Source organism: Bacillus sp. FJAT-29937, assembly GCF_001509555.1.
Lineage (GTDB): Bacteria > Bacillota > Bacilli > Bacillales > Cytobacillaceae > Cytobacillus.
Genome location: NZ_LMAS01000008.1, coordinates 1 through 115,343 on the forward strand (window position 1 = coordinate 1; position 115,343 = coordinate 115,343).

112 protein-coding genes, 2 pseudogenes and 1 riboswitch are annotated in these 115,343 nt (G+C 36.8%); of the genes and pseudogenes, 84 read left to right on the forward strand and 30 right to left on the reverse strand.

The genetic code is table 11. From position 1 onward, the window contains the following. Positions 1 to 90 precede the first annotated feature (90 nt). On the forward strand, positions 91 to 1,716 hold the full coding sequence (gene topB / locus AR328_RS16590) for a DNA topoisomerase III (RefSeq protein WP_442854461.1): 1,626 nt from the start codon (positions 91 to 93) through the stop codon (positions 1,714 to 1,716). Positions 1,717 to 2,092: 376 nt separating this feature from the next. Next, on the forward strand, positions 2,093 to 3,586 hold the full coding sequence (hutH, locus tag AR328_RS16595) for a histidine ammonia-lyase (protein ID WP_066298896.1): 1,494 nt from the start codon (positions 2,093 to 2,095) through the stop codon (positions 3,584 to 3,586). Between the two features lie 275 nt (positions 3,587 to 3,861). Here hutH and AR328_RS16600 read toward each other — a convergent pair whose 3' ends face one another. Then, positions 3,862 to 4,041 (reverse strand): hypothetical protein, encoded by a 180-nt coding sequence (locus AR328_RS16600; RefSeq protein ID WP_066298226.1) that lies wholly within the window; start codon positions 4,039 to 4,041, stop codon positions 3,862 to 3,864. Positions 4,042 to 4,130: 89 nt separating this feature from the next. Further along, on the reverse strand, positions 4,131 to 4,277 hold the full coding sequence (locus AR328_RS22650) for a CotG/ExsB N-terminal domain-containing protein (RefSeq protein ID WP_156422729.1): 147 nt from the start codon (positions 4,275 to 4,277) through the stop codon (positions 4,131 to 4,133). A gap of 159 nt (positions 4,278 to 4,436) precedes the next feature. Here AR328_RS22650 and AR328_RS16605 point away from each other — a divergent pair, with 159 nt between their 5' ends. From AR328_RS16605 to motB, 4 genes are all read left to right on the forward strand, one after another. After that, positions 4,437 to 5,531, forward strand: coding sequence for a CotH kinase family protein (locus AR328_RS16605; RefSeq protein WP_066298229.1), 1,095 nt, complete (start codon positions 4,437 to 4,439; stop codon positions 5,529 to 5,531). 136 nt (positions 5,532 to 5,667) lie between these two features. Beyond that, complete coding sequence (locus tag AR328_RS22655; protein WP_156422730.1) at positions 5,668 to 5,877, forward strand: hypothetical protein; 210 nt, start codon at positions 5,668 to 5,670, stop codon at positions 5,875 to 5,877. Positions 5,878 to 6,262: 385 nt separating this feature from the next. After that, complete coding sequence (motA, locus tag AR328_RS16610) at positions 6,263 to 7,057, forward strand: flagellar motor stator protein MotA (RefSeq protein WP_066298234.1); 795 nt, start codon at positions 6,263 to 6,265, stop codon at positions 7,055 to 7,057. Then, entirely contained in the window at positions 7,050 to 7,823 is a 774-nt protein-coding gene (gene motB / locus AR328_RS16615; protein WP_066298237.1) for a flagellar motor protein MotB, read from the forward strand. Before motA ends, motB begins: the two co-directional genes overlap by 8 nt. Positions 7,824 to 7,902: 79 nt before the next feature. On the opposite strand, the gene AR328_RS16620 is transcribed toward motB, so the two are convergent. Both AR328_RS16620 and AR328_RS16625 read right to left on the reverse strand, forming a co-directional pair. After that, a complete protein-coding gene (locus AR328_RS16620) occupies positions 7,903 to 9,102 on the reverse strand; it encodes an MFS transporter (RefSeq protein ID WP_066298246.1) in 1,200 nt (399 codons plus the stop codon). A gap of 30 nt (positions 9,103 to 9,132) precedes the next feature. Next, positions 9,133 to 9,549 (reverse strand): MarR family winged helix-turn-helix transcriptional regulator, encoded by a 417-nt coding sequence (locus AR328_RS16625; RefSeq protein ID WP_066298253.1) that lies wholly within the window; start codon positions 9,547 to 9,549, stop codon positions 9,133 to 9,135. A gap of 178 nt (positions 9,550 to 9,727) precedes the next feature. Here AR328_RS16625 and AR328_RS16630 point away from each other — a divergent pair, with 178 nt between their 5' ends. Next, a complete protein-coding gene (locus AR328_RS16630; RefSeq protein ID WP_231734952.1) occupies positions 9,728 to 10,828 on the forward strand; it encodes a carbohydrate kinase in 1,101 nt (366 codons plus the stop codon). 15 nt (positions 10,829 to 10,843) lie between these two features. Continuing rightward, positions 10,844 to 11,755 (forward strand): pseudouridine-5'-phosphate glycosidase, encoded by a 912-nt coding sequence (locus tag AR328_RS16635; protein WP_066298256.1) that lies wholly within the window; start codon positions 10,844 to 10,846, stop codon positions 11,753 to 11,755. Positions 11,756 to 11,805: 50 nt separating this feature from the next. Here AR328_RS16635 and AR328_RS16640 read toward each other — a convergent pair whose 3' ends face one another. Beyond that, the gene (locus AR328_RS16640; protein ID WP_066298259.1) at positions 11,806 to 12,435 is read right to left on the reverse strand and encodes a class D sortase; all 630 of its coding nucleotides are present in this window, start codon (positions 12,433 to 12,435) and stop codon (positions 11,806 to 11,808) included. Continuing rightward, positions 12,436 to 12,780, reverse strand: coding sequence for a helix-turn-helix domain-containing protein (locus AR328_RS16645; RefSeq protein WP_066298267.1), 345 nt, complete (start codon positions 12,778 to 12,780; stop codon positions 12,436 to 12,438). A gap of 236 nt (positions 12,781 to 13,016) precedes the next feature. Between AR328_RS16645 and AR328_RS16650 the strand changes: the two genes are divergently transcribed. The 8 genes from AR328_RS16650 (at position 13,017) to AR328_RS22320 (ending at position 18,446) form a co-directional block, all read left to right on the forward strand. Next, positions 13,017 to 13,214 (forward strand): hypothetical protein, encoded by a 198-nt coding sequence (locus tag AR328_RS16650; protein ID WP_066298270.1) that lies wholly within the window; start codon positions 13,017 to 13,019, stop codon positions 13,212 to 13,214. Between the two features lie 47 nt (positions 13,215 to 13,261). Next, positions 13,262 to 13,414: an anti-repressor SinI family protein gene (locus AR328_RS22315; RefSeq protein WP_082677282.1), complete on the forward strand. Its 153-nt coding sequence runs from the start codon at positions 13,262 to 13,264 to the stop codon at positions 13,412 to 13,414. A gap of 382 nt (positions 13,415 to 13,796) precedes the next feature. Beyond that, entirely contained in the window at positions 13,797 to 14,366 is a 570-nt protein-coding gene (sipW, locus tag AR328_RS16655) for a signal peptidase I SipW (protein WP_066298282.1), read from the forward strand. Positions 14,367 to 14,462: 96 nt separating this feature from the next. Then, complete coding sequence (locus AR328_RS16660) at positions 14,463 to 15,287, forward strand: TasA family protein (protein WP_066298285.1); 825 nt, start codon at positions 14,463 to 14,465, stop codon at positions 15,285 to 15,287. A gap of 82 nt (positions 15,288 to 15,369) precedes the next feature. Then, positions 15,370 to 16,569: a TasA family protein gene (locus AR328_RS16665; protein ID WP_066298287.1), complete on the forward strand. Its 1,200-nt coding sequence runs from the start codon at positions 15,370 to 15,372 to the stop codon at positions 16,567 to 16,569. Positions 16,570 to 16,695: 126 nt separating this feature from the next. Beyond that, positions 16,696 to 17,520, forward strand: coding sequence for an LPXTG cell wall anchor domain-containing protein (locus AR328_RS16670; protein WP_066298290.1), 825 nt, complete (start codon positions 16,696 to 16,698; stop codon positions 17,518 to 17,520). 59 nt (positions 17,521 to 17,579) lie between these two features. Beyond that, positions 17,580 to 17,888 carry a DUF5658 family protein gene (locus tag AR328_RS16675; RefSeq protein ID WP_066298293.1) on the forward strand — a complete coding sequence of 103 codons (309 nt, stop codon included), beginning with the start codon at positions 17,580 to 17,582 and terminating at the stop codon, positions 17,886 to 17,888. A gap of 238 nt (positions 17,889 to 18,126) precedes the next feature. Next, positions 18,127 to 18,285, forward strand: a riboswitch (cyclic di-GMP riboswitch). Positions 18,286 to 18,314: 29 nt separating this feature from the next. Continuing rightward, the gene (locus AR328_RS22320; protein ID WP_082677283.1) at positions 18,315 to 18,446 is read left to right on the forward strand and encodes an anti-repressor SinI family protein; all 132 of its coding nucleotides are present in this window, start codon (positions 18,315 to 18,317) and stop codon (positions 18,444 to 18,446) included. Between the two features lie 150 nt (positions 18,447 to 18,596). Here the strand turns inward: AR328_RS22320 and AR328_RS16680 are convergent, their stop codons facing one another. The 3 genes from AR328_RS16680 to AR328_RS16690 all read right to left on the reverse strand — a co-directional run bounded on the left by AR328_RS16680 (position 18,597) and on the right by AR328_RS16690 (position 20,517). Next, a complete protein-coding gene (locus tag AR328_RS16680; RefSeq protein ID WP_066298296.1) occupies positions 18,597 to 18,920 on the reverse strand; it encodes a helix-turn-helix domain-containing protein in 324 nt (107 codons plus the stop codon). Positions 18,921 to 19,102: 182 nt separating this feature from the next. Then, the gene (gene mnmH / locus AR328_RS16685; RefSeq protein ID WP_066298301.1) at positions 19,103 to 20,161 is read right to left on the reverse strand and encodes a tRNA 2-selenouridine(34) synthase MnmH; all 1,059 of its coding nucleotides are present in this window, start codon (positions 20,159 to 20,161) and stop codon (positions 19,103 to 19,105) included. A gap of 128 nt (positions 20,162 to 20,289) precedes the next feature. Continuing rightward, positions 20,290 to 20,517 carry a DUF1128 domain-containing protein gene (locus AR328_RS16690; RefSeq protein WP_066298311.1) on the reverse strand — a complete coding sequence of 76 codons (228 nt, stop codon included), beginning with the start codon at positions 20,515 to 20,517 and terminating at the stop codon, positions 20,290 to 20,292. 468 nt (positions 20,518 to 20,985) lie between these two features. Here AR328_RS16690 and AR328_RS16695 point away from each other — a divergent pair, with 468 nt between their 5' ends. From AR328_RS16695 to AR328_RS16705, 3 genes are read left to right on the forward strand one after another with little or no spacing between them, the layout of a single operon-like run. Continuing rightward, positions 20,986 to 21,456, forward strand: a complete 471-nt coding sequence (locus tag AR328_RS16695; protein ID WP_066298316.1) for a low molecular weight protein-tyrosine-phosphatase — start codon at positions 20,986 to 20,988, stop codon at positions 21,454 to 21,456. 21 nt (positions 21,457 to 21,477) lie between these two features. Continuing rightward, positions 21,478 to 21,828 (forward strand): YtxH domain-containing protein, encoded by a 351-nt coding sequence (locus AR328_RS16700; RefSeq protein ID WP_066298318.1) that lies wholly within the window; start codon positions 21,478 to 21,480, stop codon positions 21,826 to 21,828. 26 nt (positions 21,829 to 21,854) lie between these two features. Further along, the gene (locus tag AR328_RS16705; protein ID WP_066298320.1) at positions 21,855 to 22,679 is read left to right on the forward strand and encodes a YihY/virulence factor BrkB family protein; all 825 of its coding nucleotides are present in this window, start codon (positions 21,855 to 21,857) and stop codon (positions 22,677 to 22,679) included. Positions 22,680 to 22,913: 234 nt separating this feature from the next. Here the strand turns inward: AR328_RS16705 and AR328_RS16710 are convergent, their stop codons facing one another. The 3 genes from AR328_RS16710 to AR328_RS16720 all read right to left on the reverse strand — a co-directional run bounded on the left by AR328_RS16710 (position 22,914) and on the right by AR328_RS16720 (position 27,093). After that, on the reverse strand, positions 22,914 to 23,186 hold the full coding sequence (locus AR328_RS16710) for a hypothetical protein (protein ID WP_066298327.1): 273 nt from the start codon (positions 23,184 to 23,186) through the stop codon (positions 22,914 to 22,916). Positions 23,187 to 23,750: 564 nt separating this feature from the next. After that, positions 23,751 to 25,673: a heavy metal translocating P-type ATPase gene (locus tag AR328_RS16715; protein WP_066298329.1), complete on the reverse strand. Its 1,923-nt coding sequence runs from the start codon at positions 25,671 to 25,673 to the stop codon at positions 23,751 to 23,753. A 238-nt stretch (positions 25,674 to 25,911) separates the two neighbouring features. Then, complete coding sequence (locus tag AR328_RS16720) at positions 25,912 to 27,093, reverse strand: MFS transporter (RefSeq protein WP_066298331.1); 1,182 nt, start codon at positions 27,091 to 27,093, stop codon at positions 25,912 to 25,914. Between the two features lie 259 nt (positions 27,094 to 27,352). Here AR328_RS16720 and cax point away from each other — a divergent pair, with 259 nt between their 5' ends. The 3 genes from cax to nhaC all read left to right on the forward strand — a co-directional run bounded on the left by cax (position 27,353) and on the right by nhaC (position 31,689). Next, complete coding sequence (gene cax / locus AR328_RS16725; RefSeq protein WP_066298335.1) at positions 27,353 to 28,411, forward strand: calcium/proton exchanger; 1,059 nt, start codon at positions 27,353 to 27,355, stop codon at positions 28,409 to 28,411. Between the two features lie 398 nt (positions 28,412 to 28,809). Beyond that, a complete protein-coding gene (locus tag AR328_RS16730; RefSeq protein ID WP_066298338.1) occupies positions 28,810 to 29,628 on the forward strand; it encodes a YfkD famly protein in 819 nt (272 codons plus the stop codon). A 630-nt stretch (positions 29,629 to 30,258) separates the two neighbouring features. Further along, the gene (nhaC, locus tag AR328_RS16735; RefSeq protein WP_066298340.1) at positions 30,259 to 31,689 is read left to right on the forward strand and encodes a Na+/H+ antiporter NhaC; all 1,431 of its coding nucleotides are present in this window, start codon (positions 30,259 to 30,261) and stop codon (positions 31,687 to 31,689) included. Positions 31,690 to 31,732: 43 nt separating this feature from the next. Here nhaC and AR328_RS16740 read toward each other — a convergent pair whose 3' ends face one another. After that, positions 31,733 to 32,992, reverse strand: a complete 1,260-nt coding sequence (locus AR328_RS16740; RefSeq protein WP_066298342.1) for an HTH domain-containing protein — start codon at positions 32,990 to 32,992, stop codon at positions 31,733 to 31,735. Between the two features lie 98 nt (positions 32,993 to 33,090). On the opposite strand from AR328_RS16740, the gene AR328_RS16745 reads away from it, so the two are divergent. The 21 genes from AR328_RS16745 to AR328_RS16845 all read left to right on the forward strand — a co-directional run bounded on the left by AR328_RS16745 (position 33,091) and on the right by AR328_RS16845 (position 53,933). Next, on the forward strand, positions 33,091 to 34,200 hold the full coding sequence (locus AR328_RS16745) for a mandelate racemase/muconate lactonizing enzyme family protein (RefSeq protein ID WP_066298348.1): 1,110 nt from the start codon (positions 33,091 to 33,093) through the stop codon (positions 34,198 to 34,200). A gap of 13 nt (positions 34,201 to 34,213) precedes the next feature. After that, positions 34,214 to 34,915: a GNAT family N-acetyltransferase gene (locus AR328_RS16750; RefSeq protein WP_442854460.1), complete on the forward strand. Its 702-nt coding sequence runs from the start codon at positions 34,214 to 34,216 to the stop codon at positions 34,913 to 34,915. Positions 34,916 to 35,045: 130 nt separating this feature from the next. Then, positions 35,046 to 35,231, forward strand: coding sequence for an SE1561 family protein (locus AR328_RS16755; RefSeq protein WP_066298349.1), 186 nt, complete (start codon positions 35,046 to 35,048; stop codon positions 35,229 to 35,231). Positions 35,232 to 35,389: 158 nt separating this feature from the next. After that, on the forward strand, positions 35,390 to 36,424 hold the full coding sequence (locus AR328_RS16760) for an ABC transporter permease (RefSeq protein ID WP_066298355.1): 1,035 nt from the start codon (positions 35,390 to 35,392) through the stop codon (positions 36,422 to 36,424). A gap of 1 nt (position 36,425) precedes the next feature. Next, positions 36,426 to 37,145: an ABC transporter ATP-binding protein gene (locus tag AR328_RS16765; protein WP_066298364.1), complete on the forward strand. Its 720-nt coding sequence runs from the start codon at positions 36,426 to 36,428 to the stop codon at positions 37,143 to 37,145. Between the two features lie 103 nt (positions 37,146 to 37,248). After that, positions 37,249 to 37,929 (forward strand): response regulator transcription factor, encoded by a 681-nt coding sequence (locus AR328_RS16770; protein WP_066298370.1) that lies wholly within the window; start codon positions 37,249 to 37,251, stop codon positions 37,927 to 37,929. Beyond that, positions 37,926 to 39,305, forward strand: coding sequence for a sensor histidine kinase (locus AR328_RS16775; protein ID WP_066298373.1), 1,380 nt, complete (start codon positions 37,926 to 37,928; stop codon positions 39,303 to 39,305). Before AR328_RS16770 ends, AR328_RS16775 begins: the two co-directional genes overlap by 4 nt. 200 nt (positions 39,306 to 39,505) lie before the next feature. Continuing rightward, complete coding sequence (locus AR328_RS16780) at positions 39,506 to 41,053, forward strand: fumarate hydratase (RefSeq protein WP_066298377.1); 1,548 nt, start codon at positions 39,506 to 39,508, stop codon at positions 41,051 to 41,053. A 124-nt stretch (positions 41,054 to 41,177) separates the two neighbouring features. Then, positions 41,178 to 41,975 (forward strand): delta-lactam-biosynthetic de-N-acetylase, encoded by a 798-nt coding sequence (pdaA, locus tag AR328_RS16785; protein ID WP_066298381.1) that lies wholly within the window; start codon positions 41,178 to 41,180, stop codon positions 41,973 to 41,975. 147 nt (positions 41,976 to 42,122) lie between these two features. Further along, positions 42,123 to 42,983: a DNA-3-methyladenine glycosylase family protein gene (locus tag AR328_RS16790; RefSeq protein WP_066298384.1), complete on the forward strand. Its 861-nt coding sequence runs from the start codon at positions 42,123 to 42,125 to the stop codon at positions 42,981 to 42,983. A gap of 19 nt (positions 42,984 to 43,002) precedes the next feature. Continuing rightward, positions 43,003 to 44,382: a 23S rRNA (uracil(1939)-C(5))-methyltransferase RlmD gene (rlmD, locus tag AR328_RS16795; protein WP_066298387.1), complete on the forward strand. Its 1,380-nt coding sequence runs from the start codon at positions 43,003 to 43,005 to the stop codon at positions 44,380 to 44,382. A gap of 316 nt (positions 44,383 to 44,698) precedes the next feature. Beyond that, positions 44,699 to 45,355 carry a major tail protein gene (locus AR328_RS23535; RefSeq protein ID WP_231734955.1) on the forward strand — a complete coding sequence of 219 codons (657 nt, stop codon included), beginning with the start codon at positions 44,699 to 44,701 and terminating at the stop codon, positions 45,353 to 45,355. 16 nt (positions 45,356 to 45,371) lie between these two features. Then, positions 45,372 to 45,797, forward strand: coding sequence for a hypothetical protein (locus AR328_RS16805; protein WP_231734958.1), 426 nt, complete (start codon positions 45,372 to 45,374; stop codon positions 45,795 to 45,797). 337 nt (positions 45,798 to 46,134) lie between these two features. Next, positions 46,135 to 46,413, forward strand: a complete 279-nt coding sequence (locus AR328_RS16810; protein ID WP_066298391.1) for a hypothetical protein — start codon at positions 46,135 to 46,137, stop codon at positions 46,411 to 46,413. A 62-nt stretch (positions 46,414 to 46,475) separates the two neighbouring features. Beyond that, positions 46,476 to 47,708: a phage tail protein gene (locus tag AR328_RS16815; protein WP_066298396.1), complete on the forward strand. Its 1,233-nt coding sequence runs from the start codon at positions 46,476 to 46,478 to the stop codon at positions 47,706 to 47,708. A gap of 112 nt (positions 47,709 to 47,820) precedes the next feature. Beyond that, positions 47,821 to 48,639: a hypothetical protein gene (locus AR328_RS16820; RefSeq protein ID WP_066298399.1), complete on the forward strand. Its 819-nt coding sequence runs from the start codon at positions 47,821 to 47,823 to the stop codon at positions 48,637 to 48,639. A gap of 5 nt (positions 48,640 to 48,644) precedes the next feature. Continuing rightward, positions 48,645 to 49,199 (forward strand): recombinase zinc beta ribbon domain-containing protein, encoded by a 555-nt coding sequence (locus tag AR328_RS16825; RefSeq protein WP_197414481.1) that lies wholly within the window; start codon positions 48,645 to 48,647, stop codon positions 49,197 to 49,199. Between the two features lie 216 nt (positions 49,200 to 49,415). Next, entirely contained in the window at positions 49,416 to 50,897 is a 1,482-nt protein-coding gene (locus AR328_RS16830) for a spore germination protein (protein ID WP_066298401.1), read from the forward strand. 8 nt (positions 50,898 to 50,905) lie between these two features. Further along, entirely contained in the window at positions 50,906 to 52,000 is a 1,095-nt protein-coding gene (locus AR328_RS16835; protein ID WP_066298403.1) for a GerAB/ArcD/ProY family transporter, read from the forward strand. Between the two features lie 4 nt (positions 52,001 to 52,004). Beyond that, positions 52,005 to 53,135, forward strand: coding sequence for a Ger(x)C family spore germination protein (locus AR328_RS16840; RefSeq protein ID WP_066298404.1), 1,131 nt, complete (start codon positions 52,005 to 52,007; stop codon positions 53,133 to 53,135). Between the two features lie 354 nt (positions 53,136 to 53,489). Further along, a complete protein-coding gene (locus tag AR328_RS16845; protein ID WP_197414482.1) occupies positions 53,490 to 53,933 on the forward strand; it encodes a hypothetical protein in 444 nt (147 codons plus the stop codon). 224 nt (positions 53,934 to 54,157) lie between these two features. On the opposite strand, the gene AR328_RS16850 is transcribed toward AR328_RS16845, so the two are convergent. Then, entirely contained in the window at positions 54,158 to 54,949 is a 792-nt protein-coding gene (locus AR328_RS16850) for a recombinase family protein (RefSeq protein WP_066298405.1), read from the reverse strand. A 24-nt stretch (positions 54,950 to 54,973) separates the two neighbouring features. Next, entirely contained in the window at positions 54,974 to 55,168 is a 195-nt protein-coding gene (locus AR328_RS16855; protein ID WP_066298410.1) for a hypothetical protein, read from the reverse strand. A 352-nt stretch (positions 55,169 to 55,520) separates the two neighbouring features. Here AR328_RS16855 and AR328_RS23540 point away from each other — a divergent pair. From AR328_RS23540 to AR328_RS23555, 7 genes and pseudogenes are all read left to right on the forward strand, one after another. Next, positions 55,521 to 55,898, forward strand: a pseudogene (locus tag AR328_RS23540) (protoglobin domain-containing protein); the annotation flags it as partial. Between the two features lie 6 nt (positions 55,899 to 55,904). Then, a complete protein-coding gene (locus AR328_RS23545; protein ID WP_442854462.1) occupies positions 55,905 to 56,708 on the forward strand; it encodes a methyl-accepting chemotaxis protein in 804 nt (267 codons plus the stop codon). 5 nt (positions 56,709 to 56,713) lie between these two features. Beyond that, a complete protein-coding gene (locus tag AR328_RS23140; RefSeq protein ID WP_231734961.1) occupies positions 56,714 to 56,908 on the forward strand; it encodes a PAS domain S-box protein in 195 nt (64 codons plus the stop codon). Between the two features lie 23 nt (positions 56,909 to 56,931). Then, entirely contained in the window at positions 56,932 to 57,774 is an 843-nt protein-coding gene (locus AR328_RS16870; RefSeq protein WP_066298418.1) for an HD domain-containing phosphohydrolase, read from the forward strand. Between the two features lie 554 nt (positions 57,775 to 58,328). Next, entirely contained in the window at positions 58,329 to 58,910 is a 582-nt protein-coding gene (locus tag AR328_RS23400) for a VOC family protein (RefSeq protein ID WP_066298420.1), read from the forward strand. A 212-nt stretch (positions 58,911 to 59,122) separates the two neighbouring features. After that, positions 59,123 to 59,656: pseudogene (locus AR328_RS23550) on the forward strand (protoglobin family protein); the annotation flags it as partial. Between the two features lie 276 nt (positions 59,657 to 59,932). Next, a complete protein-coding gene (locus tag AR328_RS23555; RefSeq protein ID WP_442854463.1) occupies positions 59,933 to 60,424 on the forward strand; it encodes a methyl-accepting chemotaxis protein in 492 nt (163 codons plus the stop codon). A gap of 66 nt (positions 60,425 to 60,490) precedes the next feature. Here the strand turns inward: AR328_RS23555 and AR328_RS16885 are convergent, their stop codons facing one another. Beyond that, complete coding sequence (locus AR328_RS16885) at positions 60,491 to 60,664, reverse strand: asparagine synthase (protein WP_066298430.1); 174 nt, start codon at positions 60,662 to 60,664, stop codon at positions 60,491 to 60,493. Positions 60,665 to 60,757: 93 nt separating this feature from the next. Then, complete coding sequence (locus AR328_RS16890) at positions 60,758 to 61,666, reverse strand: MerR family transcriptional regulator (RefSeq protein WP_066298433.1); 909 nt, start codon at positions 61,664 to 61,666, stop codon at positions 60,758 to 60,760. Between the two features lie 313 nt (positions 61,667 to 61,979). On the opposite strand from AR328_RS16890, the gene AR328_RS16895 reads away from it, so the two are divergent. The 6 genes from AR328_RS16895 to AR328_RS16920 all read left to right on the forward strand — a co-directional run bounded on the left by AR328_RS16895 (position 61,980) and on the right by AR328_RS16920 (position 71,080). Next, positions 61,980 to 65,027: an efflux RND transporter permease subunit gene (locus tag AR328_RS16895; RefSeq protein WP_066298437.1), complete on the forward strand. Its 3,048-nt coding sequence runs from the start codon at positions 61,980 to 61,982 to the stop codon at positions 65,025 to 65,027. A 1,222-nt stretch (positions 65,028 to 66,249) separates the two neighbouring features. Then, on the forward strand, positions 66,250 to 66,732 hold the full coding sequence (locus tag AR328_RS16900) for a TRAP transporter small permease (protein WP_066298440.1): 483 nt from the start codon (positions 66,250 to 66,252) through the stop codon (positions 66,730 to 66,732). After that, on the forward strand, positions 66,729 to 68,003 hold the full coding sequence (locus AR328_RS16905; RefSeq protein WP_066298442.1) for a TRAP transporter large permease: 1,275 nt from the start codon (positions 66,729 to 66,731) through the stop codon (positions 68,001 to 68,003). Before AR328_RS16900 ends, AR328_RS16905 begins: the two co-directional genes overlap by 4 nt. Positions 68,004 to 68,043: 40 nt before the next feature. Next, positions 68,044 to 68,874, forward strand: a complete 831-nt coding sequence (locus tag AR328_RS16910) for an HpcH/HpaI aldolase family protein (protein WP_066298444.1) — start codon at positions 68,044 to 68,046, stop codon at positions 68,872 to 68,874. A gap of 29 nt (positions 68,875 to 68,903) precedes the next feature. Then, positions 68,904 to 69,932, forward strand: a complete 1,029-nt coding sequence (locus tag AR328_RS16915; RefSeq protein WP_066298449.1) for a DctP family TRAP transporter solute-binding subunit — start codon at positions 68,904 to 68,906, stop codon at positions 69,930 to 69,932. A gap of 197 nt (positions 69,933 to 70,129) precedes the next feature. After that, positions 70,130 to 71,080 (forward strand): D-2-hydroxyacid dehydrogenase, encoded by a 951-nt coding sequence (locus AR328_RS16920; protein ID WP_066298453.1) that lies wholly within the window; start codon positions 70,130 to 70,132, stop codon positions 71,078 to 71,080. Positions 71,081 to 71,285: 205 nt separating this feature from the next. Here the strand turns inward: AR328_RS16920 and AR328_RS16925 are convergent, their stop codons facing one another. Continuing rightward, complete coding sequence (locus AR328_RS16925) at positions 71,286 to 72,206, reverse strand: LysR family transcriptional regulator (RefSeq protein ID WP_066298455.1); 921 nt, start codon at positions 72,204 to 72,206, stop codon at positions 71,286 to 71,288. Between the two features lie 319 nt (positions 72,207 to 72,525). Here AR328_RS16925 and AR328_RS16930 point away from each other — a divergent pair, with 319 nt between their 5' ends. From AR328_RS16930 to AR328_RS16965, 10 genes are all read left to right on the forward strand, one after another. Next, positions 72,526 to 74,616, forward strand: coding sequence for a hydantoinase/oxoprolinase family protein (locus AR328_RS16930; RefSeq protein ID WP_066298457.1), 2,091 nt, complete (start codon positions 72,526 to 72,528; stop codon positions 74,614 to 74,616). A 32-nt stretch (positions 74,617 to 74,648) separates the two neighbouring features. After that, a complete protein-coding gene (locus tag AR328_RS16935; RefSeq protein ID WP_082677287.1) occupies positions 74,649 to 76,490 on the forward strand; it encodes a hydantoinase B/oxoprolinase family protein in 1,842 nt (613 codons plus the stop codon). 122 nt (positions 76,491 to 76,612) lie between these two features. Beyond that, positions 76,613 to 77,974 (forward strand): FAD-binding oxidoreductase, encoded by a 1,362-nt coding sequence (locus AR328_RS16940; RefSeq protein ID WP_156422731.1) that lies wholly within the window; start codon positions 76,613 to 76,615, stop codon positions 77,972 to 77,974. A gap of 23 nt (positions 77,975 to 77,997) precedes the next feature. After that, a complete protein-coding gene (locus tag AR328_RS16945; RefSeq protein ID WP_066298466.1) occupies positions 77,998 to 79,695 on the forward strand; it encodes an FAD-dependent oxidoreductase in 1,698 nt (565 codons plus the stop codon). A gap of 89 nt (positions 79,696 to 79,784) precedes the next feature. After that, positions 79,785 to 80,615: a sulfurtransferase gene (locus AR328_RS16950; protein WP_066298475.1), complete on the forward strand. Its 831-nt coding sequence runs from the start codon at positions 79,785 to 79,787 to the stop codon at positions 80,613 to 80,615. A 212-nt stretch (positions 80,616 to 80,827) separates the two neighbouring features. Next, positions 80,828 to 80,998 (forward strand): hypothetical protein, encoded by a 171-nt coding sequence (locus AR328_RS22660; RefSeq protein WP_156422732.1) that lies wholly within the window; start codon positions 80,828 to 80,830, stop codon positions 80,996 to 80,998. Between the two features lie 31 nt (positions 80,999 to 81,029). Further along, positions 81,030 to 81,200, forward strand: a complete 171-nt coding sequence (locus tag AR328_RS22665) for a hypothetical protein (RefSeq protein ID WP_156422733.1) — start codon at positions 81,030 to 81,032, stop codon at positions 81,198 to 81,200. Between the two features lie 624 nt (positions 81,201 to 81,824). Continuing rightward, on the forward strand, positions 81,825 to 82,241 hold the full coding sequence (arr, locus tag AR328_RS16955; protein ID WP_066298478.1) for an NAD(+)--rifampin ADP-ribosyltransferase: 417 nt from the start codon (positions 81,825 to 81,827) through the stop codon (positions 82,239 to 82,241). A 157-nt stretch (positions 82,242 to 82,398) separates the two neighbouring features. Beyond that, a complete protein-coding gene (locus AR328_RS16960) occupies positions 82,399 to 82,887 on the forward strand; it encodes a DinB family protein (RefSeq protein WP_066298487.1) in 489 nt (162 codons plus the stop codon). Positions 82,888 to 83,501: 614 nt separating this feature from the next. Then, positions 83,502 to 84,887 (forward strand): L-cystine transporter, encoded by a 1,386-nt coding sequence (locus AR328_RS16965; RefSeq protein WP_066298497.1) that lies wholly within the window; start codon positions 83,502 to 83,504, stop codon positions 84,885 to 84,887. A gap of 182 nt (positions 84,888 to 85,069) precedes the next feature. Here AR328_RS16965 and AR328_RS16970 read toward each other — a convergent pair whose 3' ends face one another. Continuing rightward, positions 85,070 to 85,930 carry a hypothetical protein gene (locus tag AR328_RS16970; protein ID WP_066298499.1) on the reverse strand — a complete coding sequence of 287 codons (861 nt, stop codon included), beginning with the start codon at positions 85,928 to 85,930 and terminating at the stop codon, positions 85,070 to 85,072. A gap of 266 nt (positions 85,931 to 86,196) precedes the next feature. Here AR328_RS16970 and AR328_RS16975 point away from each other — a divergent pair, with 266 nt between their 5' ends. The 12 genes from AR328_RS16975 (at position 86,197) to AR328_RS17030 (ending at position 102,340) form a co-directional block, all read left to right on the forward strand. Further along, on the forward strand, positions 86,197 to 87,474 hold the full coding sequence (locus tag AR328_RS16975) for a DUF2399 domain-containing protein (protein ID WP_066298501.1): 1,278 nt from the start codon (positions 86,197 to 86,199) through the stop codon (positions 87,472 to 87,474). Beyond that, positions 87,450 to 88,853, forward strand: a complete 1,404-nt coding sequence (locus AR328_RS16980; protein WP_066298508.1) for a hypothetical protein — start codon at positions 87,450 to 87,452, stop codon at positions 88,851 to 88,853. The genes AR328_RS16975 and AR328_RS16980 overlap by 25 nt, the downstream gene beginning before the upstream one ends. Continuing rightward, positions 88,819 to 89,526, forward strand: coding sequence for a hypothetical protein (locus tag AR328_RS16985; protein ID WP_066298511.1), 708 nt, complete (start codon positions 88,819 to 88,821; stop codon positions 89,524 to 89,526). Before AR328_RS16980 ends, AR328_RS16985 begins: the two co-directional genes overlap by 35 nt. Continuing rightward, entirely contained in the window at positions 89,507 to 92,731 is a 3,225-nt protein-coding gene (locus tag AR328_RS16990; protein WP_066298516.1) for an AAA family ATPase, read from the forward strand. Before AR328_RS16985 ends, AR328_RS16990 begins: the two co-directional genes overlap by 20 nt. 351 nt (positions 92,732 to 93,082) lie before the next feature. After that, the gene (locus AR328_RS16995; protein WP_231734964.1) at positions 93,083 to 94,354 is read left to right on the forward strand and encodes a Rieske (2Fe-2S) protein; all 1,272 of its coding nucleotides are present in this window, start codon (positions 93,083 to 93,085) and stop codon (positions 94,352 to 94,354) included. Between the two features lie 95 nt (positions 94,355 to 94,449). Next, positions 94,450 to 95,016, forward strand: a complete 567-nt coding sequence (locus tag AR328_RS17000) for a DUF4256 domain-containing protein (protein ID WP_066298517.1) — start codon at positions 94,450 to 94,452, stop codon at positions 95,014 to 95,016. 941 nt (positions 95,017 to 95,957) lie between these two features. After that, positions 95,958 to 96,806 (forward strand): phosphate ABC transporter substrate-binding protein, encoded by an 849-nt coding sequence (locus tag AR328_RS17005; RefSeq protein ID WP_066298519.1) that lies wholly within the window; start codon positions 95,958 to 95,960, stop codon positions 96,804 to 96,806. Positions 96,807 to 96,851: 45 nt separating this feature from the next. Next, positions 96,852 to 97,760, forward strand: coding sequence for a phosphate ABC transporter permease subunit PstC (pstC, locus tag AR328_RS17010; protein WP_066298521.1), 909 nt, complete (start codon positions 96,852 to 96,854; stop codon positions 97,758 to 97,760). A gap of 1 nt (position 97,761) precedes the next feature. Next, positions 97,762 to 98,586 (forward strand): phosphate ABC transporter permease PstA, encoded by an 825-nt coding sequence (gene pstA, locus AR328_RS17015; RefSeq protein ID WP_066298527.1) that lies wholly within the window; start codon positions 97,762 to 97,764, stop codon positions 98,584 to 98,586. A gap of 12 nt (positions 98,587 to 98,598) precedes the next feature. Beyond that, positions 98,599 to 99,429: a phosphate ABC transporter ATP-binding protein PstB gene (gene pstB / locus AR328_RS17020; protein ID WP_082677288.1), complete on the forward strand. Its 831-nt coding sequence runs from the start codon at positions 98,599 to 98,601 to the stop codon at positions 99,427 to 99,429. Between the two features lie 13 nt (positions 99,430 to 99,442). Next, positions 99,443 to 100,120 (forward strand): phosphate signaling complex protein PhoU, encoded by a 678-nt coding sequence (gene phoU / locus AR328_RS17025; protein ID WP_066298533.1) that lies wholly within the window; start codon positions 99,443 to 99,445, stop codon positions 100,118 to 100,120. A gap of 162 nt (positions 100,121 to 100,282) precedes the next feature. Then, complete coding sequence (locus AR328_RS17030) at positions 100,283 to 102,340, forward strand: sigma-70 family RNA polymerase sigma factor (protein ID WP_066298919.1); 2,058 nt, start codon at positions 100,283 to 100,285, stop codon at positions 102,338 to 102,340. A gap of 224 nt (positions 102,341 to 102,564) precedes the next feature. Here the strand turns inward: AR328_RS17030 and AR328_RS17035 are convergent, their stop codons facing one another. Then, on the reverse strand, positions 102,565 to 103,092 hold the full coding sequence (locus AR328_RS17035) for a VUT family protein (protein WP_066298538.1): 528 nt from the start codon (positions 103,090 to 103,092) through the stop codon (positions 102,565 to 102,567). A gap of 14 nt (positions 103,093 to 103,106) precedes the next feature. Continuing rightward, positions 103,107 to 103,604 (reverse strand): preQ(1) synthase, encoded by a 498-nt coding sequence (gene queF / locus AR328_RS17040; RefSeq protein WP_066298541.1) that lies wholly within the window; start codon positions 103,602 to 103,604, stop codon positions 103,107 to 103,109. 361 nt (positions 103,605 to 103,965) lie between these two features. Here queF and AR328_RS22335 point away from each other — a divergent pair, with 361 nt between their 5' ends. After that, a complete protein-coding gene (locus AR328_RS22335; protein WP_082677289.1) occupies positions 103,966 to 104,127 on the forward strand; it encodes a DUF3934 domain-containing protein in 162 nt (53 codons plus the stop codon). A 128-nt stretch (positions 104,128 to 104,255) separates the two neighbouring features. On the opposite strand, the gene AR328_RS17045 is transcribed toward AR328_RS22335, so the two are convergent. The 5 genes from AR328_RS17045 to AR328_RS17065 all read right to left on the reverse strand — a co-directional run bounded on the left by AR328_RS17045 (position 104,256) and on the right by AR328_RS17065 (position 106,824). Then, on the reverse strand, positions 104,256 to 104,696 hold the full coding sequence (locus AR328_RS17045) for a YaiI/YqxD family protein (RefSeq protein ID WP_066298543.1): 441 nt from the start codon (positions 104,694 to 104,696) through the stop codon (positions 104,256 to 104,258). Between the two features lie 144 nt (positions 104,697 to 104,840). Beyond that, positions 104,841 to 105,080: a YusG family protein gene (locus tag AR328_RS17050; RefSeq protein ID WP_066298545.1), complete on the reverse strand. Its 240-nt coding sequence runs from the start codon at positions 105,078 to 105,080 to the stop codon at positions 104,841 to 104,843. 187 nt (positions 105,081 to 105,267) lie between these two features. After that, positions 105,268 to 105,441 carry an asparagine synthase gene (locus AR328_RS17055; protein ID WP_066298548.1) on the reverse strand — a complete coding sequence of 58 codons (174 nt, stop codon included), beginning with the start codon at positions 105,439 to 105,441 and terminating at the stop codon, positions 105,268 to 105,270. A 109-nt stretch (positions 105,442 to 105,550) separates the two neighbouring features. Further along, on the reverse strand, positions 105,551 to 106,576 hold the full coding sequence (gene splB, locus AR328_RS17060; RefSeq protein WP_066298550.1) for a spore photoproduct lyase: 1,026 nt from the start codon (positions 106,574 to 106,576) through the stop codon (positions 105,551 to 105,553). Then, a complete protein-coding gene (locus AR328_RS17065; RefSeq protein ID WP_066298552.1) occupies positions 106,573 to 106,824 on the reverse strand; it encodes a transcriptional regulator SplA domain-containing protein in 252 nt (83 codons plus the stop codon). Before AR328_RS17065 ends, splB begins: the two co-directional genes overlap by 4 nt. A 163-nt stretch (positions 106,825 to 106,987) precedes the next feature. Between AR328_RS17065 and AR328_RS17070 the strand changes: the two genes are divergently transcribed. Continuing rightward, entirely contained in the window at positions 106,988 to 107,347 is a 360-nt protein-coding gene (locus tag AR328_RS17070; RefSeq protein WP_197414485.1) for a carboxymuconolactone decarboxylase family protein, read from the forward strand. A gap of 130 nt (positions 107,348 to 107,477) precedes the next feature. Here the strand turns inward: AR328_RS17070 and AR328_RS17075 are convergent, their stop codons facing one another. Then, positions 107,478 to 107,906 carry a ferritin-like domain-containing protein gene (locus AR328_RS17075; RefSeq protein WP_066298558.1) on the reverse strand — a complete coding sequence of 143 codons (429 nt, stop codon included), beginning with the start codon at positions 107,904 to 107,906 and terminating at the stop codon, positions 107,478 to 107,480. 123 nt (positions 107,907 to 108,029) lie between these two features. Here AR328_RS17075 and AR328_RS17080 point away from each other — a divergent pair, with 123 nt between their 5' ends. Further along, the gene (locus AR328_RS17080; RefSeq protein WP_066298565.1) at positions 108,030 to 108,455 is read left to right on the forward strand and encodes a pyridoxamine 5'-phosphate oxidase family protein; all 426 of its coding nucleotides are present in this window, start codon (positions 108,030 to 108,032) and stop codon (positions 108,453 to 108,455) included. Positions 108,456 to 108,510: 55 nt separating this feature from the next. Here AR328_RS17080 and uvsE (AR328_RS17085) read toward each other — a convergent pair whose 3' ends face one another. Both uvsE (AR328_RS17085) and uvsE (AR328_RS17090) read right to left on the reverse strand, forming a co-directional pair. Further along, on the reverse strand, positions 108,511 to 109,476 hold the full coding sequence (gene uvsE, locus AR328_RS17085) for a UV DNA damage repair endonuclease UvsE (RefSeq protein WP_066298922.1): 966 nt from the start codon (positions 109,474 to 109,476) through the stop codon (positions 108,511 to 108,513). A 32-nt stretch (positions 109,477 to 109,508) separates the two neighbouring features. Then, positions 109,509 to 110,462, reverse strand: coding sequence for a UV DNA damage repair endonuclease UvsE (gene uvsE / locus AR328_RS17090; protein ID WP_066298568.1), 954 nt, complete (start codon positions 110,460 to 110,462; stop codon positions 109,509 to 109,511). A gap of 297 nt (positions 110,463 to 110,759) precedes the next feature. Between uvsE (AR328_RS17090) and AR328_RS17095 the strand changes: the two genes are divergently transcribed. Next, a complete protein-coding gene (locus AR328_RS17095; protein WP_066298571.1) occupies positions 110,760 to 110,939 on the forward strand; it encodes a hypothetical protein in 180 nt (59 codons plus the stop codon). A 203-nt stretch (positions 110,940 to 111,142) separates the two neighbouring features. Here AR328_RS17095 and AR328_RS17100 read toward each other — a convergent pair whose 3' ends face one another. Continuing rightward, positions 111,143 to 111,610 carry a CcdC protein domain-containing protein gene (locus AR328_RS17100; RefSeq protein ID WP_066298574.1) on the reverse strand — a complete coding sequence of 156 codons (468 nt, stop codon included), beginning with the start codon at positions 111,608 to 111,610 and terminating at the stop codon, positions 111,143 to 111,145. 305 nt (positions 111,611 to 111,915) lie between these two features. On the opposite strand from AR328_RS17100, the gene AR328_RS17105 reads away from it, so the two are divergent. Then, positions 111,916 to 113,073, forward strand: coding sequence for an acyltransferase family protein (locus tag AR328_RS17105; protein WP_066298575.1), 1,158 nt, complete (start codon positions 111,916 to 111,918; stop codon positions 113,071 to 113,073). A 189-nt stretch (positions 113,074 to 113,262) separates the two neighbouring features. After that, the gene (locus AR328_RS17110; RefSeq protein ID WP_156422734.1) at positions 113,263 to 115,197 is read left to right on the forward strand and encodes a PhoX family protein; all 1,935 of its coding nucleotides are present in this window, start codon (positions 113,263 to 113,265) and stop codon (positions 115,195 to 115,197) included. Positions 115,198 to 115,343 lie beyond the last annotated feature (146 nt).

Consider the following 115,343-nt stretch of genomic DNA (forward strand, 5'->3'; position numbering starts at 1 on the left):
GGGTAAAAAAATAATAGTCTTTAATTGTTGGTATATTTGTATTTATTTGATAGATTATACTCTTAGATATATTTACTCCCTAAATAGAGTATACAAGTTCAAACACCTACTGTCGCCATCATTGCAGCACGTGAGGATGAAATCAAAAATTTCAAAGCACAAACTTATTACGGCATCGAAGCTCAGACAACAGACCAATTAAAGCTGACTTGGCAAGATGCAAAGGGGAATAGCCGCAGCTTTGATAAAGAGAAAATGGATGGGATTGTGAAAAAGTTAGGTAAACAAAATGCAATCGTAACAGAAATTGAGAAAAAGCCGAAGAAATCATTTTCGCCAGGTCTATATGACTTAACTGAATTACAGCGTGATGCGAATAAAATTTTTGGCTACTCGGCGAAGGAAACATTGAACATTATGCAAAAGCTGTATGAGCAGCATAAGGTTTTAACGTATCCTCGTACTGATTCGCGTTTCATCTCTTCAGATATTGTCGGGACGCTTCCGGAACGGTTAAAGGCTTGTGGAGCAGGAGAATATCGTTCACTAGCTCATAAGATTTTAAGCAAACCGATAAAAACTTCGAAAGCATTTGTGGATGACAGCAAAGTGTCTGATCACCATGCGATTATTCCAACAGAAAGCTATGTGAATTTTTCAGCCTTCAATGATAAAGAACGGAAAATTTATGACTTAGTTGTGAAGCGGTTTTTGGCGGTCCTTTTTCCGGCATTCGAATACGAACAACTTACGCTTCGTTCAAAAATCGGCGAGGAGAACTTCGTTGCAAGAGGAAAAACTATTTTATCGGCAGGCTGGAAGGAAGTATATGAAAACCGCTTTGACGATGAAGAAGCTGCAGATGATTTAAAGGAACAAATTTTACCTCGCATGGATAAAGGCGATACATTAGACGTAAGACTTATTGCACAAACATCGGGTCAAACAAAGCCGCCTGCACGTTTTAATGAGGCAACCCTGCTTTCAGCAATGGAAAATCCTGCGAAGTACATGGATACACAGAATAAGAAATTGGCAGATACATTAAAATCAACTGGCGGATTAGGAACAGTTGCAACGCGCGCTGACATTATTGATAAGCTCTTTAACTCATTCCTGATTGAAAAGCGTGATAAGGACATTCATCTTACATCAAAGGGCCGTCAGCTGCTTGATCTAGTTCCTGATGAACTGAAATCCCCTGCTTTGACAGGAGAATGGGAGCAAAAGCTTGAGCAAATTGCACAAGGCAAGCTGAAAAAAGATGTTTTTATCAGTGAAATGAAGAACTATACGAAAGAAATCGTTGCTGAAATTAAAGCGAGCAATAAAAAATACAAGCACGACAACATTTCCACAAAATCCTGTCCAGACTGTGGCAAACCGATGCTTGAAGTAAACGGCAAAAAAGGCAAAATGCTCGTATGTCAAGACCGAGAATGTGGACATCGTAAAAATGTTTCGCGTGTCACGAATGCCCGTTGCCCGCAATGTCATAAAAAACTGGAGCTGCGCGGTGAAGGAGAAGGGCAAATCTTCGTATGTAAATGTGGATATAGAGAAAAATTATCTGCTTTCGAGGCACGCCGCAAAAAAGAATCAAAAGGCAAAGTGGATAAACGTACTGTCCAAAAGTATTTGAAAAACCAGCAAAAAGAGGAAGAACCTTTGAATAATGCACTTGCTGAGGCATTGAAAGGGTTAAAATTTGATTAAATAAACTTTGGGGGTCTTTCTCATATGAAAGCCCCTATTTAATTTGAACTGATGGACTGTCCATCCGAATCTATCCCAGAATTACTTTACTACACTAACAATCTAATAATCTAATTTGTTAAAATTTGTAAATTATTCATTGACATCCTCCTCCTGCTGAACATACAATTAGTTATATTCGCAAAATTTTGGTAATGGGAATGATTATGATGATGCGTAATAGGAAATTATTTTTTACATTACTTAAAAAGGCTGTATTTCAAACGCTTGTTTGAAGTACAGCCTTTTCTTTATCTCGCTAACGTAATAAGGAGGAAATGAAATGGTTGTTTTATCTGCAATTAAGGAAGTTAATAACGAAATGAGGAGGAAGGACATGGTAACTTTAACAGGGAACACACTTACTTTAGAGGAAGCAAGAAGAATTATATTTGAAAAAGAAAAGGTAGAGCCATCTAAAGAAAGTATGGTAGCTGTCAAGGAAAGTCATGATGCTGTGAAAAGAATTGTCGAGGAAGAAAGAGTTATTTATGGAATCACTACAGGATTTGGAAAGTTTAGTGATGTGCTTATTGATCAAAAGGATGTAAAGGACCTCCAGCTTAATCTGATTCGTTCACATGCCTGTGGGGTTGGAGAGCCATTTCCAGAGTCTGTCTCACGTGCCATGCTTCTATTTAGAGCGAATGCTTTGTTAAAAGGTTTTTCTGGTGCAAGACCAGTTGTTATTGAAAGATTGCTTGAGCTTGTTAACAAGGAAATTCATCCGGTTATTCCACAGCAAGGATCGTTAGGAGCAAGCGGGGACTTAGCGCCGCTTTCACACCTAGCATTAGTGCTAGTTGGGGAAGGAGAGGTTTTTTATAAAGGGGAGAGAAGACCTTCACTGGAAGTCCTTATAGAGGAAGGCTTAGAGCCGCTGACATTGGAAGCGAAGGAAGGTTTGGCGCTTATTAACGGGACACAGGCAATGACGGCCATGGGCGTTGTCGCGTATTTAGAAGCGGAAAGACTTGCTTACCAAAGTGAATTAATTGCCGCTGTTACGATGGAAGGATTAAATGGGATTATTGATGCTTTCGATGAAAAAATTCATTTGGCTAGAGGATATAAACAGCAGGTAGACACAGCTAGAAGAATGAGAGAATATTTATCAGGCAGCGGGCTGATCACGAAACAAGGGGAAATTCGTGTTCAAGATGCCTATTCGATTCGATGCATTCCACAGGTTCACGGGGCTTCATGGCAAGCATTAGACTATGTGAAAGAGAAGCTTGAAATTGAAATGAATGCTGCAACAGATAATCCGCTTATTTTTGATCAAGGGGAAAATATCTTTTCAGGTGGTAATTTCCACGGTCAGCCGATTGCCCTTGCCATGGATTTTATGAAAATTGCAGTTGCAGAGCTTGCGAATATTTCGGAGCGCAGAATAGAGCGTTTAGTCAATCCGCAGCTGAATGACCTGCCGCCGTTTTTAAGCCCGGAACCAGGACTTCAATCCGGTGCGATGATTCTTCAATACTGTGCGGCTGCTCTAGTTTCCGAAAATAAAACATTAGCTCATCCGGCTAGTGTTGACTCAATTCCGTCTTCTGCGAACCAAGAAGATCACGTCAGCATGGGAACGATTGCGGCAAGACATGCATATCAAATTATTCAAAACGTGAACAATGTACTGGCAATCGAGTTAATTTGTGCGCTCCAGGCAGCGGAATTCAAAGGTTTTGAAAAAATGGCGGACAAAACAAAGTCGTTCTATTTAGAAGCGAGAAAAGTAGTCCCGTCTATTACGAAGGATCGAATCTTCGCAAAGGATACGGAGGCTTGTGCAGCATGGCTGAAGGATTTTGACGTGAAGACTATCTGATTGGATGGAAAAAGAGTATCCTGCATTCGGAAAGTGATTTGGGAGGACCCTAGTTCCGTTATCTATTTGAAAAGGTTGTTTTTCTAGTGGGAATCGGACTCAGGATCCGCTAATGCATGAAAAGAAAGCTATTTCACTCATGTTTTGCATCATTAACGGATTCTATGTCCTAATCACCCGAAGAAAGCACGAATTTTGTGGAAATAAAGGATCCTCTGTCCGCAAAAATATACAACCGCTCAGTTCATTCACACACTGAGCGTTTTCTTTTTTCACTATTTATCCCGAAATTCAGTCCCATCATGACCTTCAATTCGATTTTTGAAGGCTTCCTGTACGACAAGAAATTCCTCGTCCTCTTGTGCTTCTGTTGTTTTATTTTCTATTACTGAATTGGCTGGGAAATTACCCGGGTGATTTTTGTTTTTGTGGTTAAATTCTTTGCCTCTTGCCATTGTATCGTCTCCTTTCGTTTTCCTTTATGTATCTTCCCCTTAATTAAAAAATCCTATGTATAAAAAAATAGCTTTGCATTTGCAAAGCTTTATTCATCGTTCTCATGATCTCTTCCTGTAACGTGCGAACACTTTCTGCTAGATGAAAAAGGCTCTTGAAATAAAAACTTTTCCATTCCAGCTGCTATGACATCATTTACTGCTTGGCGAATCTCGTCTTCATTATAGTCTCTCAAAGTCGTAGCCTCCTTCTTAATGATACTATTAGCATACGAATCCATTTGCAGGAATGACTTAGACGATTGCGTATTTTTGAAAATGGATGAATAGTGACTGTCATCTCTTTAAGGTTTGTCATACGAATAAATAATGGCATTCATTTGGGGGAGATTATTTTGAAAAATGAAGGTATACCAACATATGACTTATTTATTAATCCAAAAAGTCTTATCGATTTAAAAAAGGATGTTTGGGCTAATAAATCTGTTACAGGGAAATTGAATATTCAAAATAAAAAGCATGACATTGATATTAAGTATCGAGGATATTATGTTCGTGAATTTGAGAAGAAATCGTATCATCTTCACTTTTATAAACCTAGGACTTGGAATGGGGCAAAAGAGCTGCACTTAAATGCAGAATATAAAGATCATTCATTAATAAGAAATAAGCTTTCTTTTGATTTTTTCTCTAGTATCGGTGTCATGGCACCCTCTGCAGAGCATGTCTTTCTTGTTTTAAATGGAAAACAAGAAGGAGTCTATTTGCAATTAGAGTCAGTAGATGAATACTTTTTCAAAAAAAGAAATATTCCAGTGCAATCGATATTTTACGCGATTGATGGAGATGCAAATTTCTCACTGATTAGTGAATATGATAATGCTCCTAAGAGATCTTTAGAAATGGGATATGAAATAAAGTATGGACCGGATGAAGAATTTTTGATCTTACAAGAGTTTATTTTCAAAGCCAATACACTTTTAAGAGAAGAATTTGAACAAGAGATAGGAAATTATATAGATGTTGAAAAGTATTTGCTTTGGCTAGCTGGTGCGGTTTGTACTCAAAACTACGATGGATTTGTACAGAATTATGCTCTGTGCAGGAATGGGGATGAGGGGTTATTTGAAATTCTTCCTTGGGATTATGATGCCACTTGGGGAAGAGATGTTCATGGCGATATTATGGATTATGACTATGTAAGAATAGAAGGTTTTAATACGTTATCGGCAAGAATGCTCGATGTCCCTTCATTTAGAAAATTATATTATAAAAACCTCGATCAAATCCTCAACCATCAATTTACAGTCGATTATATAGAACCAATAATACAGGACATATATACGAACCTCCGTCCCTATGTTTTAAGAGATCCCTATAAAAAAATGTATATCGAACAATTTGATATGGAACCGGAATTCATTTGTAAATTTATTACGGATAGAAACAACTATTTGAAAAGTGAGCTGAAAAAGCTAGGTTTCAACTAGGAAGGGGATAGAGTGATTGCTAATAAAAAAAGGCGAGTATATTTAGAAAATGGGCGCTTTATTTTAGTTGTTTGTCCACTCCATATTTAATCTAAAACATAATCTATATTAGTGAAAAAGAAAGGGGGGAAGATAAATGATGGACCAGGATTCAGGAAGACAGCGGCCAATTAGGGTCAATGACGTGAATATTCTTGCAAATAGAGTGAATGTAAGAGAAGCCCGCAGAAGTGATCGCAGAAGAACAGATCGCAGAAGATCAGATCGCAGAAGCGACTGCAGAAGACGTAGAAGTGATTTCTTTTGCGGTTGCAGAAGACGTTGTGGTTGCGGCTTCTTCTTCTAACAATTAATAATGAAATTGCTGGTAATGTCTATAAACATTGCTGCTCAGCCACTGATTCACCTCAAACGGAACAAGCATTTTCACGGTAGTACCAGCTATTAGATCAATTTACCTTTCAATAAGCATTAATCTAAGAAAGGGCAGGGGTTCCATCCCTGTCTTTCTCTTGTTAGGGAACAAATTAGGAGGAGCAACATTGAAATAAGGTAAATGCAATAGAAATTTCAAGGTTAAGGAAAAAAATATATATGCTAGGATAGTCAAACAATGAAAAAGTCTTAGGCATTGAGAAAGAAAAAAAGAGTTTTACCTAAATCTTTAAGGGAATATGTCGAAATAAGAAGAGAGGGAGTATTTTTAAATAAAGATGGGTGAGGACATATTTATGGATAAAGCAACGTTAATAGGATTAATATTTGGTATTATCGCAGTCGGAGTAGGGATGGTTCTTAAAGGAGTAGATCCTTCAGTACTAATGAACCCAGCGGCGATATTAATTATTTTAGTAGGGACAGCTGCCACAGTAGCCATTGCGTTCCCGACTAGTGAAATAAAACGAATTCCAAAGTTGTTCGGAATTATTTTTAAAGAGAAAAAACAAATGAATCCAGTCGATTTAATAAAAATTATTTCTGAATGGGCACAGCTTGCAAGAAAAGAAGGGTTGCTTGCCCTAGAAGCAAAGACAAGTGAAATCGATGATCCATTCTTAAAAAATGGCCTTTCGCTTGCTGTAGATGGTCAGAGTGCAGATTACATACGGGACGTTTTAAATGAGGAAATTGAAGCAATGGAAGAGAGACACGCAGCGGGAGCTCAAATTTTCTCCCAAGCTGGCACCTATGCCCCGTCACTTGGGGTATTGGGAGCTGTTGTCGGATTAATTGCGGCCCTTGGAAATATGAGTGATACAGATTCTTTAGGTCATGCGATCAGTGCGGCGTTCGTTGCAACATTACTCGGGATTTTCACAGGATATGTTCTTTGGCATCCATTTGCAAACAAGTTGAAAAGAAAATCAAAGCAAGAGTCAAAGCTTAAGACGATGATGATTGAAGGAGTTCTATCGGTTCTTGAAGGAGAGGCACCGCGGGTGATTGAACAAAAATTAGCTTCTTATTTACCTGCTGGAGATAGAAAGATATTCCTTGAAGAAGGCGGCGTGAATAAAGGTGAGTAGAAGGAAAAAGAAAAAACACAATGAGGAACATGTTGATGAATCATGGTTGCTTCCATATGCAGATTTATTAACCTTGCTGTTAGCCTTATTTATCGTTCTGTTTGCCTCCAGTTCAGTTGATGCGCAAAAGTTTCAGGCGATTTCAAGAGCTTTTAATAGTGCATTTGCTGGAGGAACAGGGGTTTTTGATTTCCCAAGCCCAATACCTGAAGGGCAAATGCAGTCTACAGATGTTAAAGGCGAAGATACGAAAAGTAAAAAGGAACAAAAAGAAGCAGCTGAGCTATTGAAGCAGATAGAACAGCAGGAGCTTGCTAGTATCCAGAATAAAGTAAATTCCTATATCGATCATAACAACTTGACTGAAAAGCTTCAAACATCCCTTACAGACGAAGGATTGCTTGTTTCTATTCGAGATAATGTATTATTTTCACCTGGAAGTGCTGATGTTCGGACAAATGATATGAAGGTTGCCGGTGAAATTGCCGAGTTGCTAATTATGGAGCCCCCTAGGAATATTATTATAAGCGGGCATACAGACAATGTTCCAATCGGGAATGCTCCGTTTGATTCAAACTGGGAATTAAGCGTGATGAGGGCGATTAACTTTATGAAAATTGTTCTGCATAATGAAAAATTAGACCCAAGCTGGTTCAGTGCAAAGGGCTTTGGAGAATTCCAGCCAGTTGCATCTAATGATACGAGTGAGGGAAGAGCGAAAAATAGAAGAGTAGAGATATTAATATTGCCTAGAACCGGAAACTAAACCTCAATTGGTTTAGTTTTTTTTTGGTTAGATGCGCAGATGAAAAAAGGAAATCAGCCAATATGCTGATTTCCTCCAATTAAAATTCTGATGTCTTTCTGGACTGGGGCAAAATGGCTGTCTTTCCGTGTAACAGAAAGTAAGCAACTAGAGCAAGAAAAATGACGCCGACTAAAATTAAATATACAGTTGAAAAGCTTGTGTAAGCCGCGACAATTCCGAGAACGTAGGAACCAACTCCAATGCCAGTATCGAAAAATGTAAAGAATGTCGAAGTGGCTAACCCTCTTCTTGAAGGATCAGAATTTTTAATGGCAATCGTTTGTAAGCAAGGGGTAAGGCTTCCATACCCAAAGCCGATAATGACCCCAGCAAGCAGAAATCCAAAGGTGCTAGTAGCCTGGCTGAGTAAAAACATGCCTATGGCGAATAAAATGATTGCCGGATAAATAATCTTATTTTCCCCATAAAGATCAAACCATCTTCCGGTAAAAGGCCGGGAAATAAGCATGGCAGCAGCATAAACAACAAAGAAGAAGCTTGCTGCTTCGAGTAAACCAAGCTCTTTTGCATAAACAGAAATAAACGCAAGAATTCCTGAATAGCTGACTGCAAGAATTCCAGCCACGATGGCAACAGGAATTGCTTTCTTCTCAAATAGGCTGGCAAACGATAATTTTGGCTGTTGAGCTGTTTTTGATACGGAAGCATTCTCTTTAGGCAATTGAACAGCGAAGGAAAGAGGGATGGCTAGGAATGATAAAATGGAACATAACATAAACAGCGTGTTAAAGCTTGAATACTGAATAATCGTTAAACCAGCGAAAGGCCCCATAACCATGGCTAAATTCATAAACATCGAATAATAGCCAAGTCCTTCCCCTTTTCTTTCATTTGGAATAATGTCAGCTGCGATTGCACCAGCTGCTGTCGTTACCATCCCAAACCCTATGCCGTGAATGAATCGTAAAATAAGCAAACTCAGCATCGTGTTCGCCCAAAAATAAAAAATACTAGAAACGAAAAACAAGATCAACGCAATAAACAAAATCTTCTTCCGGCCAATTTCATCAAGCCATTTTCCTGATAACGGTCTGATCAAAACCGCAGCTATAAGGAAAACGGATGTAATCAATCCTACTTGGGTTCCGTTCCCATTTAATTCGTCCAATACATAAATCGGCAGTGTTGTCAGCAAAATATAAAAGCCGATAAACATAAAAAAACTAGTAATTGAAATACTTAGAAAACCTTTTGTCCATAATGGTTGCTTATTCATAGATGTCCTCCTTATTAACTGCAGAAATATTTAAAGATTACTTGACATCTTTTTTAAAATTGCCAGTATTTCTTCGGTCTCTTGATTAGAAATATTTTTTAAAACTTGACTCTCACATGTCCGTACAGTTTGGAGCCAAATTTCATACATACCGTTCGCTGCCTCAGTAAGAGTGATTTGTTTTTCTCGTTTGTCGGTACCGGTATTCTTTGTGATCCAGCCTGACTTTTCCATTCTTGCTAACGACCGCGTCATAGTAGGGGCCTCAACTCCTAGATAATGGGACAATTCCTTTTGAGTGGCTGGCCCATTCGTCTTAAGCAAATATATTATTGTCCATTGAGCTGTGTATAATCCGAGCGGGGTTAATGCTTCATTCAGGTTTTTTGAAAAATGCCGGCTAAATTGGTTAATCGAGTGAAATAGATTATTTGGTATATGGTTCAAAAAAATCACCTTTTCAAATTAGTTACCTAGCTAACTATATTCCTAATTTCATTTTCTGTCCAGTTAATAACAAATTAAAAGTAGGGAAAGTTAGAAGGGAAAAATAATTTAATAAAATATATTGCATAAATTAAAACATGTGTTTATAATAAGGACAAATGTTTAAAAGGGTTGAATGATGATGAATCAAAAAGAGATGTTAATATTGCAGCTTATTAAAGAAAACCCGTTTATTTCCCAAAATGAAATTTCAGAGAAAACGGGATTATCGCGATCGGCTGTTGCCGGTTATATTTCCTCTCTAACTAAACAAGGAAAGCTGTTAGGCAGGGCATACGTTCTTCCGAATAGGAAACAGGTTGTTTGTATTGGCGGGTCTAATCTAGACAGGAAAATTCAAACAGTCCAATCACTTCAATTTGGTACTTCCAATCCTGCGGAAAGTTCTCAATCATTCGGCGGGGTAGCAAGAAATATTGCAGAAAACCTTGGGAGGTTAGGCTGTGATGTTGCCCTCATGACCGTAGTGGGAGAGGACCGAGAAGGAGAATGGCTGCTGGATCATACGAAAGCCTATGTTGATATCGGTCCCGCTCAAGTGATTTCAGACGCAGCTACAGGAACGTATACTGCCGTTTTGGATAATGAAGGGGAAATGGCCATTGCTTTAGCAGATATGTCAATCTATGATTCCATTGACGTTGACTTGTTAGAGAAAAAATGGGGATATATCGCCTCTGCTGAATTAGTCGTGATTGATACGAATTTTCCGGCTGATGTCATGCAAAGAGTAATTAGCAGATGCCAAGAAGAACAAATTCAGCTTTGTATCACCCCAGTATCCGCACCAAAAATAAAGAAATTGCCAAAAAGCTTGGCTGGTGTCACCTGGCTAATTGCCAATAGAGATGAGGCAGAAGCCTTATCTGACATGCAAATCAAGGATGATGCTGACTTTTTCAAGGCAGCCGAAAGGATATTGGAAAAGGGTGTAGAGAAAGTCGTCATCACTAGAGGAGATAAAGGAGTCATTTTTGTTACACAAGATGGAGAGTCTGGCGCGGTACTTCCACCGAAAATTCATGTGGAAGATGTGACGGGTGCCGGAGATTCACTTGTCTCTGGAATTATGTACGCACATTTAAAAGGATTGAATATCGAAAATGCTTGTAAAATAGGAATTTCTTGTTCCAGCATTACATTGCAATCACACGAGACCGTTAATCCGAATTTAACTCAAGATTACCTACAAGAAACATTTAACCAATACTTTAAATAAGGGAGTTTTGTCATCATGTTAGAAAACTGGATCGAATACTCAGCAGAAGTACAAGAAGCAAAGAAAGCAAATAAACCAATCGTTGCATTAGAATCAACAATCATCTCTCACGGTATGCCATATCCACAAAACGTGCAAACAGCTAGAGAAGTAGAAGAGATCGTCCGCAAAAACGGTGCAGTTCCTGCAACCATTGCAATTTTAGGTGGAAAAATTAAAATCGGTCTTTCAGATGAAGAGTTAGAATACCTAGGACAAGCTAAAGATGTTGCGAAAGCTAGCCGCCGCGATCTGGCATACCTAGTAGCGCAAAAGAAAGATGGTGCGACAACCGTTGCTACGACAATGATTTGCGCAGAACTAGCAGGCATTGAACTATTCGTTACAGGCGGAATCGGCGGGGTTCACCGTGAAGCAGAAACAACAATGGATATTTCTGCTGACCTTCAAGAATTAGCACAAACGAATGTAGCAGTCGTATGTGCAGGTGCGAAATCCATTCTTGATATCGGCTTAACATTAGAGTACTTAGAAACACATGGTGTTCCGGTTGTTGGGTATGAAACAGATGTCCTTCCTGCATTCTATACACGCACAAGTCCATTTGGCTTGCATCAACGTGTAGACACTCCTGAAGATGCTGCAGCGATTATCCGCACAAAATGGGAGCTTGGCCTAAACGGCGGTGTCGTCATCGCTAACCCAATCCCGGAAGCAGATGCATTAGAAGAATCATTCATTACAAATGTGATCGAATCAGCATTAAAAGAAGCGAAAGAAAACAATATCGCTGGTAAAGATGTAACTCCTTTCCTTTTAGGAAAAGTAAAAGAGCTAACAGAAGGTACAAGCTTAACGGCTAATATTGCGCTTGTGAAGCATAATGCAGAAGTTGGTTCAAGAATTGCGGTTAGTTTGCAAAAATAATAGATTTTCATAATAAAATGGCCAATTCCTCAACCCGGGGATTGGCCATTTTAATTTTTTATGGGATTTTCTGTTCGATGTGCGGTTAATACATAGCGATAAGGAGCATCGCCAATATAAGAAAAGGGATAGCAGGTGGAGACTGTTAGTGTTTCGGTAGGTGAGGTAGACTTTATTACCGTTGTATCGTTTGCTTCGACAATTTGGGAGCCGGTAATTTCGTAGCTATATGAGCCGTATGGCATGATGACGTGAAATACATCCCCATTACTTAAGTCTCCGAGTCGGCGAAAGACAGTTTCTCGGTGGCCGGAAAGTAGAATTTGATCTGGCTGTCCAGGTAATGCTGTACTAGAATAGTGGCCTACACCTTTTTCTAATTCATATTCGCTTGTTCCTTCAACTATAGGAAGCTCTGCTTGGAGTTTGGGGATTTCTAGGATTCCGATGACTTCTCCTTTTTTGAAAGGATTGATAAATTCTGCCTGTTCTTTTTGAAGAACAACCCCATGTTCCTCTTTTTGCACAACCATTTGAACTTTCTCTCTAGCTTCTTTTAAAGAGGTATCCTTGTTTTTCTCAAGCATATAAATATCTTTTATAGAGAACAGAACAAATCCAATCCCCGTAATAAAAATGATGGAGGCGGAAATTAGAGTGAATTGTTTTCTAGCAAACACTTATTCATTGCTCCCGTTCATATTCTTAAATTTAATAAAATCCAAATAATAAGCAAATTCCTCTTTCGTCACACCAATATCAATCGCATCATGGACCAATTCAATCCATTCACGATCTACTTGATTCAGATCATTTGGCTCCGCCTTTTTCTTCTGATCAAGCAAATCCTCTACATCCGTATCAAGAGTTTTTGCTAGTCTTGATAATACTTGCAGAGATGGATTTTGTTGAATGCCCCTTTCTATGTAGCTTAAATAAGATTTAGATACGCCCGCTTTTTCAGATAGATCATTAATGGAAAAACCCTTTTCAATTCTTAACCTCTTAATACGTACGCCAACCATATATTTATTCCCCTTTTATTTAGTTTACCTCATTTTCATTATAACGAACAAAGTGTTCAATAAAAAATACGAAATATTGAGATAAATCTAGCAATTTGAAGAAAATCTGCGAAAGTTGTTCTTTAAAACGAAAAAACGAGCGAATTTGATTTTTTATAAAATAGGAATATTAGACTATAATTTATGGAAATGTTCTGTAAAAGGAACAAACAAATCCATTGTAGGTGGTGCCCAATATGTATCAAAAAAACTGTGATCAATGCCATCGTCCGTCTTATAGCAGCAGCGAAATAGGAAGCTGGCTGTGCCCAGTTTGCAAGAAGGATTTAACTGCATACCCGTTTTTTGATGCTTTGACTCTGGAGAGAATTTATATTAAGGCAATACCGTATCAGAAGAAAATAGAGAAATATGAATTTAAACAATTAAGGTGATCATTTAATCTTATAAGAAGGAACTAATTATTAGGAGGAACAGTCCTATGGAGACGAAGGCATTTATTGATAGGTTAGATCAGGAATGGATCCAGCTTATATTAGAGGCAAAAAAATTAGGAGTTGAAAAAGAAGAGGTTCGCGAATTCCTTCAAAAATATATTTTAAACGAGCCTTTAACTAATAAGCCAATATGCTAATACAAAATAGAATAGTTAGTAATAGCTAAGGTATTTCTTACAAGGATGTTTGTACTCCTTTTGAGAAATACTTTTTTGTTTCATGGGGTGTGAATCATCGGTTCTGTGTAAAGAACAAAAGTGTTCTAAATAAATTATAAAATAGTTAGAAAACAAGAGAAATAACAAGGAAACAAGCATAAAATGTTCTTTATATCGAAAAAATGGCCGTTTTTGGGGTTTTTCAAATTAAGGCTTTTGACATATACTCAAATCAATGGGTTCGATATAAAGAACAAACGAACTAGAAAAGTTGAAAAGTGTTCCTTTTTAGGAACAATAGCCTGCCTAAAGTTTTTAGAAAGTTAAATCAATTTAACGAATATTTCAAGAGGTGAAAGAAATGAAGAAAGTGATGAAAGGAATTAGCAACGCAATCACATTCCTACTGTTTGCTCTACTACTTGTAATGGTCTTTCTGGTAATTTCCTCAAAAGCATCTGGAGGAGAGCCACAAGTATTTGGATATCAAATGAAAAACGTCCTATCGGGTTCAATGGAACCAACTTTTAAAACGGGCTCAATCATAGCAGTTAAACCAGTCGAGGATCCCGCTTCTATTAAAGAGAAGGATGTAATCACTTTCATTGTGGAAGATGGCAGTATGGTAACCCACAGGGTTATGGAAGTAATGCAAAATGGTGAGCACACCATGTTTAAAACAAAGGGTGATAACAACGAAGATATGGATACCCAACCAGTGTTAGCTCAAAACGTGCAAGCTGTATACACAGGATTTACCATTCCTTATTTAGGATATTTCATAGATTTTGCAAAATCAAGCAAAGGAACAGCCATGCTGCTAATCATTCCAGGACTACTATTACTCGGTTACTCAGCACTTTCAATCTATCAAGCCATTAGAGAGATTGATAAACGTAATACACCACAGGACAATGAGAAACCAGCTTAACATCGGTTGAATTCCTTATGGAAACATAAGGTTCAATATAAAAAAATTACATACCCCGAAAAAAAGGCGGGGGAGAAACCAAGGAGGAAAAGAAAAATGTCAATCAAAAAGAAATTAGGTTTAGGAGTAGCATCAGCAGCACTAGGATTATCATTAGTAGGTGGAGGAACTTGGGCAGCATTTAACGACACTGCAACCATCAACAACCATTTTGCTTCTGGTACGCTTGATTTAGCAGTTATTGCTAAAAAAGATGGACAGCCAATTAACTTTGACCTAAGCAACATGAAGCCTGGAGATAGTGTTGAAAGGATTTTCACATTGAAAAACAACGGAACATTGGCTATTAAAGAAGTATTGTTTAATGCAACAGCTGGAAATTTCAAAATTGGTGATAAGACAGCTGGAGAAGGGGATATGCATGCATTCTTAAGCCAATTCCAAGTTGATGTCTTTAATGTTGATAGAAGTACAGGGGCTGTTAATTCTATATACAATCCTAATGAAGTTGCTAATTTATCAGAATTTGTGAAAGGTACTTATTTAAATAAAGTTAAGCCGAGCTATAAAGGCACCGTAGCAGGTACTTTGAATTTAACACATTTAATTTCACCTTACCCTGATTCTGTTGAAGGTGGATTACCAGCTGGGGATTTAGATGATGTTCAGATCAAAATTTCATTTATTGACAATGATGAGAAAGATGCTAAGGGTGAGTATAAACAAAATATTTTCCAAAATAACAAAGTTGACTTCAAATTCAACCTTGAAGCTACACAGTGGGATGGTGTAGAAGTAAGATCAACAGATGGAAATGGTGAGGTTAATAACGGTGTTCAATACTCAGCTGATGGAGTTAAACAACCAGATCCAAGAACAAAAGCAAAAGACAACGGCACTGGTGAAGCTGTAACAGACTGAGAATAATATTTTATCAATAGAAAAGGCGGATTTCCGCCTTTTCTAGATTATTTTGCGGAATAATAATTTCTGGAGGGAAAATATGAAAATCAAAAAGAAATTAGGATTAGGGATAGCATCGGCAGCACTAGGATTAACCTTAGTAGGTGGAGGAACGTTTGCCGCATTTAACGATGTAGCATCGATTAATAATCATTTTGCTTCGGGTACACTTGATTTAGCTGTAATAGCTAAAGGGGAAGGAAAGCCAATTAACTTCGATCTTAGTAACATGAAGCCTGGCGATAGTGTAGAAAGAATATTCACTTTGAAAAACAATGGAACCTTGGCTATTAAAGAAGTATTGTTTAAAGCATCAGCTGACAATTTCAAAATTGGAGAAACAGCAGCTGGATCAGAAGATATGCATGCATTCTTAAGTCAATTTAAAATAGATATCTTTGAAATTGATAGAGAGACAGCAACATTGTATTCTGTGTTCAGTAATAATGAAACTGCCACTTTATCTGAACTAGTAAAAGGCACTTATTTAAATAAAGTTAAACCTACTTATAAAGGATCCGCAGAAGGCACATTAAATTTATCTCACTTAATTGCAATCGATCCTAATTCAGGTAAAAATGGCTTGCCAGTTGGGGATTTAGATGATGTTCACATCAAAATCTCATTTATTGACAACAAAGAGAAAAATGAAAAAGGTGAATATAAGCAAAATAAGTTCCAAAATAACAAAGTAGATTTCAAATTCCACCTTGAAGCAACACAATGGGCTGGTGTAGAAGTAAGAACCCAAGATGCTAATGGTGAGGTAAATAATGCGAAACAAGGTACCGCAGATGATACAGTGACTCCAACTAAACAACCAGAAATTAGAACTATTCCAGGTAAAAACATTGATGGTGATGCAGTAACTGATGAGCAAGGTAACCAAGGCGGAGGCAATCAAGGTGGAGGCAACCAAGGCGGAGGCAATCAAGGTGGAGGCAACCAAGGTGGAGATAACCAAGGTGGAGGCAACCAAGGTGGAGATAACCAAGGCGGAGACAACCAAGGTGGAGATAACCAAGGCGGAGACAACCAAGGTGGAGATAACCAAGGCGGAGGCAACCAAGGTGGTGGTAACCAAGGCGGAGGCAACCATGGCGGGGGCAACCAAGGTGGTGGTAACCAAGGCGGGGGCAACCAAGGCAACCAGGGTAACCAAGGTAACCAAGGTGGAGGAAACCAAGGCAACCAAGGCAACCAAGGCAACCAAGGCGGAGGTAAAGGCGGCAAAAATTAAAAGGTAATAATCTACTAAAAAATATAGATCAAATAAGATGAATATAAGAAGTGATTCCTTATTCATTTTTTTAATTACTCCTCACTCATTGGTTTTATCTAATAAACTTTTTATTTAGGAGTTGACATGAAAAAAAAAATACTTATTGCTTTGATTATTATCGGCTACCTTTCTATTGCTTCTCTTCCATTAACTATTTATGCGAACGAAAACAATCAATCTGGAATAATAATATCTCCGGATAAATATTTATTTGATCTTTCAAACATAAAACCCGGAGACACGGCTGCTAGAATCCTTACTATACAAAATCGTGAAAAAACAGATTTTACCTACATTTCAAAGGCACAGTTTTTAAAAGGGTCAGAAAAACTTTATAAAGAGTTTCTGTTAAAAGTGTGGGATTCAAAGGAAGTATTGTATAACGGCAAATTATCAGACTTTGACGGGTTTAAGCCTAGACATTTACCTTCAAAAAGCCAAGAGGATTTAAGGTTTGAGGTAACTTTCCCCTATGAACTAGGGAATGAGTTTCAAGGTTTAGCTTTTGATTTTGAGTTAAGGTTTATAATGGAACCTTCAAGACAGAGTCCTAATCCTGAACCAACTCCAGATCCTAATCCTAACCAAGATCCCGATCCAACCACTGACCCTGACCCAAAAGATAATAATGCTGCACCTCCTACCAACTCTGAAACAGAATCAGACCAAGGAAATGATCAGAATAATAATATAGAAAATCCTGTAGCAGAAGAGGATACGGCTATGCCCATTCCTATACGTTCCATTCCTTTTGAAGAACTAGATGCACCAATCCAAAAGGGACAAATTTTACCTTCAACAGCTACAAATATGTACAACTATTTATTAATAGGAGTCATATTAATGACAGCAAGTGGCGGTTTTCTACTGCATCAAAAAAGGAGAATAAGAGATAATAAAAGGCCTTGATTGGAAATAATACGATCAAGGACCTTTTATTAATAGCAATGGAACAGGAAGGATAAACAGTGAAAATCAATTTTAAAAAGATTTTTTTTTATTTAGCTTTACTGAATTTGTTCGATGGGATAGTCACATTTATCGGTATTCAATTTTCGTTAATTGAGGAAATGAATCCAATCATGAATGCCCTTTACCAGACAAATCCGTTCTATTTTCTTGGGTTTAAAGTAATTCTATCTGCTGCTTTGTGTATATTCCTCTTTATAAAAAAACTTCCCGGTAAAAAAATGGTGAATAATTTAGCCCTTGCAGCCACAGGTTTATATACAATTGTTTTTGTTATTCATGCCATTTGGATCATCACGCTCATATAAATTGAAAAATAATTTCGACTATATTTAACATAATTATGGTAGAAACTAGATGATAAAGGCCCTTTTTTCTAAAATTAATTAGAACCTCACTATAAATGTTTAAAAAGTGTGGTAATTTGTAAAATAATTGTCAGAAAAGGGAGTAAAAAGTTATTTGAAAATTGACAAAATATAACACAAATACCAACTGCCTATCCACTACAATATAACTAGTGGATCATTTACATAAGGAAATAGCTTCAGAAAAAGGCAAACTTATTGAAAGATAGGGGCGCAAAGTCACGGGTCTAAAGTATGGATGAACTGTTCTTTTTTGCGAGATTTCTACATAAACTCATTTTAACAGGCAACAAATAGAAAAGGGCAGATTCCATACCAAGATGGCTGGATTGCCTGGAATACGATTCGTATTTTGGGGGGAAGAGTGTGGGGAAAACGAAAGTCCAAATGGAATTACTAGACAGTGAGTGGATGAATTTAATCATGAAGGCGAAGCAAATGGGGATTGAGAAAGAGGAAATCAGGGAGTTTTTATTAAAAAATAGAGTAAAAAGCTAGCTTTGGAAGTAGCTGAATAGAGAGAATCGCACAAATAGCTAAGTGTTTCTTAAAGGGCAACTGTTCTTTATAGGAATGCTTTTTATTTTGCAAAAAAGACGCAGAGGGTCATTGTTAACCTTTGCGTCTTCTTCTGAAAAAGCCAATATCTTATTTATTTTGATCAATTCTCCATTTATTAAATTCAAGAAATTCGCGGAATTGTTCTTTCGTTACACCGGAATTCATCGCTTCTTGAACGATATCTACCCAATCCGAATCCAATTCATCTGTATTCGGCTGTTCATGGATTAAATGATCAACCGGAACATGAAGGACAGCTGCAATTTTTTCAAGAAATTGTATGGAAGGATTGGTTTGCAGGTTTCTTTCTAACGAACTTAAGTAAGACTTGGCCACACCAGCTTGTTCGGCAAGCTCGGATAACGACATTTTCTTTTCCTTACGAAGTAATTTTACGCGATCACCGATCATCCAATCTCACACACCTTATCATGGAATATTTAATTAATCATATCAAAATTCGATCAATAGTTCCATATTAAGAACAATTTGTTCAAAAAATATACTAATATCTTATCATAATCTTCGAATGGTTTTAACTTTATTTGTACGTACTGTAAATTATTTTATAAAAAATAAAAAAAGTGCTCAAATTATTTTGATAGAGCACTTTTTGTTTCCAATAACTTCAATATCTCTTCGACGGCCATATCCGTATTCTCCGCCTCAATATGATGAAATACCCCTTCATAGTCCAGTTGTTTGTGGGCATACCGTGAATCATAGTAATCTTCCAGCAAAATTCGAATGACTAATTTATAGTCTTGATTTCTCGCTGCCTCATTTAAAGCAGCTATGATGTCTGAATTCTTTATTCGCTTATAAATATACGTTAAACGCTCCATTACTCTATCATGAAACCATTGTTCATTCTGATAGGGCTTCACATACTCACGATAAATGCGCTCGATACGTGAAGATAATGACGCTTGAAGGTGAATATTAAACCCTTGATGTTTTTTGTCCAACAATTCATCAGGCTGAACGACCTTTCCGACCCGCTTACTTTCAGCTTCTACTAAGAAAAACGGGGAGTCCTTTATTTCTTTTAATGTTTGGAAGAGGAGGGAGTCAAAGGTTTTCTGATTATGGCCCTCGAATAAGCCAAACGATCCAAAAATGGAGCCGCGATGGCAGGCTGCTGCCTCTAAATCAATGACAGGCATGCCTTTTTCCTTTAACTTTTTCAGTACTTCCGTTTTGCCTACACCTGTCATGCCGTGAATAGTTATGGCACGTGGGGGGATTAGTCCGGGTATTTCTTCTAATATATATTGCCGATAGGCCCGATATCCCCCAACTAATCGAAGAGTGGATATTCCTGCAAAAGATAGAAAGGTAGCAACCGATTTACTGCGCATTCCGCCTCTCCAGCAATAAACAACGGGCTGTTTCCCTTCGTCAATTAGTGCCTTAATCTGTCCCAAAATAGAAGGGAGCTTTGGTGAAACGACTTCCATCGCCCGCCACTTTGCCATATCTGACCCTTCCCGTTTATAAATCGTTCCGATCATCGCTCGTTCTTCATTCGTAAATAAAGGGACGTTGACTGCCCCGGGAATGTTGGAGTCAGCATATTCACTAGGTGATCTCACATCAATAGGTACGGCATCTTTTAAGGCAAGTAATTGATCAACATTGATCTCTTTCATTTTTATTCCTCCGAGTCTGCATATAAGAATATTTTATCCATTAATAATTGGTTTGAAAACCCGGAGTTCATTAGTACATTTATTTTTATAAAAAATAAAAAGCAGCCATCACAAGGCTGCTTAATTAATCACTTATTTTTTCTTAAATTTCCAAGCTCCTCTGCCAACGCTTGCATTTCGTTCGGACTGAAGCTGTCCTTTTTCATGACGAGATCATAAATATCCTTTAATTCCTCATACATTTCCTCATCAAAATGGGAAGGCTTGATTGCGCCAAAGTTTAAAACCTTTAGTTTTTCTTTAATTTTTTCAATCATGTATTCCACATTTTCTACTGATTTTTGTGCTAAATCCACCCGAATTCCTCCTCAAAAAAATCTATCCGAAAACTCTAGCAAGTATTCTCATCTTTCCATGTTATGAATTAAAAGTCAACTAAAATTGGCAGCTTACTTTAAGCAAGCCTATAGAAAATATTTGCATTTTTCCGTGAAAATAATTGAAAAGAGCTGTTCACGGTAAAAGCAAGTAAGTTTCATTGCCCGTTAGCATAGAAAAATTGCTGTCCCCGGTAAATGAAGGGAAGTTTCATTGCCCGCAACAGAGAAAAATCGCTGTCCCCGGTAAAAGCAACGAAGCTACATTGCCCGTTAACATAGAAAAATCGCTATCCACGGTAAAAGCAAGTAAGTCCCATTACCCGCCAAAGGGAAAAAGGGTAGCTCCAGGTAAAAGAATAGCAGTTTATTGGCTGCTTCAATAACATATATAGTTGCACAACAACAAAATATGAAAGAAAATGTTGTCAAGGAGGTTAGTACATAATGATTAACGTATTATTTGTTTGTTTAGGGAATATTTGCCGTTCGCCAATGGCGGAAGCAATGTTTCGAGATATTGTGAAAAGGGAAGGGTTAGAATATAAAATCAAAGTGGACTCTGCAGGTACTGGGGATTGGCATATTGGACAGCCGCCGCATGAAGGTACAAGAAATATTTTAAAAAAATATCAAATATCAGCTGAAGGCTTAAAAGCAAGACAAATCAACATGAATGACTTTCAAGATTTCAAGTATATTGTGGCTATGGATGCATCAAACGTTCAAAATATCGAAAAGCTGAAAAAGGAAGAGTCAGATGCTCGGGTTATGATGCTGCTGGACTTGGTCCAAGAAGCTACAGATAAAGATGTTCCGGATCCATATTTCACTGGGAATTTTGAAGAAGTGTACGAGCTTATAAAAAAGGGCTGTGAACAATTGTTAAAAGAACTTCGTAATGCCCATAATATATAGGAAAGTGAGTGTGAACAGAGAATGGGGAAGTCTTTATTTTTGAAGGGTGTGTTATTCGGGGCTTTAGCGGGTGGCGCTTTATCCTTGCTTGATCGAAGTACTCGAGAATCAGTTGTGTCCAATTGCAAAAAAACGACAAAGGAAATTTCCTTTTATGTAAAACATCCGAAAGAGGCCGTCAATCAAGTAAAAGAAGTAACGAACAAAATTCAATCAACGTTTGAACAGGTAAGTTCCGAGGTATCTTATATTATGGAAAAGGTAGAGGAATTAAAAGAAACAACACCAGAAGTTGTTGAGCTAGTGGAGGATACGAAGGAGGCTTTTTTTGAAAAGGATTCCGATGAAATGAGTGCTGCCTCAAAAATGTAGCCGAAAATTGTTTGTGAGGTGATGGGATGGGACGAGCCTTTTCGAATTTGTTTTCGCAATTGAAGAAAAGAGTGATGGAGGACGATTTATTCGGATGGGCTGCGCAGTTAGCCTATTTCTTCCTGTTGTCTCTCTTTCCTTTGCTTCTTTTCTTAGTATCATTGCTTCCTTATTTGCCAATTACCCAAGAGGATATTCTTGCGGTTATTCGTGACTTTGCGCCAGAAGATAGCATGCGGCTGATTGAGTCCAACATTAGTGCGCTTTCGAAAAAAAATGGCGGGCTGCTTTCCTTTGGAATCATTGCTACGATTTGGTCTGCATCCAATGGGATCAATGCAATCGTTCGCGCTTTTAATAAAGCCTACGATGTAAAAGAAACCCGCCACTTTCTTGTCGCAAGAGGGATGGCGATTCTTTTTACCTTTGCCATGCTGTTTGTCTTTGTTATTGCTTTATTGCTTCCGGTTTTCGGGAAAATTATTGGCGTTTATTTATTTGCTAAATTTGGCTTATCCGATGAGTTTATGACTATTTGGAATACACTTCGCTGGCTTGTGAGCTCAATTATTCTCTTTATCGTTTTTACTGGCCTTTACTGGATTGCACCAAATACAAAGCTAAAATGTATAACCGTTATACCAGGTGCCATTTTTGCGACAGTGGGCTGGGAACTGTCTTCCTTGGCTTTTTCCTATTATGTAAGCAATTTTGGTAATTACTCTGCCACTTATGGGAGTATCGGTGCCATTATTGTCCTGATGATCTGGTTTTACTTAACTGGAATCATCATCATTCTGGGTGGAGAAATCAATGCCGTATACAGTAAATACAAAAAGGAAGATTGCTAATAGTTTCCTTTAATAAATTGCAGGCAACATCAAAGAATAAGACAGGGGAATAATATTGGTCTTTAAAAAGGAGGCTTATATTGATGTCTAAGAAATCGAAGAAAGACGGCGGAACAAAGCAAAAAGGTAAGAACAAACCAAAACAGAAAACGTCAGGTTCGGCTAACGGACAGAATGGATATCACTAGACTAAAACTGGGGCCGGGAGAAATTCTCTTGGCTCTATTTTTTGGTTTAGATTCTTTTTTCACGACGCTTTTCCTTTAATTCAGTTCCTGAATAACGTTTCATATTGGGGGAATTGAGATATCTTGTTAACGAATCTTTAAGTTCTGAGTATTCTTCAATTTCTTTTGCTATATCAAAATGAGGCAATTCATTCAATTCTTTTTCACTCTCATCAATCTCAACAGAAACAAGTTTACCATTAACAACAAAAGCAACGGATTGTTTTCCCTCAAGTGCTTTGAATAGCTCTTGCTTAGCATTTTCACTTAAAGTACCCATTAAATATCACCTCAAAATTATTATATCAAATCCCCAATAAAAACTACATGTTCACTTACCGAATATACATTCGAAAGTGCCAATAGATTTGTAAATGATTGGCCCTGCAAATTGAACGTTGCTGCTGATTCCCCCATCTAGGAGCAAGAGGGTCCGCACATATTGGCTGGGGGGATTAGAGTAAGCACTAGGCCGATAAATAGACGGACAAATTCCGCTTAATTAGCAAAAAGTATTGAAAATAGCCCAAATAAACGGAGAGATTCCGCCTATTTACTCGAAAAATCCAAAAATGGACGATTTTGCTTTGCATAGTCGTAAATACTTCCCTTATTTACCCAGAAACGAGCTCGTTTCTGTATTTAACCGGAAAATCTCCGCTTGTTTTACTAAAAGGTTTAATCCGAATAAGGTAGTAACTCCTTTACTGCCAACAAAAAAGGACCATCAAAATCTATTACAAATTGATGGTCATTCTCATATGCATTTTTAATTTTTGTGACAGGAAACAGAACCCGTAATGGTTCGCTAGTTGCTTTAACTTACATTTTTATCCAGTTCTACTTACGACTTCAACAGCCTCAAACTATTCAAAATAACCAAAATCGTACTTCCTTCATGCGCAATGACCCCAAAAGGCAAATCAACAAACTGCAGGAAGTTCGACGCGATTAACAGCATGATGACGGTTATCGAGAAAACAACATTTTGCTTTATGATTCCATTCATTTTTCTTGAAAGCTTGATGGCTTCAGCAATGCGGGGGAGATCGTTTTTCATGAGGACGACATCTGCTGTTTCCAGCGCCACATCTGTTCCTTCACCCATCGCAATTCCGACATTAGCTGTTGCCAATGCGGGTGCATCGTTTATTCCATCTCCTACCATCCCAACTGTTCCGTATGTTTCTTGAAGCTTTTTCAGGTGTTCGACCTTATTTTCTGGCAAGCACTCGGCAATATAATCATCAACATGTGAATCCTTCGCGATGGCCTTTCCCGTGTTTTGGCTATCACCTGTAAGCATAATTGTGTAGATGCCCTGGTTTTTTAATTGATCGATCGCCATTCTTGTCTCTTCGCGGACGACATCCTGCAGGGCAATAATGGCGGCAATAACGCCGTCTTTTTGTACGAAAACAACCGTTTTCCCCTCACTGGCCATTTTCCCCGCGGCTCCATTACCAAAACTAATAGCTCCATCCATACCAACAAAAGCGGCTTTCCCAATTTTCCATTCTTCCCCGTCAATATTGGCTTTTACTCCCCAGCCCGTAACATCCTCAATACTTTCCGGACTGATGAGGGAATCAGCTAAATGGTCCTTTGCATATTTCACAATAGCATTAGCCAATGGATGTGTTGAGTGACTTTCAATCGAAGCAGCTTTTAATAAAATGTCTTCCCTCGAAAGTCCATCAGCTACAACGACATCTGTCACTTCCGGTTTTCCCTTTGTAAGGGTCCCAGTTTTGTCAAAAGCAATGGCTTTCACATGACTTAAATTTTCTAAATGTACACCGCCTTTAAAAAGAATTCCGTGTCTCGCCCCATTTGAAATGGCTGACATGGTGGCAGGCATAATTGAAGCAACAAGGGCACATGGCGAAGCAACAACAAGTAAAATCATGGCCCTATAAAAGCTTTCCGTCCAGCTCCATCCTAAAAGGAAATGGGGGACAAACATCATTAGAAAAACAACAGCTAAAACGATTTTTACATAAGTGCCTTCAAAGCGTTCAATGAACAGCTGAGAAGGAGATTTCTCACTTTGAGCGGATTGTACAAGCTGAATGATTTTTTGAAAAAGAGTGTCACTGTTCGGCTTTGTAATTTCTACGGTAATTGAACCATTTAAGTTAACTGTGCCAGCAAAGACTGCATCTTCATTTCCTTTCGTAACAGGAATCGACTCACCTGTAATAGCAGATTCATCGATAGTAGATTGACCTTTTATAATTTTTCCATCAGAAGGAACTCGTTCACCTGGCTTTACAAGAATATGGTCGCCAATTCTTAATTGCGATACATGGATTTTTTCCTCAATGCCATGATTAACCCGTAATGCTTCCTCAGGCTGGATCTCCATTAAAGCGGAAATTTCCTTATGGCTTTTGTTCATTGTATACGTTTCAAGAGCACCGCTTACCGCAAAAATAAATATAAGAATGGCGCCCTCTGTCCAATAGCCAATAATAGCTGAACCGATCGCCGCAAAAACCATGAGCATTTCCACATTCAGTTCTTTATTGGCAATCGTTTCTTCAATTCCCTCTTTTGCTTTTGCAAACCCGCCGATGATAAAAGCAAGGATATATGCTGTAACTGATGGGGCTGCCAACTCATTTCGATCCAATATCCATCCAGCAGCAATGAGTACCCCGCTAATAAGAGCAGCCATTAATTCAGCATGTGGTTTTATCTTTTCTATCAGGCTTTCACTTTTGCTAACAGGACTTTCTAATAGTGCTTTCACTTCAGTACTCATTTTATTTCCTCCCCTTAATGATATTATTTTTCAATTGAGTATTTCTAATTGAGAAAAATAATCAACATCAATACCCTTATAAAACACGAAAGCTGCCGCCTCTATGGCGACAGCAATTACTCTAAGTTGAAAAATACAGTTGTTTTAGGTTGTTAATCATAGTTTACTATATAGGTTATGAAATGGAAAGGAATATGTTCCTCTTTTTATAATAATTATTAATTTATTATTATTTTACTTATTGAGAATAAGATTCCTTCTCAGTGGCCACTTGTTTTTGCCCGAAAATAACAACCGTTAAGAATATAAGTAACAGCATGATACTTATAATATGAAAGAAGCTGAAGGACTTAAAATGCTGGATGAAAACTCCGCCAAGAAAAGGTCCCGCCAAGCTTCCGATGCTGAACGCAACTCCGCAAAGCAAATTTCCTGTTGGCAGCATATTTTTCGGTGTTAAATCAGCCATATAACTGATCCCTAAGGAAAAAGTAGATCCGACAACCATCCCGGCAATGAATAAACAAATCGTTAACCCAATCATCAGCTCTTCCAGAAAACTAGCGGTCATAAAACTTAAACATCCGGTAAAAAGAATGATCATTAAAATATTTCTTCTGCCGTACTTGTCGCTTAATAATCCAAGCGGCAATTGAAATACAATCGCCCCAATCGCAAATGCTGTTAAGAGCATGGAAACATTCGTAACCTCAAGTCCGATCCTCAGCCCATAAACTGGAAAGCTTCCATTTAATGAGGATTCAAGAAATCCATAGCCAAAGGCAGGAAGAAAGGCAACCCAGCCGTATTTAATTGCTTTATTAAATCTCTTCATTGTTGCTTTAAACGAATTTACTTCAATCGTTTGATCTGGAAAATCGTTTTTTAATGAAAATACGAATAACCATGCAATGAGGCAAAGTACGGATGAAACAATAAAAGGCAGGGCTTCGTTAATTTTTAACAACGGTGCCATCATCGGTCCAACTGCAAAGCCCGCTCCAAAAAACAACCCATATAATGAGAGATTACGGCCTCTTTTATGTTCTGGTGAAAACGAAGTGATCCACGTCTGTGTCCCGAAATGCAGGGAGTGATCACCAATTCCAATCAATAGACGAAGGAAAAACCAAAACCAGAAGGATTTCCAAAGAGGGAATAGCATGAGAGAAATAATAACAAGTAAACCGCCAAAAATGATGACTGGTTTATATCCGTACTTTCTCAATGGGTGTTCCATAAACGGGGATACGAGTAAAATTCCGATATACAGCCCCGTTGCATTTAACCCGTTTAAGCTCGAGGAAACTCCTTCATTTTCAAAGATAATGGCTATTAACGGAAGCAGCATTCCTTGGCTAAATCCTGAGATTGCCACAATACTAACTAAAATCCAAAAACGCAAATTTTCATTCTTCATTTTTCAAAACCTCAACTTTTGGACAGAAATTCCAGCATAAAATTAATAAATAATGACTCAATAATGATGGTATATGCAATCAGAATTCTTGGCAACAAAAATCATTTTTTTCATTCTTTTGGGAAAGATATGGTGACGCGCGCTTTATTTCGTGAGATCGGTCGGCCAGTGTAAAAGATGTACTGGCCAAAGTTCAATATATCGGCCACTTTGATTGGGATATCGGTCACATTCTTATTTGAAGGGATGAGTTATAAGAATGAACAAAATTTTTTCCGCACTTGTCTTTATCGGGGTTCCACTATCCGTCATTGGAACACTTATGCATTGGTCCAGTATTTTAATGTTTATTATTTATTGCTTAACTATTATTTCGCTTGCAAGCTTTATGGGAAGGGCTACTGAGAGCCTCGCAATCGTTACAGGCCCTCGGGTGGGAGGTTTGCTGAATGCTACGTTCGGTAATGCAGTTGAATTAATTATCTCGATATTTGCATTAAAAGAAGGCTTAATTGGAGTAGTGCTTGCGTCCCTAACAGGCTCTGTCCTCGGAAACCTCCTATTAGTTGCTGGTTTATCCTTTTTTATTGGGGGACTTAAATATAAGCGGCAGACCTTCAATGTGTATGATGCAAGACATAATTCAGGATTGCTCATGTTTGGAGTGATTGTGGCATTTGTCATCCCAGAAATATTTTCAATGAAGATGTCAGACAGCGATACGCTTAATTTCAGTGTAGGGATTTCGGTTATTTTAATTGCTTTATATTTAGCTGCATTATTTTTCAAACTTGTTACACATCGCGGAGTATATCAGACAGAAAATGTGAGTGAAGATAGACATGAAGAGGAAGAGCCTGAATGGAGAAAGGGAAAAGCGCTGCTCATTCTTGCTCTAGCAACTGTTGCTGTTGCTTATGTATCTGAAAATTTAGTCCACACATTTCAAGCAGTCGGTGAAACCTTTGGCTGGACAGAATTATTTATTGGGGTTGTAATCGTTGCGATAGTAGGGAATGCGGCAGAGCATGCATCAGCGATTATTATGGCTTACAAAAATAAAATGGATATTGCTGTTGAGATAGCTGTTGGGTCAACCTTACAAGTGGCGATGTTCGTTGCCCCATTGCTAGTGTTAATTTCTTTAATGTTCCCAGTATCAATGCCATTAGTTTTTACAATGCCAGAGCTAATTACAATGGTGACCTCTGCACTTCTCATGATCATTATTTCAAATGATGGGGAAACGAATTGGTTTGAAGGGGCTACTTTACTTGCAGCCTATTTAATAATGGGGATCGGGTTTTATTTATTATAGTAAAACACAAAAACGACTCTGAATTAAATCCAGAGTCGTTTTAAGTTTAATTGTTTTTCACAAAAGGATGTAAATCAAACTCGCTTTTTAGGAATTTACCACCAGCCTTTATATTGTTACTGGACCATAAAACCTTTATGTTGGAATGATGAAACTTTAATAAACTGTCATCCTCCTTTTTAGTAGCGAATCGACTTAGCGGCCCTCCTTTTATTTGAAAGTAAGTTTATTATACATTGGATTTTGACATTTGTAAATGTTCGGAATATTACATTGGTGTTACAAATTATTTTCACGCGGGGGTTCTGACAAATTTTTTTCCAAAATGGATAATATACTTGAACTCCGAAAAAACTATAAACAAATCGAATGAGATTGTGAGTTGAAAGGAGTCTCCCATGAAAAAATACATGTCAATCTTTATTATGGGTCTAATATTTATGCTTACTTTTCAGAGCGAAGCCTCGGCCTTAATGGATGAGAAAAAAGTGAATCAAGCCCAAAAGATTATAGCCGTTCCAAACTCTGTTTTGACGATCACAAAGGAAAATACGTATCCAAACCCGGCGCAAGATTTACCAAAACTGCAGCCAAGCGAATTAACGCAAAGCTTAATTGAAACATCAAAAGTAAAAATCGAAAATCCAGATTTAATCCGGATGTTAAATGAGACGACCGTAAACAGCACCCCATTTGCCATCGGATATCGGGCGATTATCTACCTTGGGCAGTGGCCGTTAAATTATGAGTCATCCGAAACTTCCCCGAATTGGGAGTATCAAAAGATTAATACAAATTACTTCGATAACCGTGGCGGAAATGCCCCCTATCAGATTCACTACGTTCAGGAAGCCCAAAAAATGATTAGAGGCGGCCTGACGGCAAAAGTACCAAATACAGAAGATGTCAAAAAAATGATGCTCTTAAAGGCAATGGATAAATCCGGACTGCCGCTTTCCTTCGATACAATAATCGGAGCTGGAACAAAAAAGGATCATAAATACAATATCCCGCCAAAAAGACTAGGCTATTTATACGGCTACGCCCCAGCCATTAATGAAAAAGGAAAGGTAACCTACGGGGAAGTCTATTTAATGCTTAAAGGCAATAAGAAAATGATCATTATTAAAAATGTAACATCCCAAGGAGTCGGCGCATGGATCCCAATACAGGATCATGTATCATTTGGGTTTTTCGCATCAGAGCGGCCAAGATAATCGACTTCATCACTTAAACCTGTGGGACGTGTACTTCAGTACGCGTTTCTGCGGGTTTATTTTATTTATGGTGCAAGTTTTAAGGGGCGAGGTGTAAAAACCGCTCACTATGAAATGGTCATAGTGCGTGTTTTAGGAGGGATGTGTTAAAAGTGCACACTATGAATGGGCCATAATGCGTGTTTTAGGAGGGATGTGTTAAAAGTGCACACTATGAATGGGCCATAGTGCGTGTTTTAGGAGGGATGTGTTAAAAATGCTTACTATGAAATGGTCATAGTGCGTGTTTTAAAAGGGATGTGTAAAAACCGCTCACTATGGAATGGTCATAGTGCGTGTTTTAGGAGGGATGTGTTAAAAATGCTCACTATGAATGGGCCATAATGCGTGTTTTAGAAGGAATGTATAAAAAATGCTTACTATGAAAGGGGCATGGTGCGTGTTTTAGAAGAAAATAGTAAAAACCGCTTACTATGAAATGGCCATAGTATGGCAAGGTTATTTTTATATAAAAATAAATTGACGAAATCCCCTGAACAGTATATTATAACCATATTAACGACTATTTAACGACAATTAGAAATAGTCGAAAAATTGGTTTTGATTTTATAAAAAGATAACAAAGGGGAAATGAACGTGCAAAAAAGGGAGATGACGTTTGGTCTTGCGATTATTCCGCTATTGGTAATGATTGTGGTTATGGCAATTGCGGTAGTTGTATTGGAACAAGGGCCGCATATTCCGCTTATTGTGGGAACTTCAACTGCTGCTATTGTAGCATGGCGTGTTGGATTCAAATGGGATGAAATTGAAGAGATGATGTATAAGGGGATACGTCTAGCGCTTCCCGCAGTCGTTATTATTATGCTCGTAGGTTTAACGATTGGTGCTTGGATAGGCGGCGGAATCGTTGCAACTATGATTTTTTACGGGCTAAAAATTATTACGCCATCATTATTTCTAGTAGCTATTTGTGTGATTTGCTGTATCGTTTCATTGGCCATTGGAAGCTCTTGGTCAACAATGGGTACGATTGGGGTCGCGGGAATGGGAATTGGCTTAAGTATGGGAATTCCTGCTCCAATGATTGCGGGTGCAATTATTTCTGGTGCTTATTTCGGCGATAAAATGTCACCGCTTTCAGACACGACGAACTTAGCGGCTGGTTTAACTGGTACAGATTTATTTGTCCATATTAAACATATGCTTTACACGACAATCCCAGGGATCACGATTGCATTAATCGCCTATGCTATTATGGGAAGAAAATTTGCAGATGGAGCAATGGATGCCGAGAGTATTAATCAAACGATCCAGGTTCTTCAGGAAAGTTTTGTTATTTCTCCATTCCTATTAATCGTTCCTGTACTCGTTATTGTTCTAGTAGCGAAAAAAGTTCCAGCCATCCCAGCTCTTATTATTGGTATCTTGCTAGGTTTCCTATCACAAATTTTTGTACAGGGCGGAAATGTTGCCGATGCATTCGCTGCTTTACAAAGCGGATTTGTGATTGACACTGGCAATGAAATGGTTGATAACCTTTTTAACCGCGGTGGTTTAGACGAAATGATGTATACTGTTTCGATGACGATCGTGGCGATGACATTTGGGGGAATTCTCGAAAATACCGGTATGCTTCAAGCAATTGTGAACCAGCTTTTAAAGCTTGCAAAATCTGCAAAGAGCTTAGTAGCTTCAACAGTTGTATCATGTTTTGCAACAAATGTTTCTTGTTCAGAGCAATATATCTCAATTGTTATTCCATCTCGTATGTTTGCAAAGGCTTATCGTGATAAAGGCTTGCATTCCAAAAACCTATCCCGTGCACTGGAAGATGGGGGAACGCTAACTTCTGTATTTGTTCCATGGAATACATGCGGTGTATTCATCCTTGCAACACTTGGTGTTCATACATTTGAATATGCTCCATACGCAATCTTAAACTTTGTTGTGCCGATTCTCTCCATCATCTTTGCCTATACAGGCTTCTCTATTGTGAAACTAACTGATAAAGAAAAGCTTGAGCTGCAGAAACAAGATGAACTAGTAATGAAAGGGTAACAAAAAAAGGAAGGTTCCTTAAAAAAAGAACTTTCCTTTTTCCTTAAAAATAAATCGGGATATTCAGTTTATATAAGGAACGCGGACGGCCCTGCTGATAGGTCATCTCCTCTCCGACAATTTGAATGTATCCATGGTCAGTTAGCTTTTTTATCATTCTCTCAGCTGTACGCCTAGTAACTTGAAGAAAATCTGCCAGATCAGCTGATGCAAACTGATGACTGTCCTTGGAAAACTCGATAATTTTTGATAGGTTGGCAGGGCTTAATTTTGCTTTTTGTGCGATAACGTATAAATCAGGGTGGTCATTTACGAGTTTTTGCAGTTTATGTAATTGTGGGAAAGGGCCAAGAAGATCCTTTTTTTCTGTTAAAATAAAACAACAATTGCTGCTCTCATTTTTCTCAGCAAAGCCCAAAGCGATAAGGGCATTTTTTTCAGCTTCCTTCATGGTGGCCCCATAGCCAAAGCCAACGGCGCTTCCTTGTGTTTTTGAAAAAAATTGATCAAGGACTTCATGCTTCATCGACTCTATGTCTCCTCGAGTGCTGTACAGGACAAACTGAGAGTCATTTAATTGCTGAACTGTCGCATGAATCTCGTGAGCAAATAGATCAAGATTTTTCCGTTGTTGTTCATTTACGGAATTAACGGATATATAGCCGACAGCCACTTGTGAAGCTTGACTTTTCACATACTCAGCCTTTGCCTTCGCGTCCTGTAGACCGCGAATCAAGGAAGTCTTTGGATCAGCCATTCGAATGGCAGGAACGCCATGAAAAATTAATTGATTATAAACAGCGTGTACACTTGTGATCGCTAAATCAATTTCGCCTTGCTTCCACAGCTGCTGATGAAAGGAAATAAGCTGTTCAAAGTCATATGGTTCTTGCGGTAAAATATCCTCATAGTCTCTAACATGCAAGGGGCTTGCCTTAATATCAACTGCATCCAGGACGTTAGAAACAATAGAAGCATCAAATAAATCAATTGAAATGCGATCCAATGAAATCTTCTTATGGTATAATGCAGCAAGCAGGGTTGAGGCAACAGCCATTTCATCCTGTGCTAAATAAAGGACAGGGATCGGCAATTGATCATGATATTTTTTCGAAAATAAATAGGGCAATGTACCAGATAGGAAGACAATATCACATGGCTTAATTTGTTTAATTAAGTACTCAGCTTCCTGTGGCTGTTTATAAATATATCCCTCTAATTCAATATTTGGGACTTGATTCGAAACAGATTGAATACGTTCGAAAAATTCAGCTGAACCGATGACTGCAATTTTGGTTTGCATATTTCACCTCAAAAGGGGGATTTTATATTTTATTAATTAACGACTATTTAACGACAACTATATCAAATTATTAGAAAATTGAAAAGGGGAAATTTTTTATGAAAATTACTGCTATCCATCTTTATGCTATACATTTACCTCTGCATGCACCATTTGTTATCAGCTATCACACTTACAATGATATGCCTTCTGTTATTGTTAAAATTGAAACAGACGAAGGAATTGTTGGATACGGAGAAGGTGTGGCAGATGAGCATGTGACTGGGGAATCGTTAGAGGGTGTTTACACGATTATCAAAAATACGCTTGCTCCTGTTCTTATCGGCCAAAACCCGATGGAAATCGAAAAGATTCACGACTTGATGAATAAATCGATTTACGGAGCACCAACTGCCAAAGCCGCTATTGATATTGCTTGCTTCGATATTATGGGCAAAAAAATGCAGCAGCCGGTTTATCAGCTAATTGGCGGACGTTATCATGATGAGTTCCCAATTACACATGTGTTAAGCATTGCCGAACCTGAACAGATGGCAAGTGAAGCTGCTTCCATGCTTGAGCAAGGCTATCGTTCATTTAAAATGAAGGTGGGAACTGATGTTAGGAAAGATGTTGAGCGCATCCAAGCTGTCCGTGAGAAGGTTGGGGAGGAAATTGCGATTCGCGTGGATGTGAATCAAGGCTGGAGAAATAGTGCCAACACTCTTGTCGCGTTAAATCAATTGCGCGATTGCCATCTCGATTGGGTAGAACAGCCGGTTGTGGCCGATGATATAGATGGAATGGTTGAAATTAATGCAAAAACAACGGTCCCTCTCATGATTGATGAAGGCTTAAAGGGACAGCGAGAAATGCTCGAGATTATTCAAAAGCGTGCAGCCCATAAGGTCAATATTAAATTGATGAAATGCGGCGGCATTTATCCGGCAGTCAAGCTTGCGCACCAGGCAGAGCTAGCTGGAATTGAGTGTCAAATTGGATCGATGGTCGAATCCTCAGTTGGGTCTGCGGCTGGCTTCCATGTTGCTTTTTCCAAAAAAGTGATCACAAGTGTCGAGCTAACTGGCCCATTGAAATTTTCAAAGGATATCGGGAACCTTCATTACGATGTTCCATTTATCCGCTTAACTGAAAAACCGGGGTTAGGTGTAGATATAAATGAAGAAGTACTGAATGAATTAACAGTCATACAGGATGTTGTTCGCTAGGAGTGGTGTTTAGGTGATGCATATATATGAAGGAACGCTAATGAAGGAAGGCCAAACCATTCCTTTTGTAGTCCAGCCTTTAACAATGGAGGATTTAGGGAGAATTTTGGAGGTGCAGGATCAGGTCGTTTCACATCTAAATGGCAAAAATACTCTTCAGCCACTAAAGGAGGAAGAGTTCCAATATATTTTAGAGGGAAACGGAATGATGATTGGGGCATTTACTGATGGAAAACTCATTGCTTTCCGAGCTTTATTAGTCCCTGTTATGGATGAAGAGCACTTGGGTCTAGATATTGGCCTTAGTGACTCCGAGCTGCCAAAGGTGATTTACCAGGAAATCTCAAATGTCCTCCCTGATTATCGGGGAAATCAGCTGCAGAAAATGTTGGCTGGGCTGATTATGAAGGAATTATCAAAGAATGATCATGGTTATCGGTATGTTTGCTGTACTGTGGCTCCATTCAATGTTCCAAGCTTAAAGGATAAATTCTCACAAGACATGCGGATCGCGGCATTGAAGGAGAAATATGGCGGCAGCCTGCGTTATATTTTTGTGAAGGATTTAGTGGAGATTATTGAGCCTGATTGGAGCGAGAGCTTGTTTATACCAATGGGGGCTACGGAAGCACAACAACTAAAGCTTTCTGAAGGCTGGAGAGGCATTCGGATGGAAGAACGTGATAGAGAGCTTTGGGTGGAGTATAAACGCTAATTTGAATTTGTTTTTTCCTTTTTTCGTTCCTGAAAAATTCCGTTTATTTGGACATACTATTTAGTAAAAACGATTTGCGAAAAGAGGAATTTTTCGGTAGGATGGTAACGTACTGAAAGGAGAGAACGTTTTGGGAAGTCCGATACAAGATAAAAACAACCAAGTGGTATTTTTAAAACAAAGATTAAATATGTTTATTGATGTGCTTGATGCAATTGAGCCGGAAGAGGCGGATATAGAAGATATTGATCGTTTAATTGAAATTATTGACGATATTGAATCGAAATGCCGCGAATTTAATAATCGTGATGAATAAAGAGCCGTTTGGCTCTTTTTATTTTGCGCCAAAAACGCAAAAGCATATTAATCACTCATGCCCAATAGGTTTCGTTTTGATTGAAATGCTTTGTTCATCTTCCGTTCACATAAAGGGTATAGTCTAAGTTTGTAAAAACGTGAATGGAGGAATGGATGATGAACCTTGCGTGGAAAGAAATGAAGAAAAATAAAGTAAGATTTTTAATATTAGGCTCCATTGTTTTTCTGGTTAGTTTCCTAACTTTTATTATATCAGGTTTAGCAAATGGATTATCACAAGACAATGCTGCCCTAATTAAGGATTTACCAGATGGCCAATTTTATATGAGTATAGATGCAGATGAAACTTATAATCTGTCTAGGATAGATAGCAGGATTCAAGATGAAATATTAAATACAGAAAAAGATGCCGTAGCATTCTCCATTCAAATGGGCTTTCTAAATGATAAGACTGATAAGCAACAAGGCGTCGCCTTTGTTACATCCTCTGATTCAAAGCTATTTAAACATGTTAAACACGGGGAAATAATACTAGACCGCTCATTAAAGGATAAAGGAATTAAGGTTGGGGATACATTAACGAATAATCAATTTAGCGGCACTTTTATTGTAAAGGGTTTTGTCGATCAAAAGAAGTATAGTCATGCACCTGTTGCCTATATAAATATGGAGGATTACAAAGAAATTTACCGAGTTGAAGAAATGCAATTGATGTTCATACCTGGAGGAGATTCTCCACAAGAATTCACGGGGCTGCAATCATTTTCACAGAAAGATTTTCTCGATACTATTCCAAGTTATAAAGCAGAACAGCTGTCTTTAAATATGATTGTTTGGTTTTTAGTTGCAATTAGTGGAATGTTGTTTGCAATCTTTTTCTATATGATGAACGTTCAAAAAATAGGCTTATACGGTATTCTAAAAGCAATTGGTCTAAAAACAAGTAAATTATTCAAAATGATGTGGACACAAATGGTTTTAATAACAGTTGCTTCACTTGCTCTGTCTATGTCACTAAGCCACATCTTTAATTTAATTGCACCCAATGGAATGCCATTTAGTTTACCTCTTGAAATAACAGCTCAATTATCTCTCGTATTCCTGGTTATCGGATTTATTGGGGCTACACTATCAGGGCTGCAAATAAAAAAAGTCGAACCATTACAAGCGATACAGCAAGGAGAGGTGTAATATGGGGATATTTACAATTGATAATGTTAGAAAAACGTTTACGAATGGTGAAATAAAGGAAGAAATACTAAAAGGTATTAATCTTTCTCTTAGGGAGGGTGAGGTAACAGCATTAGTAGGTGCATCAGGCTCTGGTAAAAGTACGCTTCTTACCATTGCTGCGGGTCTTCAGCCTACATCAGATGGGCAAATCATATTCGAAGGGAAAAATATGACCGCCATGGGTTCAGAGCAAGTTCGTAAAGTGCGCGCAAGTAAATTTGGTTTTGTCTTTCAATTTGCCCATCTTGTACCTTTTCTTACAGTAGCAGAACAACTACTGCTTATGCTCGATGTTTCTGAATCTAAATTAAAGAAACTTGAACAAAAAAAAGAAGTGGATAGAATACTAAAATTAGTTGGAATGGACCATCGGAAAAATGCCTATCCATCTTCCTTATCTGGCGGGGAGAAGCAGCGAGTAGCCATTGCTCGTGCAATGATTCACAAGCCTAAGGTTCTCTTCGCAGATGAACCAACGGCAAGTTTGGATTCAAAGAGATCGAAAGAGATTATGGCATTAATCCAAGATTTAACTAAAACCATGAGCATTACTACCCTGATGGTTACCCATGACGAAGAAATGCTTTCTTATGCTGACCATATAGTTAAAATGAGTGATGGCATCATTGTCCAAAATAAAGATTCAATCCTAGAACTAAAGGAAATGGCTTTAACATAAAATCATTTTTTATCCAGTCCTGTCATACTTGCGCAGGACTATTTTTTTATATAAAGTTTTAGATGCAATGGGTTTAATTTTAATATTTATAGGAGTAGACATGATGACGAACATTTTAATTGTTGATGACGATATCCATATATTAAAGCTAGTACAAATTCATTTATCTGAACAAGGTTATAAAACATTCACAGCAAAATACGGGATTGAGGCTTTGGAAATTCTTAATACGGAAATATGTGATTTAGCAGTGGTTGATGTCATGATGCCTTTTATGGATGGCTTTACATTAACGGAAGAAATTCGAAAGCAGTATAATCTCCCGGTCGTACTTTTAACAGCTAAAGGTCAAATCGAGGATAAGGAACGAGGCTTTCAAGCAGGAACGGACGATTATTTAGTTAAGCCATTCGAACTAAAGGAATTAAGCTTTCGGATAAAAGCATTATTACGGCGATATGATAAGCAACTAGTTGAATCCATTGTTCGTATGGGCAGTATTACGATGGATAAAAATAGCTATGAAGCTCAGGTCGGAGACCAAACGATCCTTTTACCTTTAAAGGAATTTGAGCTTTTGTATTTTTTAATGTCAAAACCTAAGCAAGTGTTTTCAAGAGAACACCTAATTGAACATATTTGGGGTTTAGATTATGAAGGGGATGATCGAACAGTAGATGTTCATGTAAAACGATTAAGGGAACGTTTTTCTAAATTGACAGATGATTTTCAAATTAAAACCGTTCGAGGAGTTGGTTACTCACTGGAGGTTAAGCGAGAATGAAAACTCTTTATGTGAAATTTGTTGTCATTACGATTGGAATTATGATTTTAAGCAGCATTCTCGCTTTTTTAATATCGAATACTTATTATCAACAAAAATTAAAACCAAATAACGATCAAAAAATCACAAATATTGCCCTATCAATTGCTGCGTATACTGAGAAGCATCCTCATATGAATTTGAATGAGTACTTAGAGAACATTTCATCCATTGGATATCAAATATATTTGGTTGACAATGCTGGTGATGAGGCTTTTTTTGGCGAAAATTTTAGGGAGCAATCTCTTTCAGCTTCAACTGCAGAATATGTATTAAAGGGCAATACGTATCATGGGATTCTTCATTTTCCACAAAAAACATTTGTCACAGGTTTCTTTGCCAATGAATTAAAGAATACAATCGGCGTTCCATTAGCGCATGGCGGAAGAAGTTATGCTCTTTTCATTAGGCCAGATATTAAACTTCTTTTTAATGAGATGCATGTTTTATTTGGATGGCTGCTTGCCATAACGATTATTTTGAGCATCGTCTTAGTCGTTATTAGTACAAAATACTTAGTAAAACCAATTTCAAAACTTACAACAGCCACAAAATCACTTTCCAATGGCGATTTCAATGTTGAACTTAATATAACCCGCCACGATGAGCTGGGGGAGCTTTCCAAAAGCTTTTTACGAATGGCACGAAAATTAGAACAAATGGATGAAACAAGGAAGGAATTCATATCTAATATTTCTCATGATATTCAGTCACCTCTTTCCAATATAAAAGGATATACGAACCTATTGGAAAAAGAATCATTAAGTATAGAAGAAAGAAGCCAATACATTTTAGTCATTCATGATGAAATTAGCAGGCTTTCGACTTTAACAAAACAATTATTACTCCTTGCCTCATTGGATCGCAATGAAGATATTTTGAAAAAAAAGCCATTCAATCTTGGTCAGCAATTGAAGGAATTAATTCGAAATTATCAATGGCAAGTAAGTGAAAAAGGGATTATGCTGAGCTACACCTTACAAGATACGAAAATCATAGGTGACTCATCATTACTCAATACAGTATGGGATAATCTACTAACTAATGCTATTAAATATAATAAACCTGATGGCGGCATTGAAATATCAATTGAAGAAAAAGGAAAATCGATTGTAGTATCCTTCAAAGATACAGGAATAGGATTGAATCATGCAGAAATAGAAAGGATATTCGATCGCTTTTACCGGGCAGATGCCGCACGTACACGAACAATCGAAGGAACAGGACTTGGTTTATCCATTGTTTGGACGATTGTCAAATTGCATGGTGGTCATATCGATGTAACTAGTAAAGAAAATGAAGGAACTACTTTTATTGTTCAGTTACCAGTAAGTTAATAATTGTTGTAATTTGTCATTTATTGCAGAGGATATAGTCAACCGGTAATGAATGACTCTTTTTTGTTTATGGCCATCTTTTCCTTCGGCAGAATAAGCGCTTTATCTTTAATTACATACTCATTAGGAGTATAATATAGACGGAAATTATAATTATTTTCACAAAATATAAATGTGCTCAAAGGGGAAGGGGTACGAAGATGAATATCGAAAAGTTTCAAGAGAGTATGTATCAGCTAATTGTTGAAACATCAACAAGGCTTCCAAAAGACGTACGTCGTGCAATTCAGGCTGCGAAGGAAAATGAAAGTGCTGGAACTAGATCAGCAATGAGTTTAGCGACAATCACGAATAATATTAAAATGGCTGATGATAATGTTTCACCAATCTGCCAAGATACAGGTCTTCCAACCTTCAAAATTAAGACGCCTGTTGGGGCAAACCAGCTTGTGATGAAAGAAGCAATCAAGAATGCGATTGTACAAGCTACGAAAGATGGAAAGCTTCGCCCAAATTCAGTTGACTCGCTTACAGGGGATAATAGCGGAGACAATCTTGGATTAGGCGTCCCGGTTATTAAATTTGATCAATGGGAAAATGATTATATCGATGCCCGCCTTATTTTAAAAGGAGGCGGCTGTGAAAATAAAAATATTCAATACAGCTTGCCTTGTGAGCTTGAAGGTCTTGGTCGTGCAGGCCGTGACCTTGATGGCATTCGTAAATGTATTATGCACTCGGTGTACCAAGCGCAAGGACAAGGCTGCAGCGCTGGCTTTATCGGCGTTGGTATCGGCGGAGACCGTTCTTCCGGCTACGACCTTGCGAAAGAACAGCTATTCCGTTCAAACGATGATGTAAATCCGAACGAAGATCTTCGAAAAGTTGAAGAATATGTAATGGAAAATGCCAACAAGCTTGGAATCGGAACAATGGGCTTTGGCGGGGAGACAACTCTTTTAGGCTGTAAAATTGGTGTGATGAATCGTATTCCTGCAAGCTTCTTCGTTTCTGTAGCCTATAACTGCTGGGCATTCCGCCGTTTAGGTGTTGCTGTAAATGCTGAAACTGGTGAAATTAACGAATGGATGTACCAAGAAGGCGAGAATATCGACTTTGCTGCAACAGAAGCGGAAAAAGAAACAGCAGCTGCTGCAGAAACAAAAGCGGAAGTGATTACTTTACAGGCTCCAATTACAGAAGAGCAAATTCGCAGCTTAAAGGTTGGAGATGTCGTTCAAATTAACGGCAGAATGTACACTGGCCGTGATGCGATTCACCATCACTTAATGTCAAATGACGCACCAGTTGATTTAAATGGCCAAGTTATTTACCACTGTGGACCTGTGATGCTGAAAGATGCTGAAGGAAAGTGGCATGTGAAGGCAGCAGGTCCAACAACAAGTATTCGTGAAGAGCCATACCAAGGCGACATCATGAAGAAATTCGGCATCCGCGCTGTGATCGGAAAAGGCGGAATGGGTCCGAAAACTTTGGCAGCCCTAGAAGAACATGGCGGTGTGTATTTAAATGCAATCGGCGGTGCGGCTCAATATTATGCGGATTGTATTAAGGATGTTGAAGGCGTTGATTTGATGGAATTTGGTATTCCAGAAGCAATGTGGCATCTCAAAGTTGAAGGTTTTACAGCAGTAGTCACAATGGATTCACACGGAAACAGCTTGCATGCTGATGTGGATAAATCTTCTTTAGAGAAACTGGCTCAGTTTAAAGAGCGTGTATTTTAATATTGTTTGGCTCTAGTCATTTTCTTGACTAGGGCTTTTTTAATGGTGTTTATTGGCATGGAATGGAGCGAATGTTTTCCCAAATCGGCACAAACAATAAGAAAAAAATAGAGGAGGAGCGAAGATGAAACTTTTTAAACATCTGATCATCCTGAGTGTCTTATTGTTTGCTTTTTCGCCAGCAGTTAATGCCAATTACGCCAACTCTCCTATTCATTGGGGATTTAAAAAGGGCTCAAATGAGCAGCCTGCCGATGCCGGTAAAGGTTTAGATGACATGCTAGAACGGCTCGGTGCCTACTACAAGGGAGATACAACGAAAAAAGAAATATATTTAACCTTTGATAACGGCTATGAAAATGGCTATACTCCTAAAGTGCTCGATGTTTTGAAAAAGGAAAAGGTGCCGGCAGCTTTTTTTATAACAGGGCATTATTTAAAAACCGCACCTGATCTAGTCAAACGAATGGCCAATGAAGGCCATATTATTGGCAACCACTCCTGGCATCATCCGGATATGACGACTATTAGCGATGAAAAAATCGCGAAGGAATTGGAAATGGTTCGGGAGGGGACGGAAAAACTAACAGGAATCAAAACGATGACATATCTGCGCCCGCCAAGGGGCATTTTTAGCGAGCGAACAATCGAAGTAGCAAAGCAACATGGCTATATTCACATCTTCTGGTCTTTAGCATTTAAAGATTGGGTGGTCGATCAGCAAAAAGGATGGCAATATTCCTACGACAACATCATGAAACAAATTCATCCAGGAGCCATTCTGCTGCTTCACACCGTATCTAAAGACAATGCCGATGCACTGGAAAAAGCGATAGTCGATTTGAAAAAGCGAGGATATACGTTTAAAAGCTTGGATGATTTGATGATGAGTTTAGGTGTCGAGGAGAGAATGCTTTATTGAGGTATATGAAGTGACCGATTTGTTAAAAAGTATATATAAAAAACTACCCGAATTTCACAAGAAGTTCGGGTTTCTTTACGTTCAGTTTAGGAATGATACGCGAAATAATGCTATAATTACGAAAAAAGGTTAAAGGACGGATCATTCTTGGAGACAATACAAATAAAAGGCCCTTACAATTTTGATCTTGTATTGGACAGGCTTTCCATCGACCCCCTAAATCAGGTGGACATAGCCAATCGATCGGTGAAAGTGCCGCTGCTGATTGAAGGGGAACCGATTGTGGCAATTGTAAAAGCAATTGGAACAACCTTAGCCCCGGAATTCGTGATGGAGGGAACTGAGGGTAAATATAAGGAAAAAGCAGACAAACGATTAGCTGAAATTTTTCAATGGCATACCCCACTTGAAATGATTGGCCAACATTTTAAGAATACGGACCTTAAAGAGATCTTCGAACTACATTATGGCACACCCATTGTTCTCGACTTTTCACCGTATAACTGTCTGTTAAAATGTATTATCCACCAGCAGCTGAATATGTCATTTGCCCATACTTTAACGGAGCGGTTTGTGAAAACTTTCGGATTTGAAATAGAAGGTGTTTGGTTCTACCCCCTGCCGGAAATAGTCGCCGAGCTTACCGTAGAAGATCTTCGTGAGCTCCAGTTCAGCGGGCGAAAGGCTGAATATGTGATTGGCATTGCAAAGGAAGTAGTGGCAGGTAACCTGAACTTTGATGAACTAAAAAAACAATCAAATGAGGACATTTTTAAACAATTAATCAAACTGCGCGGAGTTGGACCTTGGACGGTTCAAAATTTCCTCATGTTTGGACTAGGCCGTCCGAATCTTTTTCCAATGGCAGACATCGGCATTCAAAATGCCTTGAAAAAATTATATCAATTAGAAGCAAAACCAGCTTTAGAAGAAATGGAATCCTACTCAAAAAGCTGGGAACCATACTTAAGCTATGCTTCCCTCTATTTATGGAGAAGCATCGAATAATCTGGAGTGATCAAGCACCATGAAACAAGAACAAACAGCTAAACTCAAACTAAATCAAACATTTCCTTTGACAATCAAAAGACTAGGCATCAATGGCGAAGGAGTCGGCTATTTTAAAAAGCAGGTTGTCTTTGTGCCTGGAGCGCTGCCTGGGGAAGAGGTTGTCGTTGAAGCAACAAAGGTAAACCCAAAATTCGCAGAAGCAAAAATCAAGAAAATCCGCAAAAAATCAGAGCATCGCATCCAGCCGCCATGTCCGATTTATGAAGAATGCGGAGGCTGCCAGCTTCAGCATTTGCAATATAGCCAACAGCTGAAAGAAAAACGCGATATTGTTATTCAAGCGCTGGAAAGACACACAAAGCTGAACCCGGCTCAACTAAATATTAAAGAGACGATCGGCATGGAAGACCCTTGGAATTACCGAAACAAAAGTCAATTTCAAGTCGGCTTCAAAGATGGACAGGTGCTAGCTGGCCTTTATGGCATGAACTCCCATCGCCTCATTAATATTGACCAATGTGCCGTTCAGCATCCACAAACAAACAAAGCAACCGTAACCGTGAAAAAGATTCTACAGGATTTGAAAATCCCTATATATAATGAAAGAACTAGGAAGGGACTTGTGCGGACAATCGTCTCTAGAGTTGGCATTCGAACAGGAGAACTTCAAATCGTTCTAATCACAACGCAAAAAGAACTGCCAAAAAAGGATCTCATCATCCAAGAAATTAAAAAGCGGCTGCCTGAAGTAAAATCCATCATCCAAAATGTAAACGGACAAAAAACATCCTTAATTTTTGGCGAAGAAACTGTGAAACTTGAGGGGAATGATTTTATCCAGGAAACCCTAGGCGATCTTTCTTTCGAATTGTCAGCACGGACATTTTTCCAACTTAACCCTGAACAAACTGTCAAGCTCTATAATGAAGTGAAAGAAGCGGCTGGATTGACAGGGAAAGAAAAAGTAGTAGACGCCTATTGCGGCGTCGGAACAATTGGCCTATGGGTAGCTGACCAAGCTGCTGAAATCCGCGGAATGGACATCATCCCAGAATCCATCGAAGACGCTAAGAAAAATGCTGCCCGTCACGGAATTAAGCATGCTAAATATATCGCGGGAAAAGCGGAGGTCTTGCTGCCGAAATGGGTGAAAGAGGGATGGAAACCGGATGTGATTATTGTCGATCCTCCTCGGACTGGGCTTGATAAACAGCTGTTAAAAACGATATTGAAAGTAAAGCCGAAGAAAGTAGTATATGTGTCATGCAATCCCTCGACGTTGGCGAAGGATATTGATGTTTTAAGCACAAGCTATAAGGTCGACATGATTCAGCCGGTGGATATGTTTCCGCAGACGGCGCACGTTGAGACAGTTGCGTTGATAGAGTTGAAATAGCTTGGTATCAATAGGTTTAGTGGTTTCTAACTAAATATTGAAGTGTGTTTTATGTTCCCTCGGACTAATAGTTCGGGGGATTTTTTGACCCCCGGGGGTCTACTTTTACGCAGAAAAGAGTGGTAGAGTTTTACGGAAATGGTTTAGCAATTTAGTGGAAGAGGAGCCTTTTTGTAGAAGAGTGAAATAAATACATGGTTTGCAGAATAGTTTCTGCAGGTTTTCGTGTCAAACGATAATATGAAATATAAAAATATTTCATATTATCGTTTGACGAAACAGATTTGCACTTGGTATTGATGATATTGGATCATTAGTGGCTCAAGATTTAACAGGAAGCAAAATTGACAGTAACAATGTAGTCGTGTCAAGAAGTGAGGATGGAGGGAAACCCGTTGCGATTGGATTTCGTGCGAAAAAAGCGAATGGAAGATATCGATACTTTTGGCTTTATCGAGTTATTTTTAACATTCCTACCACAAGTCTTGCAACAAAAGGTGAATCGATTACGTTTAGTAGTCCTACCATAGAAGGAACGGTTTTTAGAAGAAATAAGCTGGATGGAGAAAACAAACACCCATGGAAGGCAGAAGTAACAGAAGGGGATACTGGAGTGGCTCAAGAAACGATTTCAAATTGGTTTACTACTGTTTATGAGCCTGACTTTTCACCCGTAACTCCTACAATTACCGTGACTACCCAGCCAGCGGAATTGACGGAAGTAGTCGAAGGTAGTATTTCTGGAAGTCTTTCAGTGGTAGCAAGTACAAATACAAGTTACCCAGTGACTTATCAGTGGTATGAAAACTCTGTAGACAGCACAAGTGGTGGAAGTATTATAAACGGAGAAACTTCTGCAAGCTTGGACATCCCGACCGATCTAACAGCAGGAACCTATTATTACTATTGTGTGCTGAGCTCTGTTGGGGCTAGCAGTGTAACAACGAATGTAGCTACAGTAACTGTATTGTAAAGGAGGTAGATGAACATTGGCGAATGAGAAAGTCGAGACCTCACCGATCGATGTTGATTTTGCAGCGGATGAAAGAAGTGCTGTCATTGAAATTGGTGATGAGGAATATAAACTGATTTTGACCACCAAGGCTACGAAAGAAATTGCTAAACGTTACGGTGGCCTAGAGAATCTTGGTGCTAAGTTAATGAATACAAAGGACTTTGAGCTGGCTCTTGATGAGATTGTTTGGCTTATTACCTTGCTAGCGAATCAGTCCATTCTAATTCACAATCTACGAAATAAAGATGAAAAGAAAGAGTTGCTGACAGAAGATGAAGTGGAACTATTGTCCACACCTTTTGAACTGGCGGAGTACAAAAATGCCATCATGGCTAGCATGCTGAAAGGTACAAAAAGGCATATTGAGAGTGAACCAGCAAAAAACGGGGAAGTCGGGTAAGTGATGATGAGTTGTTTATCCGACTTATTTATTATGGAACCGCCCAATTAAACAGGAGTGAAGAAGAAGTGTGGCTTCTGCCTTTGGGCCATTTAATGGATCTGTGGGAATGCCATAAACAGTTTACAGGGTTGGCCAAGCCGAAGCAGGAGATTTTTATTGATGATGTGATTCCGGTGGGGTTATAAAAATATTTTTACAGGGCCTAAAAGAACCTTAACTGTTGCTATATCAAGCCTTTTCTCTTATCACAACACTAAACACAATACACAGTCACTGTCTTGACTTACAAAAAAGTGTTTGTGATACAATCCGAAAAAAGGAAGGGGTTGTAGTGATGGAGATTCCAAAGCTTGAGGATTTTGTGAAAGAGATTGATTGTCTGAAGGTAGACGCTAGGGAAAATGGCGAAAGTAGTATCGAAATTTGTAGTGGTACGCTACATAAAAAGATGGGGGATCATAAAGGGAAAAATGCTAGAATGTTTAGTTGTTGTAAGGCAATGTATAAAAGTATGAAACCTGGCGATGAAGTGATTCAATTACCAAATCCTAGATCTGGTAATACTGAAACAAAAGGATATGGTTCAAGATTAATTATTAAGTACTATTTGTAACGAAGCGGAGGGCACTCTTTAACGGGTGTCTTTTTTATGCCTTAAAAGAGGGAGGTGGAGTCGTGGCTGATAACTTTGGACTTCGAATCGGTGTGGAAGGCGAGAAAGATTTTAAGAATGCCTTGAGAGATATAAATCGGAATTTTAAGGTGCTAGGTAGTGAAATGAAACTCGTTACCGCCCAATTTGATCGGCAGGACCAATCAATTGAGGCTCTAACGGCAAGGAATGGTGTGCTTACCAAGTCAGTAGATGCTCAAAAAGATAAAATCAGCACATTAGAAGCGGCCCTCAGAAATGCAGCTGAATCATTCGGAGAAACGGATAGACGAACGCAAAATTGGCAAATTCAGCTGAATAACGCCAAGTCTGCCCTTGCTTTGAAAACCAAACAGCTAGCTAAGCTAAATGATCAGTATTTTGAACTTGTTCAAATCTCTAAGTCATTGCAAGGTAGTCTTCCGGTTTGCTCAGTAACTTGCGAGCACATATCATATTTGTTAAATGATGAGGCTTTTAATATAGATGAATTTGATTATACGGGAGACCCAAAAGCTGGACTCAACCAGATACTTTCAGGGACTCCCTTTTCTGCAGGAATCGTTGATTTTACAGAAACCTGTACGATGAAAATTAATCAGGAAGTGACAAGAAGGGCAGCACTTAAGCAGTATATAGCCATTTTAGGTGGCGAGATTGAATACGACGGCTACCAAATTAACATTCGCAAACATCGTGGTAGTAGTATATATCAGCCAGTCATGGATTCAAAAAACGTTACGGATGTATCGGTTTCCCATGATTCAAGGGAAAATACATCCTCTTTTAATATTTCATTCTTCAAGCTTTTAAATCTAGCAGTTGGAGATAATGTGCGTATTGTATTTAGGCCATTAGGAATTGATGTGAAAACGAGAATCATTTCTTTAGAGTATAACCCTTTCTATCGTTACAACATCCAGGTTGAGGTTGGAAGGTACAAGCCTAGCATTTCTAACACTTTTTACCGCATTGAAAACTCAATGAATAAAGTGGAAAGCTCGCTGAATGATGTGGGCAGTTCTGTGAATGGACTGCAGTACCAAATGGATCAGCTTGGCGTTTCTTATACTATAGTAAAGAATTTGACGATTGATGAAACTATGATTCATGTAACCTATGAAGTTGAAAAAGGGGATACCCATCAATATTTTGCTGATTATAGCTATACTTCTGATAGTAACGGACGAATCACAAGCATTACTTTGGAAGAAATCTTTTCGGAGTTGTTGTTAAAAAAGAAGTATCGACTTTGACAGTAGATGCTGCAAGGTTTGACATCGTCTATGCGGATGGAGAGACAGCAAGTTATAACTATTCAACAGATAGTAGCGGCAGAATTACGGGAATTGAAAAGGTGGTGGAAGGGTGAGTTATCACAGGAATTTCAATAATACATTAGCGATTTGGGCCGCTTTTGGTGGCAGAGGTGAACTCATTCTTCCCATCCCTACCTTAAGTTGGCAAAAGAAATATTACAACGACTTTGGTCACACCCAGTATGGTAGCGAGAAGCAAATAAAGGTACATGATAATGGGAATGCACAGATTGCTGTGTATTATGCCAAAACACCGTATATGTCTTATTTCAATAAGAGTACAGGAGAATGGACAGTAGTGGATCTTCCTTGGTGGAGCTATGGCCAACCAGAAATTTTGTATGCTGGCGGTGGAGTGTTTTTAGCAAAGATAGTAGGGCTAGCTAATATAATTGCTTCTTTTGATGGCATCACTTGGCATAATGCTGGGTACTGCCAAGGAGCACAAAACTCCATGACCACAGGGGCCTATGATTCTAGTATTGGTTCAGGCATCGTTAGCTGGTGGTACTATAAGTCACCGGTGTATTACAGTTTTGATTCGTTAACAGAAAGAACAGCTTGGACGTTGGTCGGAGCGGAATATCGCTATGTTAGCGGAATCTTTCATGTGAATCTTTGTCTAATGAACGACAGTGCGACTGAACTTACAGAAACCAATTTATCTCATGTCGGGGATCTCGCCAATAATAACATTCCGAATCCAGAAAATATCGTCTGGATGGAAGATTGGGGAAAATATGCATTGTTTAATGAGAGCATGCTATATGTCTCAGCTGATGGACTGACTTGGGAAGGAGTCGAACAACCGGGATTTACTACCACTAATTCCGATACATTTGGCGGGGCTATCTATGTACCAGCATAAGGAAGATGCTTAGCAATGAGAAGTATAAAGGGGATGCTCTTCTTCAGAAGACTTATACGGTCGACTTCCTGACGAAAAAGAGAGTACAAAATACCGGACAAATTCCAAGATACTATGTTGAAGAAAGTCATCCTGCAATCATACCAAAAGATATGTGGGAAGCGGTACAGTTAGAGATGGAGAGAAGGCGGGCCTTTGCAGAGAAACATGGGATTGTAAAAGTTGATTATGCTACGATTGAGAATTCTTTTGCAGGAAGAGTTATATGTGGCAATTGTGGCAGCCCATTTGGAAGGAAAGTTTGGAACTCTACAAACGAAACGCTTCGAAGAAAAATATGGAGATGCAACAAAAAATACACCATTAAAGGTAAAAAGAGCTGTGAGAATAAGCATATAGACGATACAACTTTATACCAAGCCTTTATAGATGTATTTAACGCCATACTAGAAAACAAAGATCACTTTTTAAATAAGTGGAGAGAGCAAGTTAGCGACGACCTTCTAAAAAATATAAAACAGAACAGTTTATTGAGCTTTTTAAGGAAGCTACAACATTAAAAGAGTTTGATATAGGTTTGTACTTTAAGCTAATTGAAAAGATGACGGTATTTAAAGGAGAAAAAATTATTGTGACTTTTCTGGACGGTACTGAAGTTGAGTGTCAAATTGACAAATAAGAAAAGGTCTGGAAAACTCTCCAAGCCTATAAAATATTCTGGATAAATTAATTGTTTTTACAGACACTATTAAAAACGGTTGAAGGATAGGTTACGAATGACAGAGCGTCATAATAATGGCAACTTCCCAGGTTATGAAAAAATTAAATCCATTCTTAATGAATCACCCGATTTGATCTGTCGAAAGCTTGAAGTTGGTCAAGAGGGGATTCATATTATTTTTATGAAGAATTTAATTAAGCCAGAGATTCTAAATGAATATGTCATTAAATACATTGAAGAACTTTCTGTAGGAAACTTACATTACACCTATTTAATGAAAAACATACCTATAGGGGAAATAATTGCAAATTTAAACGAACAAGAGGTAATCTCTTCCCTATTAAATGGATTTGCTTATATTTTTTTTTTAGATGAGAAAAAGGCATTCATTGTGAACTGCGCAAATCCCATTGAACGCTCTATTGAGAAAGCAGAAACAGAATCGTTAGTATATGGACCTAAAATTTCGTTCACTGAATCATTAACTTCTAACGTTAAGATAATCAGACAAAATCTAAAAGATTATAATTTGTGCACGGATGAAATAAAGATTGGGGAACGCGTTCAAAAGCAAGTAAGAATTGTATATATAAAAGATATTGCGAACGATGACACTCTTCAGACACTTAAGGACAGGATTAAACAATTAAAAACAGAAAATGTAATTGACAGTTCCGTTTTGGCTCAATGCCTAGAAGATAATCATTACTCTTTATTTCCTCAATTTATATTAACAGAGCTCCCCGACCGATTCATCTACTCGATTTTAAACGGGCGAATTGGTGTTTTTATAGATGGTAGCCCAGTAGCGATTATAGGTCCTGCTAATTTTTTCTCATTTTTCGAATCAACAGAAGATATCTATTTGAGATGGTCTTTAAGTACATTGATTCGTGTCATCCGATTATTTGCTATGGTAGGTTCTCTTTTTTTAACAGCCATTTATGTGGCTGCCATGACGTATCATTTTGAACTCATACCATCTAAATTGTTATTTATCATTGGACAATCACGTTCACAAGTTCCTTTTCCACCCTTATTAGAAGCACTCTTACTAGAATTTTTAATTGAGTTACTTAGAGAAGCTGGGGCCCGTCTTCCTTCAAAAGTAGGACAAACAATGGGAATTGTTGGAGGTATTGTCATTGGCCAAGCAACGGTTGAGGCAGGGTTAACTAGCAATATTTTAATTATCATTGTTGCATTTAGTGCATTAGGGGCATTTTCGGCTCCTATTTATGAAATGGGCACTGCTGTCAGAATTGCTAGATTTCCAATCATTATTTTAGCAGGTGTTTGGGGGTTAAATGGAATCATTGTCGGTATATGTATTCTAATGGTTCACTTGTTAAAATTAACTTCTTTAAATAAACCTTATCTTGCACCCCTATATCCGCTAAGAATGAAAGATTTACAATATTTTTTAATACGTCTCCCCCACCATTTTTATATGAGGCGACCGGTAGTAAATCGACCAAAAGACTCCATTCGCCTAAAGGAGCGATTAAAAAATATAACAGATTTAGATGAATCTTGAGGTGCAAAATGAAATCAAATATACGTTTTGTTAACGCCTTTATGGCGTTTTATATCATACACACTTCGCAAATCGGTATGGGAATTCTTGGATTTCCAAGAATTATATATCTAGAATCAAAAAAAGATGCTTGGATATCCATTTTGCTATCTGGTTTATTCGTTAGCTTGATTACATGGGTATTGATTTCTATCCTAAAAAAAAATGAAGGTGGTACTCTTTTTGAAATTCATGAACATATATTCGGACGCTTGATTGGTAGTATTTTTAACTTCCTTATTGTCATTTACTTTATTGCCGTCCATTATTCGATTACCATTAGTTTTGTCGAGTTGTCACTAACATGGGGATATGAAGGTGTCTATGAATGGGTCGGGGTATTGGCTTTATTAATAATAACCATTTATGCTGTATCCGGCGGATTTAGAGTAGTGACCGGTGTTTGCTTCTTATCCTTTTTATTGACTATATGGCTGCTATTTGTTGTGTACCAACCACTTCAAACCATAAATCTAACTAGGATTTTACCTATTATGACGACAACTCCTTCAGAAATTATGAAAGGAGTTTTCAAGAGCAGTTATACAATGTTAGGTTTCGAGACGTTACTTTTTATTTTTCCATTTATAAAGGAGAAAAATAAACTACAGCTGTTTAGTCAAATAGCAGTCTGGTTTACGACCATTCTTGTTTTAATAACAACTGTTGTTTCTATTTTATTTTTTAGCGCGAATGAATTAGAGAAGAATGTATGGCCTGTTGTCAGCATGATTAGCACGGTCCATTTTCCATTTATTGAGCGCTTTGAATTTGTTGCGGTTCCGTTATGGATTTTAGTTATTTTTCCAAACCTATGTATCACTCTATATATTTCTTCCAAGGGTATTAAACAGATTTTTCATATAAAACAGAAATATGGAATATGGCTCATCTCCATTATCCTTTTTATCTGCAGTTTTTTAATTACGAAAAGAGTAGATAATAATTATTTTTTTGATCAAATTGGCAAAACTGGATTTTTCCTGTGGTTTATCTATCCGATTTTCTTGTATGGAATAACCATTATAAAATCAAAAATCAATACTCGTACCAGACGGAGTTGAAAGAATGAAAAAAATTGTTATTCTGCTGTGTTCTCTTCTTTGTACTGCATGTATGGCCCCTGAAAAAATAATAGAAATGCAAGGGATTTCAACGATTATTGGTTATGACTTGCTTGATGACAATACATACAAAGGCACTATCAGTTTGTTACAATTTGACCGAAAAGAAGAAAGGACCAGTGTAACCCTTTCAGCTGAAGGAACGACTAGTAAACAAATCAGACAAAAACTAGAGGAACAAACAAGCCATGACATTACGTCTGGTCAATTAAGGACCATACTATTTAATAAAAATATGGCAGAAACAGTAGGAATTTCTTCTTTTCTGGATACAATGCAACGAGATAGCAGTATCAGTTCTTTAATCTTTTTGGCCATTACTGATAATGCTGAGGAGACAATTAACAATACAAACTATGAAGAATATCCCGAAATGGGATCCTATATCTATCAAATATTGGATAAACACGAAAAGAAAGAAATGTTAGTCAACTCCAACTTACATGATTTTATTACTACACTATATGAAATAGGTATTGATCCTACCCTACCCTTGATTAAAAATGCAAATGGGGTAGCACCTTCTATAGGTGGTGTTGCATTATTCAAAGATGATAAAATTGTGGGGTCTATTTCGTTGATAAACACCTTTTACCTAAAATTATTCACAAATAATAATGCATTTTTAGGTGATATAACTGTAGAGATTCCTGCTCAAGAACTAGAGAAAAGAGGTATGGCAAAACTAAACCTTCCTAAAAGTGATATTTATAGGATTACACTTCTTCCAATAAAGTACAAAGGAAACATTGAAATAAAGAACGAAGAATTGGTTCATTTAAATGCAACGATATCCGTTTCAACATTAGAATTTCAACCCACTACTTCTTTGAAAAATAAAGATGCACTAAACAAAATGGAGCAACTAATTAGTGAAGCCCTAAACAAAGAATTTGGAAAGATACTTGAGGAATTAAAAAATTTACATACGGATCCCATTGGCATTGGAAGAAAAATAAGAAGTGTAAGAAAATATTCCCATTTAACTGAGGAAGATTTAAGACAAAATTTCTCAACACTAAAGATAAAACCAAATATAAAGGTGGAAATTAAGCGAACTGGATCAGTTGAATAACAGGTTTTCTAACGCCACTTAACCACGGCCCAAGTGTTGATTATTCACTGGGTCTTTTTTCTCGCTTGTTGCATGGTACCATTGCAAAAAGGACAGACTACTTCAACTTCTTCATTTTCTTCCAAGTCAAAATGAAATTCTTCTACAACATAATCTGGAAAATCATCTTCTTTTCCGTAATCAATACATCTAAAATAATAAATTCTATTTCTTCATTTAAGCCGAATGAGATGAGCCTTTAGTTTTCTATTCGGATAAAGCATTTTTCATAAATATCTATTGCTTCAATTTGTAGCCTATCCACTTTCTTCTCAAGAATGGGAAATTAATTTATGGCTACATGCTGGAGATACAATGAATGCTGCAAAAGAAACATTCAAAAAACTCGATGTTGAAAAACTCTTAGAACTGCAAAAGCAAGGTTTCCAATTATCAAAGAATTTTCATGTCGCATACCGTTCAAGTAATTTATTATGGTTTGAAGGAACACTTTCTTTTGAAGAATATATAAGATTTTGGAAGAAGGAATATTCCAATTTAAAGCAAATTAAGAGAACAGACTTTTCTGATCTATTTAGTGAATTAGAAGACAAGAAGATAATTGTCTCTGAGGATAGAAGTAAAATTAAAGAAAAAATTTTAGACAAGAGATATGATAAGTTAAACATCTGTCCTGGATTCTTAATGAAGTATACATGGAAAGATGAGGATGCAATAAGACTAGATAAGAGTAATATGTTTGATGCTGATTTTAAAGATAAAGTCGAGGCAGCTTTTAGTGTTATTGGTGGAATCTAATTTCACAAGTATTGTTGTTATAAACAGGTTAATAACTAACAAAGTGAGTGTTACGGAAATTTTATTTAGGCCCTCTTGAATTTAGGGGGTACACCATTACGCAAAATCGAATTTACGCGTTTCAGTATCATCATTCTATCAAAACACATGTTGAGTGTGTCTCGCAGATAGTTTTAAAAGAAGCAGCAGGCCCCAAATAGGGGATTCCTGCTGCATTTATTCCATTATTGGAGTAGAAAAGCGATAGGTATGACAGGAGTTCCGTAGGCCTTTACTTCAATTCGATTTATCAATCGATGCAAGATTTCTGATGTTAATTCATCGAAGTTTAAAAATTGAAGGAATTCTTGTTTTAATTTCTCGATATCATCCACCGTATGTTCGCCTTCCAAAGAGGATAGTAAATCATTCTTCTTTTCAACTAACTCATTAATTTCAATATTATTAGCTTCTACATTTTCACGGTATTCCTCTTGAGTAATAATCTCTTCCGCTAACATATTGATGTATTTTCTTTTTTCTGTCAAGGTATTAATAGCATTATCTAATGTGATAATATGAATCCCTTGATTCTCGCATAGGTTTTTGATTTGATATAATAATTCCCCATTTCGAGCTAAACGGGATAATTCTTTAGCTACGATGATATCGAACTTTTTCTCCCGGGCATCCTGTATTAACTTTTGAAGATTTTTTCGCATTACAGTCGTTCCTGTTTGGGCATCTATATAAATGTTATAGATGTCCCAGCATTGCTCCTGAACGTATCTGTAAAACAGATCTTTCTGATACTGCAGAGACGCTTTCTGTTCCTCTTTAGTTGTTGAAACTCGAATGTATATTGCACATCTCATTCTTACGTCAATTCGTTTTTGAGAATTTTGAGATGTAGCAGTGTTTACCTGTTTTACATTATTAACAATAGCGTCGAATTTATTATCAATCTTCAGTTTGTTTATCACATTGATACAATTTTCTTTAAAATAAACTTGCTCTGCAACGCCATGTGTAGCCATTTTTCACATCCGTATAATCATGTTTCACCAATGCTTCAACTCCTTCATGATTGTTTGGATGAGATGCTCCTCTACGCCGTTGTAAAATGAGATTTCAGCATTCGCCGTTTTAATCGTGCAAATGCTAGAGGATCCAGTAGAAGAAGACGTCGATAAGGCTATTGATTTATTTTCAGGATGAAGTGTAACGGGGACAATTGTTAATTTTTCTTTTGGCATGAGAAAGCACCGCCTTAAATTAATACGTTTATCGTACCAGGAGATGCTGTGTTTTTTTATATGCGTTGTTTGATTGGGGGCTTACCGTCTTTCTTCATGAAAAGGGCGATCTAAGAATAAATTTTGTGCCAAGGTAATCTAAATGTTCCTAAACTTGTCAAATGTTTATAATATACAAACATATATTCACACTGTGAATATGGTAATATTTACTTATTGGATGAGCATAAAGTAGGGGGATTTTTCAATGGTATTCAGAAGATTCAAGCAGCCTAAAGAAGAGGTACAAGAAGTACAAGGGAAGGTTGAATTAAACATCATTAAGGGGAGCGAACTTGAGAAACAAGTTCAAATGATTGGCCTTACAAAAAAAGACTTAGGGTTTATTAACAGTTTGCAACCATTTATCATCAAAAATATTGATTATATCGTAGATCGTTTCTATAAGAATCTAGAAAACGAGCCAACTTTACTTCATATTATTAATGATAACAGCTCCATTGAAAGATTAAAAATGACGCTTAAACAACACATTTCTGAAATGTTTGAGGGAGTAATTGATGAGACTTATTTTGAAAAAAGGATTCGTATTGCGCATATCCATGTAAGAATTGGTCTAAAAACGAAATGGTATATGTGTGCTTTTCAGGATTTGTTCCTTTCACTTATTAACATTATCGAAGAAAAAATAATGGATAAAGAAAATCTTCTTCTATCGATTAAGGCTGTATCTAAAATTTTGAACCTCGAACAGCAACTAGTCCTTGAGGCATATGATTCTGAAGCTGAAAGATTAAAAAGACAAGGCGAAGAACAAAAAATATTGATAAGAGAAAATGTGGCAAGCGCCTCGCAAAATTTAGCTGCGATTTCCGAAGAAACGAATGCGTCTTTCCAACAATTAGATTCACAATCCCATGAGATTGTTTCCCTCGCAAATAAAGGAGCGGAATTATCGATATTAGCAGAAGAACGCGCGCAGCAGGGAAAAGAACAGCTTAGGAAACAAAACGAGAATATGGCGAGCATTAACCGCACTGTTAGTGATATTTCTAGAGATGTAAAAGTATTATTAGAGATTTCGAAACGCATGCAGGAAATCATTAACATTGTTACAGGAATCGCTGATCAAACCAATTTGCTATCTCTAAATGCTGCAATTGAAGCTGCTAGAGCTGGTGAACATGGTCGTGGATTCTCTGTTGTAGCTGAAGAAGTTCGAAAGCTTTCAGATGAAACAAAGAAATCAGTAACAAACGTAGCTACATTAATTTTAGACACCAATTCTCAAGTAGAAAAGTTAACACAATCGCTTGAAAAAATCGGAAGCGCTGTCAATGACGGCAATAACAGCATGGAAGAAACAGAAAATCATTTCGAACAGATATTAAAAACAATGAATGAAACGAAACATCAAAACAACAAGATCGAACTCGAACTAGCTTCTTTTGTTTGCGTAGTGAATGAATTGGGGCAAGCATTTGAAGAAGTAGCATTATCAGCGGATAGTCTTACAAATGTTGCACAAGAAATGGATTAATGATTATGAGGAAAACATCATTAATATTAACAAAGGATTTGCCGATTGAATTAGTAAGTTATTTAATGTTAGGAGATGCAGTGATTATTACAGACAGTAATCATATGATCGTTGATGTAAATAATCACTATGAAACAACAACTGGCTATTCAAGGGATTTCATTATTGGGAAAAAGGCAGAATTTTTGAGGCTGGGCTGACACCCAAAAATACATATGCCTCATTGAAAAAGCAATTAAAAGAAGGTAACTCTTGGTCAGGTGTGTTTACTAATCGAAAGAAATCAGGAGATATCTGGCATTCATCGATTACCATCACTCCGATTTATTCAGATCATGATTTATTTTTTGTGGGTGTGTTTCGAGAATTGGAACAATTAGAAAAAGGTATTTACATCTCCGAAAAGAAGAGGATTGAAACGCAAAGAGAATTATTAAAAGTCCTTGCCATCTCATGTGAAATACGTGATCCCAGTATTGAAGAACATTTACTTAAAGTGCAAGAATTAACTGAAATCTTGGTGAACGCTCACGAAGAACGAAACAATTTGAACCTTTCCACAAATTACATAAACGATATCATTCATGCCAGTATCATGCATGATATCGGAAAAGCTGAAATCCCAGAAGGAATTTTATATAAACCAGGGCCTTTAACGCTTTATGAAAGAAAAATCATTGAAATGCACCCGTTAATGGGTGCAGATATCTTAAATAAAATTTCTAAAGAATTAAATCAAGATGTGATAAACAGTCTAGAAGTAATTAAGAACATTATTCTTTATCATCACGAAAAATGGGATGGTACAGGCTATCCCCATAAATTAAAAGGAGAGGAAATTCCTTTTGAAGCTAGGATTGTCGCCATTGTGGATGTTTTTGACGCATTAACAAGTCGAAGACCCTATAAAGATTCATGGGCAATAGAGAAGTCACTATCCTTCATTAATGAACAAAAGGGCAAACATTTTGACCCGACAATTGCGGAGACCTTCATTGATTGTTTTGATGTTGAAAAACATTCTTACAAGAAAAAATCTTTTTATTCAATTACGAATGAGGATTAATATCAACCGTTATGGCACTATTGCTTTTAAGTAATTATCTCATTCTTTTCTGTTCATTTAGTTTCTTTCCGGTGTTGATACAGATAACTAAAACGCATGACACCTATATGAAAAGAAGGGATTTACAAACTTATTATTTATCGGTGAAGACGTATCCGGTGAATATGTGAAACCCTAAAAAATAAAATAGGTTTAATTCTCAAAAGTACAGGTGATAATGTGAGGATAATTACTTAAACTAACGGTGGCTCTACTTCAATAACGATCCTCAACTATCTGGCGCTTTTCCGAAATAAGGAAAGCGTCTTTCTTCATGAAAAGGGCTAGATTCTGGAACAACACCTTAATAGAGAATTGGAAATTTTATATTAAAGTGCAGAAGAGATTCTGAAGGTTTTTACTTAAATTGTAGGTTAGTTAGTTCAATAAAAGTAGATCAGCATACAACTCAAAAACTACGACTAAGATGTAGGATAATTCTGGCTTATAATCGAGGCATCCTCAATTTAATTTTTGATAAAGTAAATATAAAGAAGCTTTAAATATCAAAACAATTGGGGAGACGAACAATAATAAAAGGTCTTTACGAAGCACATTTACCTGTAAGTAATCTTGCGAATTTAATAGAATTTTATAAAAAGTTAGACTTAGAAATTGCATATCAAAATGATACATTAGCTTTCTTCTGTATTGTGAAAGGGCATAGTTGGTTAGGATTGTGGGAAACAGACAAAGTAGAAACACCATATCACCCCTCTTTAAGACATATCGCGTTACACGTTGACATAGAAGATATTCAAACTGCGAAAGAATGGCTCGAACAAAAAGGGATACAAGTAAGGTCTAGTTTCGGATTTCCTCCAGAAAAACAGCCACTAGTTTTACCGAATAACCCTAATGTAATCAAAGGCCTTTTTCGCAATGTTTGTTGTTTTTGGAGATGCACACTGAACCGTTCCTTTCCGCCACAGGCACGTAGCGATCGTGGGGGGAAGTCGAGCCTCCTCGACGTTCCGTCTGCGGGGTCTCGACTTTTCCTCTATAACCCACAGGAGTCAAGTGCCTTTCGCTCCAATCCACTCTGCGTTTCTAATGTTATTAAAAGCAACAAACTTTTAGTAAATAGCTTAATATAAAAACCTGTTGGAAAATTGGAATTAATTATTTTACCGATTCAATAGGATATAATGGGCCCGTTCTCTGACATACCGATACTCTCCCTTGGAAAAGATAAGTAATATCAAGCTAATTAGTTCTGTCACTTCATAATAAAATAAACATTTTGCATAATTTTAACAAACACTGTACAATGATTGTACAAACGTTGTACAAATAAGGAGAATTAATTATGCTAAAGTTATTTGCTGATAAAGCCAGTACGTCGAAATTTGTTTCGGAAACAAAAATAGAGATCGGAGTCCCTGTTACAGGTTTAGATCCCCTTTTTCATTCACGGGCACAATTTATGGGTTTATCCCAGGAACATTTAGAGGCAATAAAGTCCATTCGCCCCATAATAATGAATATGGTCGATGAAGGTGTAGCTATTATTCTTGACCATCTATTAAAATTTCCTAGTTTAGAGGCAATCGCTACTTCTAGGACAAGCAGGGAAAGATTACATAATGTTTTTAAAACCTATCTCTCTGGTTTATTTACTGGTAATTTTGATGAGGCATTTCACACAATGAGAGAAAGAATGGGACATATTCACTTAAATGCTGGTTTGCCGATTGGCTGGTTTTTAGCAACTTTTGGTGCATTCCAGTCAATATTGATACCCAAAATTATTGAACATCTACAGGACAATCCAAAACAATTATCTACTTCTATTCTAGCTATCAATCATTTATTTAACCTTGATGGTCAAATAATCGTAGAAGATTTTATGAATAGTAAAATTGCTCAAATTGAAGAATCACATGCACAAAAGCTAGATCTTCGAGATGAACTCCTCTCTATTAGTCAAGAGCTTGCTGTTTCAATGGAAAACTCTGAGGCATCAATAATTGAAACTGCCCTTAAAACGAAATTAATTAAAGAGAATACAGTTCTAACAAGCAAAAGCAGTACAAATCTTGTGAATTTAACACACCAATACGAAGAGAAAATTGAAGATATGAGTGTTTCTTTTGATAGTTTAGTTGAGAAAATAGAAATGTCGATAAGCAAAACTGAGTCATTAAAGGATATTTCCGGACAGATTTCGAATATGACTCATGAAATTCAGAAAGTGGCTGATCAGACGAATCTCCTTGCATTAAATGCCGCAATCGAAGCAGCCAGAGCTGGACATGAAGGAAGGGGATTTACAGTTGTAGCAAATGAGGTAAGGAATTTAGCCGAGAACTCCAAACGAATGAGCAATCATATTGTGGAATTAATATCTCAGAGTACATTAAATATAGAATCACTTGTTGATATAATGAACGGTATGAATGCACTTTCCTTTTCCTCTCAATCAAATATTAACCAAGTTCGTACCGGTATCCTGACTGTCAAATACGAAATGAGTAATTTTCTAGAGATGTTTAACAGGAACGCAGCAGATTTAGATTTTATTGCAGATTCGATCCAAGATATTAACCAGTCAACTCATAATCTAACTAAATTGTCTAGTAAACTATTTGACAAGGCTGAGAATCTGTAATTTGAAATTTTCTAAAAAATCTTTACCTACAAAGAGCCGAGCTATTCCAGCCCGGCCCTCAAAAAACTAACTGCGATGTTCAATTAGGTCAATGACTCCTAATACAATGTGCGCTTGGCCGAAACCAAAAACAGTATTCGCAATCATTTTATTAGTAACTCGTTTTTGTTTCATTGCATACCCTGTAGCTGTGACAGCCATTCCTAATGTAGTTGGAATTAATCCTTCACGTAAATTCATTGTATTATCCCCCTACATCGAAGTTAGTCGGTGTATTACACCAATGTTAGTTTTAGCTTGAAGCCAGTTTCTATTTATCTCTAGGTATTGACCCTAAAATACCTGTTTAATTTCGTTCGTAAATTTCAGATGTTTCAGCATCTTCCCGTTTAGAAATTCTTCTGTACCAGGACCACCAATAAAAAATTCGATATGAGGTTGCTTTCCAGCAAACTCGTCTAAATCATGAAGAATATTCTCATTAATATCAAACGGAAGTTTCGTAAGAGCAGATAAAATTACTTTCTTTGGATTTAATTGTTCTATACTCGATTGAATGGCACTAGGAGCTGGTGATGGCCCGAGAACTACTGTTTTCCAGCCTCTTAACATCCCTTCAAGCAAAATAATGTGAACTGGAATTTCATGTCTTTCTCCAGGCAGACATGCCCCCAGCATTAATGGGGCATTTTCGGTCAAATGTATATTTCTTCTCAACTGGACAAGAAAATCCCTAACCACTAAGCTTGCTACTGCCTCCTGGTATTCCCCCCATCTTCCGTCCTTCCATCTCGCCCCAACCTCTTTCAAAAAGGGGATAACAATAGAATGAAGAAGTTTACGTAAACCGTAAGCTGAATATGCCTGCTGTAAAATTCGATTCATATTCGATTCATGTAGATTTTCCCCTTCTTGAAGTAATGAGATTACATGATCATTTAGTTCAATAGGTTGTGTCTCTACCACATCATAATTTACGGAAAACACCGTCGACTCTTGACTGCTTCGATTCTGACATAACAAGGCAGCCTGTTTAACTGTATGACCATTTTCTACTAATGATTTAACATATAAAATGGTATTTACTTCTTTCGACGAGTATATACGATACCCATTATCTAACCTATTAGGATTCACAATTCCATATCGCTCTTCCCATTTACGAATAACTTGTTTAGAAAGACCTGTAATATTCGAAACCTGCTGAATGCTGTAGGTCACATCAACTGCATTCTGAATCATTTTACCATCCTCAATCTAAAAAATATCTTATTAAAAATGAATGTTTCCACAAAAATTAAGATATACATAGCCTAACTTTCAATTCTTTATTAACTATATAACATGAATAAACTTTATACAATAAACTGTATAAGGATATACATAGTGTTGACATAAATTTTGGATGAATACAGAATAATCCTTGTTTTGTATAATGTTTGTATAATAAATAAAATAAAACCTTTTACAAAAACCCACTAATCTTTTATACTCGTTTTAATAATGATATTTACACTCAAATCTAAAATTTTCAAACCATAAGGGAGGATATCAGGTGAATTTTTTAACTCAATTTAGTCTAAAAAACGCTTTTGCTGTTTTCATCATTTCGTTCTTATTAATTCTAGGTGGGCTATTTTCTTTTTCAAAGCTAAAGGTTGATTTATTGCCAAACATTGAATTTCCCCAACTTACCATTCAGATTTTATACCCTGGTGCATCTCAGCAGGATATTGATGAGCAAGTGACCAGTAAACTTGAATCAAAGTTAAAAGGCATTGAAGGAATTAAAAAAATGCAGAGCGCCACATATGAAAGCATTTCAACAATAAATCTTGATTTTCCTTTTGATGTGAAACTAGATGAAGTGGAGGGTACCGTAAAGGATTTAATTAGTAGTACAGACATGCCAGAATCTGTTCAGATAGAAGTAAATCGATTTTCATTTGGCGCCTTTCCTATTTTTAACATATCACTTTTTTCAAAAGGAACTGTAGATTTACAGGAGCTCTTAAATAATGATGTAGTACCTGAGCTAAATAAGATTCAAGGCATAAACAGTATTTCTATCGGGGGATTAACTGAGGATACTTTACAAATTACTATAAATAAAGAGAAGGCCAGACAGTTTGGCTTAACCTTAAATCAAATAAAAGAACAAATACTGCAAAAGCAGCTTTCCTTTCCAGCAGGAAATGTAAATGATAATGAAATAATTATCCCGATCCGAGTACAAGAAAAAATCAAAATGATTGAGGAACTTAAAAATATTAAACTTCAATCACAATTTGCTCCAAATACAAATGGAATTAATTTATCTGAAATAGCAGCAATAGAGGAAATTACTGCTAAGTCTGAAATTACGAGGTATAACCTGAAAGATTCTCTTTCAATGGCGGTTACAAAGAAACAGGATGCGAATACCGTTGAGGTTGCAGGAAATGTGCTAAAGGTTTTAAATACTTATAAAGATCAATTAGATTATGCTATTGGTTTTGATTCAGCAGAAGGAATTGAAGCATCTGTAAATACTTTAATTAAGGAAGGTTTACTTGGAGCACTGTTTGCTTCCATTTCAGTATTAATATTCTTAAGAAACATACGGGCAACTGTTATCGCAATTATCTCCATCCCGCTTTCCTTAATCGTTTCATCCATATTTTTATACCAATTGGATATTTCACTTAATATTATGACATTAGGTGGAATGGCTGTTGCAGTTGGCCGAGTCGTAGATGACAGTATCGTAGTAATAGAAAACATCTTTAGGAGAATACGAAAAGAAAAAGCAGAAATGTCGAATGAATTGATTCAACAATCTACAAAGGAAATCCTTAAGGCCATTTCATCATCAACTATCACAACAGTAGTTGTGTTTTTACCTTTAGGATTTGTCGGAGGAATTACAGGTGAATTTTTCCTTCCATTTGCCTTAACAATAGTGTTTTCTTTATTAGCGTCCCTTCTTGTTGCCATAACGATTGTCCCGATATTGGCTAAATTCTCCTTTAAAAAGGTACCGAAGGAGGAAAAAGAGAATGCACTCCAAAGGCAATATGGAGGGATTATCCAATGGTCTTTAAACCACAAGCTAACAATTATTACTTTGTCAGTATTATCATTAGTCGGTTCTTTCGCACTAGTTCCTAGTCTTGGCTTTACCTTTATTCCTAATGAGGAACAAAAGCTTCTCGTTGCTACCGTTCAGCTGCCAGCCTCGACTTCACTAGAACGGACAAATGAAATATCACTTGAAATAGAAAATATGTTTGCAAAAAAAAGTGAAATAAATGAAGTGACTGCTGGTATTGGCTCCAGAGATTTTCAAACTGGATTAAAACGTCAAAATCAAGCAAATTATTTCATTAGTTTAAAAGATAATGTAAAGGTTACGGAGATTATTAATGAGTTAGAGAAAGACATGGAAGGAATTGTTCTTACGAAGGAACCTAATGCAAAAATAGGTATTCAAGAGCAATCAACTGAGGGACCTCCATCTAATAACAATGTCAATATTAACCTTTATTCAACGGATTTAAAGGCATTACAAGAAGCTGCCAGTAATGTTGAAAGCTATATGATGAAGCAAAAGGATTTAAAATACGTAACAAATAATTTTTCAGAAAAGCAAAAGCAGCTGCTTATCCAAATTGACTCTGAGAAAGCGTCAAAATTTGATATATCTGGATTTCAAATTTTAGCGGCTGTAAGTGATCAAACAAAACCTGTTAATGTAGGAAATCTTACTTTAAATGACGAAGAGCGTAACATCCAGTTATCATATGATAAGAAAACGGATACTTTAGCAGAATTAAAAAAAATAACTATCTTTTCTGCGCAAGGACCTGTCCTTATCACGGAATTGGCAGATATTGTAGAAATTGATGCATATACTTCTATCCAAAAGCTAGATGGAAAGGTTTTTGCTCAAATTTCTGCTGTTGTTGATTCTAATGATATCCGCTCAGTCTCTACAAGAGTCATTGATGGAGTAAAAAACGAAGTTGATATTCCAAAGAATGTTACGTTTGAAGGCGGCGGCGGCAGTGATGAAACGATAGATATCTTCATCCAGCTTGGATTAGCAATGGTCATTGCCATCGGCTTAGTTTATTTAACACTTTTAATTACTTTTGGCAAAGCTAGGATACCATTTATTCTCCTTTCATCACTTATTTTCGTACCAATCGGCTCGATGCTAGGATTGTTTATTGCAAAAGAACCAATGTCTGTAAGTGTCATGATAGGTCTATTAATGTTAATTGGAATTGTGACGACGAATGCTATAGTACTTGTTGATCGAGTTGGCCAAAACCGTGAGGAAAAGATGATGTCCATTCGAGTAGCTTTAATAGAGGCTGGCAAAACTCGTTTGCGCCCAATTTTAATGACGGCTTTTGCAACAATAGCTGCTTTAATTCCATTAGCATTAACAACATCTTCTGGCACGTTAATTTCAAAAGGCCTTGCCATTACGGTTATTGGTGGTCTCACCTCATCTACATTATTGACACTAATTCTCGTTCCAGTTATTTATGAATTATTTTTCTTAAAACAGGTAAGAAAAGAAAAAATGATATCTTCATCATTACATGCAAAATAATGAAGAGCCCCTAGCCAAAAGAGCTGGGGGCTTCTTATTTATTGGCTGCTTTAGCAAAGTTTGTTGTTTTAGTGTTGAACACTGAACCGTTCCTTGCGCTCCAATCCACTCTGCGTTTTCAGTATTATTAATAGCAAGAATCTTTTAGAAAACAGCCTAATTAAATAACTTAGGATCTTATTTATACAGCTTATTAGTATTTTTTTTATCTTCTGCAAAACCAGCTAATAGTTGTCAACATTCTCCAATATAAAATGAAAAATTAGATGATATACTAAAAATGAGGTAAAAATATTTTAGATAAACACTGCTACATCAATATGTCAGCGATTAGCACTCAAGCCACGTTGAGTGTGTAGCGTTGATAGAGTTGAAATAGCTTGGTGGCAATGGTTTTGTGTGTTTTACCCTAAATATTGAAGTGTGTTTTATGTTCCCTCGGACGAATGGTTCGGGGGATTTTTTGACTCCCGGGGGTTTTACTTTTAAGCAGAATTTAGCAGTATTCCAGTAATGTATATTTTTGCGGACTTAGGTATTGGCGTCATATTTGAAAACATTAAAACTGATACGGGACAAAAGGCGAAATCACGCTGTTTCAAGCGATTTTGATTTTATGTTGGTGTTTGTTTGGTGTTTAAAGATCCTTAACAAAACTGAAATGACCTGAACCCAAAAAGTTAAACACGCAAATTAGGTAGCCACTTGGGCATGAGTTCTGTAATTAACCGGACCCATGCCTTTTAATTTTCCGTTTCCGAAATATTGACCTAGATCCAATCCAGATATAGGCAATTCGAATAGGCAGTAGTGAATTGCTATGAAAAATAGTAATAGATATATAACTTTTATTCATTTTACAAATATTCAAAATATATGTACAATTAAAATCAATAAAATATTATCTCATAAATAGAATGATTAACATAAAAAGGAGTGAGGAAATGAAGATACGGGAATTGCCTTCCGGATTTGGTAATACTTAATAAAATAGTTTTCTAGGGAAATTTCAGTGATAAGAGCTATAAACATAAGAAGGCTAGATTCCTTAAAAAACGAATTTAATTTTTGTAATCGTTATCAGAAATTATACTCGGAAAAATTATTGAGTACAACATCAATGTAAAATGACAGAAGCAACTGAATACTTCACCGATAAAAAAGAGAAGTATTCAATTGTGGACAGGTGTAATAGTTTTATAAAGTGCCTAGGAGGGGTCACTTGAAATTAATTCAATTTATTAATCAAACAATAAGAATTGTTTGTATTACATTAATAATTATTATTATTTTTACAACCTTTTTTCAGGTTATTGTTCGTTATTTATTTAGTTCTTCCTACACATGGGTGGAAGAAACAGCTATATGGTCAATGGTATGGATTATCTTTTTAGGGTCAGTTTTGGGAATTGTAGAAGATGCTCACCCTAAGGTTGATTTTTTTACAAACCTTTTACCTAGTAAAGCCAAAGGTATTGTTGAAAGTTTCAGTAATCTTGTTTGCGCAATAGTTGCTGCTTTATTAGGCTATTATTCGATTGATTTAGTTCAATCAAATTTCCACAAAATATCTGTCGGTTTACAAATACCTATATCAATACTCTACCTTTCGCTTCTAATAGGTAGTGTGCTTATGGCTTTGTTCTTTTTAGTGAAAGCTTATGAAAGTATAAGGGGAGCTTTTGGAAAGGGGGTTGAAAATTGATCACCGCCTTGTTCATCACACTTTTTGCAGCTATGATTCTTGGTATCCCAATTGGATTTTCAATTATAATTAGTGTTTTCGTTGCTGTTATGCTTGATGGCTCTATTAATCCATCAATAATAATTCAACGTGTGGTTAATGGAGGAGCAAGCTTTACTACGCTCGCTATTCCTTTATTTATAATTGCAGGTAACTTGATGTTTTATGGAAGTACCTCGAAATTAATGAATCTTGCAAATATGTTAATTGGAAGAGTGCCAGGAGGACTGGCAAATGTGAGTGTAGTAGGCAGTGCTTTCTTTGGTGCGGTATCAGGATCAGGGATAGCTACGACTGTTGCAGTAGGTTCAATAGTTGGTCCAGAAATGACAAAAAAAGGATATAAAAAAGGATATACTGCTTCCTTATTAGCGGGAGCTGGAACTTTGGGTGTCATGATTCCGCCTAGTATTGCAGCAATTATCTACGCAACGGTAGCTAACACATCTGTTGGCCAACAATTGTATGCAGGTACTGGACCTGGTTTGCTTACAATGGTTTTGTTAATAGTGCTTAACACCATCCTAGCATTACGATGGGGAATAGGTACAGAAAAGTATTCCTATACGATGAAAGAACGCATGAAAATTTGTTTGGATGCAGTCCCGCCACTATTAATGCCGATAATTATTTTGGGGGGCATCTTCAGTGGCATTATCACTCCTACAGAATCAGCTGTTGTTGCAACATTATACGCACTTATCCTCTCAGTGTTCGTTTACAAGGAATTAAATTTTAAAAAATTAATGGATGTTTTTGTTGAAAGTACGATTACTATTTCGATGATTTTACTTATCATTGCTGCAGCAACCCCATTCTCTTGGTTTTTGACTATTAAAAACGTACCCCAAATGGTGGTAAGTGCTTTAGGTTTACTGTCTGATAGTAGTTTTCTCCTGATAAGTATAATAATAATTTTGATAGTCATATTAGGTATTTTTATGGAGGGTGCAAGTATTATCATTTTAATGACACCTTTACTTCTCCCGCTTGCCATTCAAATCGGATATGATCCAGTACATTTTGGTACAATCATGCTATCTGCAACAAATATTGGTGTTATAACACCACCAATGGCAGTAGGTTTGTTTGTCGCATGTAAAATTATCAATATAAATTTAGAAGATGTTTTTCCAGAAGTTTTCTATGTGATAGGGGTCATGATTATAGCAACATTTATTATAGCCATGTGGCCGAGCTTGTCGCTATGGCTTCCAAAACTATTGATGTAACGAAAAATTATAAAAATATATTGAAAAGGAGATTTTCAAAATGGGATATAAAAAACAGATAAATAAAATTACGAAGTCAATCAAGGAGGGAGTAGCACCGGTAGGAATCTTTGTATTTACGAGAGATGTTTCTGTTATAGAGGTAATCGGTGATTCTGGATTTGATTTTATTATTATTGATGCTGAACACACTAGGCTAAATGGTGAAACGTTAGAGCATCAAATCATGGCAGCGCAATTGCACGATGTTACACCTATCGTCCGTGTCCCTGATAATATCCCTTATATGATTCGACATGCTATGGAGGCTGGTGCACTAGGTGTAGCTGTCCCACATATTACGAGCCGTGAAGATTGTAGACGCGCTCAAGAAGCATTACGGTTTGCTCCTTATGGTAAAGCTGGTATGTGCCCTACTATCCGGGCAACATCGTACAATGTAAATTATTGGGATGAACACGTCGAAACTGTGAATGAAATATCACTTATTGCCATGATAGAGGATCCTATCGCCATGAATGATTTGGATGGCATCCTAGATGAATTAAAACCGGGAAGGGACTTGGTCTTGTTTGGGAAAGCTGATTTTAGTCAGGGTCTTGCAAAAAAGGAACAAGGAATGCTTGTAGATTTAAACAATCCTGAAACTACAGTGGCATTTAAGAAAGTGGTTGAAGAGTGCATTAAACGTAAAATTTCCGTCATGGCTTCCCCATACCCAGGATTAGGTTCCGAGGATATTAGGAATATAGTAACTGACGGTGGGCAAGCCATTATTCTAGACACGGACTTAATGTTATTGCATAATTCCTTCAGGAAAATTCTTGGAAGAGCGAAGGGAATTAACCTAAATAGTAAATCATTAGTCTAAGAAGAAATAAACTTAAGAGGAGGGGAAAAATGAAAAAATTAGTTTGTGTATTTTTAACACTAATTATTGCAGTGGGTTTGAGCGCATGCAGTTCCGGCGAAACTAGTTCTAGTAATAATGAAACTGGTGGTTCAGATCAAGGAAATTCAAAAGTAATAAAACTAGGACATATGTTTAGTGCAGGGGATCCTCTTTATAACGGTGCTGAATATTTCAAAGAAACTTTAGAAAAATTAAGTGATGGCAGTATTACTGTTGATATTTATCCTAATGCAAGTCTTGGTAGTGTAGATGATATGATTGAGCAGGTACAAATGGACAGTTTGGATGCTGTTCTCGGTGGTTTTGCTCCTTTTCATGGCGAATATCCTGCAGCAATGATTGATGAAGTACCATTTCTTTTTACTGGCCACGAACATTACTTTGCTGCTATGGACGGTGAGTTAGGTGAAGCTTTACAATCGGAAGTATTCGGTAAGGCAGGAATGACTAATCTTGGAACTTGGAGTAGTGGTTTTAGACATTTCACTAATAATAAAGGTCCAATTGTTGTACCTGAAGATATTAAAGGGATAAAAATTAGAAGTGCAAACTCTCCGATTAGGTTAGAAATGTTTAAAATTTTGGGTTCTAACGCGATTTCCATGCCATTCCCAGAAGTCTTTTCAGGATTACAGCAGGGAACAATAGATGGTCAGGAAAATCCCCTTAGCTTGATTGTTTCTAGTAGTTTTAATGAGGTGCAGGATTATTTATCTTTGTCCGGTCATATTTACAATGGAATCCCAGTGCTTTTTAGTACCAAGTTATTAGAAAGCTATTCAGATGAAGAGCAGCAGTGGATTAGGGAAGCAATGAAAGAAGCTACAACATATCAGCGTGATTTAGCTAAGGAATTTGAAAATGAGGCCTTAAAGACCTTAGAGGCTGATATGGAGGTTAATAAAATTGACTACGATGCTTTCTTTGACGCCGTTCAGCCTGTATACGATTACTACAGAGAAAAAGCCGGTGATAATGGTTGGATTGAAATGGCTTTAAAGGCTAAACCGAATTAAATAATAAACTGCTGATAGAAGAGCCTGTTTCAAATTATTTAAATTTTCTGATAAATTTAATAGGTGTGTACCTGCTTTGAGAGGCTATTTATTGCCTCTCTTTATAAGATTTGTAGCCAATTGAATTTAAATACGGTCTTCTTTGGAGCTGTCATACGCCTTTTTAAATATAACTTGGGAAGGGAGATTTATATAATATGAAAGTTGTATCATCGGCAAATATAAATCAAACCATTCAACAGCAATTTAAGGAAAAATATCCAGATATTCAATTTGTCTTTTGTGAGAATATGAAAAAGGCGGAATCAGAAGTTGAAGAAGCAGATATTCTTATTACGTTTGGAAATGATTTGAGTGAAGGCCATGTTCAATTAGCTAAGCAGTTGAAGTGGGTTCATTTACTTGCGGTTGGGTTTGAAAACTTGCCTATTAAGGTAATTAAGGAGAGGGATATTCTAGTCACAAATTCACATAGTATTCACGCAATCCCAATGTCGGAATACACAATTTCCATGTTATTGAACGTAATGCGAAATGAAAAACTGTTGCTTAAAAATGAAAGAGAAAAGATCTGGGGGCAATGGATTAAAATTGAAGAAATTACCGGCAAGACGATTGCGATTTTGGGAACAGGTTCAATTGGTCAGGAAATTGCAAGGGTTGCGAAAGCATTTCGCATGACAACACTTGGATACAATCGAAGTGGGAACAGCGTAACAGAATTTGACGAGATTTTTACTTATAATAGATTACCAGAGATGCTATTAAAAGCTGATTTTGTTGTCTCTGTGCTGCCTGCAACCAATAAGACAAAAAACTTTATAGATAAAAGTTTATTTAAGGCAATGAAAAGTGAAGCAGTATTTATGAATATTGGACGGGGTTCCACAGTTTGTGAAGAGGACTTAATTAACGCTTTAAATGAAGGAGAAATTTCACATGCAATCCTTGATGTTTTTCAAATTGAGCCTCTTCGCCGGGAACACCCGTTTTGGGAGATGGATAATGTAACTGTTACCCCCCATTTATCAAGTCTCTCTACGAATTATCAGAAGAGAGCATTTGAAATTTTTGAAAAAAATTTAATCCAATTTCTATCTGAAACAGGAACATACATGAACAAAGTCAATATGGAACGAGGATATTAATCTATCAAAATTTTATAGGTCATTTTTTCATTTCTCATGCTATGTTTTCTCTTGAATGAAACATGCAACATGGTCATGAAGGAAGACCTCTTTTATATGGGCATTGTTGCTTAATATAATGATTGATAATTACTCTATTTCGTTGTAAATCAAGATCATCAATTAGGATTGGAAAAGGATAATTACTATCAAAATTAGTGCTATACTACAAGCTATTTTGTGTCCAAAATGTTGAAGGAGATTCAATTTTATCAATTTCTTTTAAAAACTGTTTCATAACTTTTGTCATTTCTATTTTCCTTAATCTAGCACAACCAATTGAAGTTTCAAGTTGTTCACCATTAACTATTAAAGGTATTGTGGTAATGTTCCAATTCAACATATTTGGGTTATTATAAAAAGCAAAATCTGTGTTTATACTTATATAGTCACCTTCATCGATAGCTTTTTTAATCAAATTCATATTTTGGATTACACTAATATTCAATTTAGATTCTTCATTTGTTAACTCCTGTATTTCCTTCTTTATTCCGCTGTTATACATGATAATTCTATGGTTTTCTACATCTTTAGGAGTTAAAAATTGCTTCTTAGATAATTCAGAATCCCTTTTAACAGTTACATAGAATTTTACTGTAATTATTTTTTTGAAATCTATATTTTTATTTTCTGTGATCTCTTTGTTAATAATTAAAAAGCCTATGTCTATAGCCTTTTTATTAATGTCATTTAGAATTTCTTCTGATTCCTTTTCCACGATACCAATTTGCATGGAAGGATTCTCCCTTATTAATGAAAAAATAGAATTGGATAAATAAGGTACAATCGTAGGGGCGGTTGCTAGTCTAAGTTTTCGATTTGTTGATGTATTGTATTTTTCACTTATCTCTTTTAATTCTTGGATTAGCAACATTATTTCCTCTGACTTTTCAATTAATTCTTCCCCTACTGAGGTGGGTACTAAACCCTTATTAGTTCGATTGAAAATCATTACACCAAGCTCTTCTTCTAGTTTGGTTACAGATTTGCTAATACCGGGCTGGGATATATTTAGTGCATTTGCAGCCGCGGAAACAGATCCTGTTTTTGCAATTTGTATAATGAATGTTAGTTGATCAATATTCATGTTAATACCTCCTTCTGTCTAACTAGGCTATATGTAAAGATAAATTTGAACTTACTATTAATTGAATTTCACAAAAAGTTACGTATTCCATTGTCAAAAATGTTACTACAGGTATCTTCTGTAGTAATAGATTTTTATAAATATATTTACTAAGGGATTATGAAAATTATTCATAGAGGTATTACTATTATGTATTTTACAATTTTTCTGATTATTTGTAAAATTTTAATAAATAGTGTAACAGATGTTTTAGAACTAAGACACTTAAAACACACTAAATCGAATGCGTTTTATCTTATATAGGAATGGAGAATTGAAAATGACAAAAAGTTTAAAGGTTAGCACAGATATTGGAGGGACTTTTACGGATATTGCAGTAACTGATGAGGCAGGTAATTTACACGTTTTTAAAACGCCTACTACCAAAGGTAATTATGGCCAAGGTGTAATAAATGCTATTGAAATTGCTGCCAAATTTCAAGACAAGACAGTACATGAATTTTTGCAAAAAACTAGTGCGGAAAATGGAAAATTCGCACATGGATCTACCATTACGACTAATGCTATTTTGGAAGATAAAGTGGGGAAAGTAGGATTAATTGTAACACGTGGTCATAAAGATATTTTAACTTTTCGCAGTGGGGGTGAAAGACAAAACCCCTACGATTGGAATATGGATTATCCTAAGCCTTATATACCGCGCTATTTAACAGTGGAAGTAACAGAAAGAATTAATGCGGAAGGTGATGTGGTAGTACCTTTAAACGAAACGGATGTAATAAAGGCAGTTGATTTCTTTAAAAAGGCTAAAGTAGAAGCAATCGCTATTTGTCTATTGTGGGATATCGTCAATCCGATTCATGAAAAAGAGATTGCAAGGATAATTAGAAAAGAGTGGGAGGACGTCCCTATAGTTTTAGCTTCTGAGGTAAATTCCAGTATACGTGAGACAGGACGGACTTCGTCAGCCAGTATTAATGCTTCATTACTACCAATTGTTGGCGATTATTACAAGGAGTTGAATGATAAGTTAATAGAAAATGGATTTACTGATAATGTTACATTATTTAATTCAACTGGGGGTGTAATGACAGTTGATGAAATGCTAACTAAACCAATTTATAGTATTGATTGCGGTCCGGCGTTGGCTCCTGTTTCTGCGTTAGAGTATGCAAGGTTGGAAAAGGGAAAAGAAGATTTAATTGTTGTAGACATGGGAGGTACAAGTTTTGATATTAGTACAGTAATTAATGGTGAAATACCAGTATCTAGAAATGCGAAAATAAAACATTTTGAACTTGGAATTCCTAAAGTTGATATTAAATCGATAGGATCGGGTGGAGGGAGTATTGCCTGGGTGGACTCCGGGGGTATGTTAAGAGTTGGTCCATCAAGTGCTGGAGCAATTCCTGGTCCTGCTTGTTATGAAGAAGGAGGAATATTCCCGACGGTTACAGATGCAAACCTTGTCCTTGGTAATTTAAATAAGGAATTCTATGCAGGTGGTTCAATGAGGCTAAACCAGGATTTAGCGGAAAAAGCAATCATGGAACACGTTGCCAAACCACTTGGACTTTCGTTAGAAGAAGCCGCTTTTAGCATTTGGCATACTGTTAATTCAGATATGGCTGCAGGGATAGAGGAAGTCACTATTTGGCAGGGGATAGATCCACGTGATTTCCTTTTCATAGCTGGTGGCGGTGCAGCTGGACTTCATATAGCTCAAATTTGCAAACAACTTAATGTAAAGGAAGCATTAGTGCCAAAAAACGCTGGTGCCTTGAGTTCAGTTGGTGGATTATTTGCTGATGTGAAAGGTGAACGTTCGGTAAATGCCTATACCAATACTGAGAATTTTGACTATGAGGTTGTTAATCAAAGTCTAGAGGAACTAAGAAATTGGGGAATTGAATTTTTGGATCGTGCTAATATACCAAGAGATAAGCAAAAGTTAGAGTTTTATTGTGAAGCAAGATATCCACATCAAAATTGGGAAATTTTCATACCTCTTAATAAAAGTCACTTTGAAAATCCAGCAGATATAAAGGAAATGATCTCTCAATTTCACCAAGAACACTTAAGGATATTTGCAGTCAATGAAGAATCTGATATTGAATGTATTAATTGGCAAGTTCGTGCTACAGGAATGATTGATAAACCTGTACACATTCAGAAAAGCGAAACAATTCATTCGAAATCATCTTATTTTATGGGTACGAGAAACGTTTATTTAGGCCCTAAAATAGGGCATGTAAGTGCTAATATTTATCGAGGTTCATTAATGCCAGTTGGAAGTGTAATACAATTTGATGAAGTAGCTATAATTGAAGAAGCTACGATGACCCTTCTATGTCCACCTGGGTGTCAGGTGACCATTACACCTTATGGAAACTTTTCTATCAAATTTTAAACAGAATCTAGTATGAATTAGGAGGGGTTAATGTGAATATAAATGTTGAAAATAAAATAGAGCCATATATGATTACATTGCTAGTAAGAAAATTTGAGTCGATTGTACGTGAAATGACTAATACAGTCATTCGAACTGCACGTTCCGGTGTAATAAGTTCTGGGAGAGACTTTTCATGTAGTGTTATTACGGGAGATGGTAGAATTCTATTCGTTTCTGAGGCAATACCAGTTCATACAGCTAATAGCAATTTGGTTATTCTATCGTTGTTGGATCTATTTAAAGATGATATTCATGAAGGTGATATCTTTCTATGTAATAGTCCTTATCACGGAAATACTCACCACGCTGATTATACTATTATTGCCCCTATTTTTCATAATGGGGAGTTACTCTTTTTCTCAGTTGTCAGAGGGCATCAAGCGGATATAGGAAATCATTTGCCAACCACCTATTATCCAGATGCAAGAGATATATATGAGGAAGGAGCTTTAAACTGGCCTGTTGTACGAATACAAAAAAATTATAAAGATATTAAAGATATTATTCGTATGGCAAAAATGAGAATTCGAGTTCCGGAACAATGGTATGGCGACTACTTAGCGCAAGTAGGAGCATGCAGGGTTGCAGAGAGAAAGATTAAGGATATGTGCGGTATACATGGGATTGAGTTTATAAATAATTTCGTAGATACCTATATTGACTATGGAGAAAGACGAATGATTGCAGCAATCAAGGAAATGCCTAAAGCTTCTTTAGAATACGAAACATCGCATGACCCAATACCAGGCATTCCAGATAAAGATGCTTCCCAGTTTGGTATTCCGGTAAAGATGAAAGTGGATATTGATCCCGACGAAGCTTATATTTATATCGATGTAAGTCATAACCGTTCAAGTGTGCTTGGTGGATATAATATGTGTGAAGCTACAACAATAGCTGCTGCAACCCAAGGCGTATTAAGTATCCTTTCATCTGATTTACCACAAAATCAAGGTGTATTTAAAAGATTGAAAGTAAAAATGGGGAAAAATCAAGTTGTCGGGTATTCTGAACATCCTATAAGTATGTCTATTTCAACAACAAACGTAACGGATCGATTGGCAAGTATCTCGGGTAGTATTTTTGCTGGATTAGGTGAGCCTTGGGGCATGGCTGAACATGGCTATGGAAAATCCTATAGTAATCCAGTTATAGCCGGGTATGACCCAAGAAAAAATGGAGCACCATATGTAAACCAATTAATTAATGGTTCTGCAGGTGGTGGTGCCATCTATGGGTATGATGGATGGCTAACATTACAAGTGCCGGTATCTTCTGGAATGATGAATATTGACAGTGCAGAAATAATTGAACAAAAATATCCCATTCTTATAAAAGCTCGGGCAATTAGAACAGATAGTCAAGGATATGGACAATGGAATGGTGCACCAGGTACTAAAGTAGAGCTTTTACAGAGATTTCAGGAGGGTACCTGGATGCAAGTTTGTGATGGTCATGTATATCCCCCGAAGGGTATTCATGGTGGGGGAGAAGGTAAAAAAGCTGAAATGTACGTTAAAAAGATAAAAAGCCTTGAAACGATGTGGGATGAGCAAATTGAAGAACCAAAGAGTATTGCACTAACTAATTATGTAAAATTACAACCAGATGTTGAAATCATAGTATCGGAGGCTAATGGAGGAGGAGGGTATGGTAATCCATTAAAACGAGATCCTGAACGAGTTTTATATGATGTTAGAGAGGGTTGGTTATCCTTTGATGTTGCAAAAGAAATATTTGGTGTAGCATTTCTTACTAATGATGTGGATTCACTGGAGATAGATTGGGAAATGACTGAACATTTAAGGAGAAATTTAATCAAAGGGAGATAAATCAAATATATTTCTTGGTTTAATTCCATGTAGCAATGAGGTTAATTAAGATTCATTTGGGTATAGATTGTAGTTCGGGGACTCAAACAATTATCACAGTGAATATGGAGGCATGCAAATTCATGGAATTTATCGAACAAGCAAAAAAAATTTTCCCGAAGGATCGAATTTCAACCAATAAAACAATACTAGAGCAACATAGTAGAGATGAGTCATACCATGAGCCGTCTGAACCATTTGTAGTTGTCTATCCAATAAGTAATAAAGAAGTAAGTGAAATTGTTAAACTAGCAAATAAATATGAAATTCCGATTATTCCATTTGGCCTGGGAACAAGTTTAGAAGGTCATATTATACCTTATCATGGGGGAGTATCGATAGACTTTTCCCTGATGAACAAAATAATAGAGATACGTCCTGATGATTTTTTAGTAAGGGTACAACCAGGAGTAACGCAAATGGAGTTAAATAAAAGACTAAAAAAACATGGGTTATTCTTTTCGGTAGACCCCGGTGCAGAAGCAACATTAGGAGGTATGGCGGCCACTAATGCAAGTGGCACAACATCTGTAAAGTATGGAATTATGCGAGATCAGGTACGTAATCTTGAAGTGGTCTTACCAAATGGAGAAATAATTGAAACTGGTAATCTTGCACCTAAATCATCCTCTGGCTACCATCTTAATGGGTTATTTGTAGGCTCGGAAGGTACGCTTGGTTGCTTTACGGAGTTAACTCTTAGGGTATATGGATTACCCGAGGAGGTTATGGCTGCTCGGGCCTCCTTTGATACGATTAGCCAAGCAGTTGAATCAGTTATAGCCATCCTATCTGCCGGTATACCGATAGCAAGGGTGGAACTAGTAGATGAATCTTCTATTGAACAGGTTAATCAATCGCTTGGGACGAATTACGAAGTAACACCAACACTATTTTTGGAGTTTCATGGTAATAAGATGGGCTTGAACCAAGACATAGCTTTTGCGAAAGATTTAATAACTGAAATAGGCGGTAAATCTATTGAATTTGAAACAGATACAAAGAAAAGAAATGAACTATGGAATGCACGACATAATTTATTATTTAGTTTTGTTCACAGCAATCCACAAAAGAAAGCAATGATTACAGATGTTTGTTTACCATTATCTGAGCTCGAAGGTGGATTATTAGCTGCAAGGGAAAAATTAAAAGAAATTGATTTAGTTGGTGCAATTATTGGTCATGTAGGCGACGGTAATTTTCATGCGATTTTGATGATTGATATTAATAACCCTATTGAGATGAGAAAAGCAGATGAATATAATTCCTTCATCGTTGATTATGCATTGAGTCATAATGGAACATGCACAGGGGAACATGGTGTAGGAGTTGGTAAAATGAAATATCAACAAAAAGAACATGGAAAAGCATATGACCTAATGAAAATGATTAAGAAGACAATCGATCCTAAAGGAATTATGAATCCAGGGAAAGTTATTGATTAAAGATATGGGAGGAAGAAGATGACATGAAAGGAAAGAAAATTCTAGTAGTTGGTGGAGTGGCAGGTGGTGCATCAACTGCAGCTAGAATAAGAAGGTTAGATGAAAGTGCAAAGGTCATCATGTTTGAAAAAGGCCCTCATGTATCTTTTTCAAATTGCTCCCTACCATACCATTTAGGCGGAATCGTAGAAGATAGTGAAAAACTAGTCTTAATGAGTCCGGCTATTTTTAAAAATCGATATAATATTGAAGCTCGTGTTAATCATGAAGTTATCGCAATTAACCGGGAAAATAAAACAATTACAGTAAAAGATTTAATGACAGATAAAAACTATGAAGAAAGCTATGATAAGTTAGTCCTTTCACCTGGTGCATCTCCAATTAAACCAAATTTAGAAGGAATTAATAATCCGAATGTATTTACAGTGCGGAATGTTGTTGACATTGATAATATCCAATCGTTTATTAAACAAAAAGGAATAAGGGATATTGCGGTTATCGGTGGAGGATTTATTGGTGTAGAAGTTGCAGAGAACTTAAAACTTGCAAATTTCAACGTAACATTAGTCGAATTCGCCAATCAAGTAATGGCACCATTTGACTACGATATGGCACAAATTCTTCATAAAGAAATGATGGATCATGGAGTTAACCTTGTATTAGATGACAGACTTGCTAAAATTGAGAACAAATATGTCGTAACGAATTCTGGTAAGCAAATTGATGCTCAGGCTGTGATTCTCGCAATTGGTGTACGGCCAGAAACAAGCCTAGCAAAAGAAGCAGGGCTTGAAATTGGTGAAACGGGTGCAATAAAAGTCGACCATAACTACTTAACTAATGATGAAAATATATATGCGGCAGGAGATGCGATTGAAGTATACCATCGTCTATTACACAAACCAACTAGACTAGCACTTGCTGGTCCTGCACAGAAACAAGCTCGTGCAGCTGCAGACCATATGTATGGAATTCCAAATCGAAATAACGGGGTTATCGGTTCATCATCTATCCATCTATTTGACTTAAATGCAGCTTCAACGGGTCTAAATACAAGAAATGCAGAGCAAGCAGGAATAAAGCATGATTATGTATATGTTATCCCAGGTGATAAAGTCGGATTAATGCCGAATAGCAATCCAATGCACTTTAAATTGGTTTATGAATACCCAACAGGACGGATCTTAGGTGCCCAAGCGATTGGTAAAGGTAATGTCGATAAACGAATTGATGTTATTGCTGCCATGATTACGATGAATGGGACATTGGAAGACCTAAAAGACTTAGAATTAACCTACTCACCGATGCTAGGGACAGCAAAAGATGTTGTAAATCTGGCAGCATTAGTGGCACTTAATCAATTACATGGTAAGTATAAAGAAGTTAAAGTCTCTGAGGTTCGTAAGCTAGTAGAAAATAATGCTTTTATTATAGATGCTCGGGAAAAAGGGGAATACAACGCAGGTCACTTATTCAATGCTGTGAACATTCCTTTAAGTGAATTTAGAGATCGGTTAGATGAGATACCAAAAGACAAACCAGTCTATATTCATTGTCGTTCAGGACAACGAAGCTACAACATGGTAATGGCGTTACAGAATTTAGGATATACTAATGTATTTAATGTCTCAGGCTCTTATCTGGGTATTAACATATATGAATATTTTAATGATTTGGTAAATGGAAGGGAGAAAATAGTTACAGAATATAACTTTAAATAATGAACAAAAATTGATTCATTCGTCCGTATATAAGGGTGTTAGGAGAGTAGGACTATTATAAGGTTCAAGCCATAAGGAGGCACAAACTAATGGGGGATATTATTAAGCCAGAGACACTGGCAAATTGGTTGGAGAAAGATGAACTAACTATCATCGATGTAAGATCTGATTTATTGAATCCAGATGAAGGTGAAATTGCCTATAAAAAGAATCATATACCAGGGGCACATTATCTTCATTTAACAAAAGATTTATCGGGGGAAGTCCGTAAACATGGCGGAAACCATCCATTACCAGATAAAAATGCTTTTACAGGAAAGTTAAGTGAAATTGGCGTTACGATGGAAAAGCCTATTGTCATTTATGATACAAAAAATGAAATGTTTGCCGCTCGCGCATGGTGGTTGTTAAAATATTACGGTCATAATAAGACATACTTGCTAGACGGAGGTTTTGATGCCTGGGTTAAGGCCGGCTATGAAGTGACAGACCAACTACCTGAAAAAGTTCATTCAACTTTTACGCCGCAGATGGATAAAACAATGGTTGTGTCTATGGAAGATGTCAAAAACCACCAACAACAACATACAATACTTATTGATTCAAGATCAAGAGAAAGATATTTGGGTGAGTCAGAACCATTATATAAAAAGGCAGGGCATATTCCCGGTGCGAAAAATTACTTTTGGCAGGATGTTTTAGTTGAGGATGGGTCATGGAAAACACCAGAACAACTAAAGGAACATTTTGCGGCAATACCAAAACAAAAAGAAGTAATTGTTTCTTGTGGTTCGGGTATTTCTGCATGTCCTAATATAGTTGCACTAAAACAGGCTGGTTTTAATAATGTTAAATTATATGCTGGAAGTTTTAGTGATTGGATTTCCTATGAGGAAAATGAAGTGGTGAAAGGGGAGTAGGTGGTGGAGTATCAATTACAAGAAAGATTGAAATAATGTAGCTAAATATATTTAACATAATTTTTTCATTTGAATTTCTAGATCTAATCTAACCCTAATTTCGATTTACAAGATTGGGGGGAATGTAAAATAAACTGTGTAAGTAAGAGTGCGTACGGCTCTTACTTACACAGTTTATTTTTTATTGTTAAACTCAAACATATGATGTATATGTGTATCAAATTATTACAAAAGATGACCGAAACTATCTACAAGGAACAGTTAAGGAATCTATGCATGAGTTATTAGAAAGCAAAAGAGATTTAGCTGAAAATGTCATTGTTCCTTTTGATATGAAAGATACCCAAATAGAAGCTGCTGACAGAATGGGAATGAGGGGATAGCAGCAACCAAATACAGAGATGGAATGGAATCATGAGAACAATTAATGATGGAATGTCTATTTCAGATATCAAATTCTTTATAGAAAAAAGACTTGAGTTAGCAAAAGGTGCGCACATCAAAGGAAAAAAAGACTTTTCTAATTCGATTAGTTGCTATGAATTTGACTTACAAAAGTTATTTAATTATTCTCAATGGAGCTGAAAATATGTTGCTGGATCAATTTAAGTTAGTACTAGTATAAATTAGGTAAACACTACTACATCAATTTGTCTGCGATCACCACCCAAGCCATGTGGAGTGCGTGGCGTTGATAGAGTTGAAATAGCTTGGTGGCAATAGATTTGTGTGTTTTACCCTAAATATTGAAGTGTGTTTTATGTTCCCTCGGACTAATGGTTCGGGGGATTTTTTTGACCCCAAGGGTCTAACTTTTACGCGGAATTAAGGGTATTCCAGTAATGTATATTTTTTCAAAGAGATTGAAGAATTTGATTATGGTCGGGCAGTAGTATAGAAAAAAGTCTATTTTGCAAGTACTTGTCACTTTGCTGGATAGCACAGAAATTGAGTGCCAAATTGACGAATGGTAAAAAGGCTTGGAGTTAGCCTCCAAGCCTAAATTGCCTATTAAACACAAAACTATATGGAGATCCATCAAAAATGGGGATTACTAATTTAAACCTAAATAAGAGGTAATTATCGTTGGGTATTATACTTTCTACTTAAATTATACCATTATTACAAAAGTATTTATAGACTGCTTTTTCCAAAAAAAACATACTATACTGTTATACATAAATCTAAAAATATGAGGTGTGTAGCAGTATGAACGACAAAAAAGATGTCTTAGATAATGGTCCTTTCTTTCATGGAACTAAAGCAGAACTGAAAATTGGAGATTTTTTGGAACCACAACACTTATCAAATTACCAAGATAAAAAATCCAACTATATTTATTTTACTGCGACATTAGATGCTGCTAAATGGGGCGCTGAATTAGCAACATTAAAATCAAAGGAAAGAATTTATATTGTAGAACCATTAGGCGATTTTGAAAATGATCCGAACTTAACTGACAAAAGATTTCCTGGAAACCCTACACGTTCTTATAGGTCTAAATCTCCATTGAAAATAATAGCTGAATTAGGTTCATGGGAAAGACATTCCGATGAAGAAATAAATCATATGCTTACCTCTTTAAAAAGTTTACGTGAACAAGGAAAATATGTAATATACGATTAATCCTTAAAATCTATAAATTCATGACTTAAGGGAACCAATCAATTTGGTTTTTCAATTGATCTTCTTCAGCAATCAAGCCATTTAACGGAATAAAGCAGAAGAAGTCATAAAAACATCGAAGTAGAAAATATATAATTTTAGAGGAAGTGTGATTGATATGTTTCATGCTAAAGATGTTTTAGCCGATCAGTTGTTAGCAAATGCGAACGACCCGAGCTTTTACGTTCCGTTTTCGGATGCAGTAGTAAACTTGTCAGAAGAAGAAGCTTTTTGGAAACCCAGCGATGAAAGTAACAGTATCGCTGAAATTGTTCAACATCTACTTTATTGGAATGAGACATGGCAAAAGAGGTACGAAATAGCTCATGTGAATGCATTTGTGCCAATAGGTGATAATAATAAAAGCTTTATTGATCCGGAAAATAAAAGATTTGCTGACCTAAAAGAGTGCCTCCTGAAGGTTCTGCTTCGGTGGCAAGATCTGCTAACTGAAGAAAAGGTGGAGAGTGAAGTGAACGGTTTTCCACAGCCTGTAAAGTGGTGGGCGTTACTAGGAAATATATCTACCCATAACGCTTATCATATTGGACAAATTGTTTACATCAGAAAACAACTACAAAAGGGCTGGAAAACTACCATTAAATGAGATTGTGGGACAGTTTGCAATTCTTGTTCCTTCTACTATCTGGGGCGATTGGCCGATTTAACGCATAGATTGCTATGGTCGTGAACAAATAACGTCCCCCCTAGAAAAGCACAAATTTATCGTAAAATAAAAAATAATCATAATGAGGAATTACTTAAACTAGCAGAAAAATTGGAACAGGAAATTAACAAACTAACCTAGATTTGTAATGGTATTGGTACCAGATTTCCAGTCGGAGCAGAATTAGTTATTGAAGGTGGCGTTACTGCACAATAACCAACTAGTTATTTCGTGGTTGCTTTAACTCTTATCAGAAACGGATTTTTTTTTATTTGATGCACGACTAATTTAGCTGTTCAATTTTTTTCATTCTTAAAATACGGTATATATGAAAAATCGCTGATGGATAAAATCCACTGGTGATTTTTTTTTGATCCTGTTAGATTTCACCCACTTTTTCTTATTGAGCCAGGAATAGTTAATTTCAACCTCTCATAATTATGAAATATCAAACGTTTGATTGATTTCCAGAATTATTGAGTAAAAAAGTTCTAACTTTAGAGATAGGAATTGGTGTATTAGAATTTCATTAACTTACCTTGGGGGGAATATGAATGAATACCATTCTTATCATTATTAATATCGCTGTTTTACTTTTGCTTATTTTAGGCTTGTTCATTATGCAGAAAAAACATGTTTCGTTTTCAAAACGTGTGTTTACTGCACTAGGTTTAGGAATTATTTTTGGTTTTATTATTCATTTAGTTTATGGAACAACACATGAGGTTACAGCTAAATCGATTGGATGGTTTAATGTCGTAGGAACTGGATACATGAAACTTCTACAAATGGTTGTCATGCCGCTTGTATTTATCTCGATTGTTGGAGCTTTTACAAAATTAAAGCTTACAAAAAACATTGGGAAAATTAGTGTCTTAGTCATTGGTATTTTACTAGGAACAACCGCTATTTCTGCGGCGATTGGTATTGGTTCCGCTTTAGGATTTGGTCTTGATGGTATTCACCTAGACGAGGGTGATGCGGAAAAGGCACGGAATGCCCAGTTGGTCGAACGTGTAGCTGGCGTTGAAAATATGACAATGCCGCAGCAGATTCTGGAATTAATTCCGAGCAATCCTTTTCATGATTTAACAGGTGCCCGTCCAACCTCGACAATTGCTGTAGTAATCTTTGCAGCTTTCATTGGCATCGCTTTCTTAGGAGTCAAGCGTAAGAATCCTGAACATGCAGATTTCTTTGCGAAAATCATTGATGCGTTCTACTCGGTTATTATGAGAGTTGTCACGATGGTTCTTCGCCTTACACCATACGGGGTTTTAGCAATTATCACAAAAGTAACAGCAACGAGTGATTATGAAGCCATTGCGAAATTGGGAAAGTTTGTCATCGCCTCATATGTAGCGCTTATTCTTATGTTTATCGTGCATTTATTACTCATAATGTTTGCAAAACTCAGCCCGGTAAACTACGTGAAAAAAGCGATGCCGACCTTGACCTTTGCTTTTACATCTCGTTCTAGTGCGGGAACATTGCCATTGACTATTAAAACTCAAACGAAGGACTTTGGCGTTTCTGAAGGGATTGCCAACTTTGCAGGATCATTCGGTCTAACGATTGGCCAAAATGGCTGTGCTGGTATTTATCCGGCGATGTTAGCGGTCATGGTTGCGCCTGCAGCCGGCATTAACCCAACAAGTCCAACATTTATTCTTACACTTATACTTGCTGTGGCCATTAGTTCATTTGGAGTTGCTGGTGTTGGTGGGGGAGCAACCTTTGCGGCCTTAATCGTATTATCAGTTATGAATCTTCCAGTCGCCATAGTTGGGCTATTAATCTCTGTCGAACCGTTAATTGACATGGGACGTACAGCTCTAAACGTCAGCGGCGCCATGACAGCGGGAGTTCTAACAGGAAAAGCAACCGGAGAAATTGAAAAAGAAGTCTATAATCAGCCAGACGTAGTCGAAGCGCAATAACATCAATAATGAGGGTGTCAGGTACCATGAACATGGTGTCTGACGCCCTTTTTCTATAATAGATTGCCTATGTTGTTAGCTTGAAAGTAGTTTATTTTACAATTTTAAATCACTTTACGAAAAGTTGTCAGGGATTAAAGGCCTGTATGGATTTTTGGGCCGTTATGTAGTATTCCAAATCGTTAAGTAAATGTAATGTATTTTATTGCATTGTCAGGATATACCCCTTCTGTAAAATACCATTGCCAATATATATCCCCATCTTTCTTTCCAATTGAACCATCTAGTAAAATCCCTTCCATTGCCCGATTACTATTTAGTCCTATTACAACATAATCTCGATGGTTCCATAAATCTGTTATTAGAGATGTATTTTCATTGGCACTGCTAATCTTAAAAATGCTATTAGTTGTATCGTGAAATTGGCTGCTAACCTCTTTTATTATTTGGATATCGTGTAGGGGATTCCATTTTTCGCTTGCGTGGATTTGGGGAAAATGGAGTAAGAAGTGTGTATTTAGCAATTGTTCACACATTTTTAGTTGGGCATGATATTTTTCGATGTAATACTCAATGATGCGGGACCATGAGGTATTAGCTTTTCTGTCAAGCCATCGGACAAATTTCCTTAGCTCAAGTAGAAACTTTTCAACTTCTTTTTTCTGTGGTGTAACACGCATATGTAGAGGAAAAATCGTAATAATCAGTTCTTCCCAAAACTCTGGCTGACAGTTTTCCCAAGAGGTGGGACAAGTATCTTCCAAGTAATAATTCATAAATGCAGAGATGATTCGGAGAAACTCATTTCTGTTTTGGTCTCGAGGCTTTTCACGTTTATACGCTATAAGATCCTTTCCGTAGTATTCAAATAAGCCTCGGTACCTCATGTTAAACTGTGAACTTAATTGAATATTTTGGAGGAGTTCCTCGCGTTCCCGTTCGCTATTAATAGGGAAACTTCTTACATTGATTTGTGGAATAGCTCCACAGCAAGTTGCCTGATCCTTTCCGCTGCCACAATAACATAATAATAATCTTCTCATAAAAAATATCAGCCTTCTTTCTTGTTAAGTTGTTAAAATGGGGAATTAAAACAGTGCAGGTAGGTAATAACCGAAATGAATTTAGAGGGTTAATTGTATTATACATTATTAAGAAATAGTGCGTATCGATAATTCTGACAATTATGTGAATGATAACTGAATAGAGGAATTACTTTGTAGCAAAACTTTACATAATTTGTTACTTTCACAAACAAAAGTTGCTCCTTTCACTATGATAAAATGGTACGTTAGAGGGGGATTAAAGATTGATAATTAATGTATGGAAGGATTATTTGTGTGAATATATTTTATTAAAAAATGAGGAACTTAATTTACTAGATATAAGAGAAAATAACGGGATTGTCGATATCCCTGTTGTAAAAAAGACTTCCCGAACTAGAAGGGTAGTAGCTATGTTGACAGTTGGGATTAATAATAAACATGTACCACCTGATAATCTGGTAAAAGATTTTACAAGCCCAAAGACAAAGAAACAGTTAGAACTCACTAATGAAACCTACGAGTGGATTCGGAATGGGTGGGTTATTAGAGAATACCGCTTGGCAAAAGACGAGCGAACTGTGAAAAGCGAACAGTATCGAATGGGGCTGTCTTTATTCCAATATAAAAAGCAACTTGAGAACCAGCAGGAAATAGAAAAAAAAGAATTAATCTTGGAATTGAAAAATCAATGGATTAATACGTTGCAATCTTATTCTTCATCTAACCTTCAACGTAAAGAAAAACTTGATAGATTAAAAGACATTTTAGATACAATCATATCCAAAGAGACAATAAACCACATCAATACTACTTGGAGGTTCCAAAAGCAACTTCTATTTTTACACTTTTTAGTTGCTTTTTATCAAATTTCAATGGTTGAACATCATTTTGATTGGAAGCAGATTGGAGCAAGGTATTATCGTAAAATTGGTGGCTCCAAGGAATTCGATTCCTATAAAAAAGAATATATTGAAGCAGCTGAAGAGTTGCTTGAGTACCCACTGCATTTACTTGGACTAAGCAGTTTGGGTACGATTACGCCAATCTTTTTTACTGGATCAATGCAAGGTGGAAGTGTTTTATACAAGTATGGGCCAATCCATGCTACAACAGATTTAGCAGTTTTTTCGGAAGAATTTCAAACGGACGCTGAGGTTTTGTGGTTGGTAGAAAATCGAGGGATCTTAACACGGATAGCGTATGAGAAGGAATTTTTAATAGAATCAAGGAGTTTCATCTTAGGAGTCGATGGTCAGTTAAGGTCAGCACACAGACGATTGATTGAACAGCTTGTTTCCAATGTGAAACAAGTGATTATTTGGACGGATGTTGATGAAGCTGGATTAATTATAGCAAAAGATATAGCGCAAATCGTACAAAAAAATCAGATAATAATTAAATGGGTTGTACCGCCTTTAGAAGTAATTCATCATTTAAAAGAGTTTGAATCACGATACGAAATGGCAATACAACATCAAAAAGAAGAACAAGAGAAAGAGATTGGGGGTGTTGAACTGTGGAAAAAGTGGATCAGTCCTTAATTTCCATTTTTGACATGGATAGGGAAAAACCAGAGCTTCTTCAAACTATGCGTGACATGGCTGCATTAGCAGGTGTATTGAATGAATTAAGTGATAAAGAATCATTTCAGGCCCCAATAAATGTACTGCGTTTTATACGGGTGCTAAATCTCATTAATCTAGAAGCACTTGGCATTACGGACCGAATCGAAAATGAGGACACGCTGTTTTATAGGTATCGCCACACTTATGGCTATGACGAAGAGATGACCATTGAATACTTAAAGCACTTATCCTATGTATTGGGGAAGTTTAATTGGATAACGAAGACGGCGAAGCGAATTAAGATGCGCGACCTAGGAAAGAGAATGATGGATGTTTTAATTCGATTGGCAAATGATTCGCTTGCTTATTATATGAATGACGAAGTAGCCAGATCGTTATTCCAAGCAAAAAGGGATGCGGAAATTAGTGAAGCGTATGATGACAAGGGCATTTCTGGTGGAAATAAATTAGCCAGTATGATTAAAAATGTCGAAGAAGCCATTTCGTTACTCACTGAAAGAGAGTTAGAATATTTAGCTGATCGAAATGCATTGTCCCAAGTTGAAGTCATTCATCAATTGATGAAAGAATTGGAAACAAAAATGGTCGAACGTCTGGCAAAATTTGAAACACTAGATCAGGAAATGGTGTTTTCTACTATTAAACAAAAAGGCATGATGGCCATTAGTGAAGGAACAAAGATTAGCCTTGGTACCATTAACAAAATTCTTAAGTTCGCACATCTACAACAAACAGATTTTATTGAAACAATTCAACCAGAGTTACTAAGAAACTTTATTGTGCAATCGTTTGATCCACCTATTGGTTCGGACATCCCAAATGCACATCAAATCCTTAGTTTTATGGAACAAGGTCAGTACGAGGACGAAGAGATGGATGCTCTTTGGGTACCGGTTAAATTTGCTAGCCCCTTATCTCCTAACGCTATTGAAGAGGGAATCGCCTATATCGAAAATTATGAACCGTATACAGCAGAAATCGAAGAAGAAATAGGGGAAGATTTTCAAGAGATGGATGAAATTCCGGAGGATAGATTGGAAGAAATAATGGGTGATTCAAAATGGCAAATGACAAAACAAATGATTCATACTGAGCATATTGAAAAATACCTAGACAAAGTTGAAGAAGCAGGATTAGATGAATTGGTTATTCAAGCCGGATCTTCTAAGTGGAGTGATGTATTAAATGGTTTAATTGCAGTGTCTGCACTAGTTGCAAATAAAAAGGCGGATATTGATGAAAAAGCAAACCGAAAATTACAAGGTAATATAGAAGAAAGAGATTGGAGGTGGGCAGAAGATGAACAAGGAAGCTATGGAATTAGAAAACGATGAAAATGAATACGTGAATGAAAATCCTTTGAATGCATTACAATCGATTCAAGGATTTTTAACTAAGGAAGAAGAGCTTGCTTTCATGCAAATTTTATTTTCCTCTTCTGCAACGATTCGAATGGGGAATTTTGGGCTTTCCCGTAAAGATGTAGAGAGATTGCTTGGTGTAAATGGTGGGGAAGAATTTTTTTCTTTTTTAAAGCGAGTGAATCAAGCTGTTAGCCGTTATTTCAAAGTGATTTACGATGAACGCAGAAATCAAGTAGTGGCACTTATGCGTGTTCCTGCAAAACAAGCTAGAAATGTGCTAAATAAGGAGAGCTTGGCAATTCTTATGTTTATTTTTTATCATCAAGAAGTGTTACAGAATGAGTATACATTGTTCTCGCAATTAATAAATAGTTTCGGTCACGAATCCTTACAAGTGACAAGGAAAATTCAAGCAAATTTAGATCCCTTGAAAAAAATAGGTGCAATCGAAATCTATGACACCAACTCGGATGAAGAGGCGTTTCAGCTAACAACGATTGGAGCAAATCTTTTTTCTGACTCGTTTTTACGAAGATATGCAGAATTCAGCCAATCCAATCAGCTCCATATGGAGGATGTTCTTCGGTTCTTTAAACGCTACAACATCAATGGAGGTGTGCCGGATGATACCATGGAGGCTTAGATTTTCTGGGGTTCGAGATTATATTCCGACAGCATTGGATTTATCAGAGGAGCATGACCATATTCTTATCTCCGGTCCTAACGGTGCGGGTAAGTCAACTGTAACATTTTGTATGGGTGGAGTTCTTTATTCAAGTAAAGTAGACATAGAAGGTCTAAAGTCTAATAATCTCCCATCAAATCATACATGGCGAGCGAAAATTGAGCTTCTTTTCAAAAATGCAGGGAAAATGAAGGTTGATGCCCCTCTATATGTACAATTCCGCTTGGAAATTGAACAAACACCTGGTGATCAAATTAAAAGAGAGTTCTATATTGAAGAGGGGGACGAAATCGACAAATGGCAACGTTCCACAAAGTTTACCAGTGGCGGGAGTTTGAATTTTACTGAATATAAAAATCAAGTGCTCTATAAGTATGCTGTCGATCCAGATGCCTTTTATCTAATTTGGTACCAAAAAGAAGTGAACCAGTTTGCCATCATGCATCCAGAAGAACGTTTCCGAATTTTTAGTGAGATGAACGGCATCGATAAAATCCAGAAAAACTGGGAAGAAAGTAAAGAACTTGTTAAGGAAACGGAGCAGAGCCTGCAAGAGGCAGAAGGCAAGCAAGGCCTAAATAAAATGCATTTAAAGCAAAAGAAAATGGAACTTGATAATTATCATGATCGCAATCGCCGCCGTAAGGAAGGCTTTAACCAATATTATCGAGGGTTAATGTGGCTTGAAACATATTATTTAAATCAAATTGACTCCTTAAAATTACAAATTGAAGAATTAAAAACTAATAAGGAGGGAAAAATTGGAACCAAGCGGGAGAAGGAAATTTATTTTGTTGAGAAAAAGGAGGAACTTGAACAGTTCAGGCTGTTACTTAGTCAGCTTGAAAATCAGGAAGATGAATTAAGGCTAGAAGTCGACGAAATAAATAAACGTCTCAAAGAGACCAACAAGAAGATAGAGGAGATATCTGAGCAGATTGCCGAAATCACGAAACAAGTTGACCGTATTGGAATGTCAGAGCATGAAGTTAGTAAAAATCTGAAAGAAGCGGAACAGAAATATAAAGAGATAGATGCTTTTATTAAAGCAATGGTTTCAAAGGCTACTAGTTTATCGGATAAGTTAAATAATCTAATTCCCAAAAGTGCGGAATTGTCTGTAGAAATTAACCAGGATAAAGATCAGGAAAGAAAGTTTAAGGCCTTGATCGACACGTATCAAAGCAGTCATTCCGTTCAAGCTGAGATGGATAAAAACAATCTCGAAATTGAGCAAAACAAAGATCGATTACGTGATCTGAGTGAAAAGGAAAGAAAGATTGAAAAAGAACTGATATTTCTAAAAAATAATAAAGTGTACAATCCCCGTCAAGAACAGTCCATCCGATATTTTGAAAGAAATCAAATTGAAGTTTACCCATTACGCGAGCTTGTGGAATTAGATGAGACTGCGGGTCAGAACGATGAATATTTATTCGATACGATCAAATACACATTATTCGTTAATAAAAAAGTCTTTCAAGCACCGAATGATCTTTATCATGTATCATTACCAAATCTCATTCCAGATAGAACAATTATGCATTTACCAGATAAGCATCTAAGGGTAAAAGAACATCTAGATGACCATCTTTACCCGTATGCGTTAAAAGCACTTTGGTGGGTGGCGTCATTTTTTAAAGATGAAAAACCTTTGATTGTTAATGGTCAGCTTGTTGATGAAAAAGGGTTACGGGGACCGCAAGAGGAAAAAAGAATTATATTAAGTGACAAAGTATTACAATTTCAGCAAGTGAAACTGGAGGAAGAGCTAACACAGGTCAAGGAAGAAATGGTTGAACTTGAAAAGGATAATATTGAACGTGATAAACGAAACACCATTTTATTCAGTCGGAGAGAGTCACTTAAAGATGCTGAAGCGTTTTTAACGAAGGAAAATGAAAGAGAATGGCGGCAGAATCAGTATGACAAACTAAGTAAAGGGATAGAAGCAATTGTAAATGAAAATCGTTTAATTCAAGATGAGTTAAACGAACAAAGAACGGCATTCGCTAAAAGCGGGCAATCTGTATCAACTTACCGGGAATATCTAGAAATCTATCAACGATTTCAGAAAGAACAAGCAAAAATAGCAGAAGTTCAGAGGCTAAAGGGCATACAAGTTGAGCTTAATCAGAATAACAAAGAACAAATTAATCATTTAGATAAAATTTCAAATACATTGGATTCAAAAAGGCGCGACGAAAAACAGCTATCAAGAAAACTAGAAGATTTACAAGATGACCTGTCTTTTCAGGACCGAGAAATCGAACAAATTGAGCGTCAAATAAAAACAAGGTCAGAAGAGCGAGTCTCAAACGAAGAGGGATATTCTCGTACACGAAAAGAAGTAATGAAACTTCAAGAAGTTTCGAAAGACCTAGTTGCTAATTTTAATGATGAGGTGGTTCGCTTTTCTGAGTTGACAAAACCACAAGCGGAGGAATTACGTAATAATGGACAAACCATCTATGAGTTTGCGGTAAACCAAACTGGAATTGATGAAGCTGCACCTGAAAACTATGCAAAAATGAAAGAAGAATATGATAGGTCAGAGAACGAAGTGAAAAAGTCAAAAATCTTATTAGAAGAATATACAGAACGAATGGAACGGTTTAAAGAGGATTTGGAAGATACAATAAATATGAAGATCATCGGAGTGAATCAGAAATTTGTTAACTATATGTCTTTATTCGGTTTTGAAGGAAAAATTGAATGGGATATGAATACGGATCGACGTGGGCAAATTCGGTATACGCTATTTATTAAGGCAAGAAAAGAAGGCCATCGTGGAAAAATAGAAGATGTTAGTGTTAAAGCCCGCGGTGGAAAAGTAGGAAAAGGTGTATCTGGTGGTGAGGAATCACTTAGTTCTTTATTATTTGCACTGGCGTTAATGCAAACAATCGAGGCATCACCAGGATACATTGTACTAGATGAATTTGATAGTGCTCTTGATGAGGGGCGAAAGGAAAAAGTGTTCGGATTATATGAACAAGAATTGCAGCGAAAAATGATTATTCTTACTCCAAAATCCCACGAAGAAGAATATCTATATCGTTTCTCTAAAGCATATGTAGTGCATCACAATCCAAATATACCAAAAAGTACAGTGTTCAAAGTGAAGCGGGTTAAGGAATTGGACAAAGGTTCATTATCTTAAATATAACGATAAACCAATCTATCGACTAACAAGTAAATTGGTTTGCTTACAGTTTCCAGACTTCTAGATAGAAATATCCACCATTATGAAGGATTTCTACATTCCATCGATAATATAAAGTAGTAGGCAACAATTTTCGTGCATCCTCTATTAATCTTAAATCAGAGGATCATTGAAATCTATTATCGGGAGAGTGAAACAATTGATAGATTTGATTCATGCTGGTTCGTTAAAGATGCTTGAAGGTGAAGGTGTAAGGGTTATAAAAGGAAGTCATGACCAGCGACTGAGATTGCAAAGGTTGGTGTCGAGTTTGGAACGAAACATCGTCAGAACGGCTGGCGCTCTGGATTGACGATCTTAACAGCCATGACGAATGTATTGCCTAAATTGGATAAAAACGGTCAGATTTTAGCGTTGTTTCAAGGTCTCGTTCATGTTGCACGAGAAAGTTCAGGAATGGGAACACGTTTTTTACTTGGGGCACTTCCTGTATCTGATAAAGAAAATGCTCAGTCATTCAATCAATTATCAGAATGGTATCGTCATTGTGTGGAGGTTCGTGATTCACAGGGAGCTGAACGCGTGCTCTTGACTGCGATTGAATTAGGCTTCTCGAACGAGCAGCTTTCTAACATGATGATGACAGCGATTACGGATCATTTTTATGTGAATACCGGTCATACGCTAGATTTTCATAATAAAGCATTCGAGATTCTTGATCGGATTGGTTTAGAGCATCGGCCATATGTATTATCATCTTTGCTGCCCGGTATCGGTGATGTTTCCCGTAGTGAAGAATCTCATAGTTGGCAATCACCTGTTAACTTGGTCCAACCATTAATGAAGGCATTCAAGGGATTACCTACTATTCTTGCCGATGCATCATCACAAGGTAACGCTGATATCGATGAAGCGGGATTGGTTAAGCAAATTTTATCAGATGATCCTTTAAAAACGCTAAAGATGATGTTTGATGCGCTTAAAAGTGGAGTTTCTCCTGCTCGTTTGGCACAGCTCGTAGCTTTGGCGGCGGCTGAAAGGATCTCCAGTTTCCATGTTCAAAATGATTTCAGTGATTGGTTTACCGTACTCCATACCTTCACTCACGCGCATGCGGTCCATCAGTCGCTGCGTCGTTCGACGGCTCATGAATTGACTCGAGCTGTCTTCCATGGCGCGATGAGTGTCTATCTTGATCGTTTCCTTAATATACCGTCTGCACGAAGGCCTGAACCAAAGGACGTAGAGGCTAAACCTCAAAATACTTCTGAATTGCTAGAGATAATGAATAAACAACAACAGGTTGCCGAATCAGCCCGATGGGTAGTGGATTACTTAGCACGCGGCGGTGATAAAAGTGACCTCTTCAATACGCTCGGCCACGCATTATTAAGAGAGGATGCAGAGTTTCATTCATTTCAAATGTTTGAAGCAGCGATTGTTGAACACGATCATTGGGAAAAAGAGGAATCTGAGCTAGCTAGTTATGCACAGGAAACATTGATCATTGCAGCAACACGTTATTTAGCAGGACATGCCCCAACTGCTAGAGAAATGCCACATACTGCACGGATTGCCATGCGTCTCCACCGCGGAGAAAAATTATTTGAAGATGAATGATTTTTATATAAGTATTAAAGTATATCCAATTAAAGTTGGACATAATTGGATTGAGGCCATTAGTTCTGAAAAATAATTAAAGAAGAGGTTTTACGATGGAAAATGAAAAAAGGCAGTTGTTGCCTGAACAACATGAAGAAATACTTGAAATATTAAAAGCCCGTTTCGAAAAAAACATGAATCGCCATGAAGGACTTGAATGGGCAAAAGTTAAAGCAAAGCTGGAAGCTAATACTGGGAAATTGTGGCCGCTCAATGAAATGGAAGCAACTGGTGGTGAGCCGGATGTTGTAGGTTATGACGAAAAAACGGGCGAATTCATTTTTTATGATTGTTCAGCAGAAAGTCCTAAAGGCCGCAGAAGTGTTTGTTATGATCATGAAGCGCTGGTGTCGCGAAAAAAACATCCACCCGAAAATAGCGCTATTGGAATGGCGACTGCGATGGGCGTTGATCTTTTAACGGAAGAACAATACCGGGAGCTTCAGTTACTTGGTAATTTTGATTTGAAAACATCGAGCTGGGTGCAAACTCCTGATCATATTAGAAAACTTGGCGGCGCCATCTTTTGTGATCGTCGCTATGATACCGTCTTTGTATACCATAATGGAGCAGATTCCTATTATGCTGCAAGGGGCTTCCGTGGCTCGCTAAGGGTCTAAATTTTGGTGTGAAACGTTGCCCGGTGATGGGACGGCAGATTGGTAGTGACAAAATAGGTGGTCAGCCTTTTGAAAATGTAGCAAAAGGGAGTTCAGGTAACGGGTTCTCTTTTGGAGTACAAAAAGTGAAAAAACAAGCATGGTAATTCGAAAAGAATTCGCCATGCTATTTATTTTTCTTTGCATGTAAAAAATTATAAACGGAGAATTTCCGACTAATGTATATAGTGGATGCTTAAGAGGCAGATATAAGCGGAGAAATTCCGACTAACTGCATTAAATAAGGCAAAATCAATAGATTTTGATAAGATAAACGGAAAAACTACCTTTATTTTTAAGAAAATATGGGTATTTCTCAATTTAAAGGGAAATTCTCCGTCTATTTTTCAGTCACGGGAAAATCACCAATTATACATCTTGGGTAGCCTCCTTCCATTTTTAATAGATATAAATGAAATCAATGGAATGACATTCGAAATTGATATTTTAAAAAGAAAATTTAGTACGGTTTTATTATTGATATTACTTTGAAACATGCAAAAACTGGTCTTGTATGGAGACTGTTGTTGATGAGATTGTAAAATAAAAAAACAAAGTACCATTAGTATTTTCAGGCTAATGGTACTTTGTTTTTTTTGAATATGAAATAAGTCAAAATGACAAAATAATAACATTTAAAATATTTATATGCTCCTTAATTCAAAATTCTCTCATCCAATTGATATGACCTATTTTACCAAAACTAATGGATCCTGAACTGACCATCTCCACTATCCAAATTAACTTCCCTTTACCAAATTTTCACACAAAATATCTTGTTTTTAATAAAATTTACAAAACCTTTACAAAGTTCATATGAAAAATTTACACTACATATTTATTCTACTATTAGACAATATACGACAAAATCAATTCTAACATTATTATCTCGGAGGTAATAAATGGTTATTTTCAAAAAACTTAAATTGGGATTAACGCTGCTGACATTACTAGCAATATTAACAGCATGTACAAGTAATAGTGATACCGATACTGAGTCAAAAGCGGCAAATGGCAGTCATGCAACAGTTGCTATTTCAGGATCTACATCTGTTGGTCCGCTAGCTGAAAAATTAGCCGCGAAATATAACGAGAACGTTCATACGAAAATTGAAATAAATCAAATTGGTTCCTCTGCTGGGATTACGAACGCCATCAATGGTGTGTCTGAAATTGGTATGTCTTCACGTGATCTAAAAGAAGAGGAGAAAGCACAAGGATTGAATGAAGTCATTATTGCTTACGACGGGATTGTAGTTGTGACTCATCCAAGCAATAAAGTAAAAAGCTTGACGTTGGAACAAGTAAAAAAGATTTTCACTGGTGAAGTTACGAACTGGAAAGACCTAGGCGGAGATGATATGGAAATTGTCGTAGTCTCCCGCGAGGATGGTTCAGGTTCCCGCGATGCATTCCAGGAAATTGTAGACTATAGCTCTGGAGAATTAATCAGAAACTCCATTATTGCAAGTGGCAACGGAAATATTAAAACGACAGTTGCAAACAATAAACATGCAGTTGGCTTTATTTCATTTGAATATATTGATGATTCTATTTCAACAATCGACATTAATGGGGTAGAGGCTAATGCAGAAAATGTTCTTAAGCAAAAATACAGTTTGTCACGTCCATTCTTGTTTGTTTACAAAGATGGGAATCTAACGGAAGCTGGCCAACAATTTATTGATTTTATCTTAAGTGAAGATGGTCAACGTATTGCTGCGGAGGCCGGGGCAATTCCTGTGAAGTAATAGACAGTAACATAATTTTTAATCGTTATCTTGGGGGAATTCAGCGTGTCTATCCTAACTAAGCACAATGCAGAAATCGGTAAGGCAAATAAAAGGAAGTATATGTTAGAGAAGGTATCTGCGAGAGTGTTCTTAATTTGTGCACTTCTTTCAGTCATCACTTTATTGTTAATCATTGGATTTGTTTTTTATAAAGGCTCACATCCATTTGTGGCTGGGGGCTATAGCTTTATGGACTTTATTTTCGGTTCGGATTGGGTTCCAAGTGAAGATAAATTCGGGATTTTCCCAATGATTGTCGCATCTGCTTTTGCAACAATCGGGGCATTAATAATCGGGGTTCCTATCGGTTTATTTACAGCGATTTTCTTAGCAGAAATAGCCTCAAAAAAAACAGCCAAAATCATTTCGCCTGCGATTCAGCTGTTAGCAGGTATCCCTTCTGTTTTATACGGGGTTTTTGGACTAGCGATTATTGTTCCATTTCTACAAAATTCTTTAGGATTAGTAAAAGGACAAAGCTTATTAGCAGTTATTCTTGTATTAGCAATTATGATGCTGCCAACCATTGTGACAGTTGCGGAGACAGCAATTCGTGCGGTGCCGAACTCATACCGCGAGGGATCGCTAGCTCTTGGTGTTTCACATATTGGAACCATTTTCAAAGTCATTGTACCAGCAGCTAAATCAGGGATTATGACGGCCATTGTATTAGGTTTAGGTCGAGCAATCGGAGAAACGATGGCTGTTATATTAGTGGCTGGGAATAGTTTAATCGTACCAACTAGCCTGACTGATAGTGTTCGCCCGCTAACGACAAATATTGCGTTGGAAATGGGTTACGCAGCTGGCACTCATCAAGAAATGCTGTTTGCAACAGGAATTGTCTTATTCTCCTTTATATTAATTTTGAATTTTGTATTAGCGAAAATTACTGCGAAGGGCGGCAACTAAGGTGAGAGAATGGAAAGATAATTTATTGCGTGGATTTTTATGGCTTTCAGCTCTGCTTTCTGTTGCCGTTCTCGTCATCATTGTTGGATTTATCTTTTATAAAGGGATGAATTTGATCAGCTTTGATTTCATTTTTGGTGATTATTCCCCAACTGGGGGCGGAGGTATTTGGCCGATGGTAGTTACAACGATTTACACAATCGTTATTTCCTTAATCATTGCGACTCCAATCGGGATATTAGCAGCCGTTTATTTACAAGAATATGCGAAACAGGGACGGTTAGTTAGAATCATCCGCTTTGCAACTGAAAGTTTAACAGGGATTCCCTCGATTATTTATGGTTTGTTTGGAGCAGTATTCTTTGTAACGACTTTAAAATTCGGAATGTCCATTATAGCGGCTTCCTTAACATTAACGATTATTGTTTTGCCTGTAATTATACGAACAACAGAAGAGTCCTTAAAAACAGTTCCCGGGTCATACCGTGAAGGTTCGTTAGCTCTTGGAACAACAAAGCTGCAAACATTATATAAGGTGATCTTGCCTAGTGCGATGCCTGGAATTTTATCTGGTATCATTCTCTCGGTTGGACGAATTGTTGGAGAATCAGCTGCCATCTTTTTAACTGCTGGAACAGTAGCTGCCATGCCGGAAAGTATTTTTTCATCAGCCAGAACGTTAACTGTTCACTCCTATTTAGTCACACAAGAGGCTGGGGACATTGAACTTGCTGCGGCAGTTGGAATTGTCCTAATCGTCATCATTTTGGCTATCAATTTATCAGCAACATTTATATCAAAGAGATTAAATAAAGCAGACCAATAAAGGAGCATATTTATGAGCACATTAGTAATGGAACGTAGCGAGCGAGCGGTTAAAGAAAAACAAACGGTATTTACAGAAACTGTGGAAGGCACAACAACGAAAATTAGTGTGAAGGATTTAAATTTATTCTATGGTGAGAAACAAGCATTGTTTGGAGTATCTCTTGATATTAATGAAAAAGAGGTAACAGCTTTAATTGGTCCTTCAGGCTGTGGAAAATCGACTTTTTTACGAACATTAAATCGAATGAATGATTTAATTGACGGTGTAAAAATCAATGGTGATATAGAAATTGATCATGAGAATATTTATAAATCAAATGATGTGATCAAATTACGTACAAAAGTAGGAATGGTTTTTCAAAAACCTAATTTATTCCCAATGAGTATTTACGATAATGTTGCTTATGGACCAAGAATGCAAGGCATTAAAAATAAAAAAGAATTAAATAAAATTGTGGAAGAAAGCTTGCGGGGGGCAGCGATTTGGGACGAAGTAAAAGACCGGCTAAAAACATCAGCATTAGGTTTGTCCGGCGGTCAGCAACAACGTGTTTGTATTGCACGAGCCATTGCGATGAAACCGGATGTGATTTTAATGGATGAGCCTACTTCGGCCCTAGACCCAATCTCAACGTTAAAAGTAGAAGAATTAATCTCAAATATGAAGGATGAATTTACGATCGTCATCGTTACTCATAACATGCAACAAGCTGCGCGAATCTCTGATAAAACAGCGTTTTTCTTAAATGGAGAGATAGTTGAATATGATGATACAGATAAGATTTTTTCAATGCCTAAAGATCAGAGAACAGAAGATTATGTAACTGGCCGATTTGGATAATAGGGGGTAACAAATGGTTATTCGTGAGAACTTTGAGAAGAGTTTAGTGGAACTAAAGGGTAAAATCACCGAAATGGGAGAACTCACCATTGTTGCCTTAGAAAAATCGTTTAATGCCTTAAAAGTGCAAGATGTGGAGATCGCATTAAATGTAATAGATGAAGATAACCATATTGACGATCTTGAAATGGAAATTAATCAGTTTGTCATCTGGCTAATGGCAAAAGAACAGCCTGTTGCAAGAGATTTACGCATCATCATAGGTATACTCAAAATCTCATCTGAAATCGAACGTATTGCAGATTTTGCGGTAAATCTGGCTAAAGCAACCATTATGATTGGGAAACCAAATTCTTTACTGTCAATAACCAATCTAGAGCAGATGAAAGAAGTCTCTATTGTGATGTTACAAAAAGCACTGCAATCTTTAATGGAAGAAAACATTGCTCTTGCGAAAGAGGTTAGTGGCTTAGAGGATGAAGTTGATCAATATCATGCTGAAACATATAAAAAACTGACTAATTATCTAAGTGAACATCCAGAAGAAACGAATCAGCTCGTCCAATTATTACTTGTCAATCGATATCTTGAAAGAACAGCCGACCATATAACAAATATTGCTGAAAGCTCAGCGTATTTTATTAAGGGAAAAATATATGATTTTAATTTAGGAAATGAAAATCAATTGTGAAGGATTTAGGGAGAAAATATCTATTTGAAGGAGTTAAGCTACTTTGGCTTGACTCTTTTTTTATATAATGAACAATTTGTTTTAGGTTTTATTCGCTTGAAAGTTTGTTATTCTATATATATGAAATATTTAGAATTACACCCAAAAGGGGGGAACACTTTTATGATTCCAGCAAAAATCGATCCCATTTCTACCACTATACTGAGAGAAAAAGGCGTGGATTCTATCGTTGATTGGTTCGAACAGCATAAGCATACGTTCTATGCACTTGGCTGGTCCTATCTTAGTAATCAGCAGCAAATGGAGGAGCTTTTTTTCCGGTCCATTATTCAAGTCCAAAAGGAATGGCCTCGATATAAAGGAAAAACACCATTCGAAATGTGGTTTACATCCATTTTCATACATAACTGCCGTGAACTTTCGGATAAAAGAAGTTTGCAAGCTTCAGAGGACAGCGAACCACGGCAGGATCTATTTAAAGCGCTCGATCAATTGCAACAGGACGAGAAAGAAGCCTTGGTCCTGACCTATGTACAAGGATTCTCTCAGGAGGAAGCGGTACATCTCCTTGAAGTATCAGCAGAAAAGATTAAAGAGCTTTTGGCATCGGGAATCCAGTCACTTAGAAAAGAAATGAGGTCTGGAACAAACTTTAATGGCTGTAAGGAGTATAAAAAAGATTACATCGATTACTTAGAAAGAGCGATGGAACGACCGAAAAAGATTGATTTCGAAATACATATTTATCATTGCCAACATTGTCAGGAGGATCTGGCTGCCTTTCAGGATGTCATGTTAACGATGTTGGACCTGACTAATAGAATGGAAGATTTGCATGTGCCGTTTCGCCTCATGGAGAACGTACGAGATAGGCTGGCAAAAATAGAGAGAGAAAGACAACAAAAGAACAAGAAACGTAAAAGAATGGGCATTGTTTTTGCGAGTGTATTTGCTTTATTGATAGGTGTAGGTTTCATTACTGGGGCGTTTGCTTATCTCTACTATTCGTGGACTGAAGAAGATCCGGAAATGCGTTATTTTCTACAGCAAGGCCTCGGTAAAAGGCTGAATCTGGAAGCGGAAAGCGTTGGGGTGAAAGTGAAGATTAAGAGTGTCATTGCTGATGACGTTCAGACACTTGTTTTTTATGAAATCGAAGATACAGGTGAAGATAATCAATTTGTGATGAATTATGGTTATGGTGATGGGGTTTTTGTGGAGAACGAGTATGAAATTATGAGCCGTGAAACCTATCCGAGGTTCTATCCTCCTGACCTTGAACCGGATGTAAATAACAAAGAAAAGAACGTGTATAAAGGGAAGATGAGTCTGCTGCCACTTAAAGAGGAGAACGGGACAATCAAACTCAAGATCACAAAGCTTCAGAAATTGTTTCGTGATCCCTCTGGGCGCTCTAGTTATTGGAATTACGATAATATTGAAAATAAAATAGGTGAGTGGAGCTTCGAAATACCAGTAACAAAACGGCCTTCCAGCGAATATGCACTGGATGAAGTAACAGAAATCGAAGGAATTCCCATTCGATTAGACAAACTCATCGTTGCTCCAACTACAACGATTCTGCAATTTGGTATTAATAATGAGCAGATTGAGAAGCGAATAGAATCTCTTAATATTAACGATCTAGAAGTAAACAATAAAAAAATAAAAGCCCAAATGTATGGCGGGGCTTTTTGGCATTCACAGCAAGACGTGAATTGGGCTACTTATCAAACACAATTTGACCCTCTTTTTGGAGAAAAACCGGAAGAGGTTCAGGTTCAATTTAAATCTGCTAATTTAACGGTTGAAGATACATTTATCATCGAATTTGACGATATTAGAGAATACCCACATACTTTTGAATATGCGGGAAGTACAATTTCCATAGATAGGATGGAAGTTGGAGACTCTACGAATTTTGTGCTAAGCAATCATGAAGTTGAGAATCGGGAGTATGAGTGGCTTCAATTCAATATTGTAAATGAATCGAGTTTTATAGATATGAATTCTGATGGAGTAATCGTTGATAAAAACGGGGTAGTATACGATATAAATAATATGCCAGTCTCATATGAGGAAATCGAGCAGCCCCGTCATTTATCTACAGTTCAAAGCGTTCGGTTCCATGGTGAAAATGTGAATCCTAAGAGCCTGGAGATTTACGGATATAATACAACGAAATATTTGGATGATGTTGTGAAGATTTCTTTGGAATAGCTAAAGAAGGGTAGAGTAATTTAGAAATTCGAATTCATAGGCGGAGAAATTCCGGCTAATGTGTGTAGGGAAGGGTTTGAAAGTTAGTAAATAGCCTCAGTTAGTCCGTTTAACTTTTGAGAGGACTATGGTTCCGTTATTGGTCGCTCATCTTTTATAGTAAACGCTCAGAGAATCCTCTGAGCGTTCTGTTTTGGTAATCCGTATGAAGGGTAGTGTGTTCTTTAAACAATTTCTTTCCTAACACTTGCCAACTGAAGCACCATAACCCCAAGAAACTGCATGATTACTTTTACAACGATCTGGCCTAATATCGCCATCCATATCATATTCCATGGTAAAATATTTGCACCTATTGGCGACAACCCGACAACGACAAAAATTGCTGAATCTAATATTCCACCAATCACGCCGCTATACAGTACACGGAAGTGCATCGGTAAATTTAATCTTGAATAAATCTCCGTATCAGTCGTTTCCGAAACAGCGAAGCTTAATGCACTCGCAAAAACAATCCATAACGTATCTCCAAGTAAATAACTAGAAATGGCCGACAGAATTAATGCTAAACAAATAAAAAGATAAGTTTTCGTTCTTCCGTATTTATTTTGGACAAGATCACGAAAAATAAATGTTGCCCCAATTAGAAATGAACCCATTGGAATTAGAAAAATACCAACTGCAAGCGGAGCAAATTTGGCAGTAACAACATTGGCCAAAACGATCGCAAATAAATAGATAACTAATCTCATATTATTTTCACCCCTTAACGATTATCAACTTTTTCCGGATATAAATCATGATTCATCAATCGATATTCAGCCATTTGTTCATATTTTGTATTTGGGCGGCCGTAGTTTGTATAAGGGTCGATTGAAATTCCGCCCCTAGGTGTAAACTTGCCCCAAACTTCAATATATTTAGGATCCATTAATTTAATTAAATCGTTCATAATAATATTCATGCAATCCTCATGAAAATCGCCATGATTCCGAAAACTAAATAAATATAGTTTTAAAGATTTACTCTCAACCATCTTCTGATCCGGTATATAACTAATATAAATCGTTGCAAAATCGGGCTGACCTGTTATTGGACATAGACTAGTAAACTCAGGACAATTAAATTTAACAAAATAATCACGGTATGGATGCTTATTATCAAATGACTCTAAAATCTCAGGAGAATAGTCAAATAAATATTTCGTCCCTTGATTTCCCAGTAAAGTAATATCTTCCAATTCATGATCTTGACGTCCATGCATAAAAAAATCCTCCTATTTGTCCCGAATGGGCAGGGAGGGCCAGCAGATTAATCCAATAAAAAAAGCCATATCTATACGCGGATATGGTTTACACCATAGTTTTTTATAGAGGGTTTCTGCTATGAACCTCTCCCGTTCGATCGGGTTTCTTTATTTAATTGCTAAGGATACTATAAAGGAAAGACAAACTGAGTGTCAATGTTTATATTTAATGACAAAGATATTAATTATTGTTTCTACAAAATAGTAAGGGTGGCTGAAAGAATGTTATTTATTGCAATATGTTGATTAATAACCGAAAAAAATGACTAAAACTAACTAGATAGGTAAACTTAACCTAGGGTAATAATGAGGTGATTTTATGAGTAAAGCTAAAGGAAAAGGTGGAACAGGGAGAGGAACAGACAAGAAGGGTTGGAATCGCTGGCAAGCTAGTGCAAACAAAAAGAAGAGTGCAAAACCTTATATAAGTAAAGGTACAAAAAAAACGAATGTTGAAAAAGACCCCACGAGCAAAAGTTAAAGACATTTACCCAAACTTAACGAATGCTGAATAAATACAATTATTTAATTATCCAATGTGTGCGAGCTCCTTTAAGGGAATTCGCTTTTTTTTTATTCTAGTTTTTTCTTAAAAATAAACGGTACTTTTTATTGTGAAATCACTCTCTTAAAAAGCTCTTTAAATTTCTCCCTATCCTCTAATGTAAATGGTTTTGGCCCCTTTGTACGCTTTCCGCTTTTTCGAGCCATTGCACTCAAATAACGTGATTGTAATAATTGGTCAATGTTTTCATTTGTGTAGCTATATCCATTATGATGAAGTACGGCACACCCTTTTGCTAAGCCTAACGAAGCAAGACCATAATCTTGCGTAACGATTATATCTCCTTTTTCTGCCAACTTCATAATCCGATAATCAGCAGCATCTGCCCCAGAATCAACATAGATAGTTTCTACTCCTGATGGTTGTTCTGCATTAGAAAAGTGAGAAAAGCTAGTAACAAGGATAACAGGAATTTCAGCATTCGTACCTTCTGAGATAATGATATCTTTTACCGGACAAGCATCTGCATCAACATAAATTTTCATCTTTACCTCTCCCCGTGAGTAAGTTTGAGTTGATGATAATGGCAAATTAAGCCTTTGTCAAACGATAATAAAGGTTTATGTTTTTATATTTCTAACTCTATAAAAAAGTCAGCAAAAAAACAGCGGAAAGTTCCCGCTGTTCTCTTAACACCAGCCGCCTTCATCACAGTCGGTGTATTTAGCTTGTGGCTGTTCGGTTGTTGTAACATGCTTATATATTTTTTGTTGGTCTGTTTCGAAATGATGATCCATTTGGAATGAATACCCCGTAGGCAATTGAATGTTTCCGATTTTCTCATTTTCTAAATAAAGTTCAATCTCGCCATTTTTAAATTTCCCCACTACACGGTCTGTAACGTCTATTTTCTGCTGTTTTAAAACCACATGATTCATCCTTTCAAAGAGTCTCTAGAGATAGTATTCCCTGATTAGCAGGATTATTATTAGGGTTTTAGCAAAAAAGAGAAGGGTGGCCTCCACATCGCTTGTGATGACAGGAAATCGAGGAAAGAGCACATGAGGATGGGCTAAAAGGAGGTGAACCAATACTATAGCTCAGCCTCCATTCAATCTAACGTCGATGCTGGGCAAGGTCTATTACGCCTAATACTATGTGTGCTAAGCCAAAACCAAAAACGGTATTTGCAATCATCTTGTTTGAACCTCGTTTTTGTTTTAAAGCGTAACCGGTAGCAGTAACAGCTGTACCTAATGCAGTCGGAATGATTCCTTCACGAATATTCATTGTAATATCCCCCTACATCGCATTTAGTTGGTGTTTAATCACCACCATTATTGTTGCCTTTATTAATGTAATTATGCTATCTGCAATGCCATTGGAAGGTAACTTCTTTTTAAGTAAAATATTCTAATTTTGCTTCTGGAAAAAACTTCTCCATATACGTGTAAAGATGATTTTTTATGTCCTCTTCTTCTTCTTTCTGATAAATATACTTTCCAATTCCATATTTACCCCATTTGTATCTCCTTTTTTCTTCATCTAACTCTAATTTTGTCATAGGGTAGTTTTTTTCAATTACTTTCTTTGCCGGTTTTGTAAAACGATGCTGGATAAATTCAAAGGTAAGATCTTTCTTTGCTTCAGGAGGTAATTCAGCATCCAAACGCTCAAACATATGAAAGTATCCATCCTCCCATCCTTCATGAAGATAGATAGGTGCTACTATAAATCCAAGTGGATACCCAGCTCTTGCAACTTTTCCGGCAGCTTCAATTCTTTTTTCTAAGGGAGAAGTCCCCGGCTCAAAGTTTTTAATGATGTAATCTGCATTCACACTAAAACGAAATCTTGTTTTTCCGTTATGCTTAGCATCAAGTAAGTGGTCTACATGGTGAAATTTTGTAACAAATCTTAATTTGCCGTATTCCGATTTTCCAAAATGCTCAATGGCTCTTTTAAGAGTATGTGTCAAATGATCAATTCCTACAATATCGGATGTGCAAGATGCTTCAAATCTTGTTATTTCTGGAGCGCGCTCCTCCATATATTTGTCGGCAGCCTCAAGAATTTCCTCTACATTAACATATGTACGGATATAAGGCTTACTTCCCATCGTCGTTTGTAGGTAGCAATAATGACAGTGACCCATGCAGCCAGTTGCAAAAGGAATAGCATACTCTGCCGAAGGCTTCGAGGTGTCAAATTTAAGGGTTTTTCTAATACCAACAACTAGTGTAGACTTGGCCACCCGGTATCTTTGAAATTCGTTATCACCGGGGAGATTTCTTACTTGATTGTGGGAAGTGGTATGCCGAATCTCGATATCCATCTTATTAAATTTCTCATATAGTTCTTTTCCCAAAGGATAATCTAATGCATCAGGTTCAAAATAAACAAGTTTGGGTGTAAATGGTTTCATTCCAATATCCCCTCTGAATCATATCCGTAATAATAATGATAGGCTTGATTTGCCTCTTGTTCTGTAGAATAAACAGCCATTTCATTTGATAGCGGATAATATGTTTCATATAAAAACAAAGCTAATTCATTCGCATTTTCAGGGTTATTGACTACTGCTGCTGCTTGAATATTCGCTACATCTTGGGTATGGGGATTACGATAAAAAACATAAACAATATCTCCAGCCTGATAATTTTGGTTTTCCATTCCATCACCTTCGTTTTATTAGTCCTATTAAGATTCTGCCATTTGTTCTGATAAATTATGATTTCTTAATTATGGAAAGGGATGAACAGGGAGTAAATAATTAATAGTTGGCTCATAATAATTTTGATTTACATAATATGAAGGAGTTGAATGTCATTTGGAAATGAAATCTAGAACCTCTACTGAAAATGCACTCATCAATTATAAAGAAGGGCTTGGTATGTTTGCCGAAAAAATGCCCGAATTTGTAAGTCAGTTTAATGCGTTTACTGAAGAATGTTTTAAAGAAGGAGCATTATCTCAAAAACAAAAACAGTTAATCGCATTAGGAATTAGTATCCATGCTCAGGATGAGTATTGTATTATCTATCACACAAAAGGATGTCTTGATCAGGGATGCACGGAGCAGGAAATTCTTGAAGCTATCGGTGTGACAGCGGCATTTGGCGGAGGAGCTTCTATGAGTCAAGGGGTTACTCTTGTTCAGGAGTGTATAAATGAAATGAGTCAATTGAAGCAGTAAAAGAGTTTAATCGAGATTAATTGACAGATAACGATTGTGATTAATTTAAGGTGAGATCGTAAAGGTTTCATCTTTTTTTGTTCTCATTAATATAGGATAAAATCACGATAGCAGAAAAATAGTTATAAAATTATTGCAAAAGACGATTTAAAAAATCTACATGCTGTCTATCTTTGTCCAGCACTTCCTCAATCAATTGACGGCTTTCTGGGTCTAAATTCCCTTTTACAATTTCTTCAGATATTTGAATCCCATAATAATCTTCTCCTGTTAAAGCACTTTTGATAATACCTGAAGAAGTATCAGGAATCATAAATTGACTAATAAAGCCTTGAATAGAGCCTATAATCCCTTCATCATCTACTGGCGTACCTCCTAGGTTTTGAATTCTTTCCGCAACTTTAAAGGCATGGTTCTTATGATCTTGTTGAATTCTTTGAAATTCACTTTTTATGTAAGGATCTTTTAATTTTTGTATATGGTGTTCATAAGCATGGATCCCCATGTATTGACCCTTCAGAAATTTATTTAAAGTATCTATTACATTGTTAACTTCCATTTTAATTCACTCCTTTTTGTTTATTTTCTTCTATATATTGCAGGTTATCCCCCTAGTGAAATTTTTGTTTTTGGAAATGATAAGAAGGAAATTCAAAATGACTTAAAAAAGGAGTATCAATCAATGAGTGAAGATTTAAAAGAAAAAGTACTGAAAATTATATCTGATCATAGAACAGGCATCTTGTCATCGGTTGAAAATAATAAGCCCCATACACGATATATGACGTTCTATAATAACCATTTAACGTTATATACACCAACAAAAAAGGATACCGAGAAGGTAGAGGAAATCGAAAGGAACCCTGCTGTTTCGGTGTTGTTAGGTTATGAAGAGAATGGGCAAAGTGATGCCTATGTTGAAATCACTGGGACAGCTGCCATTAATGATTCACAAGAATTGAAAAACCAATATTGGGATGAATCATACAAAAAATGGTTTGACAGTCCAGAGGATCCAAATTACGTATTTCTTCAGGTGCAGCCTGAAACTGTTCGTATATTAAATATGGAAGGTGAGCCACCTCAAGAACTTACTTTAGGATATTAAGGTAACTAGTCTACTCCATATAAATCAATGTTTTTCTAATTGGCTCTTCTTTCTATTACTTTAAAGAGAAAGAAGAGCCATCAATCATTTCAACATCTTTCCTCGCTTTGACCTCATCCATTAATTTAAAGAGCGCCTCATCTTTCATTTTTGCTTCAATCATACAGTCAATTTGCGGAATACTGCCCTTAATTACGTTAAGGAATCTAAAAAACATATCTATGTCTACGTAATCAGAATGATGGCGAAAGGCTTTTTCACTTTTTGGACTTGATATATGCATCTTTATTGGAAGCGGGGAATCCCTCCATGTCTGAACAACTCTGTCCCAGCTAATTTCCCAATTTGCATCTTGGTGATAGGCAAGATGGTGATGATAATCGAAAACTAGAGGGATGTTTAGTTTTTCACATAAATAAAGTGTATCCTCTAAAGTAATTGAGGTATCATCGTTTTCTAACATGATCATTTTTTGAATATTTTTTGGAACGTCCATCCAATTATCAACAAAACGCTCCAGCGACATGTCCGTTTCTTTATAATTACCGCCAACATGCATGACACAGCGATGAGTCGGATCAATACCCATCGCCTTTAATAATAAGTAATGCAGCTTTAAGGTTCCGATTGAATTTTTCAAGATGTGCTTCTCTTTAGCATTAATGAGAACGAAGTGGTCCGGATGAAAATCAATTCTTATCTCATGTTTTTTTGCGAAATCTCCAATTTCACGAAGCGGTTCTCGCAGCGGTTTTAAATAATTCCAATCAAGAAGCTCTTCGTGGTTGGCTAAAGGAATAAGGCGAGAGGTTATTCGATAAAAATGAATGTCAGATGCCGCATTATGTTTTAACAGTCTTAGTGTATTGTGCAAATTCGAAAGGGCAATCCGTTCTAATTTCCGAATGGCCGCATCTCGATCATCAATTTTCTGGAACTGGGCAAAAGTCATTGTTTGTGATGGGGATGCATTTTTCAGTTCCATACTCATTGCAACATAACCAAGACGCACAATAGTCATTAATTCCACCTCATCGAAAGTTTTCTCAACTGTTACCATTCCACCGATGCGCTAGAAATACGCTTGACTCCCCGAATGGCCGCTATTTCATCAACAAGCCTCTGCATTGCAAGATTCTTTTGTTTTGCTTCTATCATTATGTCAAAGTCTTGATTTAACTCCTTTGCCATCTTTAAGAACGGAAGGATAAAGTCTAAAGAAACAAAATCTGCATGGGAACGATAGGCTTGATCAGACTTTGGGGAAGAAATATGGACTTTCGGCACCATGTTAAAGGTATTCCAAGTGTTAAAAATACGAGGTAAGTAAAGAGGGAGGTCACTCTCCCCGTTATTCGCTTTATAGTGGTGATAATCAAGGATCATTGGAATGTTTTCCTTTTCACAAGTGATGAGCGTTTCCCTAATATCATACGTCTTATCATCATTCTCAAGCGTCATATGCCTTTTAATTTCCTCAGGCAATTTTTTAAGATTTTGATGGAACCGAGTTAATGACTCATTTTTATCCCCATAGGCTCCGCCAATATGAATATTAATTAATCCCGAATCGAGAGCGTTCATGGCATTGAGCATCTTAAAATGGTACTGCATATCTTTTACAGCATTTATTGTTACTTCTTCTCTTGGACTCGTGAAAAGTGTAAATTGATTTGGGTGAAAGCTTACTCTGAGCTTATATTGTTGTACTAGACTTCCAAGTTCTTCCCATTCGTTTTTGAAAGGGGTAATGAAATCCCACATGACTTCAGGATGGGTTGCTAAAGGGACAAGCGAGCTTGAAAACCGATATAACTCGATTTCATGCGCGATATTATAATGCAAAATTCTTTTCGTGTGATGTAAATTTTGTGCTGTAATGGATTTCAGCTTTTCCATACGTTCATCTTTAGGAAGTGTTGAATACCGTGCAAAAGTTACAGTTTTTGATGGACTTGCATCCCATAAGCCTAATGCATTTGCCACATAGCCGAACCGAATCCTCATCTGCTTTTTCCCCTTGTTTTTTTACTTACTGTAATAACTGTTTTATTTTCTGCAAAAATCTATTTCTGTATACTTCTGTGCTATTGCAGATAAAATTGGCCGCTACTAAGAGGGTCCCGCCATTTCGCAGGGAAACGGGTGTTTCAAAAGATCAGCTTCCGATTTATTCGAAAATGAATCCGATTGTTCCCCCATTCCTTCCACACCGATCTGTGAGCAGATATCCAAAATTTCCTTCATTCCAAGACCAAATCGAAATCATAAAAAATAGTGATAGTAAGAAATAGGGGGACGTCAATGGCATGGGATACCTCTAGGGTTGATATGAACATCTATTCTCAGGGGATAGTAGACCGATTTGTTTACTCAACCTGTAATATTTGTTCGAATGGCTGCGGATGTTATATTGCGGTAAAGGATGACAAATTTGTAGGAATCATGGGGAATTTTCAGGGGCTAGCGGGTTTCCGGAATTAGGCAGATTTCGGTATTCCCATTATTAGGCTAACAGGGAGGGGAGAAAAAATCATCCTCCCTCCCTTTATTAAATTCTTTTTGCAACAACAAAAAAATTGGGTGGGAAATTCTTCTTTTCAAAACCATAAAAGTGAAAAAAACAAAATACCAGCTTATGTCTGAAGTTTCTGCAGGATAAGCTGGTATTTTCATTTTAAAAGACTTTATCCCCGATTTGCTAAGTAAACTTTTCGGAACTTGTAGTAACTGGAAACTTTCCATGGAATAAGGTAAGCGCATGCAGTGATAAAAAAGAGCATCATTCGTGACTCCGAATCCATATCAATTATTCCGCGAAGGGTCCACCGTATTGCGAAAATCAATAAAAACAAAATGATGAATGCTAGACTTTTCTTTACATAGATATTTCCGTCGGCCCTTCGTTCATAACCAGTCGTAAGGATTAAAGGGACGGAGAAAACCAATCCTATCAACAATGCAATAGTAATTTCTGTTTGTGTTGCTTCTGCATTCGGATTCATGATCAAGGTTGATCCTGGTGTTAATAAAAATAGTGTAGCAATTATTCGGATTCCTTTGCCCTTAATAGGTTTGAACATCGAAATGATTTGACGGTAAAAAATAAGGACAGCAACAAGAATGATGATGATTAGAATAGGACTATAGTTCATATAAAACTTCCTTTCTAGATAGATAGGAGTCAATCAAAGTTAACTGCAAAAAATTATATGGTTAAATTACCATTTAATTTATATAATTTCAATTTATTTTGAAAAATAGCCTCAATTTTTTTGTTCTAATACTTTAAAATTACTAGTGGAAGAATTTTGTAGATATTATAATAAATTGATTGATATTTAAATAATGGGGGGGAAATCAGTAAAAAATTCTATCAAGAAAATTTGCCAGTTAGCTCGAAACTACGAACTATTAGAGAAGATATTTAACCAATTTCATATTTTAAAGGAGGAAATTTATGAATAATGATTATCAATTATTAAGGCATTACGATTTAGACTGGATAAAGGTTTTGGCCATGTTTATCGTGTTCCTTTATCATTGTTCAATGTTCTTTAATTCTTTTGAGTGGCACATTAAAAATAACATAATTAATCACTCATATATTGAGTTTTTTTCCCTCTTAGTGGGAAATTGGATCATGCCAATATTTTTTGTGATCTCAGGAATTGCTACTTTTCATGCCCTTAAAAAAAGAAATACTCAAAGCTTTATAAAGGAAAGACTTTTACGGCTTGGGATCCCTTTACTTCTAGGAGTTTTCCTTTTGTCTCCCCCTCAAGTGTATATTGAAAGAATTGCGAATTATCAATTTGAAGGTACATATTTGCAATTTTACCCTCATTATTTTGATGGACTTTATTTAGAAATTGGTGGAACCGGAAATTTTGCATTTTTCGGACACCATCTTTGGTATCTATTGGAGCTATTACTTTTTTCGATTATCACATTACCGTTTTTTCTAATGATAAGGAAAAATATAGGAAAGAGAGTTTTCGGATATTCTCATTATATATTAATGCCTATCCCTTTAATAGCAGCTGCCTTAACTACTAATACGATTGTGAATCTAGCAAGTTGGGGAATCATTTTTTATTTAATTTTATATGTTTATGGCTACTATTTTTTCGCAAGAGAAGGTTTAAGGGAATTCGTACGCAAAGTTGGAGTTTTAGCTGGATGGTTAAGTGTACTTAGTACAGCTGGATACATATTCTGGGTTGTGTACAGTGGATTTCCAATGAATGTCTCGTTCAATTGGGTTATTTTTATAATTATTCGGGTTATATTGGTCTGGAACGTACTATTCTTTATTTTATATCTAGGTGATAAATACTTGAACGTAACTAATGGTGCATTAAAGTACACTAGCGCAGCTTCTATGCCGTTTTATGTTCTTCACCAGCCAATTATTATAATCATAGGATTTTTTATTTATAATTTGGAATGGGAAGTACCAGTTAAGGCAATGTTTCTAGTACCAACATCATTTATGATCATCATGATTTTATATCACTTTATCATCCGAAGAATTAACTTTTTACGAGTTTTGTTCGGTCTAAAAATGATTCAAAAAGATAAAATTTATGAAAAGATAACAAGTTTAAAAAGTTGAACTCAAACCAAGTTATATTGGTTGTATGTTGAAAATTGCCTCTAATTCCATTATTTTCATGTAATGTTACAAAAAAGAACCCCTAGTACATCAAATGTATATAAAAAATAAAAATAATATCAACATTAAATTAACATTCAAATAGTTTAATAGAAATGTACAAAAGAAACCTACTAGGGGGATTAATAGATGATTAATAACAAACTTGTGAAAAAAGGGGCTGCTTTAGCACTTACTTTAGCTATTGCAGTTCCAGCCGTAACACCGGCATTTGCGGCTTCCCAGAATAACAATAAAATAGAATCTGTTAGATTTAATGGAATGGAAGCACCTGCTACTATTGATGAAATGGTAAAAACATATACAACTGCAACCGTTGATGTGAAATATCACAATGGAAAAGTAAAAACATTTCCGCTGAGCTACAACTACCTGTTTAAATCGGAAGATAAGGTAGCAACAGTTAAAAATGAAAAAATCCCTGCAGGTACGCCAATTGATGTAAATGGAAATCCTATTAAGGATCCTAGCAGCACAAACGGAGAATACTTTGTCTCCGATGCTCCAGATTCAAACAGCTTAATGATGCCTATTAACGGCAAACTTTATATGGTTACACATTATGAATATCAAACCGTCGATGCTGCAGGTAAATCAGCATACGGTTTAGTTCCTGCCTCTATGTCATTAACTGAATTAGAACAGGACAAAAAAACAGGTGAACTGAAACCTGTGAAAGTAGAAAAAATTGATTTTTCAGCAGTAAATGGGCTTTGGATTCCATGTAACGGATCATTATCTCCTTGGAATACACATTTAGGTTCTGAAGAGTACGAACCAGATGCACGTCTTTTCTTAAACCCAACTTCGAAAGTAAGAAGTCAAGTTGAAACATTCGCTCAATTCTATTTCGGAGATAAAGAAAAGGCAAATCCTTATTTCTATGGCTACACTCCAGAAATTTCAGTAGATAAGAAAGGTAAAACATCAGTTGTAAAACATTACAGTACAGGTCGTTTCTCTCATGAGTTAGCTAAAGTAATGCCTGATAACAAAACCGTTTTTTACGGAGATGATGGTGGCAATACAGGGTTATTTATGTATGTAGCTGACAAGGAAAAAGATTTATCATCAGGTACAATCTATGCAGCTACATTCAAACAAACAGGTACTGAAAACGGAGGTTCAGGAGATTTACAATGGATTAATTTAGGACATGCAACGGATAAAGAAGTGAAGGATATTATTGATAGCGGGATTACATTTAATGATATTTTTGAAACTTCAGATGCTCCTAAAGAAGGTTTTACAGCGATTAAAACATACTCAAATGAAGGGAAAATTGAGTACCTGAAACTTAAATCCGGCAAAGAAAAAGCAGCAGCCTTCCTTGAAACCCGCCGTTACGCAGCTATGCTCGGTGCGACTACAGAATTTAACAAAATGGAAGGAATAGCACTAAACGAAAAGGACAAAAAAGTATATATTGCTGTTTCCGATCAAAGTAAGGCTATGGAAAAAGATTCAACTGGTAAAGATCCAGCAGACCATATTCAATTACCAAAAATTAAAGCTGGTGTAACCTATCAATTAGACTTGCAAGGCGGTCAAAAAGATAGCAATGGAAATGCTATTAAAAGCTCGTATGTAGGACTATCAATGTCAGGATTGGTAGTAGGGGAAGACCTTTCTGCTCCTGATGCATATGGAAACACTGCTAATGTAGATAAAGTAGCAAATCCAGATAACTTAAGTTACTCTGAAGGAATGAGAACACTCTTTATTGGTGAAGATAGTGGTGCTCACACAAATAACTACGTTTGGGCTTATAATGTTGATACGAAAAAATTAGAGCGTATTTTATCTGTTCCAGCAGGAGCCGAAGCAACTGGATTATTTGCTGCTGATGACCGCAATGGATTCTCATATATTTTCAGTAATTTCCAGCATCCTGGTGATGAAGTAGATGGTAAGTCCATTACAGCTGTTAATAAAGAAGAACTACTTAAAGCTATCGACGAACAAATTGGTATTAATAAAACAGGCGGTATTGGTTATATCTCTGGTCTCCCATCTTTAACAAAAATGCCAGATTTCTCTCAATCTGGTAAAAAGGGTAACTGATTCTTCAATTGCATGTAAAAATGAAAAGGGCTGTCATAAAAGTGACTTTTGTGACAGCCCTTTTTGTATCCTCCATGGTTTGTCCTCTTTTTGTTTGCGAAACACTTATTTAGCTTTCAAAATTCTCTAATATTCAGTATATTAAA

Excerpts from the sequence above, each read along its gene's own strand:
- hutH (WP_066298896.1), top strand. The coding sequence starts at position 2,093 with ATGGTAACTTTAACAGGGAACACACTTACTTTAGAGGAAGCAAGAAGA.
- AR328_RS16600 (WP_066298226.1), bottom strand. The coding sequence starts at position 4,041 with ATGGCAAGAGGCAAAGAATTTAACCACAAAAACAAAAATCACCCGGGT.
- AR328_RS22655 (WP_156422730.1), top strand. The coding sequence starts at position 5,668 with ATGATGGACCAGGATTCAGGAAGACAGCGGCCAATTAGGGTCAATGAC.
- motA (WP_066298234.1), top strand. The coding sequence starts at position 6,263 with ATGGATAAAGCAACGTTAATAGGATTAATATTTGGTATTATCGCAGTC.
- AR328_RS16620 (WP_066298246.1), bottom strand. The coding sequence starts at position 9,102 with ATGAATAAGCAACCATTATGGACAAAAGGTTTTCTAAGTATTTCAATT.
- AR328_RS16630 (WP_231734952.1), top strand. The coding sequence starts at position 9,728 with ATGATGAATCAAAAAGAGATGTTAATATTGCAGCTTATTAAAGAAAAC.
- AR328_RS16635 (WP_066298256.1), top strand. The coding sequence starts at position 10,844 with ATGTTAGAAAACTGGATCGAATACTCAGCAGAAGTACAAGAAGCAAAG.
- AR328_RS16645 (WP_066298267.1), bottom strand. The coding sequence starts at position 12,780 with ATGGTTGGCGTACGTATTAAGAGGTTAAGAATTGAAAAGGGTTTTTCC.
- AR328_RS16650 (WP_066298270.1), top strand. The coding sequence starts at position 13,017 with ATGTATCAAAAAAACTGTGATCAATGCCATCGTCCGTCTTATAGCAGC.
- AR328_RS22315 (WP_082677282.1), top strand. The coding sequence starts at position 13,262 with ATGGAGACGAAGGCATTTATTGATAGGTTAGATCAGGAATGGATCCAG.
- sipW (WP_066298282.1), top strand. The coding sequence starts at position 13,797 with ATGAAGAAAGTGATGAAAGGAATTAGCAACGCAATCACATTCCTACTG.
- AR328_RS16660 (WP_066298285.1), top strand. The coding sequence starts at position 14,463 with ATGTCAATCAAAAAGAAATTAGGTTTAGGAGTAGCATCAGCAGCACTA.
- AR328_RS16665 (WP_066298287.1), top strand. The coding sequence starts at position 15,370 with ATGAAAATCAAAAAGAAATTAGGATTAGGGATAGCATCGGCAGCACTA.
- AR328_RS16670 (WP_066298290.1), top strand. The coding sequence starts at position 16,696 with ATGAAAAAAAAAATACTTATTGCTTTGATTATTATCGGCTACCTTTCT.
- AR328_RS16680 (WP_066298296.1), bottom strand. The coding sequence starts at position 18,920 with ATGATCGGTGATCGCGTAAAATTACTTCGTAAGGAAAAGAAAATGTCG.
- mnmH (WP_066298301.1), bottom strand. The coding sequence starts at position 20,161 with ATGAAAGAGATCAATGTTGATCAATTACTTGCCTTAAAAGATGCCGTA.
- AR328_RS16695 (WP_066298316.1), top strand. The coding sequence starts at position 20,986 with ATGATTAACGTATTATTTGTTTGTTTAGGGAATATTTGCCGTTCGCCA.
- AR328_RS16700 (WP_066298318.1), top strand. The coding sequence starts at position 21,478 with ATGGGGAAGTCTTTATTTTTGAAGGGTGTGTTATTCGGGGCTTTAGCG.
- AR328_RS16705 (WP_066298320.1), top strand. The coding sequence starts at position 21,855 with ATGGGACGAGCCTTTTCGAATTTGTTTTCGCAATTGAAGAAAAGAGTG.
- AR328_RS16710 (WP_066298327.1), bottom strand. The coding sequence starts at position 23,186 with ATGGGTACTTTAAGTGAAAATGCTAAGCAAGAGCTATTCAAAGCACTT.
- AR328_RS16715 (WP_066298329.1), bottom strand. The coding sequence starts at position 25,673 with ATGAGTACTGAAGTGAAAGCACTATTAGAAAGTCCTGTTAGCAAAAGT.
- AR328_RS16720 (WP_066298331.1), bottom strand. The coding sequence starts at position 27,093 with ATGAAGAATGAAAATTTGCGTTTTTGGATTTTAGTTAGTATTGTGGCA.
- cax (WP_066298335.1), top strand. The coding sequence starts at position 27,353 with ATGAACAAAATTTTTTCCGCACTTGTCTTTATCGGGGTTCCACTATCC.
- AR328_RS16730 (WP_066298338.1), top strand. The coding sequence starts at position 28,810 with ATGAAAAAATACATGTCAATCTTTATTATGGGTCTAATATTTATGCTT.
- nhaC (WP_066298340.1), top strand. The coding sequence starts at position 30,259 with ATGAACGTGCAAAAAAGGGAGATGACGTTTGGTCTTGCGATTATTCCG.
- AR328_RS16740 (WP_066298342.1), bottom strand. The coding sequence starts at position 32,992 with ATGCAAACCAAAATTGCAGTCATCGGTTCAGCTGAATTTTTCGAACGT.
- AR328_RS16745 (WP_066298348.1), top strand. The coding sequence starts at position 33,091 with ATGAAAATTACTGCTATCCATCTTTATGCTATACATTTACCTCTGCAT.
- AR328_RS16760 (WP_066298355.1), top strand. The coding sequence starts at position 35,390 with ATGAACCTTGCGTGGAAAGAAATGAAGAAAAATAAAGTAAGATTTTTA.
- AR328_RS16765 (WP_066298364.1), top strand. The coding sequence starts at position 36,426 with ATGGGGATATTTACAATTGATAATGTTAGAAAAACGTTTACGAATGGT.
- AR328_RS16770 (WP_066298370.1), top strand. The coding sequence starts at position 37,249 with ATGACGAACATTTTAATTGTTGATGACGATATCCATATATTAAAGCTA.
- AR328_RS16775 (WP_066298373.1), top strand. The coding sequence starts at position 37,926 with ATGAAAACTCTTTATGTGAAATTTGTTGTCATTACGATTGGAATTATG.
- AR328_RS16780 (WP_066298377.1), top strand. The coding sequence starts at position 39,506 with ATGAATATCGAAAAGTTTCAAGAGAGTATGTATCAGCTAATTGTTGAA.
- pdaA (WP_066298381.1), top strand. The coding sequence starts at position 41,178 with ATGAAACTTTTTAAACATCTGATCATCCTGAGTGTCTTATTGTTTGCT.
- rlmD (WP_066298387.1), top strand. The coding sequence starts at position 43,003 with ATGAAACAAGAACAAACAGCTAAACTCAAACTAAATCAAACATTTCCT.
- AR328_RS16810 (WP_066298391.1), top strand. The coding sequence starts at position 46,135 with ATGGAGATTCCAAAGCTTGAGGATTTTGTGAAAGAGATTGATTGTCTG.
- AR328_RS16825 (WP_197414481.1), top strand. The coding sequence starts at position 48,645 with ATGCTTAGCAATGAGAAGTATAAAGGGGATGCTCTTCTTCAGAAGACT.
- AR328_RS16830 (WP_066298401.1), top strand. The coding sequence starts at position 49,416 with ATGACAGAGCGTCATAATAATGGCAACTTCCCAGGTTATGAAAAAATT.
- AR328_RS16835 (WP_066298403.1), top strand. The coding sequence starts at position 50,906 with ATGAAATCAAATATACGTTTTGTTAACGCCTTTATGGCGTTTTATATC.
- AR328_RS16840 (WP_066298404.1), top strand. The coding sequence starts at position 52,005 with ATGAAAAAAATTGTTATTCTGCTGTGTTCTCTTCTTTGTACTGCATGT.
- AR328_RS16845 (WP_197414482.1), top strand. The coding sequence starts at position 53,490 with ATGAATGCTGCAAAAGAAACATTCAAAAAACTCGATGTTGAAAAACTC.
- AR328_RS16850 (WP_066298405.1), bottom strand. The coding sequence starts at position 54,949 with ATGGCTACACATGGCGTTGCAGAGCAAGTTTATTTTAAAGAAAATTGT.
- AR328_RS16855 (WP_066298410.1), bottom strand. The coding sequence starts at position 55,168 with ATGCCAAAAGAAAAATTAACAATTGTCCCCGTTACACTTCATCCTGAA.
- AR328_RS23140 (WP_231734961.1), top strand. The coding sequence starts at position 56,714 with ATGAGGAAAACATCATTAATATTAACAAAGGATTTGCCGATTGAATTA.
- AR328_RS23555 (WP_442854463.1), top strand. The coding sequence starts at position 59,933 with ATGTCGATAAGCAAAACTGAGTCATTAAAGGATATTTCCGGACAGATT.
- AR328_RS16885 (WP_066298430.1), bottom strand. The coding sequence starts at position 60,664 with ATGAATTTACGTGAAGGATTAATTCCAACTACATTAGGAATGGCTGTC.
- AR328_RS16890 (WP_066298433.1), bottom strand. The coding sequence starts at position 61,666 with ATGATTCAGAATGCAGTTGATGTGACCTACAGCATTCAGCAGGTTTCG.
- AR328_RS16910 (WP_066298444.1), top strand. The coding sequence starts at position 68,044 with ATGGGATATAAAAAACAGATAAATAAAATTACGAAGTCAATCAAGGAG.
- AR328_RS16915 (WP_066298449.1), top strand. The coding sequence starts at position 68,904 with ATGAAAAAATTAGTTTGTGTATTTTTAACACTAATTATTGCAGTGGGT.
- AR328_RS16920 (WP_066298453.1), top strand. The coding sequence starts at position 70,130 with ATGAAAGTTGTATCATCGGCAAATATAAATCAAACCATTCAACAGCAA.
- AR328_RS16925 (WP_066298455.1), bottom strand. The coding sequence starts at position 72,206 with ATGAATATTGATCAACTAACATTCATTATACAAATTGCAAAAACAGGA.
- AR328_RS16930 (WP_066298457.1), top strand. The coding sequence starts at position 72,526 with ATGACAAAAAGTTTAAAGGTTAGCACAGATATTGGAGGGACTTTTACG.
- AR328_RS16940 (WP_156422731.1), top strand. The coding sequence starts at position 76,613 with ATGGAATTTATCGAACAAGCAAAAAAAATTTTCCCGAAGGATCGAATT.
- AR328_RS16945 (WP_066298466.1), top strand. The coding sequence starts at position 77,998 with ATGAAAGGAAAGAAAATTCTAGTAGTTGGTGGAGTGGCAGGTGGTGCA.
- AR328_RS16950 (WP_066298475.1), top strand. The coding sequence starts at position 79,785 with ATGGGGGATATTATTAAGCCAGAGACACTGGCAAATTGGTTGGAGAAA.
- AR328_RS22665 (WP_156422733.1), top strand. The coding sequence starts at position 81,030 with ATGAGAACAATTAATGATGGAATGTCTATTTCAGATATCAAATTCTTT.
- arr (WP_066298478.1), top strand. The coding sequence starts at position 81,825 with ATGAACGACAAAAAAGATGTCTTAGATAATGGTCCTTTCTTTCATGGA.
- AR328_RS16960 (WP_066298487.1), top strand. The coding sequence starts at position 82,399 with ATGTTTCATGCTAAAGATGTTTTAGCCGATCAGTTGTTAGCAAATGCG.
- AR328_RS16965 (WP_066298497.1), top strand. The coding sequence starts at position 83,502 with ATGAATACCATTCTTATCATTATTAATATCGCTGTTTTACTTTTGCTT.
- AR328_RS16970 (WP_066298499.1), bottom strand. The coding sequence starts at position 85,930 with ATGAGAAGATTATTATTATGTTATTGTGGCAGCGGAAAGGATCAGGCA.
- AR328_RS16985 (WP_066298511.1), top strand. The coding sequence starts at position 88,819 with ATGAACAAGGAAGCTATGGAATTAGAAAACGATGAAAATGAATACGTG.
- AR328_RS16990 (WP_066298516.1), top strand. The coding sequence starts at position 89,507 with ATGATACCATGGAGGCTTAGATTTTCTGGGGTTCGAGATTATATTCCG.
- AR328_RS17000 (WP_066298517.1), top strand. The coding sequence starts at position 94,450 with ATGGAAAATGAAAAAAGGCAGTTGTTGCCTGAACAACATGAAGAAATA.
- AR328_RS17005 (WP_066298519.1), top strand. The coding sequence starts at position 95,958 with ATGGTTATTTTCAAAAAACTTAAATTGGGATTAACGCTGCTGACATTA.
- pstB (WP_082677288.1), top strand. The coding sequence starts at position 98,599 with ATGAGCACATTAGTAATGGAACGTAGCGAGCGAGCGGTTAAAGAAAAA.
- phoU (WP_066298533.1), top strand. The coding sequence starts at position 99,443 with ATGGTTATTCGTGAGAACTTTGAGAAGAGTTTAGTGGAACTAAAGGGT.
- AR328_RS17030 (WP_066298919.1), top strand. The coding sequence starts at position 100,283 with ATGATTCCAGCAAAAATCGATCCCATTTCTACCACTATACTGAGAGAA.
- AR328_RS17035 (WP_066298538.1), bottom strand. The coding sequence starts at position 103,092 with ATGAGATTAGTTATCTATTTATTTGCGATCGTTTTGGCCAATGTTGTT.
- queF (WP_066298541.1), bottom strand. The coding sequence starts at position 103,604 with ATGCATGGACGTCAAGATCATGAATTGGAAGATATTACTTTACTGGGA.
- AR328_RS22335 (WP_082677289.1), top strand. The coding sequence starts at position 103,966 with ATGAGTAAAGCTAAAGGAAAAGGTGGAACAGGGAGAGGAACAGACAAG.
- AR328_RS17045 (WP_066298543.1), bottom strand. The coding sequence starts at position 104,696 with ATGAAAATTTATGTTGATGCAGATGCTTGTCCGGTAAAAGATATCATT.
- AR328_RS17055 (WP_066298548.1), bottom strand. The coding sequence starts at position 105,441 with ATGAATATTCGTGAAGGAATCATTCCGACTGCATTAGGTACAGCTGTT.
- splB (WP_066298550.1), bottom strand. The coding sequence starts at position 106,576 with ATGAAACCATTTACACCCAAACTTGTTTATTTTGAACCTGATGCATTA.
- AR328_RS17065 (WP_066298552.1), bottom strand. The coding sequence starts at position 106,824 with ATGGAAAACCAAAATTATCAGGCTGGAGATATTGTTTATGTTTTTTAT.
- AR328_RS17070 (WP_197414485.1), top strand. The coding sequence starts at position 106,988 with ATGAAATCTAGAACCTCTACTGAAAATGCACTCATCAATTATAAAGAA.
- AR328_RS17075 (WP_066298558.1), bottom strand. The coding sequence starts at position 107,906 with ATGGAAGTTAACAATGTAATAGATACTTTAAATAAATTTCTGAAGGGT.
- AR328_RS17080 (WP_066298565.1), top strand. The coding sequence starts at position 108,030 with ATGAGTGAAGATTTAAAAGAAAAAGTACTGAAAATTATATCTGATCAT.
- uvsE (WP_066298922.1), bottom strand. The coding sequence starts at position 109,476 with ATGACTATTGTGCGTCTTGGTTATGTTGCAATGAGTATGGAACTGAAA.
- uvsE (WP_066298568.1), bottom strand. The coding sequence starts at position 110,462 with ATGAGGATTCGGTTCGGCTATGTGGCAAATGCATTAGGCTTATGGGAT.
- AR328_RS17095 (WP_066298571.1), top strand. The coding sequence starts at position 110,760 with ATGGCATGGGATACCTCTAGGGTTGATATGAACATCTATTCTCAGGGG.
- AR328_RS17100 (WP_066298574.1), bottom strand. The coding sequence starts at position 111,610 with ATGAACTATAGTCCTATTCTAATCATCATCATTCTTGTTGCTGTCCTT.
- AR328_RS17105 (WP_066298575.1), top strand. The coding sequence starts at position 111,916 with ATGAATAATGATTATCAATTATTAAGGCATTACGATTTAGACTGGATA.
- AR328_RS17110 (WP_156422734.1), top strand. The coding sequence starts at position 113,263 with ATGATTAATAACAAACTTGTGAAAAAAGGGGCTGCTTTAGCACTTACT.